Source organism: Pseudomonas sp. LBUM1668, assembly GCF_059695715.1.
Window position 1 is genome coordinate 5700277 of record NZ_CP166787.1, and the last position, 112839, is coordinate 5813115.

Consider the following 112839-nt stretch of genomic DNA (forward strand, 5'->3'; position numbering starts at 1 on the left):
ATCGATCACGAACAGCGAACGCACGGTCAGGGTGTCATTGGCATTCGGGTGGATCAGGTCATACAGATCCGAGACTTTGCGATCGGCATCGGCCAGGATCGGAAAGTTGACGACAGTGTTCTGGGTTTCGTTGATGTCTTCGATCCACTTGTGGTGCGAGTCCACCGGGTCTACCGACAGCGCGATGGCTTTGACGCCGCGCTGGCTGAATTCATCCTTGAGCTTGGCGGTGAAGCCCAGCTCGGTGGTGCACACCGGGGTGAAGTCCGCCGGATGGGAAAACAGCACGCCCCAGCTATCGCCTAGCCATTCGTGAAAACGAATCTTGCCGGCGCTGGAGTCTTGCTCGAAATCGGGGGCGATGTCGCCGAGTCTGAGGCTCATGGTGCTGCTCCTGATGAGTGGGTGGAGACCTCAACTGTAGCTTGGCTTTTATGCTTCTGAAAAAGAATATATAACTAGACATGTATGCCTTTCAGGAATATTAAACTTCTGTTCACTGGACGCCCGGCCGCATCGCGACGAACATCGTTCGCAAGGTTCGAGAAGGCCTTGAGTTGCTGTAAAGAGGGAAATGTCGGGACAGGCTTACGGGGGTGGGCCTGACCCGGAAACGCAAAAGCCCCGTCCGGCGCGATGCCGGACGGGGCTTTTTTACATCAGCGGTTCGACGCGCGCTTTTACAGCAGCGGTAACGAGTAGCTGAGGATCAGGCGATTTTCATCCTGGTCGCGCTGACCGGCAATGTCGGTGCGCCACGAAGCGTTTTTCCACATGAAGCCTACGTTCTTCAACGGGCCTTCCGGGATGACGTACGCAACGGTCAAATCGCGTTCCCATTCGGAAGCGCCGTTAGACGTTTGGACGCGGCCGGCGTTGTAGGTATCGACGTTATCGCCACGCAGATAAACCATGCCAGCGGTCAGGCCAGGCACACCCACCTTAGCGAAGTCATAGGAATATCGTGCTTGCCAAGTGCGCTCGCCGGCACGGCCGAACTTCTGGATTTGCATGTCGGTGATGGTGTAGTTCGACGATCCGTCGCCCTGGTTCAGCCAAGGGAAGTCGCTGCTACCGTTACTTACCTGATAACCGCCACCAAATGTGTGACCGGCAACGGTGTAAAGGAACAAGCCGCTGTACAGGTTGTTGTCGACTTTACCGCGACCATTGGCGAAACCGGCGTAGCTACCGCTGCTGAAGTAAGCAGGAGTGTTGCCGTTTGCACCGTCGTCGGAACTGTTGAAGTAACGCAAGTCAGACTTCAGCACGCCCGGGCCGATTGCCCAGTTGTGAACCAGACCCAGGAAGTGTTGCTTGTAGAAATCTTCCAGGTTGCCGTAGTAGTACTGGGCAGTCAGGTCTTTGGTGATTTTGTAGTCACCACCGCCGTAGATGAACTTGTTGCTGTTCACTGTACGCGCTGCTGCGCCACCGATAGACAGCTGTTCATTGTTGCTGGAGTTACGACCTTTGGCGTGCTCGATCTGACCACCGATCAGGGTCAGGTCTTTGATTTCGCCAGAGGTGATCTGGCCGCCCTGCCAGGTTTGTGGCAACAGACGACCGTCGTTGGTCACGATAACCGGCAGTTTTGGCTGCAGAGTACCCAGCTTCAATTCAGTCTGGGAGATCTTGGCTTTGGCAGTCAGGCCCAGGCTGGAAAAGTTATCAACGGCTTGGCCATTGGATTCGCTTGGGAAAACAGTGCCGCCGTAAGCGGTACCTGGGTTGCCGTTAGCGGCAACGTTGCCGTTGGTACCGCCGCCCGAATCCAGACGCACGCCCAGCAGGCCGATGGCATCGATACCGAAACCGACGGTGCCTTGGGTGTAGCCGGAAATGAAACGCAGATCGAAGCCTTGGCCCCACTCTTCGTTGCGACTAGGTTCGGCAGTACCGTTACGGTTATCCGTGTTGATGTAGAAGTTACGCAGCCCCAAAGTTGCCTTGCTGTCTTCGATGAAACCGGCGGCGCCTGCCTGCTGCGCCATAACCCCTACGGCCACAGCCAGGGCCAAGGTGGACTTGTTCATGTAAAGCTCCTCTCGTTCTAATTCTTGTGTTCCTGGCCCGGGGTCTGATGCCCTGGATCCTAAGATGCGCGATTAGCGCCAGACCGTGACCAACAAGTCAATCGTAACTATGTGTGTCTACGACCATGGTCTAATCGCCGTGATTTGGTCCGTGCAGAGTAAAGATTTCCTGATAAAGCCAAAAAGAATTTATTCATCCTTTTTCATATCATTTCGGAATATGGCCATTAGCTGGCCATCTACGCCGGGATACAGCGTATCGGCGACTAAGCTCATTCCTAAATGGTATTTGTTGACCTTTTTTTAGATCGATTAGCTTTGGCGCAACCCCAATACGTCAAACCCTTTCGAAAAGGCGGCGCCATGATGGCGAAATGCGCACTATCCAGTCAATTTGTTACAGTTTGTGTATCGGCAATGATTTGTTTTTCCGCCCACGCGGCCAACCTTACGGTCGGATACCAGACCGGTATTGATCCGAGCAAAGTCCCCCAGGCGGACGGCGTCTACGAGAAAACCATCGGCGAGAAAATCGACTGGCGCCGCTTCAACAGTGGCCCGGAAGTTGTGACAGCCATTGCTTCCGGCGACGTGCAGATCGGCAACCTCGGCTCCAGCCCTTTGGCGGCTGCCGCTTCACGTAATTTGCCGATCGTCGCGTTCATCGTTTCCGCACAAATCAATGCTGCCGAAGCCCTGGTGGTGCGTAATGGTAGCGGCATCGATACCCCGCAGGATCTGGTCGGCAAGACCATCGCAACGCCGTTTGTTTCCACTTCCCACTACAGTCTGCTCGGTGCGCTCAAGCACTGGGGGCTGGACGCCTCGAAAGTCAAAGTGGTGAACCTGCAACCCGCGGAAATCGCCGCCGCGTGGAAGCGTGGGGACATTGATGGCGCGTTTGTCTGGTCACCGGCACTGGGTGAAATCCGCAAAACCGGCAAGCCCCTTACGGACGCCGCGCAGGTCGGCCAGTGGGGCGCACCAACCTTTGAGGTCTGGGTGGCGCGCAAGGATTTCGCCGAGAAGCATCCTGATGTCGTGGCCAAATTCGCCAAGGTTACGCTGGATTCGTTTGCTGACTATGCGGCGCATAAGGACACCTGGACGGCTGACTCGGTCCCGGTACAGAAAATCGCCAAATTGACCGGCGCCAATGCCGCCGATGTGCCGGAACTACTTGCAGGCTCGGCCTTCCCGGATGCCCAGGCACAGCAAACCACGGCGCTGCTGGACGGCGGCACGGCGAAAGCGATTGGGGAAACGGCGAAGTTTTTGAAGCAGCAGGGCAAGGTCGAAACGGTACTGCCGGATTATTCACCCTACGTCAGCGCGAAGTTTGTGCAGTAACGCGTAACCCAATGTAGGAGCTGCCGAAGGCTGCGATCTTTTGATCTTGTTTTTTGAGACCAAAATCAAAAGATGGTCCGATCGCGGCCCGAGCCTTCGGCAGCTCCTACACAGGTCCCATTCAGGCCCCGCATTGGGGCTTTTTATTAAAGGGACTTTTCGAAGATCTTCGAATTACGTTGATAGTTGTACAGCGACGCCCGAGCCGCTGGCAGACGCTCGACACTGCTCGGTTCGAAACCACGCTCGCGGAACCAGTGCGCGGTCCGCGTGGTGAGGACGAACAGCGTCTTCAAGCCCTGCGCCCGAGCGCGGGTCTCGATGCGCTCCAGCAATTCGTCGCCGCGCCGGCCATGGCGATACTCAGGGTTCACCGCCAGACACGCCAGCTCACCCGCATCCGAATCAGCAATCTGATACAGCGCCGCACAGGCGATGATCATGCCTTCACGCTCAACCACGCTGAACTGCTCGATCTCACGCTCCAGCACTTCACGCGAACGACGCACCAGAATCCCTTGTTCTTCCAGCGGGCTGATCAAGTCGAGCAAACCGCCGACGTCTTCAATCGCCGCCTCGCGCACCAGTTCGAATTGCTCCTGGGCTACCAGCGTACCGCCACCGTCACGGGTGAACAGCTCGGTCAGCAATGCGCCATCCTCGACGTAACTGACGATATGGCTGCGCGCTACACCGCCACGGCAGGCTTCGGCGGCGGCATCCAGCAGTTCCGCCTGATAGTTGCTGCCCAGACGCTGCAAGTGCGCCGGCACTTGTTGCGGACGCAGTTCGCGGACCAATTTGCCGTTCTCGTCGATCAGGCCGAGGTCGGCGCCGAACAGCAGCAATTTGTCTGCACCCAGATCGATGGCGGCGCGGGTGGCGACGTCTTCGCAGGCAAGATTGAAAATCTCACCGGTCGGCGAATAGCCCAGCGGCGACAGCAGCACGATCGAACGCTCATCGAGCAAACGATTGATACCCTTGCGGTCGACCCGGCGCACTTCACCGGTATGGTGATAGTCGACGCCTTCGAGCACGCCGATTGGCCGTGCGGTCACCAGATTGCCGCTGGCCACGCGCAGGCGCGAGCCCTGCATCGGCGACGAAGCCATGTCCATCGACAACCGCGCTTCGATGGCGATGCGCAACTGGCCGACCGCATCGATCACACACTCAAGGGTCGCGGCATCGGTGATGCGCATGCCGTGGTGGTAATGCGGAGTCAGGCCGCGGGCGGCGAGACGGGCTTCAATCTGTGGGCGCGAACCATGCACCAGCACCAGCCGCACGCCGAGGCTGTGCAGCAGCACCAGGTCGTGGACGATGTTGCCGAAATTCGGATGATCGACGCCGTCGCCGGGCAGCATGACGACGAAGGTGCAATCGCGGTGGGCATTGATGTAGGGAGAAGCGTGACGAAGCCAATTAACGTATTCGGGCATGAACCTGGGCCTGTAATAAATAGCAGCCGGAAAAAAGGGCGAAATGGAAAACGCACAGCGGGCTGATGGTTATCGTCGGAACAGGCTTGGCGACACGCGCGCTCTCCTCATGAATACGGGTTGGGTTGCCGGCAATTTAACGGTCTGCCCCTGTAGGAGCTGCCAAAGGCTGCGATCTTTTGATCCTCAACAAAACATCAAAAGATCGCAGCCTTCGGCAGCTCCTACAAGAAATGCGTTCAATTCTTCAGGCAGTAATGTTCAATCAACTGTCGCAATAGATGCACGGTAGGCTGCAAACGTGACATTTCAAGGTATTCGCCCGGTTGATGCGCACAGGCAATATCACCGGGGCCGAGCACAATCGTTTCGCAGCCAAGGCGCTGAAGATAAGGCGCTTCGGTGCCGAACGCTACTGCTTCGGCAGTGTGGCCGGTGAGCTTTTCGGCGATCCGCACCAATTCGGCGTCCGCGTCCTGCTCGAATGGCGGCACTTCCGGGAACAATGGCTTGTAGTCGATCTTCACCTGATGCCGCTCGGCAACCGGGTTGAGCTTGCGCAGAATCTCCGCCCGCAGGACTTTCGGGTCCATACCCGGCAACGGCCGCAGGTCGAACTCCAGCGAACACTGGCCGCAGATGCGGTTGGGGTTGTCGCCGCCATGGATGCAGCCGAAATTCATGGTCGGTTGCGGCACGCTGAATTGCGGATTGTTGTATTCGCGCTGCCACAGCAGGCGCAGACCGCGCAGTTCGCCGATGGCATCGTGCATGGCCTCAAGGGCGCTGTGCCCCAGGCGCGGGTCCGACGAGTGCCCGCTCTGCCCAAGGATGTCGATGCGTTCCATCATGATGCCTTTGTGCATGCGAATCGGCTTGAGCCCGGTCGGCTCGCCGATCACTGCCGCGCGGCCCAGCGGTCGCCCGGCCTCGGCCAGCGCGCGAGCGCCGGACATCGAGCTTTCTTCATCACAGGTGGCGAGGATCAGCAGCGGTTGCTTGAACGGCTGATCGAGCAGCGGCAGCACGGCGTCGATGATCAGGGCGAAGAAGCCCTTCATGTCGCAACTGCCCAAACCAACCCAGCGGCCGTCGACTTCAGTGAGTTTCAGCGGGTCGGTCTGCCATAAGGCGTCGTCGTACGGCACCGTGTCGCTGTGCCCGGCCAGCACCAGACCGCCAGGGCCGCTGCCGAAACTGGCGAGCAGATTGAATTTGCCGGGGCTGACCTGTTGGATATCGCAGCTGAACCCCAGATCACCCAGCCATCCCGCGAGCAAATCGATCACTGCCCGGTTGGATTGATCGAGGTTCGGTTGGGTACAGCTGACCGACGGCGCGGCGATCAGCGCAGCGAACTGGTCTTGCATGGACGGCAAAGGCATCGCTGACTCCAACTCCCGATTTGAAGTCCATCATAGAACCATCCGGCGTCAGGAATAAACCGCCGCAGGGCGTAGGACGAATCAGTCCTGTACACTGCACGGCCTTGGCAGCCACATATTCCCCGGCTGCGCTCCCGATCCTGGATTTTCCGGCCATGCAAAAAGAAACCGAAATCAAACTCCGCGTCAGCCGCGAAACCCTCGCCGCCCTGCGCGAGCACCCTCTTCTCAAGAAACGCAACAAAAGTGGCTGGGAACGCCGTGAGTTGATGAATCAGTACTTCGACACCCCGGAGCGTGATCTGGCCCAGGCCAAAGTTGCCCTGCGCCTGCGCAAGGACGGCGACGAGGTGATTCAGACCCTCAAGACCCGTGGCCAGAGTGTCGCCGGTCTGTCCGAGCGTAACGAGTACGACTGGAAACTGCCGAAAGCCAAGCTCGACGTGAAGAAACTCGACGGCGAATGCTGGCCAGAGTCGCTGGCCGAGCTGGACAAGAAAACCCTGAAGCCAATCTTCACCACCGATTTCGTCCGCGAGCGCGCCGAAATCGCCTGGGGCCGCGGCAAGAGCAAAGTGGTTATCGAAGCGGCGCTGGATCTCGGTCACGTCGTGGTTGGCAAACAGAAAGAAGAAATCTGCGAGCTGGAACTCGAACTGCGCGAAGGCGAGCCTGAAGCGTTGCTGGAACTGGCCGCTGAACTGGCACAAACCCTGGCCCTGATGCCGTGCGACATCAGCAAGGCTGAGCGCGGCTACCGCTTGTACGACGCCAACAGCTACTCGCTGAGCCTGCCGGCGCCGCAACTGACGGTCGAAACCCAACTGGACGACGCCTTCGCCGCACTGTGCTGGCATTTGCTCGGCAGCAGCCAGCGTCTGGCCGAACAATATCGTTTCAACGGTCACTGGCGTTTGTTGCAGGACTGGGTCGAGAACCTCGCGGAAATGCGCGCTCTGCTCAGCAGCCTCGGCCAGGCCGCACCGCGTCCTTCGACCCACGACCTGCGCGTGGCCCTCGATGCACTGCTGGAAGACTGGCGCCCGCTGGTTCAAGTCGGTATCGAGGACGAAGACGTGCGCAAAGCCGCGCCGGAGCAGTTCCTTGAAGAGCTGGAAGACCCACGCTGGGGCCAGTTCTCGCTGACCGCTTCGCGCTGGCTGCTGGCTCGCAGCTGGACCGCTGACCGTAATGTGCGTGGCAACCGTCAGGGTGGCGCGCAGTTGCACAGCTGGTTGCCGCGCCTGCTCGGCGAAGAAGCCACGGCCCTGCAATTGCAGCGTTATCAGCAGCAGCCGGAAGATCTGGCTGAACAGCTGCCGCGTATCGAGCGCATTCAGGTCTGGCTGCACCACGCCCGCAATGTACTGGAGATCCCGGAAATGGATCGTCTGTACGGCGAGCTGAACAAGTTGGCGCAACTAGCCAACGAGCCGACGATCACTGACGAACTGCTCGATGCACGCAAGCAGCAGGCGATTGCGGTTTATCAGAATCGTGCGTGGAAAATGCTGCTGCGTATGTAATACCGCCATCGCTGGCAAGCCAGCTCCCACAGGGTTTGATGTTGAAATGTAATTTGTGTTTCAACACAAAACCTGTGGGAGCTGGCTTGCCAGCGATGAGGCCAGCAGCCTCACCTCAAACCGGCAAACTGGTTGTGGACTTGATCTCCGATAGCGCCACAATCGAGTTCACTTCCTGTATCCCCGGCACCAGCGACAACTTCTCGAAGAAGAACCGCTCATACGCCTCGATGTCCGCCGCGACAATGCGCAGCAGAAAATCCACCGCGCCCATCAGCACATAACACTCCAGCACTTCCGGAAAACCGCGAATCGCTTCGGTGAATTCGGTGAAGTTCGAACGCCCGTGGGCGTTGAGTTTGATTTCGGCAAAGATCTGCGTGTTAAGGCCGATCTTCTTGCGATCAAGCAAGGTCACCTGGCCGCGAATGATCCCCTCCTCCTTCATCCGCTGAATCCGCCGCCAGCACGGCGATTGCGACAAGCCCACCTGCTCGGCGATCTGCGCACTCGAGAGCGAAGCGTCCTCTTGCAGCAAGGCGAGAATCTTGCGGTCGTAGCTGTCCAGCTCGCTGTGCATAAAAAAACCTCAAACAGAACATTCTGCGAATTGATCCAGCTGATCAAACGCCAATTACGCCCATCTTAGATAAGAAATACCCGGCATCGAATGTAAAAATTCCTCCAGTGATTTTGGAGCCCCGCCATGCCGCACCTTGAAGCCGTCAACACGCCCCCGGCCCGCGCCGATGTCTGGAACGTCAGTAACGCCCACTGCCTGGCGCAGTATCAGATTCTGGCCGAGGCCGAACCGGATTTGCTGGTGCGCGTGCTCAACCTGTTCGCGCTGCAGTTTCTTACGCCTGAGCAAGTGAACGTGCAGCGAATGGATGATCTGTTGTCGATCGACCTCGTCATGGGCGGCTTGAGCTGGCATCGCGCGCAGGTGATTGCGGAAAAACTTCGTAACCTGATCAGCGTCTGTTCGGTGAATCTGCAGAACACCGACACGGCGTGGGCCGCACCGGCGCAGGCGGCCGGCTGACAAATCCGGCAACGGCTTCGTCGGGTAGTGGCCCAACGGTCTGCGGGGCCGCGACTATCCTTTTGCGCACTGTCGCTTAAAAGGAAGCCCGCATGTCCGTTCAACTTGCCACTCAGGACCGCTGGCTGGACCTCAATGATGTATTGCGTGAACTGGTCGCCCAAGGCTTCATCAGCCAGGATTCGGCGGAGCAGGCACTCAATGCACGCCGTCGCCACGCCGCGCATGGCCAGAAGCATCCGCTGGAGTTTATCGCCAGCCAGCAACTGGACGACCTCAGCCGTCCGGGCAAGCATCTGGACCTCGAAAGCCTGACCCTGTGGCTGGCGCAACAGGCCGGCCAGCCCTATCTGCGCATCGATCCGCTGAAGATCAACGTTGCCGCCATCACCCCGTTGATGTCCTACGCCTTTGCCCAGCGCCACAAGATTCTCGCGGTGGCGGTCGATCGCGACTCGGTGACGGTGGCCAGCGCCCAGCCTTATGTGACCGGCTGGGAAGCCGATCTGACTCACGTCTTGAAGCTGCCGATCAAACGGGTGGTGGCCAACTCGGTGGACATCCAGCGTTTCAGCGTCGAGTTCTTTCGCTTGGCCAAATCGGTCAGCGGTGCCAGTAACGCCGATCAACAGAACGGCAACCTCGGCAACTTCGAACAATTGCTCAACCTCGGCGCCAGCGATCAGGAGCCGGACGCCAACGACGCGCACATCGTCAACATCGTCGACTGGCTGTTTCAGTACGCCTTCCAGCAGCGCGCCAGTGATATCCACATTGAACCGCGCCGCGAGCAAGGCACGGTGCGTTTTCGCATCGACGGCGTGCTGCATAACGTCTATCAATTTCCGCCGCAGGTGACGATGGCCATCGTCAGTCGCCTGAAAAGCCTCGGGCGGATGAACGTCGCCGAAAAGCGCAAACCCCAGGACGGCCGGGTCAAGACCAAGACCCCGGACGGCGGCGAAGTGGAGTTGCGCCTGTCGACCCTGCCCACCGCGTTCGGCGAAAAAATGGTCATGCGGATTTTCGACCCGGATGTGCTGCTCAAGGACTTCGATCAGCTTGGGTTTTCCGCCGACGATCTGCGCCGTTGGCAGGACATGACTCGCCAGCCCAACGGCATCATTCTGGTCACCGGGCCCACCGGTTCGGGCAAGACCACCACGCTCTACACCACCCTGAAAAAACTGGCGACGCCGGAGGTCAACCTCTGCACCATCGAAGACCCGATCGAAATGGTCGAGCCGGCGTTCAACCAGATGCAGGTCCAGCACAACATCGACCTGAGCTTCGCCGCCGGAGTGCGCGCGCTGATGCGACAGGACCCGGACATCATCATGATCGGCGAGATTCGCGACCTCGAAACCGCCGAGATGGCGATTCAAGCGGCACTCACCGGGCATCTGGTGCTGTCGACGCTGCACACCAACGACGCGCCGAGTGCGATCAGCCGATTGCTTGAACTGGGCGTGCCGCATTACTTGATCAAGGCCACGGTGCTCGGGGTCATGGCCCAACGGTTGGTGCGGACCTTGTGCCCGCATTGCAAAGCACCGCTGACCCTGGACGAGGAGGATTGGCAAACCTTGACCCGGCCCTGGCAGGCGCCACTGCCGGGCAACGCACAAAGGGCCATCGGCTGCGTGGAGTGCCGCGACACCGGTTATCACGGACGCGCCGGGGTTTACGAAATCATGCAACTGAGCGACAGCCTCAAAGCCTTCATCACCCCTGACACCGACCTCACGGCGATCCGCCGCCAGGCATTCAAGGAAGGCATGCGCAGTTTGCGTCTGTCCGGTGCGCAGAAAGTTGCGGCGGGGCTGACAACGGTTGAGGAAGTGCTGCGGGTGACGCCACAAAGCGAGTTGAAATAGGCGCTCAGGGAACCGGACAGGGGAAATGACGATCCAACCGCTCATTCAACACCAGTGGAGTCACCCCCTCATGCGTCTCAAACTTGCTGTCGCTACCCTTGCCCTGCTGTCTCTGCCTGTTGGTTCGGCAATGGCCGACAGCTTCTGGCGTAACGTCATTTCCTCCGGCGCCACCACCGGCTCGACTTACCTGACCTTCAAGGATCACAAGCTGATCGTCGCCGCACAGGACGACGCCGGCAGTTTCGTTGCCAGCGATGGCGGCATCCGTGGCCCGTATCTGGAAGCTGCAATGCAGAAAGTCCGTAACGACAATCCGGGCCTGCAGGCGACGGACATGGAACTGGCGAACGCGATTCTGGCAAAGAACGCCGTGGCTTCCGAGTAAGCCATTCACGCGCAAAAATGCCGCTCATTTGAGCGGCATTTTTTTTGACGACAAATCAAAAGATCGCAGCCTTCGGCAGCTCCTACAGGGCACGGGTGTACACGAATCAATGTAGGAGCTGCCGAAGGCTGCGATCTTTTGATCTTCAGCGGTAATCGTCGACCGGCACGCAAGCGCAATACAGATTGCGATCCCCATAAACGTTATCCACCCGATTCACCGCTGGCCAGTATTTGTGTGCCTTGGTGTGTGCATCCGGTGTGATGCCTTGCTCGATGCTGTACGGCCGCTCCCACACGCCGGTGACATCCGCCAAGGTATGCGGCGCACGCTTGAGCGGGTTGTCTTCCGCCGGCCAGTTCCCGTTCTGCACCTCGGTGATTTCCGCGCGAATACTCAACATCGCGCCGATGAACCGGTCCAGCTCAGCCTTGGATTCGCTCTCGGTCGGCTCGACCATCAAGGTGCCCGGCACCGGGAACGACATGGTTGGCGCATGGAAGCCGTAATCCATCAGGCGCTTGGCGACATCCTCCTCGCTGATCCCGGTCTGCGCTTTAAGCGGCCGCAAATCGAGAATGCATTCGTGCGCGACCCGCCCGTTGCGCCCGGTGTACAGCACCGGGAACGCACCGGATAAATGCTGCGCCAGGTAGTTCGCCGCGAGGATTGCCACTTCGCTGGCGTCTGCCAGTTGCGGCCCCATCATGGCGATGTACATCCAGCTGATCGGCAAAATGCTCGCACTGCCCCACGGCGCCGCGCTGACTGCTCCGTTCTGCGCCAGCGGCCCGTCGATCGGCACCACAGGATGGTTGGCGACGAACGGCGCCAAATGTGCGCGAATACCGATCGGCCCCATGCCCGGCCCGCCACCGCCATGGGGAATGCAGAAGGTCTTGTGCAAATTCATGTGCGACACGTCGGCACCGATGTCCGCCGGCCGCGCCAGCCCGACCTGCGCATTGAGGTTCGCGCCGTCCATGTACACCTGACCGCCGTGCTTGTGGATAACCTCGCAGATCTCGCTGATGCCTTCTTCGTACACGCCGTGGGTCGATGGGTAGGTCGCCATCAGGCATGACAACTTATCCCCAGCCTCGGCGGCTTTTGCTTTCAAATCCTCTAGATCGACGTTACCCGCCTCGTCGCACTCGACGATCACCACACGCATCCCGGCCATTTGTGCCGAGGCTGGATTGGTGCCGTGGGCCGAGGACGGAATCAGGCAGATATCGCGCGCGCCCTGCTGGCGGCTCTCGTGATATTTGCGGATCGCCAGCAACCCGGCGTACTCGCCCTGAGCGCCGGAGTTGGGCTGCATGCAAATCGCGTCGAACCCGGTAATCGCGCACAACCAGCGCTCAAGTTCTTCGATCATCAAGGTGTAGCCGACCGCCTGCTCCCTGGGCACGAAGGGATGCAGATTGGCGAACTGCGGCCAGGTGATCGGGATCATTTCGCTGGTGGCGTTGAGTTTCATGGTGCAGGAGCCCAACGGGATCATCGACTGGTTGAGCGCCAGATCCTTGTTCTCCAGTTGCTTGAGGTAACGCAGCATCTCGGTTTCGCTGTGATGGGCGTTGAACACCGGATGACGCAGGTACGGTGTGCTGCGCTGAAGACTGTCTGGAATACCGGAAGCCAGTGCCTGGGCGTCAAGATCCTCGACGATCAGCCCATGATCGGCACCCAGCAGCACATCGAACAGCTTTGCCACGGTGTGCTCGTCACACGTTTCGTCGAGGCTCAGCCCGACCCGGCCACGGCCGAGAATCCTCAGGTTGATTTGCGCAGCCTTGGCACTTTCGATAATCGCGGTTTGCGCGCCGCCGACGTCCAGCGTCAGCGTGTCGAAAAACTGCGCGTTGATCCGGTTGATGCCGTGGCGCTCAAGCCCTTCCGCCAGAATGCAGGTCAGCCGATGCACTCGCTGCGCGATGCGCTTCAAGCCTTCCGGCCCGTGATAGACCGCGTAAAAACTGGCGATATTGGCCAACAGCACCTGCGCCGTGCAGATGTTCGAATTGGCTTTCTCGCGGCGGATATGTTGCTCGCGGGTTTGCAGGGCCATGCGCAACGCGACGTTGCCGCGAGCGTCTTTCGACACACCGATGATCCGCCCGGGAATCGCCCGTTTGTATTCTTCGCGACTGGCGAAAAACGCCGCATGCGGCCCGCCGTAGCCCATCGGCACGCCAAAGCGTTGCGACGAACCGAACACCACGTCGGCGCCCAACTCACCCGGCGGCGTCAGCAGCAGCAAACTGAGCAAATCGGTCGCCACACAGGCAAGGGCTTGCTGGGCATGCAAGTGATCGATGAGTGGACGCAGATCGCGGATCTCGCCGTGGGTATCGGGGTATTGCAGCAGTGCTCCGAATACCTGGTGCTGCTGCAAGTTATCCACAGCGTCGATGATCAACTCGAAACCGAAACCTTCGGCCCGGGTCTGCACGACGGAGATGGTTTGTGGATGACAGTTCTCGTCGACGAAAAACAGATTGCTCTTCGACTTGGCGACACGTTTGGCCAGCGCCATGGCCTCCGCCGCCGCAGTAGCCTCATCGAGCAATGACGCGTTGGCCAGTTCCAGGCCCGTGAGGTCGATGGTCAGCTGCTGAAAATTCAGCAGCGCTTCGAGCCGACCCTGGGCAATCTCCGGTTGATACGGCGTATAGGCGGTGTACCAACCGGGATTTTCCAGCACGTTGCGCAAGATGACGGTCGGCGTGAGCGTGCCGTGGTAGCCCATGCCGATCAGGCTGGTCCAGACCTGATTCTGCTCGGCGTAGCCACGCAACCTGGCCAGCGCCGCTTGCTCATCCAGCGCTGGCGGCAAATCCAGTGCGCGATTAAAGCGAATGCCCGGGGGCACGGTCTGCTCGATCAGTTCACCTCGGCTGCCGAGGCCCAGACTGTCGAGCATGGCCTGCTGTTCGGCGGCATCGGGGCCGAGGTGGCGGCGCAGAAATGCTTCGGGATCGCGTAACTGGCTCAGGGACGGCAACTGGGACATGACGGGCTCTCTCTTGGCTGGCGCTCGGCGTCAAGGCAAATACGGTCAAACCAGCATAGCAGTGCCCTTGAAGATCAAAAGATCGCAGCCTTCGGCAGCTCCTACAAAGGCTATGTATATCCATAATTGGACTCCTGCAGGAGCTGCCGCAGGCTGCGATCTTTTGATCCTGAAACAAAAAGCCCCGACAAGTCGGGGCTTTGGGGTGCAGCGCTCAGCTTACTCGCCGATGGCAGCCTTGTAGGCAGCCGCGTCGTGCAGCTTGTCCAGCTCAGCCTTGTCGCTAGGCTTGAGCTTGAAGATCCACGCACCGTACGGGTCGGAGTTCAGCAGCTCAGGCGAACCGCTCAGCTCTTCGTTGATCGCGATGACTTCACCGCTGACCGGGGCGTAGATGTCGGAAGCGGCCTTCACCGATTCGACCACACCGGATTGATCGCCAGCCGCGAACACTTTGCCGACTTCCGTCAGCTCGACAAACACCACATCACCCAGCGCTTCCTGCGCGTGATCGCTGATGCCCACAGTGACGGTGCCGTCGGCTTCCAGACGTGCCCATTCGTGACTTTCGGCAAAACGCAGGTCGGCAGGAATATCGCTCATCTTCAGTGTCCTCAAGAAATTGTCAGCGGTGGTGCCCGCCGGAAAAGGTTAGATCAAAGTTTTGCCATGGCGTACGAAGGTCGGTTTGACCACTCGTACCGGGTACCACTTGCCACGGATTTCCACTTCGGCGCGGTCGGCAGTCGCCATCGGAACACGCGCCAGGGCAATCGATTTGCTTAGCGTAGGAGAGAAACTACCACTGGTGATCTCTCCTTCGCCAACATCGGCGATACGAACGACTTGGTGGGCACGCAAAACACCGCGTTCCTCAAGCACCAGACCGACCAGTTTGTGTGCAACGCCAGCGGCTTTTTCCGCCTCCAGCGCAGCACGGCCGATGAACTGACGCGAGGCCGGTTCCCAGGCGATGCTCCAGGCCATGTTGGACGCCAGCGGCGAAACGTCTTGATGAATGTCCTGACCGTAGAGGTTCATGCCGGCTTCCACGCGCAACGTGTCGCGGGCACCGAGGCCGATCGGGGAAATGCCGGCACCCACCAGATCGTTGAAGAAAGCCGGGGCCTGATTGGCCGGCAATACGATTTCCAGACCGTCTTCACCGGTGTAACCGGTGCGGGCAATGAACCAGTCGCCGTCGGTCTCGCCTTCAAAGGGTTTGAGGTGCTGGATCAGCGTGGCACGCGACTGGGTGACCAGTTCGGCAATCTTGTGCCGTGCATGCGGGCCTTGAATGGCCAGCATCGCCAGTTCCGAGCGCTCGTGCAGTTGCACGGCGAAACTGCCGAGTTGCGCCTGCATCCAGGCCAGATCCTGATCACGGGTCGAGGCGTTGAACACCAGACGATAACCGTCTTCGAGGCGGTAGACGATCATGTCATCGACGATGCCGCCACGCTCGTTGAGCATGGTGCTGTACAACGCACGGCCGGGGCGGTGCAGGCGTTCGACGTCATTGGCCAGCAAATGCTGGAGCCAGGCCTTGGCCTGGGCGCCGTCAACATCGATTACGGTCATGTGGGACACATCGAACACCCCGCAATCGCGGCGCACTTCGTGGTGCTCCTCGACCTGCGAGCCGTAATGCAGTGGCATATCCCAACCGCCAAAATCGACCATCTTCGCGCCGAGGGCGAGATGCAGGTCATACAGAGGCGTACGCTGTCCCATGGGTTTCTCCTTCCGGGCGTGGCGAGGGTGCGGACTGCCGCTGCACGGGTGAAAGCCTTGAAATATAAGGCTTTCAGCCGTTTCCAGCGAACGGGTCTGTCAGACGAACCGCACCGAATGCCGCGCATTGTAGCCGCATGATTCAGGACTGACGACTAAGTGTTTCGGTGCGCCGAGCGCCGGATCAGGCCAATGACCGGCAATAGTCCGACCAGAACCAGGGTCAGCGCCGGTAAAGACGCCCTCGCCCATTCGCCTTCGCTGGTCATTTCAAAGATGCGTACGGCCAGCGTGTCCCAGCCAAACGGGCGCATCAGCAGGGTTGCGGGCATTTCCTTGAGCACATCGACGAACACCAGCAACGCCGCGCTCAACGTACCGGGCAGCAACAACGGCAGATACACTTTGAAAAACAGTCGCGGCCCACTGACACCCAGGCTACGTGCCGCTTCCGGCAAAGATGGCCGTATACGCGCCAGACTGCTTTCCAACGGGCCATACGCGACGGCAATAAACCGCACCAGATACGCCATCAGCAACGCCGCCAGACTGCCGAGCAACAATGGTTTGCCTGCACCACCGAGCCAGCCCGAAAGCGGAATCACCAGTTCTCGATCCAGATAACTGAAGGCCAGCATGATCGACACGGCCAACACCGAGCCCGGCAGGGCGTAACCGAGGTTGGCCAGACTGACACCGGAGCGGATCGCCCGGGTCGGCGCCAACCGGCGGGCGAACGCCAGCAGCAACGCCACGCTGACAGTGATCAACGCCGCCATGCCACCCAGATAGAGGGTGTGCAGGATCAGCCCGGCGTAGCGCTCATCGAGATCGAAGCGCCCGCGCTGCCAGAACCACACGACCAATTGCAAAACCGGAATCACAAACGCGCAGGCGAAGACCAATACGCACCAACTCATCGCCGCGAAGGCTTTGAACCCGCGCAGGTGATACAGCGCCTTGACCCGAGGCCGCTCGTTGCTCGCCCGGTTCGCGCCGCGTGCGCGACGTTCGCCGTAGAGCACCAGCATCACCACCAGCAACAACAGGCTGGCTAATTGGGCCGCACTGGACAGGCTGAAGAAGCCGTACCAGGTCTTGTAGATCGCCGTGGTGAAGGTGTCGAAGTTGAACACCGAGACCGCACCGAAATCCGCCAGAGTCTCCATCAGCGCCAGTGCCACGCCCGCACCAATCGCCGGACGCGCCATCGGCAACGCTACGCGCCAAAAGGCTTGCCAGGGTGATTGGCCGAGCACGCGCGCGGCTTCCATCAGGCCTTTGCCCTGAGCGAGAAACGCCGTGCGTGCCAACAGGTAAACGTAGGGGTAGAAGACCAGCACCAACACCAGAATCACCCCACCAGTGGAGCGAACGCGCGGTAGCCGCAGGCCGGAACCGAACCATTCACGCAGCAGTGTTTGTACTGGCCCGGCGAAGTCGAGCAAGCCGACAAACACGAAAGCGAGCACATAGGCCGGGATGGCGAAGGGCAACATCAGTGCCCAATCGAGCCAGCGGCGACCGGGGAATTCGCAGAGGCTGGTGAGCCAGGCGAGGCTCACCCCCAGCAGCGTCACGCCGACACCAACGCCGAGCACCAGCGTCAGGGTGTTGCCCAGCAGGCGCGGCATCTGGGTTTCCCACAGGTGTGACCAGATCTGTTGATCGATGGTCTGCCATGACAGCAGCAGAACGCTCAGGGGCAACAGCACCAGCGCGGCAATGGCGAAGACGATGGGATACCAGCGGCGTTGGGCGGGGTGGGCCACTTGCGAACTCTCGTGGAGGAAAAACGTAGAGTGTAAGGAGAAAAGCAAAAAGATCGCAGCCTTCGGCAACTCCTACAGTGGGATTGTGCTCACCCTGTAGGAGCTGCCGAAGGCTGCGATCTTTTGCTCTCTAAATCAGCAGACTCAGTTCCAGCCCGCCCGATCCATCATGCGAATCGCTTCGGCCTGGCGCTTGCCCGCCACTTCCACCGGCAAGGTGTCGGCAATGAACTTGCCCCATGCGGCCACTTCTTCCGACGGTGCAACGGCAGGGTTGGCCGGGAATTCCTGGTTGACGTCGGCGAAGATTTTCTGCGCCTCAGGCGTGGTCATCCACTCGACCAGTGCCTTGGCGGCTTCCGGGTGTGGTGCATGTTTGGTCAAGCCGATGCCCGACAGGTTGACGTGCACACCGCGATCCGCCTGATTCGGCCAGAACAGTTTGACCGGCAGTTCCGGCTTCTGCTTGTGCAGGCGACCGTAGTAGTAGGTGTTGACGATGCCGACATCGCACTGCCCGGCATTGATCGCTTCGAGCACTGCAACGTCATCGGAGAACACATCGGTGGACAGGTTGTTTACCCAGCCCTTGAGGATTTTCTCGGTCTTCTCGGCGCCATGTACTTCGATCATGGTCGCAGTCAGTGACTGGTTGTAGACCTTCTTCGCCGTGCGCAGGCACAGGCGACCTTCCCAGTTCTTGTCGGCCAGTGCTTCGTAGGTGGTCAATTCGCCCGGCTTCACTCGCTGAGTGGAATAGGCGATGGTCCGTGCGCGCAGGCTCAACCCCGTCCAGGCGTGGCTGGAGGCGCGGTATTGCTGCGGGATATTGGCGTCGATGGTTTTCGAGGTGAACGGCTGCAGGATGCCCATCTGCTCGGCCTGCCAGAGGTTGCCGGCATCGACGGTCAGCAGCAGGTCGGCGGTGGCGTTCTCACCCTCGGCCTTGATGCGCTGCATCAGCGGCGCTTCCTTGTCGGTGATGAACTTGATCTTCACCCCGGTTTTGGCGGTGTAGGCATCAAACACCGGTTTGATCAGTTCATCGATGCGCGAAGAGTAAACCACCACCTCGTCGGCGGCCTGGGCAGTGGTGCTGCCGATCAGGGTCAAGGCCAGTGCGGTCAGAAGACGCTTGGGTGCCAACATGGGAGTGGTCTCTCGGTCGGGAAATGTGGGCTAAATGATAAGGACTCACATTTACCTTCTCAATCGATCACTTGGGCAAGGAGTTACCAGATGTTGCATGGTGCTAAACGCCCCCCTGTAGGAGCTGCCGAAGGCTGCGATCTTTTGACCTTGATCTTAAAAAACAAAGTCAAAAGATCGCAGCCTTCGGCAGCTCCTACAGCGGACGCATTGCCAAAATGTAGCAGTGAGCCTGCTCGCGATGAGGCCATCAGCCTCAATGCAGACCTCAGGGTTTTGCGAGTGCCGGAAGGTCCCCGGTCAACCCGAGGGCTTCACGCACAAACAACGCCTTGGCCTCAGGCATCTGCTCAACCAGCTTCAACCCGGCATTACGCAACCAGCGCACAGGCAGCGGGTTGGCCTGGAACAAGCGCTCAAACCCTTCCATCGCCGCCATCAACGCCAGGTTATGTGGCATGCGCCGGCGCTCGTAGCGGCTCAGCACTTTCACATCCGCCAGCCGTTCACCACGCTCGGTCGCCTGCAACAGCACTTCGGCCAGCACCGCCGCATCGAGGAAACCCAGGTTCACGCCCTGCCCCGCCAGTGGATGAATGGTGTGCGCGGCATCGCCGATCAGCGCCAGGCCTTCGGCTACATAACGCTTGGCATGTCGCTGACGCAGTGGCACGCACAGCCGTGGATCGGCACTGACGACTTCGCCCAGGCGACCTTCAAACGCGCGCTCCAGCTCACGGCAGAATGCCGCTTCATCCAGTGCCATCAAACGTTCGGCTTCGCTCGGGGTGGTCGACCAGACGATCGAGCACCAGTCCTGCTGACCATCGCGTTCCAGCGGCAGAAACGCCAACGGCCCGTGATCGGTGAAGCGCTGCCACGCCGTCATCTGATGCGGTTTGCTGCTGCGCACGCTGGTGACGATCGCGTGATGCAGATAATCCCATTCACGGGTCGCAACACCGGTCAGACGGCGCACCGCGGAATTGGCGCCATCCGCCGCGATCACCAGCGGAGCGCGCAACTGCCGACCATCGGCCAGGGTCAGCAACCAGTCATCACCGGAACGGCGCATCTGTTCCAGCCGTGCGTTGGCCAGCATGCCCAGATCGCAATCGTGCAAACGATCGAGCAAGGCATCCTGCACCACACGATTTTCGACGATATGGCCGAGTACATCGGCATGCACGCTGCTCGCCGAGAAGTGAATCTGCCCGGTGCCGCTGCCATCCCACACGTGCATGTCGGTGTAGGGACTGCTGCGCCGACTGGCGATGCCGTCCCACACGCCAAGGCGTTCGAGTATTCGTTGGCTGGCCGCCGACAACGCGCTCACCCGTGGTTCGAATGGCGCCTGGGCATCGAACGGTTTGACGCTCAGCGGGCTGCCGTCGAGCAGCAAAACCTCCAGGCCACTGTCCTGCAACGCCAGCGCCAGGGCGCTGCCGACCATTCCGGCTCCGACAATCAGCAGATCTGCGCGCATTTCCATGCTTTAAGCCTGTCTCGCTTGCGGCTTGAGCCGCACGTAAAGGGTTTTACCGACCCGCGCGACAAGGTTGCCGGCGCCGTCATGAATATCGACCTGCAACTGCGGCAGGTACTTTTCGCCATTGGCGGTCTGCCGACGGACCTCATCCAGCAAGGTGTCGTCGATGGTAAACCGGGCGAACACCGGGCCTTTGCCCGGCGCAATGAAATCGATGTCGGCGGCCTTGTCCCAGACGATGTACCGCGACCCGAGGTTTTCCATCAGCATCAACATGAAGAACGGATCGACCATCGAATACAGACTGCCGCCGAACTGCGTGCCGACGTAGTTGCGGTTGTACCAGCCCAACCCCATCGACACTTGAACATCGCGAAAGTCGTCGCTGATGTGCCGCACCCGAACACCGGCGCCGAGATACGGCGGGTAAAACGTCATCGCCCAACGCATCAACCGCGCCTTGCCGAACGTGTTGCTCAACCACTTAAGCATCCGGACGTGTTCCCAAACCCATGGCCTGGCGGGCGAACCAGCGCTTGGCGGGTGGTAACAGGTCGAGACCGAGCAAACCGATGTTGCGCCCCAGCGATACCAACGGCTGGGTGCTGCCGAACAGCCGCGTAACCTGATCGGAGAACCCCACCGTGAGGTCCTGATCGAGACGCTGACGCTCGCGATACGCCTGCAACGTGGCGAAATCGCCCAGCGGTTTGTCGCTGGCGAGCAAAGCCGCGGCAAGAGCATCGGCATCACGCAGGGACAGGTTGAAACCCTGCCCCGCTATCGGATGCAAACTGTGCGCAGCGTTGCCAAGTACAGCCAGATGCGAGCGCACCTGCTCCTCGGCTTCGACCAGCGACAACGGATACAAATGTCGCGCGCCCACCTGTTTCAACGTGCCGAGGCGGTAACCAAACACGCCCTGCAATTCGCTGAGGAAATCGCGCTCGCTCAAATCGGCCAGGCGCTGCGCGTCCATGCCCAGACGCGTCCAGACCAATGCGCAACGGTTATCCGGCAGCGGCAGCAAGGCCATCGGGCCCTCGTCGGTGAAACGCTCGAACGCCATGCCGTTGTGCGCTTCGCTCGGGGTGATGTTGGCGATCAGCGCACTCTGGTTATACGGACGCTTGCGCACGTTGATGCCCAACTGCTCGCGCAAGCCGGAACGCCCGCCATCGGCAAGCACCGCGAGGTCGCATTCAAGGGTGGTTTCATCATTGAGGGTCAGACGATAGCCGTCGGGCAGCGGCTCCATGCGCGTGACTTCCGCCGGGCAACGCCAACTGATCACATCCTTGTCGACGTGCTGCCACAGGCATTGGCCGAGCCAGGCGTTTTCCACCACGTAACCCAGCGCTGGCACGCCCTCTTCCATCGCCGACAACCGCGCGGTAGAGAAGCGGCCACGATCGGACACATGAATCTGTTTGATCGGCTCGGCGCGACGGGAGATTTCCTGCCACACGCCCAACCGTTGATAGATTTGTCGCGCACCGAAGGACAACGCCGAAGAGCGCGCATCGTAGCTCGGCTGCCAACTGTCGCCAGGCGCGAACGGTTCGATCAGCACGATTTTCCAGCCGCGCGCCTTGGCCCCGGCCTGCAGCGCCAATGCCAGACTCGCGCCGACCAGGCCGCCACCGATGATTGCCAGATTGACTCGACTCATGCCGCGTGTGTCCGTGCTTGCGCCATCAGCGCTTCGATGTCGGCGACGGCTTTCGGTACGCCGTTGGTGAGGATTTCACAGCCGGTCTTGGTCACTACCACGTCATCCTCGATGCGCACGCCAATGCCGCGCCATTTTTTCGCTACGCTCTGGTTGTCCGGAGCGATGTAGATGCCCGGTTCCACGGTCAGCGCCATGCCGACTTCCAGCACGCGCCATTCGCCGCCGACCTTGTATTCGCCGACGTCGTGTACATCCATCCCCAGCCAGTGGCCGGCGCGGTGCATGTAAAACGCTTTGTAAGCCTCAGTCGCGATCAATTCGTCGACGTCGCCCTGCAACAGGCCCAGCTTCACCAAACCTGCGGTGATGACTCGAACCGTGGCTTCGTGCGCCTGATTCCAGTGCTTGTTCGGGGCGATTTCAGCGAATGCAGCTTCCTGCGAGGCGAGTACCAATTCGTAGATCGCTTTCTGCTCGGGCGAAAACTTGCCGTTGACCGGCCAGGTGCGGGTGATATCGCTGGCGTAGCAGTCGATTTCGCAACCGGCGTCGATCAGCACCAGATCTCCGTCCCTGAGCAGCGCGTCATTTTGCTGGTAATGCAGAATGCAGCTATTGCGCCCGGCGGCGACGATCGAACCGTAGGCCGGCATCTTCGCCCCGCCCTTGCGGAATTCGTAATCGAGCTCGGCTTCGAGGCTGTACTCGTAGAGCCCGGCGCGGCTGGCCTGCATCGCACGGATGTGGGCCTGGGCCGAGATCCGTGCGGCTTCGCGCATCACCTTCACTTCTGCCGCCGATTTATACAGGCGCATGTCGTGCAGCAGATGATCCAAAGCAACGAATTCGTTCGGGGGCTGGGCGCCGAGGTGCGCTTTAGAGCGGATCACGTTGATCCAGTCCATCAGGTGTCGGTCAAATTCGGGGTTACTGCCCATCGCCGAATACACCCGGTCGCGACCTTCGATCAGGCCCGGCAGGATGTCGTCGATGTCGGTGATGGGGAAGGCGTCGTCGGCGCCAAAGTCGCGTATCGCGCCTTCCTGGCCGGCGCGGAAGCCGTCCCACATTTCGCGTTCGGCGTTGCGTTCACGGCAAAACAAAACATATTCGCCATGCTCGCGGCCGGGCATCAGGACGATGACGGCTTGCGGCTCGGGAAAACCGCTGAGGTACTGAAAGTCGCTGTCCTGACGGTAGACGTGCTCGACGTCGCGGTTGCGGATGGCCACCGCGGCGGCGGGCAGAATCGCGATGCTGTTGGGTTCCATCTGCGCCATCAGGGCCTTGCGGCGACGGCTGTATTCCGCTTTCGGGATATGGATCATGGGCAGATGGCTTTCCCTGGCTCGCGATTAATGCAGCGACGGCTTGGCGGCTGGCGGCACGTCGGCTTTTTTGGTTTCCGTGAACAGCAGCAGCGGCGCAACGCGCAGGTACTCCATGACTTCCATGTAGTCGGTCTCGCCGTCTTCGGATTCTTCCAGGGCATCTTGCACCTGGGAAATGGCGGCCAGATCCTGCAGCACTTCGGTGGCTTCAGTGCTGAGCATGCTGCTGTCGCGGCAGTTCAGGCCGAAACCGCTGAGGAAGCCCTGGCACCATTCGCCCAGTGCGGCGGCACGCTCAGCCAGTGGCGCGTCATCGGTCGGCAGCAGCAGGACGACAGTGACGTCGTCGCCGGTCAGCTCACCCTTGACCATCTCTTGCAGGCCGATCAGGGCGTTGCGGATGTTGTCCTGTGGCTCGCTTTCGAGCAGCTCGGCGGCATCGATCAGCCACTCGTCGGCATTGAAGCCGGCACCGGCGCAACTACGCCCGAGCAGCAAGCCGTGCAGTTCGGCAGGCGAGACGTTGTGGCCGCTGGAAGTCAGCAGGGTGGCAAAAGCTTGGTACGGGGAATTCGCAATGGTCATGGGCAGCTAGGCGCCAGACGGCGCTATGTCTAGAATGGAGGCCTTGTATCCTACATCGACAGACTCGCCAAGACTATTAAAGGCTGTCCGCCAGCTAACCCATCAGACAGTGAATCCAATGGAAGACAACGACCTGCAAGCGCTGATGGCCAGACTCGAACTGCTGATTGGCCGAGTCGAGCAACTAAAGAGTCAAAACGCACTCTTACTAGCTCAGGAAAAGACCTGGCGCGAGGAACGCGCGCACCTCATTGAAAAAAACGAAATCGCCCGGCGTAAGGTCGAATCGATGATTTCGCGCCTCAAGGCCCTGGAGCAAGACTCATGAGTTCAAGCAATAGCGTTACCGTGCAGATCCTCGATAAAGAATATTCGATCATTTGCCCGCAGGAAGAGCGCAGCAATCTGGTGAGCGCCGCACGCTACCTGGACGGCAAGATGCGCGAGATCCGCAGCAGCGGCAAAGTCATCGGTGCCGACCGCATTGCTGTGATGGCTGCACTGAACATCACTCACGATCTCTTGCACAAAGAAGAGCGCCCGGACATTCAAGCCAGCGGCTCGACCCGTGAGCAGGTGCGTGACTTGCTCGATCGTGTCGATCTGGTCCTGGCCGACGATCCGGACATCAGCAAGGGCTGATTCGCCAGACCGCTTGAGGTATACTCGCGGCACTCCCTGGGGTGCTTGCCAGTTGACGATGTCCCTGAGCCGATTCGCACTACCCTGGAAGTTGCACGTTGGGCTGGTGTGCATGTCCGCCAGACGGAAAGCCTTAAAGTCTACTGCATCTTCCACCTTGAACTTTCGGGTTCAAGGGCTAAGTTGACAGCGGTTCATCCGGGGAGCCTGATTCGAATCCGATGTCGGTGAATGCCGACATCGGATTTTTTATGCGTACGTTTTCGTCCAACCTGCCGAAGCCGAACCATGACCGAACCCGCGCTGCTGCCCCGCCCGCAACTCCGCCGCCTGCTGCGCAAGGCGCGCCGCGCGCTGACTGCTGCTGAACAACGCCAGGCCGCCAAAGGTTTGTTCCGGCAATTGGCGCAAGACCCGCACTTTCGCCGGGCAAAACACATCTCCCTGTACCTGCCCGCCGACGGTGAAATCGATCCGCGCCTGCTGCTGCGTGAAGCACAGCGTCGGGGCAAGGCCACGTACCTGCCGGTGCTCAGTGCCTGGCCGCGAACCAAAATGGTGTTCCAGCGCATCCGTCCCGGCGAAAAACTCAAACCCAACCGTTTCCGCATCCTTGAGCCGCGCGCCAATCTGGCTCGCCAGCGCAAGATCTGGACACTGGATCTGGTGTTGTTGCCACTGGTGGGATTTGACGACGTCGGCGGACGTCTGGGGATGGGCGGTGGCTTCTATGATCGCAGCCTGGCGTATCTGGCGCGGCGCAAGAACTGGCGCAAGCCGACATTATTGGGCCTGGCCCATGAATGTCAGAAGGTCGAACGGCTGGCGCAGGCGAGTTGGGATGTACCGTTGCAAGGCACGGTCACTGACAAGGCGTGGTATTTCGTAGACTAGACGCCGCGTAGATCAGCGGCGTCGGGAAGGCAGTTTCAGCGCTTGAAAGCTGTCGACTGTTGAACCTGTTGCGCGATTTCAATCGGTGCGTCGGCCTTGTTGGCCCACAGGCTTTGCGCGTAACCGGTGGTCACAACGCCCAAACCAAACAAAATAACCAAAACCCAAAGCAAATCCGGTTTGCGTTTCATCGATTGCCCCCCTCAAGGCACATCATCACGATGACAGCAGCGGTTTCCATTCGTAGGCCGTGCAGCAGCGTCAAGCGTTAAAGGCCGGCATTTTGCGACAACGAGAACCTGCGCGCAAACGCTGACGTCAACCGACTGTCGGTTTGTCATAAAATTGCCCGACAACTTGCCCAAAGAACGCTTCAGGAGCAAAAACCATGGCCTATTGGCTGATGAAATCCGAACCTGACGAACTCTCGATCAAAGGCCTGGAGAAACTTGGCAAAGCGCGCTGGGACGGAGTTCGCAACTATCAGGCGCGCAACTTCCTGCGCGCGATGGCGGTGGGGGATGAGTTCTTTTTCTACCATTCCAGTTGCCCGGAGCCGGGAATTGCCGGGATCGGAAAAATAATCGAGGCGGCGTATCCGGATCCGACGGCGCTGGACCCTGAAAGTCATTACTTCGATCCGAAGGCCACAGCAGAAAAAAACCCCTGGAGCGCAATCGATGTCGAGCACGTCGAAACGTTCGCGCGGGTGTTGAAGCTCGATTATCTGAAGCAGCAGACCGCGCTGGCCGAAATGCCGCTGGTGCAGAAAGGGTCGCGGCTGTCGGTGATGGCGGTGACGCCGGAGCAGTGGGCGGCGGTATTGGCGCTGCGGTAACGGCCACAAAAAAGATCGCAGCCTTCGCCAGCTCCTACAGGAAAGTGCATTCCAATGTAGGAGCTGCCGAAGGCTGCGATCTTTTGAGTTTCTAAATCTGTCTTACTGAATGATCAGGTTGTTGAACAACAGATCCTCAACCACCGGCTTGCCGGTCTCGTCATTCATTACTTGCTGCGTCTGTTTCAACGCTTCCTGACGCAACTTTTCCTTGCCCTCGATGCTGCCCATCGCCTCAGTCGTCTGCTGGGTGAACAGCGCCACCAGCTGATTGCGAATCAACGGTTCGTTGGCCTTGACCAGTTTGGTCGACTCTTCGCCGGTTACGCGCAGCGCCACATCGGCTTTGAACACCTTCAGTTTCGGCGTGCCATCGAGCCCGTAGTTGCCCACGAACGGTGGGCTCAGGGTGATGTAATTGACCTTCGGCGCCTCGCCTTCTTTGGCTTCTTCGGCCAGCGCTGCCACAGGCAGAGACAGGGCCAGCAACAACATGATCCACGCTTTCACAATTCGCTCCTTATCCGGTTTGCGGCCTAGCATAACGACCCGCCGCGCAAGCACAAGCTTATGGCTGACTATCAGGGCCGGGCATGCTCGTTGACCCGTTGACTGACACACCTACACTTATCGGCCATCACTCCCAAAGGAATAGCCCTGATGAAAGCCGTGCTGTGCAAAGCCTTCGGCCCTGCCGAATCGCTGGTGCTGGAAGACGTCGCCAGTCCTGTCGCCAAGAAGAACGAAATCCTGCTGGACGTGCACGCCGCCGGGGTCAACTTCCCGGACACGCTGATCATCGAGGGCAAATACCAATTCAAGCCGCCCTTCCCGTTTTCGCCGGGCGGTGAAGCGGCGGGCGTAGTCAGCGCTGTCGGCGAAAAGGTCAGTCATCTGAAAGTCGGCGACCGGGTCATGGCCCTAACAGGCTGGGGCAGCTTCGCCGAGCAGGTCGCGGTGCCGGGTTACAACGTGCTGCCGATTCCGCCGTCGATGGACTTCAACATCGCCGCTGCATTCAGCATGACCTACGGCACCTCAATGCACGCCCTCAAGCAACGCGCCAACCTTCAGCCCGGCGAAACCCTGCTGGTGCTGGGTGCTTCCGGCGGTGTTGGCCTGGCAGCCGTGGAAATCGGTAAAGCCATGGGCGCGCGGGTCATCGCCGCGGCCAGCAGCACGGAAAAACTCGCCGTGGCCAAGGCTGCCGGCGCCGATGAACTGATCAACTACAGCGAAAACAGCCTCAAGGAAGAAATCAAACGCCTCACCGACGGCCAGGGTGCCGACGTGATCTACGACCCGGTCGGCGGCGATCTCTTCGACCAAGCCATCCGCGCCATCGCCTGGAACGGCCGTTTGCTGGTCGTCGGTTTCGCCAGCGGACGCATTCCCGAACTGCCGGTCAACCTCGCCCTGCTCAAGGGTGCGGCGGTACTCGGCGTGTTCTGGGGCTCCTTCGCCCAGCGCCAACCGCAGGACAACGCGGCGAACTTCCAGCAATTGTTTGGCTGGTTTGCCGAGGGCAAGCTGAAACCGCTGGTGTCGCAGGTCTATCCGCTGAGCAATGCGGCGCAAGCGATCAATGATCTGGGGCAGCGCAAGGCTGTCGGAAAAGTCGTCGTGCAAGTTCGCTGAACAGCATCAAAGCCGGATTGCCCCCCCGCGCAATCCGGCATCTCCTATACGACCGCCATTTATACCTGAGCGACATGTTCATAAAGGAACACTCGATCTCCAACATTTCCGCTGTTTGGTGGATGCGAACCGGTGCTATTTTCGGTAACGAAACTGTAACATTCGCATCCGCAGTCAAAACAAGAAATCTGGAGCTCTTGAATGTTTGCTTTCTTTCGTCCTGCCGCACATCAGGCTCCATTGCCTGAAGAAACAATAGACAGCACCTACCGACGCCTGCGTTGGCAGATCTTCGCTGGCATTTTCATTGGCTACGCGGGTTATTACCTGCTGCGCAAAAACTTCTCCCTGGCCATGCCGTATCTGATCGACGAGGGCTACAGCCGTGGCGATCTGGGTCTGGCGATGTCGGCCATCGCCATTGCCTATGGCCTGTCCAAGTTTCTCATGGGCCTGGTGTCCGACCGCTCCAACCCACGTTTCTTCTTGCCTTTCGGCCTGCTGGTATCGGCTGGGGTGATGTTCGTGTTCGGTTTCGCACCGTGGGCGACGTCCAGCGTGACCATGATGTTCATTCTGTTGTTCATCAACGGCTGGGCGCAGGGCATGGGCTGGCCGCCGAGCGGACGAACCATGGTGCACTGGTGGTCGCAGAAGGAACGCGGCGGCGTGGTCTCGGTGTGGAACGTGGCGCACAACGTCGGCGGCGGCCTGATTGGCCCGCTGTTCCTGCTCGGCATGGGTTTGTTCAACGACTGGCACGCGGCGTTCTATGTGCCGGCGGCTGTGGCTCTGGGCGTGGCGGTGTTTGCCTTCATGACCATGCGCGACACCCCGCAATCGGTTGGCCTGCCGCCAATCGAGAAATACAAGAACGACTACCCGGAAGGCTACGACGCCAGCCACGAAGACGAATTCAGCGCCAAGGAAATCTTCGTCAAATACGTGCTGCGCAACAAAATGCTCTGGTACATCGCCATGGCCAACGTCTTCGTCTACCTGTTGCGCTACGGCGTACTGGACTGGGCGCCGACCTACCTCAAGGAAGCCAAGGGTTTCACCGTGGATAAAACCTCGTGGGCCTACTTCTTCTACGAATGGGCGGGGATTCCGGGCACGCTGCTGTGCGGCTGGATGTCGGACAAGATTTTCCGTGGCAACCGTGGCCTGACCGGCATGGTGTTCATGGCATTGGTGACCGTCGCAACCCTGGTTTACTGGCTGAACCCGGCCGGCAACCCGACCGTGGACATGATCGCGCTATTCTCCATCGGCTTCCTGATCTACGGCCCGGTGATGCTGATCGGCCTGCAGGCGCTGGAACTGGCGCCGAAGAAAGCCGCGGGTACCGCTGCGGGTTTCACCGGTCTGTTCGGTTATCTGGGTGGCTCGGTCGCGGCCAGCGCGGCGATGGGCTACACCGTCGACCACTTTGGCTGGGACGGCGGTTTTGTCCTGCTAGTGAGCGCATGCCTGCTGGCGATGGCCTTCCTGGCCCCGACGCTATGGCACAAACAAGTCGCCAGTCAGAGCCGCGAAGCGGTCGCTTGATCAACCTGTGATTTACAACGCTTGAGCCGCGCCTCCAGATTTCGGTCTGGCATGGCGTGGCTACGCAGGGCGCGGGCGGTCTGCTCGACGTAATCGCGAGTGGTGCCGTAACGCCCGCAAGCGCTCGCGAACACCTGGCTCAGCACGTGATCCGGCAAGTTGCCGGCATAGCTGGGCAGGTGTCGCTCCAAAACAAATCCTAATGCCTGAACCTGACTGCCATCTTCGAGCCGGCAGTTGAGCCAGTGTGGCCGATAGGACGGGAACGGCATCTCGCGCTTCCACAGCGCATACAGCGCACTGTCCAGATCGTCTTCGGGCAAGCGATAAGCAAATCCACTGCACGAACCGCCACGATCCAGACCGAACACCAGCCCCGGCATTTCCGGCGTGCCGCGATGTTCGTGCGACCACAGGTACAAGCCACGATGGTAGCCATGCACGCGACCGCGCATGCGCTGCGCCGAATTGCATTCCGGCCGCCAGATCAGCGAACCGTAAGCGAACAGCCACACCGGCCCGCCCTTGTGGCGCGCCATGGTCGATTGCATGGAAGCGAGAAGTTGTTCGTGCGTCAGCTGCGGCCCAAGATCGAGCCGCGGAGGGTAAGCCAGGTTCAGAAAAGCGTTTTCAATGGCACTCATGGCGAATAGCGTTCAGCTCCCCGCGGGTGAAGAATTACTTAATAGAACGCACCGCTGTAACAATAAGGCACATATGTTTTAAGGCAATTTAGGTGCCATGGCACACTTCTTAAAAGATTGCCCGATTGATATATAACCTAGCGGTATTTACCTATTTAGATAAATACCGATCGGCTATATAGAGAGTTATAACGATTAGCCACGCGGGGCATACGCGAACACATCGGCGCGCATTTGATGAGCATCCATCCCCGCTTCGACCAGCGCGTCCAGCGTGCCGTAGACCATGGCCGGCGAGCCGCTGGCGTAGACGTGCAGTGGCTTCAGATCAGGAAAGTCTTCACCGACCGCCTCGTGCAGCATCCCGCAGCGGCCTTCCCAGCCACATTGGTCGCTGACGACTTTGTGCAGGAACAGATTGGGCAGCTTCAGCCATTCGTCCCAATGTTCGATCTCATAGAAATCTTCCGGACGCCGCACGCCCCAGTACAGATGCACCGGGTGTTTGAAGCCGTTGGCGCGGCAATGTTCGATCAGGCTGTGGATCTGGCCCATGCCAGTGCCAGCGGCAACCAGCACCAGTGGCCCGTCCGGCAGCTCGGCGAGGTGAGTGTCACCGAATGGCAGTTCGACGCGCACCATTGCGTTGCGTTGCAGCTGTTCGATCAGGCTCAACGCACTGGCTTCGCGCGCCAGCACGTGGATTTCCAGGTCGCGCCCACCGTGCGGTGCCGAGGCCATGGAGAACGCTGACTTCTCGCCGCTCTCGCGCTCGATCATCAAATATTGCCCGGCGTGATAGCGCGGTGGCTTGCCGGCCGGCGCGCGCAGACGCACACGCCAGGTGTCGCCGCCGACGTCCCGGCATTCGATGACCTGACACGAAAGGCTGCGCACAGGCAGTTCTCCCAGCGCGAGCACGCCATCCCACAGCACGATGCAGTCTTCCAGCGGCTCGGCTATGCAAGTGTAGAACTCGCCGTGGTCGCGCACCGTGCCGGCCTGCTCAACCCGGCCTTCCACCAGCAACGCCGCACACACGTGGCAGTTGCCATTGCGGCAGCTTTGCGGGCAGTCGAAGCCCAGGCGCCGTGCACCATCGAGAATCCGCTCACCGGGCCGTATCTCAAGTACCGCTCCGGAGGGCTGCAGGGTTACACGCATCAATCTATTCCTAACTGATTCCAGATGGCATCGATCCGCTGGGTGACGGCGTCGTCCTTGACGATCACGCGGCCCCACTCGCGAGTGGTTTCGCCCGGCCACTTGTGGGTGGCATCGAGGCCCATTTTCGACCCCAGGCCGGAGACCGGCGAGGCGAAGTCGAGGTAGTCGATCGGCGTGTTATCGATCATCACCGTGTCGCGCTTGGGGTCCATGCGCGTGGTGATAGCCCAGATCACGTCGTTCCAATCGCGGGCGTTGATATCGTCGTCACAGACAATAACGAACTTGGTGTACATGAACTGTCGCAAAAACGACCAGACACCCAGCATCACGCGCTTGGCGTGGCCCGGATACGACTTCTTCATGGTCACGATGGCCATACGGTACGAGCAGCCTTCCGGCGGCAGGTAGAAGTCGGTGATTTCCGGAAACTGCTTCTGCAGGATCGGCACGAACACTTCGTTCAGGGCCACGCCGAGAATCGCCGGCTCATCCGGCGGACGGCCGGTGTAAGTGCTGTGGTAGATCGGTTTGATCCGGTGGGTGATGCGCTCGACGGTGAACACCGGGAAGCTGTCGACTTCGTTGTAATAACCGGTGTGGTCGCCGTACGGGCCTTCATCGGCCATTTCGCCCGGATGAATCACGCCTTCGAGGATGATTTCGGCAGTGGCCGGCACTTGCAGGTCGTTGCCTCGGCACTTGACCAGTTCGGTGCGGTTGCCGCGCAAGAGACCGGCGAAAGCGTACTCGGAGAGGCTGTCCGGCACTGGCGTCACGGCGCCGAGGATGGTCGCCGGATCGGCGCCAAGGGCCACGGATACCGGGAACGGCTGGCCTGGATGCTTCTCGCACCACTCGCGAAAATCCAGAGCGCCGCCACGGTGGCTGAGCCAGCGCATGATGACTTTGTTGCGGCCGATCACTTGCTGACGGTAGATACCGAGGTTCTGACGATCCTTGTTCGGGCCTTTGGTGACGGTCAGACCCCAGGTGATCAGCGGGCCGACGTCGCCGGGCCAGCAGGTCTGCACCGGCAACATGGCGAGGTCGACGTCATCACCTTCGATGACCACTTCCTGGCACACCGCGTCTTTGACGACTTTCGGTGCCATGGCAATGATCTTGCGGAAGATCGGCAGTTTCGCCCACGCGTCTTTCAAGCCCTTCGGCGGTTCCGGCTCCTTGAGGAAAGCCAGCAGCTTGCCGATCTCGCGCAGTTCGCTGACCGACTCGGCGCCCATGCCCATGGCCACCCGCTCGGCGGTGCCGAACAGGTTGCCGAGCACCGGGATGTCGTAGCCCGTCGGCTTCTCGAACAGCAGCGCCGGGCCTTTGGCCCGCAGCGTGCGGTCGCACACCTCAGTCATCTCCAGCACCGGCGAGACGGGAATCTGGATGCGTTTCAACTCTCCGCGCTGCTCAAGCTGCTGCACGAAATCCCGAAGATCCTTGAATTTCATTGACGATGGCACCCTCAAAATAGGCGTACATCCTACCTGCTCTGACGGGCAAACAGCAGCCCGTCAGCGCCCGGCATCGCTCAATTGTGGCTCGTACCCAGCAGCAGCGGCGCAAACAACGGGCTCAGTCTGGCGCTGCCCACGTCCGAAAGATGATCCGCATCCTTGTACTGGGAGTGACCATCGACATCGATGGCACACAGCCCGTCCTTGCACATCAGCGGCGTCGGGTCGATAACATGCACGCCCGAATCGGCGGCGCTCATCGAGCTGAACAGTGACGTGAAAAACTGCTGACGAGCCAAGTGTTCCTGCAGCGGGCGACCGAGGCCCTCTGCCGAGCGGCCGATTCGCGCCAGACTGGTCAAGCGGTCGATGAAGCTCTTGTGTTGCAACGGCACTTCCTTGAACAACCAGACTTGCACGCCCGCCTGGCGCAGTTCGGCCACTTGTGCCTTGATGCCGGCGGCCATGCGCTGCTCTGCCTGGCGCGGGTTGTCTTTGCGATCAAGCAGGAACTGCCTGTCGCCGTCGCCATCCTCGCGACCATAAACGTACAGGCTCCAGTTTGCTGCCAGCACCACGTCCTTGATCCCCAGACTGATGACGCGCTCCATGTTGCGCTTATTGAAGTCTTTGCACTGCTGGCGCAGCCTGTCTTCGATAATCGGCGGGCAACCCGTCAAGCTGTACAGCCACGCCGGCTGGACATTACGACCGGTGTTGCCTTCGATGGCCGGCAACAATGCGGCGGCGTGGCTGTCGCCCCAGAACAGTTTTGTGGCGCCACTCTCCGGATCTCCGCCCACCAGACAGGACTTGGTCAGCGCCTTGTCTGTGCTCAAGTGCATGCATTTCGACTGCCCGGCGTTCCACTCCCGGGATTGAGCGTACTCCAGCGCCTTGCCGCTCAGACGCTGGGGAACACCGTCTGCCGAGCGAATGGCCGAGCCGGTGATCGCCAGAACGGTGATCGATACCAGACCGCCGACCAACACCGAGTTACGGCTGGCGAAAATCCGCTTTTCCCGAAACGGCAGTTCGACATAGCGCAGGCTCAGCCATGCCAGGCCCAGCGCCAGGGCCATCCAGCCCAGCGCCTCCAGAGGCTGGATGCCGTCGATCGAGATCGCATTGGCATACACATAGACCGGCCAATGCCAGAGATAAAGCGAATAGGACAGCAGGCCGATCCACACCAGGGCTTGCAGACTCAACAGCCGGCTGGTCCACGTCGCGCCCTGCGCACCCGACCAGATCAGCGCCGTCGTGCCCAATACCGGGAGCAATGCTGCCCAGCCCGGGAACACCGTGGACCGGTCAAAGGTGAAAATCGCCACCAGTACCGCAGCCAATCCGGCCAGGCCGACAGACTGCCGAAGCCATGCGCTTGGGGCCTGCTTCGGCGCAGGCACCACCGCCAGCATGGCGCCGCAGAGCAATTCCCAAGCGCGGGTCGGCAGCGAGAAAAACGCGAATTCGGGCCTGCGCTCGATATAGACGATGTTCAGGCCGAACGACACCAGCAGCACGGCGAACAGCATCCAGCGCCAGTGCCGGACATAGCGCATCAGCAACACCATCATCAGCGGGAAGAAGATGTAGTACTGCTCTTCCACCGCCAGCGACCAGGTATGCAGCAGCGGTTTGAGCTCCGACGCCGGCGCAAAGTAGCCGTCTTCACGCATGAACAGGATGTTGGAGATGAACAACGACTGGTAACGAATCGTGCGCCCGAGTTCGGAAAGGTCTTTTGCCGTCAGCAACAGCCAGCCCAGCGCCAGCGTTACCACGACCACCACCGTCAAGGCTGGCAGGATGCGACGGGCTCGGCGGCCCCAAAAATCAAGGAAGCTGAAACGCTGCGCACTGATTTCACGGAACAGAATGGTGGTTATCAGGAAACCGGAAATGACGAAAAAGACGTCAACGCCGACAAAGCCGCCACTGAATGTATTGAAACCGAAATGAAACAACAGGACGGGAATGACCGCCAGTGCTCGTAATCCGTCGATATCACGGCGATTGCCAAACGTATGCATGAAAAACCTTTCTTCTTTTGGATACAAAGTCCCTGAAGGCGCGAAAGTTATCAGCAGCGTTCATTTCAATCCATACACAAATAATTTCGCGCAAAAAAAAACGCCCCTTTCGGGGCGTTCTTTTGAACAGCGCTGGTATTACTTGCGCTTCATCGACAAGAAGAACTCGTCGTTGGTCTTGGTCGTTTTCAGCTTGTCGATCAAGAACTCGATGGCTGCCACCTCGTCCATCGGGTGCAGCAGCTTGCGCAGAATCCACATACGCTGCAGTTCGTCGTCGGCGGTCAGCAACTCTTCGCGGCGGGTGCCGGAACGGTTGATGTTGATCGCAGGGAACACACGCTTCTCGGCGATCTTGCGATCCAGAGGCAGCTCCATGTTGCCGGTACCCTTGAACTCTTCGTAGATCACTTCGTCCATCTTCGAGCCGGTTTCAACCAGCGCGGTGGCGATAATGGTCAGCGAGCCGCCCTCTTCGATGTTGCGCGCAGCACCGAAGAAACGCTTTGGCTTCTCGAGGGCGTGAGCATCGACACCACCGGTCAATACCTTGCCGGAGCTCGGGATCACGGTGTTGTAGGCACGGGCCAGACGGGTGATGGAGTCAAGCAGGATCACCACGTCTTTCTTGTGCTCGACCAGGCGCTTGGCCTTCTCGATCACCATTTCGGCTACCTGGACGTGACGGGTCGGCGGCTCGTCGAAGGTCGAGGCAACCACTTCGCCGCGCACGGTGCGCTGCATTTCGGTTACTTCTTCCGGACGTTCGTCGATCAGCAATACGATCAGGTGAACTTCAGGGTTGTTACGGGCGATGTTCGCTGCGATGTTTTGCAGCATGATCGTTTTACCGGCTTTCGGCGGTGCAACGATCAGACCGCGCTGGCCTTTGCCGATCGGAGCGCACAGGTCGATCACACGACCGGTCAAGTCTTCGGTGGAACCGTTGCCGGCTTCCATCTTCATGCGCACGGTCGGGAACAGCGGGGTCAGGTTCTCGAAGAGAATCTTGTTTTTCGCGTTCTCCGGGCGATCGAAGTTGATCGTGTCGACCTTGAGCAGAGCGAAATACCGCTCGCCTTCCTTCGGAGGGCGAATCTTGCCAACGATGGTGTCACCGGTGCGCAAGTTGAAGCGGCGGATCTGGCTCGGCGAGACATAGATATCGTCTGGGCCGGCGAGGTAGGAAGCGTCAGCGGAGCGCAGGAAGCCGAAGCCGTCCTGGAGAATCTCCAGCACGCCATCACCGGAGATTTCCTCGCCGCTTTTAGCGTGCTTTTTCAGCAGGGAGAAAATCACGTCCTGCTTGCGCGAACGGGCCATATTTTCTATGCCCATTTCTTCGGCCAGTTGGAGCAGGTCGGTAATCGGCTTTTGCTTGAGTTCAGTCAGATTCATATAGGAATGACGTAATCATTTATGGAGGGGGGGAAATTAAGCTTTTGGCTTAATGAGGCCGCGCCGCAGAGAAGGCGACAGGATCGCGTACTTATTCGAAAAGGAGTGCGTCGGCGACGGCTAGCAGGGGGCAATGGAGAAACCAGTGCGGGGCCGAATGTACCACCTGAGTTTCGGAGCGTCTAGCCCTGAATACGCAAAAAGCCCCGCTAATTGCGGGGCTTTTTTTCAGGCACTTTACTGCGACGCTTAGATGTTGGCGTCGAGGAAAGCAGCCAGTTGCGACTTCGACAGGGCGCCGACTTTAGTCGCTTCAACGTTGCCGTTCTTGAACAGCATCAGTGTCGGGATACCACGCACGCCGTGCTTGGCGGGGGTTTCCTGGTTCTCGTCGATGTTCAGTTTGGCAACGGTCAGCTTGCCTTTGTAAGTCTCGGCAATTTCGTCCAGAACCGGAGCGATCATTTTGCAAGGGCCGCACCATTCAGCCCAGTAGTCGACCAGTACAGCGCCTTCGGCCTTGAGTACGTCGGCTTCGAAGCTAGCGTCGCTAACGTGTTTGATAAGATCGCTGCTCATGGAATTCTCCAGGTTGTAAGCAAAAAAACGTGGCCCATCATATCCGCCCCGCTCCGGTTCAGGAAGCCGCAGATGATTGAGTCTTGCTATGGTGCCTCATGAGTTTGGGTATAGCTCAAGTCAGGCGCTGGCGGGAGCAATGAAGGCGATTCCGGTGCGCAGGGCGGCGTTGCGCACGTGCTCCTGCATGGCTTTTTGCGCTGCACCCGAGGCACGGCGGGCCAGTGCACGAAGGATCTTGCGGTGTTCCTGCCAGGTTTCCATGGCGCGTTCGGCACGGATGAACGGTAGTTTCTGACTCTCCAGAAAGATCTCGGCGCTGGCGGTAAGGATGCTCAGCATCGCCTGATTACCGCTGGCCAGCAGGATTCGTCGGTGAAATTCGAAATCCAGCTTCGCCGCGGCTTCGAAGTCGCCACATCGCAATTGCTCACGCATGGCGGCGACATTGTCTTCCAGTGCATCCAGATCAGATGTGCTCAACGTCACCGCCGCCAGCCCCGCCGCAAAGCCTTCAAGCGCATAGCGTAATTGAAAGATATCCAGCGGCGAGGCCTGCGCCGCGAATGGCCAGCTCCCGGCACTCTCCCCACGCGACAACTCTACCGGCGACTGCACGAACACACCCTTGCCCGGCTGAATGCTGACCAGACCCAGCGCACTCAACGATGACAGCGCCTCACGCAACGACGCCCGGCTGACGCCCAGTTGCAGCGCCAGATCACGTTGCGACGGCAAGGCATCGCCCGGGCCGAAGCCCTGTTCGGTGATCAGTTTGCGGATCGCTTGCAGCGCCACTTCGGGTACGGCGCGGGAGATCGAGTTCATGGTTTTCAGACGTGCCAGGCCAATGTGCGGCTAGTTGTAAAGCTATTCGCCGAGTCCGGCAAGTCGTGCCCCAGCGGGGTTCGGCAAACGTGGCCGATGCGCTATCGCAGTGCGAAAAACAATCTGACTGTTCAGACCAGTAAGACCGAACAAACCCGCTGAAACCGCGGCGCGCCGGGGCGAAAGCTGCGTATTGGCACGGCCCATGCTCTGTCCGATCGCAGAAAATACTTCCCGCCGATCCGGAGATTGTCCATGACCCTGCGTTACAGCGCCCTCCTCGCTTCCCTGTTTGCCGGCCTGATGTTGTGCCAGGCGCCCGCTCACGCCGACGGTCTCGACGACGTGGTCAAACGCGGCACGCTCAAAGTCGCCGTGCCGCAGGACTTCCCGCCGTTCGGCTCGGTCGGCCCGGACATGAAACCCCGCGGCCTGGACATCGACACGGCGAAACTGCTGGCCGATCAGCTCAAGGTCAAACTCGAACTGACCCCGGTCAACAGCACCAACCGCATCCCCTTTCTGACCACCGGCAAGGTTGATCTGGTGATATCCAGCCTGGGCAAGAACCCGGAACGCGAGAAAGTCATCGACTTCTCTCGTGCCTACGCACCGTTCTACCTCGCCGTGTTCGGCCCACCCGACGCGGCGATCACCAACCTCGACGACCTCAAGGGCAAAACCATCAGCGTCACCCGTGGCGCCATCGAAGACATCGAACTGAGCAAAGTCGCCCCTGAAGGCGTGACCATCAAGCGCTTCGAAGACAACAACTCGACCATCGCCGCCTACCTCGCAGGCCAGGTCGACCTGATCGCCAGCGGTAACGTGGTAATGGTCGCGATCAGCGAAAAGAACCCGAAACGCGTGCCGGCGCTGAAAGTGAAACTCAAGGACTCGCCGGTCTACGTTGGCGTGAACAAGAACGAAGCGGCGCTGTTGGCCAAGGTCAACGACATCCTCAACACCGCCAAAACTGATGGCGCGCTGGAAAAGAACTCGCAGACCTGGCTGAAAGAGCCGCTGCCGGCCGATCTCTGATCGACTGCGCGGGAGAACCTCATGGCTTATCAGTTCGATTTCATGCCGGTGGTGGAAAACACCGACCTGCTGCTACGCGGCGCGCTGTTCACCCTTGAGCTGACGGCCATCGGCGCGCTGCTCGGGGTGAGCGTGGGCATTGTCGGGGCGCTGGTGCGGGCGTGGAACATCCGTCCGTTCTCGGCGATTTTCGGCGTCTATGTCGAGTTGATCCGCAACACGCCGTTTCTGGTGCAGTTGTTTTTCATCTTCTTCGGCCTGCCATCCCTCGGTGTACAGATTTCAGAGTGGCAAGCAGCCGTGTTGGCGATGGTGATCAACCTCGGGGCGTATTCGACCGAGATCATCCGCGCCGGCATTCAGGCGATTCCGCGCGGGCAACTGGAAGCCGCAGCGGCACTGGCGATGACGCGCTTCGAAGCGTTCCGCCACGTGGTGCTGCTGCCGGCGCTGGGCAAAGTCTGGCCGGCCCTGAGCAGTCAGATCATCATCGTCATGCTCGGCTCGGCGGTGTGTTCGCAAATCGCCACCGAGGAGCTGAGCTTTGCCGCCAACTTCATTCAGTCGCGCAACTTCCGCGCATTTGAAACCTACGCACTGACCACGTTGATCTACCTGTGCATGGCGCTGCTGATCCGCCAATTGCTCAATTGGCTCGGCCGTCGCTACATATCCAGGAGCAGCCAATGAGCGACTTCACGTTCTGGGACATCCTGCGCAACCTGCTCACCGGTCTGCAATGGACGCTGGCATTGTCGCTGGTGGCGTTTATTGGCGGCGGCATCGTCGGGCTGCTGATCCTGATCATGCGCATCTCGAAAAATACCTTTTCGAGCAGTATCGCCCGCACCTGGATCGAGCTGTTCCAGGGCACACCGCTGTTGATGCAGCTGTTTCTGGTGTTCTTCGGCGTGGCGCTGGCCGGGATCGAGATTTCGCCGTGGATGGCGGCGGCAGTGGCCCTGACCTTGTTCACCAGCGCCTATCTGGCGGAGATCTGGCGCGGTTGCGTCGAAGCCATTCCCAATGGCCAGTGGGAAGCGTCGTCGAGCCTGGCGCTCAATCCGCTGGAGCAATTGCGCTACGTGATCCTGCCGCAAGCGCTGCGCATTGCCGTGGCGCCGACCGTGGGTTTCTCGGTGCAAGTGGTTAAAGGCACCGCAGTGACCTCGATCATCGGCTTTACCGAACTGACCAAGACCGGCGGCATGCTCGCCAACGCCACGTTCGAACCGTTCATGGTCTACGGCCTCGTTGCCCTCGGCTATTTCCTGCTCTGCTACCCCTTGTCCCTCAGTGCGCGCTACCTGGAAAGGAGACTGCATGCCTCTGCTTAGAATTTCCGCCCTGCATAAATACTACGGCGATCACCACGTCCTCAAAGGCATCGACCTCAGCGTCGAGGAAGGCCAGGTGGTGGCGATCATCGGCCGCAGCGGCTCGGGCAAATCGACCTTGCTGCGTACACTTAACGGCCTGGAGTCGATCAATGACGGCGTGATTGAAGTCGATGGCGAATACCTCGACGCCGCCCGCGCCGACCTGCGCAGCTTGCGGCAGAAAGTCGGCATGGTGTTCCAGCAGTTCAACCTGTTCCCGCACCTGACCGTTGGCGAAAACGTGATGCTCGCGCCGCAAGTGGTGCAGAAAGTGCCGAAGGCCAAGGCTGTCGAGCTGGCACGCGAGATGCTGGAGCGCGTCGGCCTGGGCGAAAAATTTGATGCCTTCCCGGATCGGCTGTCCGGCGGGCAACAGCAACGCGTGGCGATTGCCAGGGCGTTGGCGATGTCGCCGAAAGTGCTGTTGTGTGACGAGATCACTTCGGCACTGGACCCGGAGCTGGTCAACGAAGTGCTCGCCGTGGTTCGGCAACTGGCCAAAGAAGGCATGACGCTGATCATGGTCACCCACGAGATGCGCTTTGCCCGTGAGGTCGGCGACAAACTGGTGTTCATGCACCATGGCAAGGTGCATGAGGTCGGGGATCCGAAAGTGCTGTTCGCCAATCCGCAGACGGCGGAGCTGGCGAATTTCATTGGGACGGTTGAAGCGGTGGCCTGAAAAAGAGATGCAGGGGCTTTAAAGGCCTCATCGCGGGCAAGCCCGCTCCCACAGGGTTCTATGTAGGAACAGGATTGTGCATTCGACGCAAAAACCTGTGGGAGCGGGCTTGCCCGCGATTGACCGCGCAGCGGTCACCCGCATTCCTGTGTCAGATCAAGGGTTTGAACCGTGCGCGTTGGCGTCAGCCGTTGATCGTGGCACGATGTCGGGGTTATCGACCGAGACCCCCTGATCATGCCGCAATCCAAAGCCAAGAATCTGTCCCTGATCGCCGCAATCGACCTGGGCTCGAACAGCTTTCACATGGTCGTGGCCAAGGCCCAGAATGGCGAAATACGCATTCTCGAGCGCCTCGGCGAGAAAGTGCAGCTGGCCGCCGGCATCGACGATCAGCGCCAGCTCAACGAAGAATCGATGCAACGTGGCCTCGATTGCCTCAAGCGCTTTGCCCAACTGATCAACGGTATGCCGCTGGGCGCCGTGCGCATCGTCGGCACCAACGCCCTGCGTGAAGCGCGCAACCGTGGCGAATTCATCCGCCGCGCCGAAGAAATCCTCGGTCACCCGGTGGAAGTCATCTCCGGCCGTGAAGAGGCGCGCCTGATTTACCTGGGCGTGTCGCACACCCTCGCCGACACCCCGGGCAAGCGTCTGGTCGCCGACATTGGCGGCGGCAGTACCGAATTCATCATTGGCCAGCGCTTCGAGCCGTTGCTGCGCGAAAGCCTGCAAATGGGCTGCGTCAGCTTCACCCAGCGCTACTTCAAGGACGGCAAGATCACCCCGGCCCGTTACGCCCAGGCGTACACCGCGGCACGGCTGGAGATCATGAGCATCGAACACGCCCTGCACCGCCTGACCTGGGATGAAGCCATCGGCTCCTCGGGCACCATCCGTGCCATCGGTCTGGCACTGAAGGCCGGAGGTCACGGCACTGGCGAAGTGAACGCCGAAGGTTTGGCCTGGCTCAAACGCCGACTGTTCAAGCTTGGCGATGTCGACAAAATCGATTTCGATGGTATCAAGCCCGACCGTCGGGCGATTTTCCCGGCGGGTCTGGCAATTCTCGAAGCGATCTTCGACGCCCTCGAATTGCAACGCATGGATCACTGCGAAGGCGCGCTGCGTGAAGGCGTGCTTTACGACCTGCTCGGCCGTCATCATCACGAAGACGTGCGCGAACGCACCCTGACTTCGTTGATGGAGCGTTATCACGTCGATGTCGAACAAGCGGCGCGGGTCGAACGCAAAGCCCTGCATGCCTTCGATCAGGTTGCCGTGGACTGGCAGCTGGATGACGGCATCTGGCGCGAACTGCTGGGCTGGGCAGCGAAAGTGCACGAAGTCGGCCTCGACATCGCTCACTACCACTATCACAAGCATGGCGCCTATCTGATCGAACACTCTGATCTGGCCGGGTTCTCCCGCGAAGACCAGCAGATGCTCGCCCTGCTGGTGCGCGGCCATCGCCGCAATATCCCCAAGGACAAGTTTGCCGATTTTGGTCAGGACGGCGACAAGCTGATCCGCCTCTGCGTGCTGCTGCGCTTTGCGATCCTGTTCCACCACATCCGTGGCACGCAGACGATGCCGCAGGTGGTGCTGCATGCCAACGGCAATAACCTTGATGTGGAATTTCCGCAGGACTGGCTGGATGAGAATCAGCTGACTCAGGCGGATTTCGGGCTTGAGGCTGATTGGTTGACGCGGGTTGGCATCGTCCTAACCGTCCACTGACACACCGCAAATCCCCCCTGTAGGAGCTGCCGCAGGCTGCGATCTTTTGATCTTGGTTTTAAGATCAAAAGATCGCAGCCTCGTTTCACTCGACAGCTCCTACAGGGGATTTTGGCTACAAAAAAGGCGATCCCGTGGGATCGCCTTTTTATTTGGCTGAAAGTCAGCTGCTCACCGGCAAAATCGGGCTACCCAACCGCTCCAGCAACGTTGCCTGCGCACTGCGCGGGTTCTGGTTGCCGGTTGGCGTGTTGCGAATGTAGCGGCCATCCGACTGCAGGCTCCAGCTGTGGGTGTTGTCGGTCAGGTACAGCTCCAGCTCTTTCTTGACCCGGGTCAGCAGCTTCTTGCCTTCCACCGGGAAGCAAGTCTCGACGCGCTTGTCGAGGTTGCGCTCCATCCAGTCGGCGCTGGAGAGGAACATCTGCTCCTCGCCGCCATTGAGGAAGTAGAACACTCGGGTGTGCTCAAGGAAGCGACCGATGATCGAGCGCACATGAATGTTGTGCGAAACCCCGGTAATGCCCGGACGCAGGCAGCACATGCCACGCACCACCAGATCGATGCGCACACCGGACTGGCTGGCCTTGTACAGCGCGCGGATGATCTTCGGATCGGTCAGCGAGTTGAACTTGGCAATGATGTGCGCCGGTTTGCCTTCGAGGGCGAACTGGGTTTCGCGGGCAATCATGTCGAGCATTCCCTTTTTCAGGGTGAACGGCGCGTGCAGCAGCTTCTTCATGCGCAGCGTCTTGCCCATGCCGATCAACTGACTGAACAGTTTGCCGACGTCTTCGCACAAGGCGTCGTCAGAGGTCAGCAAGCTGTAGTCGGTGTAGAGCTTGGCGTTGCCGGCGTGGTAGTTACCGGTACCCAAATGCGCGTAACGCACAATCTCGCCCTGCTCACGACGCAGGATCAACATCATTTTGGCGTGGGTCTTGAAGCCGACCACGCCATAGATCACCACCGCACCGGCCGCTTGCAGACGGCTGGCCAGTTGCAGGTTGGACTCTTCGTCGAAGCGTGCGCGCAGCTCGATGACCGCAGTCACTTCCTTGCCGTTACGCGCGGCGTCCACCAGCGCATCGACGATTTCCGAGTTGGCGCCGGAGCGGTACAGGGTCTGGCGCACGGCCAGAACGTGCGGATCTTTCGCCGCTTGGCGCAGCAGGTCGACCACCGGGGTGAACGACTCGAATGGGTGCAGCAGCAGGATGTCCTGCTTGCTGACCACACTGAAAATGTTCTCGCTGTTCTGCAGCAGTTTCGGGATCTGCGGGGTGAACGGCGTGTATTGCAGCTCCGGATGGCTGTCCAGACCGGTGATGCTGAACAGGCGCGTCAGGTTGACCGGGCCGTTGACCTGATACAGCTCGTTCTCGCTCAGGTTGAACTGCTTGAGCAGGTAATCCGAAAGCAGTTTCGGGCAGGTGTCGGCAACCTCAAGACGCACCGCATCACCGTAACGACGGGAGAACAGCTCGCCACGCAGCGCACGGGCCAAGTCTTCGACGTCTTCGGAATCGAGCGCCAGGTCAGCGTTTCGGGTCAGACGGAACTGGTAGCAGCCCTTGACCTTCATGCCCTGGAACAGGTCATCGGCGTGAGCGTGGATCATCGACGACAGGAACACATAGTTGTCGCCAGCGCCGCCGACTTCTTCCGGCACTTTGATAATCCGTGGCAGCAGACGCGGCGCCGGGATGATCGCCAGACCGGAATCGCGACCGAAGGCGTCGATGCCTTCCAGCTCGACGATGAAGTTCAGGCTCTTGTTCACCAGCAACGGGAACGGGTGCGTCGGGTCGAGGCCGATCGGGGTGATGATCGGCGCGATCTCGTCGCGGAAATAACGGCGCACCCAGGTCTTGATCTTGGTCGTCCAGTTACGGCGACGGATGAAACGCACCTGATGCTTTTCAAGCTCCGGCAAAAGAATGTCGTTGAGGATCGCGTATTGGCGATCGACATGGCCGTGCACCAATTCGCTGATACGGGCCAAGGCTTGATGCGGCTGCAAGCCATCGGCACCGGCCTGTTCGCGGGCAAAGGTGATTTGCTTCTTGAGACCGGCGACGCGAATTTCGAAGAATTCGTCGAGGTTGCTCGAGAAGATCAGCAGGAACTTCAGCCGCTCGAGCAACGGATAGGACTCGTCCAGCGCCTGTTCCAGCACGCGGATATTGAACTGTAATTGCGAGAGCTCACGGTGGATGTACAGGCTGCTGTCATCCAGGCCGGGAATGGCGATCGCCGGCACCGCCGCAGCGGTTTCGGTGACCGGCGCGGGTGGCGCTGGCTCCAGTTCCGGCGGGGTTTCGGTGATTTGTTCGACCACCGGCTGAGCTTCTTTTACGGCAACTTCAGTGAGTCCTTCGGTATTCATGGAATGTTCCTGGGAGGGCTATTTCTGCTCTCGTAACAATTGAGCGGCGCGGACAGCAAAGTAAGTCAGGATGCCATCAGCGCCGGCACGTTTAAAGGCGGTCAGTGATTCGAGAATCACCGCTTCGCTCAACCAGCCATTCTGGATCGCCGCCATGTGCATGGCGTATTCGCCACTGACCTGATAGACGAACGTCGGCACCTTGAAGGCATCTTTTACCCGGAAAAGAATGTCCAGGTACGGCATGCCCGGTTTGACCATGACCATGTCCGCGCCTTCAGACAAGTCCGCACCGACTTCGTGCAGCGCTTCGTCGCTGTTGGCCGGGTCCATCTGATAGGAGGCCTTGTTCGCCTTGCCGAGGTTCGCGGCCGAACCCACGGCATCGCGGAACGGGCCGTAATAGGCGCTGGCGTACTTGGCCGAGTAGGCCATGATGCGTACGTTGACGTGGCCGGCAATTTCCAGCGCTTCACGAATCGCCTGGATGCGCCCGTCCATCATGTCCGATGGCGCGACAACCTGCGCGCCGGCTTCGGCATGGGACAGTGCTTGCCTGACCAGCGCATCGACAGTGATGTCGTTCTGCACATAGCCGTCTTCGTCGAGGATGCCGTCCTGACCGTGGGTGGTGAACGGGTCGAGCGCGACGTCGGTGATCACGCCCAGCTCCGGGAAGCGCTCGCGCAGAGCACGGGTTGCGCGCTGGGCAATGCCCTGCGGGTTCCAGGCTTGCGCAGCGTCGAGGGATTTCAGTTCCGGTGGCGTCACCGGGAACAGGGCCAACGCCGGAATCCCCAGCTCGACCCATTTGCCAGCTTCTTCAAGCAGCAGATCAATCGTCAGCCGCTCTACGCCCGGCATCGACGCCACGGCTTCGCGGCGGTTTTCACCGTCGAGCACGAACACCGGCAGGATCAGATCATCGACCGTCAGCACATTTTCCCGCACCAGCCGACGCGAAAAGTCATCACGACGGTTGCGACGCAGGCGGGTTGCAGGGAACAGACGATTGGCGGGGGTAAAGCTCACGGCGGACTCCTGAGCCCGCGCAAACGGGCGAGCGTGACAGTTATAGACGGCCATTATGACGAACAGATGACAGTTATGCGTACCCCGTGACATGTAGCCGCATTCCATTGTCTGTGTAGGAATTGTTCACGTCGAGACACATTTGGACACTTTCATGAATGTGTCCGAAGGGTTAGGCTGCGCGTTCATTTCGCCAGCACCCAGACAATGCTCCAACAATTTCTGCATGACTTTGGCTACTTCGCCCTGTTTCTCGGGACGTTCTTCGAAGGCGAAACCATTCTGGTGCTCGCGGGTTTTCTCGCGTTCCGTGGTTACATGGACATCAACCTGGTGGTGGTCGTGGCGTTCTGCGGCAGTTATGCCGGTGATCAGCTGTGGTACTTCCTGGGGCGCAAGCACGGGCGCAAATTGCTCGCGCGCAAACCGCGCTGGCAATTGATGGGCGACCGGGCGCTGGAGCACATTCGTAAGCATCCTGACATCTGGGTCCTGAGCTTCCGCTTCGTTTATGGCTTGCGCACGGTGATGCCGGTGGCGATCGGCCTGTCGGGGTATCCGCCGGGGCGTTATCTGCTGCTGAACGGCATCGGCGCAGCCATCTGGGCCACCGCGCTGGCGGCTGCCGCTTACCATTTCGGCGCTGTGCTCGAAGGCATGCTCGGCAGCATCAAGAAATACGAACTGTGGGTCCTCGGCGCCCTGCTGGTATTGGGCGTTGGCCTGTGGCTGCGTCGCCGCTTCAAGAATGCGCGTCTGGCGAAGAAGATCTACGCCGACGAGCAAGCCGCGAAAGCCGCGCAGTTGCAGCAAGCCGAACTGGCCAATCCCGCCGAACCCAAGACACCAGCCGAGTAACTCGCTGGCGGGCGGCGCTCGCCATCCCACACTGCGCACAGCAGTGTGGTCCCCCGAAATCATCAGTTCATCGTCGCCCTTTTCCTGGCACGAGTCGAACAGTCGCCCCAAATAATGAACACCCCGCCGTCGTTGCGATCCATGTAGAGAGCGCTCCGTGCATGCTGTGTCCGATGATTGGACGGCGTGAGTCCTGAGACTGACCGTAGGGGTCGCCCCCCATAAACCCTATGGCAACGCGCGATAAATTAGTGGACATTTAGCGCTATGAATCTGGAGAGAAAACCATGAGCAAAAAAGTTGCAGTGATCCTGTCCGGCAGTGGCGTTTACGACGGCGCCGAGATCCATGAAAGCGTCATTACCCTGCTGCGCCTCGATCAACGCGGCGCGCAGGTGCAGTGTTTCGCCCCGAACATCTCGCAATTGCATGTGATCAATCACCTGACTGGCGAAGAAATGCCCGAGTCGCGCAACGTGCTGGTGGAATCGGCGCGCATTGCTCGCGGCAACATCAAGGACATCCGCGAAGCCGACGTTGAAGACTTCGATGCGCTGATCGTGCCCGGCGGTTTTGGCGCGGCGAAGAACCTCTCGAACTTCGCCATCGAAGGCGCCGGCTGCACCGTGCAGCCAGACGTGCTGGCCTTGGCCGAGGCATTTGCCGAAGCGGGCAAACCGGTGGGGCTGATCTGCATCTCGCCGGCGCTGGCGGCGAAAATCTACGGCCCCGGCGTAACCTGCACCATCGGCAACGATGCCGACACCGCCACGGCGATGAACAAGATGGGCGCGACCCACGAAGACTGCGCCGTGACCGACATCATCGAAGACAAGGCGCGCAAACTGGTGACAACCCCGGCGTATATGCTGGCGCAGAACATCAGCGAAGCGGCTTCGGGGATCAACAAACTGGTCGACCGCGTGCTTGAATTGACTCACGAGAACGACGCCTGACCCGATCTTGCTGCCGAGCTTTTGTGGCGAGGGGATTTATCCCCTCACCACAGGATCCGCGTTGAATCACGGTTTGCGAGTAAGGCGAGTCAGGATGCGGTCCAGCGCATTGGCAAACGCCTGCTTCTCGCGATCACCGAATGGCGCAGGGCCGCCGCTCATCTGGCCCTGTTCGCGCAGATCGGTGAACAGGTTGCGTACTGCCAACCGGTCACCCATGTTCTTCTCGTCGAACTCCTTGCCACGCGGATCCAGCGCTGCCACGCCCTTCTTCACGAGCCGATCGGCCAGCGGAATATCGCTGCAAATCACCAGTTCACCGGGCACCGCGTGCTCGACCAGATAATCGTCCGCCGCATCCGGGCCGCTCGGCACCACGATCAACTTGACGATGGCCAGCCCCGGCTTGATCTGCGGCTGCCCGGCCACCAGCACCACTTCGTACTGTCGCTTGAGGGCAAACTTCACCACCAGATCCTTCGCCGCCCGCGGACAGGCGTCGGCATCGATCCATACACGCATTTTGTTTACCTCTTAAAAGCAAAAGATCGCAGCCTTCGGCAGCTCTTACAGGGTTTTCGGTTGGTCACAAACAGTGTGATCACCTCAATCCCCTGTAGGAGCTGCCGCAGGCTGCGATCTTTTCAGGATCACACAATCAAGCAGCAGAAACCCGCTTCTTCTCCGCCACCCAACTGCGTCCATACAACACAACAATCGCCAGAATCGCCACTGCCTGCGCCGCCAGCGAATACGCATCGGCGTGAATCCCCAGCCAATCGAAATCGAAGAACGGCACTGGCCGTGTGCCGAAGATCCCGGCTTCTTGCAGCGCCTTGACGCCATGCCCGGCAAACACCACCGACAGCGCACACAGCAGCGCCGCGTTGATGCTGAAGAACAGCGTCAGCGGCAGTTTCGCCGAACCGCGCAAGATCACCCATGCAAGCCCGACCAGCAGCACCAGCGCAGTCGCGCCGCCGGCCAACACGGCGTTGTGCCCGGCAGGACCGGCCTGCAACCAGAGGGTTTCGTAGAACAGGATCACTTCGAACAGCTCGCGGTACACCGAGAAGAACGCCAGTATCGCGAAGCCGAAACGCCCGCCGCCGCCAACCAGACTGCTTTTGATGTAATCCTGCCAAGCGGCGGCGTGCCGACGGTCGTGCATCCACACGCCGAGCCACAGCACCATCACGCTGGCGAACAGCGCCGTGGCGCCTTCGAGCAATTCGCGCTGCGAGCCGCTGACGTCGATCACGTACGCCGCCAGCGCCCAGGTGGCGAGGCCGGCCAGCAACGCCAAGCCCCAACCGACGTTGACGCTGCGCACGGCCGACTGCTGGCCGGTGTTGCGCAGGAACGCGAGGATCGCTGCCAGCACCAGAATCGCTTCAAGACCTTCACGCAGCAAAATAAGCAGGCCGGAGATGTAGCTCAACGACCAGCTCAAACCATCGCTGCCGAGCAACCCGGCGGACTCTTTCAGCTTCGCCTTGGCCGCATCCAGACGCTGCTCGGCTTGGGCAACCGGCAGGCCATCCTGCAACGACTGCCGATAGGCCATCAGGGATTTTTCGGTGTCCTTGCGTACGTTGGCGTCGACGTTATCCAGCGAACTCTCGACCAGCTCGAACCCTTCCAGGTACGCCGCCACCGACAGGTCGTAGGCCTGATCGTGCTCACCCGCGCGGTAGGCCGCGAGGCTCTTGTCCAGCGTCGCAGCGGTGTAGTCGAGCAACTGCGCGGGGCCACGTTTGACCTGCGGCGGCTGCGCACGCTGGGCGCGGAAGGTCGCGGCGGCTTGCGCGCCTTCGGCGGCCTGCACTTCGGTCGGTGTCTGGCGCGCAAGATCTGCGATGTTGTAGTTCTTTTCGGATTTGGCCGCCGCTGCATCGGCACTGAAGCCGGCGATGTAAGTGGCCAGATCCCAACGCTGGCGATCATCGAGCTGATCGGCAAACGCCGGCATGTCGGTGCCTTCGACGCCTTGGCCGAGAGTGCTGTAGATCGCGTACAGGCTCAGGTGATCCATGCGCACCGCATCACGCAGATTGGCGGGCGCTGGCGTCAGCCCCACACCTGCCGGGCCGTCACCGGCGCCTGTGTCGCCGTGGCACACCGAGCAATTCTGCGCATAGAGCGGCGCACCACGGGTCGGGTCCGGGGTGATGATCGGCGCCTGGCTCACTTCATACGCCACCGCCAGTTTTGCACCCAGTTGCCGTGCCTGACGGGCCACTTCGGCGCCGTCCTGCTTGGCACTGATGGCTGCATGCAACGCATCGACGCCCTGCTCCAGCGCAGCTTTTTCGGGCTTGGCCGGCAGGTTGGCGATCAAGCTTTGCAGCGCTTGGGTGAATTCCAGCTGTTCGCGGTATTCGGAGTCATCCATGACTTTGCCCGCTGCTACCGTTGGCGGGTAGTCAGCGCTGATGTAATCAAGCAGGTGCAGCGCTTGCGGCGCGCCTTCCACAGTGTCGGCCAGCAGGTTGAAGCTGCTCAGGGCGAACAACGGGAACACCAGCCAGGCCAGGAATCGGGACGAGGCAGTCATGAATGAGTCTCAAATGGTAATACGAAGTTACATATTGTTCACTTCGAAACCGATTCACTCAAGCTTTCTCGCAGATTTGCGCGCCCTGACCTCTGCTCAACGCCAACACTCATCCCTATAATGCCGGCGCGCTACGCCCTTTGAGCTCAAGGAAGAACCGCTGCCCATGCGTCGATATCTGCTGTCTTCAGTGCTACTAATCGCCGTCCTGCACCTGAGTGGATGCGCCGCTTACCGCAATTACGATCAGGAAATGCAGCAGACCAATGACCAGTTGATGCGCGGCAACTTTCAGGGCGCGCTGGATCTGCTGAATTGGAACAACCCGTGGGAAGACAAGGATCTGCTCTATTACTTCGAAAAAGGCGCGATTTTCAGCTTCGCCAACGTGCTGCCGCAGAGCCAGACCGCTTGGCGCAGCGCCGACCAAATGGTCTTCCAGCGCGAAGAGGCCGTCCCCTCCGGCGCCAGCAAGCTGCTCAACCGGTTCGCCTATGAAATGGGCACCATGCTGGTCAACGACAAGCTGAGTCGCTACGAGGGCTACGACTACGAAAAAGTCATGCTGACCACGCAGATGGCTCTCAACCAACTGGCCGAGAGTGATTTCGACGGCGCCCGGGCCGACATCAAGAAAACCCACGAACGTGAAGCGCTGATTGCCCGCCAGCGAGAACGCCATTACGAAGAACTCGAAGCGCAGGCCGGCGCTCAGGGCATCAAGGTGCAATACAAGGATCTGCAAGGTTATCCGGTCACCACGCTGGATGCCCCGGCGGTGATCGAATTGAAAAACGGCTACCAGAGCGCGTTCAGCCACTATCTGGCCGGTTTCACCTATGAAGCACTGGGCGAACGGGACCTGGCCGCCCCGGGCTATCGGCAGGCGATCGAATTGCGCCCGGACCTGGCTTTTCTCCAGCAGGCGCTGCGCAATCTCGACAAGTCGCCAGCCAAAGCGGATGAAAGTGATGTCCTGATCGTCGTCCAGACGGGCCTGGCACCGGCCCGCAGTTCGGTGAGCGTGCCGATCCCGGTACGGCTGAATGAAAACCTGGTGATCGTCGCACCGATCTCCCTGCCGATTATGGTGCCGGACACCGTTACACCTGCGTTCGACCACATCGTGGTGGATGGCCGAAAACGGCCGCTGACCGTCGTCAACAGTGTCACCGACATGGCTTTTCGTACGTTGCGCGATGACATGCCGGCGATCATTTCCCGGGCGATGTTTCGCGCGAACATGGCCGCTATATCCCAGGCTCAGGAAAACGAACGCAATCCGGCCAAAGCCTCGCTGGTGGTCACCCAGCACGATCCTTTCGAAGAGGCCGACACCCGAACCTGGCGCACGTTGCCGGACAAGACACTGGTCGCACGAGTCCGTCTGAAAAAGGGCGAGCATCTGTTCAGCGCCCCGAATGTCCCGGGAGCGCCGCCGCTCGCCTGGCGTATCGACCGCGATCACCAGTTGGTCTACCTGCGTGCGCTGGGCGACATCGCCAACCTTGTCGGTAACGGGTATGTGCCGACCAAGTAATGGCACGTAACTATTCCGCGCAATTAAAAAGCTATTACATAGCCATCACTGCGCGCCTATAATGCCGCGCCCTCGCTAAGGCGAAACGGCATAAAAGCTCCTCTTGTTATGAGGAATTGGCAGGAGGCCAGTGCCACTGTCGATCGGTCCCACCAGCCCGACCCGCACACGAGGCTGTCGTTACTCATGGAAGAAGTACCCCCATGGCATTCCGCGCTCCCACTCTGATCGCCCTCAGCGCCGTCACTCTGCTGTCCGGCTGTTCAGCGTTTCGCAACTACGATTCCGAACTGGCACAGACCAACCAGCAACTGGCTTCCGGCAATGTCGATGCCGCGCTGACCCTGCTGGAAAAGAACAACACCAGCCCCGACAAAGACCTGCTCTATTACTTCGAGAAAGGTGAGTTGCTGCGCGCCAAGGGCGATCTGTCGGGCAGCCAGAATGCCTGGACCAGCGCTGACAAAGTCGTCGGCCAGTGGGAAGATTCGGTCAAGCTCGACACCGGCAAATACCTCGCCCAGTTCGGCAGCTTCGTGGTCAACGACAAGGTTCGCCGCTACGAAGGCTACGACTATGAAAAAGTCATGCTGACCACGCAGATGGCCCTGAACCTGCTGGCGGTCAACGACTTCGATGGCGCGCGCACCGCGATCAAACGCACTCACGAGCGCGAAGCAGTGATCGCCGACCTGCGTGACAAGGAATACCTCAAAAGCGAGGAAGAGGCCGAGAAAGAAGGCGTCAAGACTCAGTACAAGGATCTGCAAGGCTATCCGGTCGCCAGCCTCGACGCACCGGAAGTGGTCAGCCTGAAAAACAGCTACCAGAGCGCGTTCAGCCATTATCTGGCCGGTTTCGTTTACGAAGCCCTGGGTGAAAAAGACCTGGCTGCACCGGGCTACCGCAAGGCTGTCGAACTGCGCCCGAACACGCCGCTGCTGGAACAGGCACTGGTCAACCTCGACAAGCCGAGCAAGAGCGATGACAGCGACATCCTGATCGTGGTGCAAAGCGGTCTGGCGCCAGCACGCGATTCGATCCGCGTGCCACTGCCGTTGCCGATTTCCAACAACGTGGTGATCACTCCGCTGTCGTTCCCGATCATCAAGGCCGACACCTCCACCGCGCCGTTCGCGCAGATCGGTGTCGATGGCCAGCAAGTCAACCTGACTGCCCTCAACAGCACCACCGCCATGTCCCGTCGCGCCCTGCGTGATGACATGCCCGGCATCATCCTGCGCACCACCGTGCGCGCGATCACCAAAGGTGTCGCGCAGAAGCAGATCAACGAAACCAACCCACTGGCCGGTCTGGCGGTAGGTATTTCTTCAGCCGTGCTCGAAGGTGCCGATACCCGTACGTGGCGCACCCTGCCGGACAACACCCAAGTGGTGCGTCTGCGCTTGAAGAAAGGTGAACACCAAGTCACTCTGCCGAGCGCCGTGGGCGGGTCGGTGGTCAAGGTCACCGTCGATCAGCGTTATCAGGTGATCAGCCTGCGCGCCGTAGGCAATCAGGTATTCGCTGGCGGTATCGCCGCCCACGTGATCCCGAGCGCCAGTGCGACCAACGTCGCCAGCCTCAAACAACCTTAAGAACGGAGTCTTTGCATGCGCTTCAAACTCATCGCCGTCGCCGCCCTCGCCTTGCTGGCCAGCGGCTGCGCTACCCCGCCACCTCCTGAGCCGGGCAGCGCCGCGAGCAAAGTCGTGGCCATGGGCCCGCAGAAACACATCGTGGTCGGCGCCATGCGCGTCGCCCGCGAAAACGGCTTCATGACCGTCAACGTGCAGTTGAGCAACACCCTCAACAGCAACAAGATTTTCTACTACCGCTTCGCCTGGCTCGGCGCGGAAGGTTTCCCGGTTGCTGAAGAAGAAGTCTGGAAAAGCCAAATGATGTACGGCGCCCAGACCAGCTTCATTCAGGCGATCGCCCCGACGCCCAAAGCCGTGGACTTCCGTCTGGAAATCAAGACGCCTTAAGCCCGCCACCCTATTCCTGTTTTAGAGAGCACTGACATGTTTGTACGCTTTTCCTGCATCGCCGTTATCGCCCTGCTGGCCTCCGGTTGCGCCAACACCTCGCCGACCCTGGGCAGCAAGAACATCAGCTACGGCGACACCAAGGCTGTTGAAACCGTCACCAACGAGTTCGGTTCGACCGACCTGCAGATGATCGCCGAGTCGATGACCCGCTCGCTGGCTCAGTCCGGCATTCTGCAGGGCCGTCCGGTGGTTCAGGTCTACGACGTGAAGAACAAGACCAGCGAGTACATCGATACCCGCGAAATCACCACCAGCATCAAGACTCAGCTGATGAAGACTGGCGTTGCCCGCTTCGCCAGCGACAACAACGCGATGCAGAGCCAGGTTGACCAGCTCAAGCTGCAAAACCAGAGCGGCCTGTACAAGAAGAGCACCGTGGCCAAGACCGGCAACATGGTGGCTGCCAAGTACCGCATCGAAGGCTCGATCAGCTCGATCGTCAAGCGCAGCAGCGATTACAAGGACGTCTTCTACAAATTCAGCCTGCAATTGATCGACGTTGAAAGCGGTCTGGCCGAGTGGATGGACGAAAAAGAGATCCGCAAAACCACGGAGCGTTAATCGATGCGCACATGGATTGGCATCATGGCCCTGGCTTGCGCGTTTGGCGCGCAAGCGGCCCCGAAAGTCGCGGTGACGGATCTGGCGTATCAGGAACGTGTGGAGCAATACATCCACATCGTTTCGGCGCAGAGCAATTATCGTGAGGGTTACTACAGTGCCAGTGGTTCTTCGAGCTATAACGAGATCGAAGCCACCACCAGCTACATCGAGCAGACCGAGCTGCGCAAGTTCACCGGTGACATCAAGGGTGAAATCCTGCGCACCGGCATGTTCCAGCTGGTGCAGGGTACGCCGTACACCGCATCGTCCAAGGGTGACATCTACGACGTGATCAAGCGGATCAAGGCCGGCAACTTCAAGGGCGCCGACTACGTGCTGTTCGGCACCGTGTCGGACATCGACTTCACCCAGGACATGAACGAGCTGGCGCACACCGACAGCTATTCGGCGGTACTGGGCCTGACGTTGGTGGCGGATTTCAGCCTGATCAACACCAAGACCTTCGAAATCACTTCGGCCTTCACGGCAATGGGTGAAGCGCAGGACACCAAACTGGTGAACGGCCGCGACATCAAGATCTCGCTGAACCGCCCACGGGTGGTGCGCGAGGTATCGAAGGCGCTGGGCGAGGACGTGGCCGGGCAACTGAGCCAACAACTCGGTGGTGGCGGTTACGAGCAGCCGCGCGAGCCGCAGCAGCGCAACAATCTGCCGCGCGATACGGCGCCGGTGATTTTGCGCTGAGTATGGACTGAGGGCTCTTGTGGCGAGGGGATTTATCCCCGATGCGTCGCGAAGCGGCCCCGCTTTTAACTAAAAAGCAGGGGCCTGCTGCGCAGTCCATCGGGGATAAACCCCTCATCACACGTAAGTGCGACACAGTGCAATAAAAAAGGCGACCTCATGGGGTCGCCTTTTTTGTGTCTGTCGGTTTAGACCGCCGCTTTGCGCAACGTCGCCATGAACGCTGCGGCGCCAATGAACAACCCGGCAAACGTGCGGTTCATGCGTTTCTGCTGCTTGGGCGTGCGCAACGCTCGCAGAACTTTGGACGCCAGTCCGGTGTAGCCAGCCATGACAATCAGGTCGACAAACACCATCGTCGCGCCGATCACCAGATACTGGATCAGCAGCGGCGCGTGGGGATTGATGAACTGAGGCAGCACCGCCAGCATGAAGATCAAGGCCTTGGGGTTACTCATGTTGACTAGGAAACCACGGAAGATCAGAACTGACGGCTTGCCAATCGGGCGAATGGCCGCGTCATCGCTCATGTCGCTGGGCAGTGCGCGCCATTGCTTGATCCCGAGGTAGACGAGATAGGCGACGCCGAACCATTTGATGGCATAGAAGGCGGTAGCGGAAGCCGCGAGAATCGCGCCGACACCGGCGCCGACAATCGCGATTTGCAGGGCCAGCCCCAATTGCAAACCCAGCGCGTTCCAGTAACCACGCCAGAACCCGTATTGCAGACCGCTGGACATCGACGCAATGGCGCCAGCGCCCGGAGAAAGACTGATCAACCAGCAGGCGGCAAAAAATGCCAGCCATGTTTCAAGCTCCATCGCACACCTCGACTTTGACTCGTGACAGACGTCCAAGCTAATGCGCTTCGGGGTGAAAAGCAAAAGATCGCAGCCTTCGGCAACGCCTACACAGGATTGACGTTCATCCTGTAGGAGCTGCCGAAGGCTGCGATCTTTTGATCTTGCGTGAAAACCTACTTCTCAAACCCACTCGACGGGAACACATCAGTCCCCCGCCAACGTCGTACCGAACGCTGGAAGAACAGGCTGTTCGGCACCTGGACCATCGCGCTACCGGTGCCCAACTCCTCAGCCTCGATCAACGTGGTGTAGAGCAGATTGATCGCCACCACCCGGCCTTTGACCCCAGGCTTGTCGGTGGTGTCGACCAGTTCGACCACATCGCCCAACCGAAACGGGCCAACGGTGAAAATCAGAATCGCGCAGAGCAGGTTCGACAGCACGCTCCACATGGCGAAAAACGCCACCGCCGCCACCGCGACGAAACCCGACAGCGCCGTCCACAACACAGTGGCCGACACGCCGAGGCGCTGCAGCACAAAGATCACCGCGCTGCCCATGATCAGCCAGCGCAGCACACCACGCAGCGGCATCAGCAGTTGCGGCGGAAACGGATAGCGTTCGCCCAGACGGGTCAGACATTTGGCCACGAAGCGCTGGGCCAGATAACCGGCCAGCAGGATCAGCAGAATCTGCACGCCGAGCCAGATCGGCTCGACCCACATCGCCGGCAGCGGCAGCTTGAACGCTTCCATCAGGACAGCGCCTCCAACTCCGCTTGCATGCTTTCCAGCGTCTCCAGCGCTTCCATCCACGCCTCTTCCAGCTCGCCTTCGCGCACTTTCAATTTCGCTTGCTCGGCCAGCAGATCACGCAATTCGTTCTTGCGCGCCGGCTCGTAGATGTCGCTGTCGCCGAGGCTGGCGTCAACCTTGGCCAGCTTCTCGTGAAGCTTGCCCAATTCGGCTTCGAGCTTGTCGGCCTCACGCTTGTGCGGCGCCAGTTGCTGACGCAACGCAGCAGCAGCCTGACGCTGAGCCTTCTTGTCGGTTTTATCCGGGTTGACCGGGGTGTTACTGACCGGCGCATTGCGCTGACGGTATTCCACCAGCCAACGAGCATAGTCTTCGAGGTCGCCATCGAACTCTTCAACCTTGCCATCGGCAACCAGATAGAAGTTGTCGGTGGTGCTCTTGAGCAAGTGCCGATCGTGAGACACCACCAGAACCGCGCCGCTGAATTCCTGCAACGCCATGGTCAGCGCCAGGCGCATTTCCAGGTCGAGGTGGTTGGTCGGTTCGTCGAGCAGCAACAGGTTTGGCCGCTCCCAGGCGATCAATGCCAGGGCCAGACGCGCCTTCTCGCCACCGGAGAAATTCAGCACAGGCTCATCGAGCCGCGCACCACGGAAGTCAAAACCGCCGAGGAAGTCGCGCAACGCTTGTTCACGCTCGGTCGGCGCCAGACGCTGCAAGTGCAGCAACGGGCTGGCCTTGGCGTCCAGCGAGTCGAGTTGATGCTGGGCGAAGTAACCGACCACGGTGTTCTCGCCACGGGTCAGTCGCCCGGACAGCGGTTCGAGCTCGCCGGCGAGGTTTTTGATCAGTGTCGATTTACCCGCGCCGTTAGGGCCGAGCAAACCGATGCGCGCGCCAGGGGTCAGTTGCAGCTTGACCTTCTCCAGCACGGTTCGGTCGCCGTAGCCCAGGTTCGCATCGGACAGATCGATCAGCGTGCTGGAGATCTTGCTCGACTCGCGGAACACGAAATCGAACGGCGAATCGACGTGGGCCGCCGACAGCTCTTCCATGCGCTCCAGCGCCTTGATTCGGCTCTGCGCCTGACGGGCCTTGGTCGCTTGCGCCTTGAAGCGGGCGATGTAGCTTTCCATGTGCGCACGCTGCGCCTGCTGCTTCTCGTAGGCTTGTTGCTGCTGGGCCAGACGTTCGGCACGGGCACGTTCGAACGCGGTGTAGCCGCCGCGATACAGGGTGATTTTGCGCTGATCGACATGGGCGACGTGATCGACGACTTCGTCGAGGAAATCGCGGTCGTGGGAAATCAGCAGCAAGGTGCCGGCGTAACTTTTCAGCCAGTCCTCAAGCCAGATGATGGCGTCGAGGTCCAAGTGGTTGGTCGGTTCGTCGAGCAACAACAGATCCGACGGGCACATCAATGCCTGCGCCAGGTTCAGACGCATCCGCCAGCCACCGGAGAAATCTCCGACCTGCCGATCCATCTGTTCGTTGGTGAAGCCCAGACCGGCCAGCAACTTGCGGGCACGGGCGTCGGCGGTGTAGCCGTCGGCGCTGTCGAGTTCGACGTGCAGACGCGCCAGGGCAACACCGTCATGCGCTTCCTCGGCCACGGCGAGGTCACGTTGCACCTCGCGTAGACGCAGGTCGCCATCGAGCACATAGTCGACCGCAAGGCGTTCGAGCGTGTCGACCTCTTGGCGCATGTGTGCGATCCGCCAGTCGGCCGGCAGCAGGCAATCGCCCGAGTCCGGGTGCAATTCGCCGCGCAGCAAGGCAAACAGGCTGGATTTGCCGGCGCCGTTGGCACCGATGAGGCCAGCTTTGTGGCCGGCGTGCAGGGTCAGCTCGGCGTCTTCTAGCAGACGTTGCGGGCCACGCTGTAAAGTCAGGTTCTGAAGTCGGATCATAATGGCGGCGGAGTCTACCAGCTTCGCTCACAACTAGCGCGAGTAGCACGATGTCCTCTGACCTGTGGAGCTTTGCCCTTGCCACCTACGCCCGTCCGGGCGTGGAAGACGCATGCCTGCAACTGCAAACGGCGGGGGTCAATGTGTGCCTGTTGCTGTGCGGTTTGTGGCTGGAGCAACGCGGCGCGAGCTGTGATGAACAGCGTGCGGGGCAGCTTCAGGCGCTGACCGGGCCTTGGGACATCGAGGTTGTGCAGCCGCTGCGAACCCTGCGCATGCAATGGAAAGCGCGGGCTTTGGATGATGTGGTGTTGAAGGGTATACGCGAACAAGTCAAAGCGCTGGAGCTGGAAGCCGAACGCGCGTTGCTGTCGCGGCTGGAGGGCATTGCTCAGGTGTGGGGGCGGAACGCAGCTGGATCAATCGGCTGGCTGGAGGCGCTGGCTGGCTCGGCGGCCAACCTGAACCGCGACGCGCTGCAAGTGCTGCGCGTCGCGGCGATCAGCACTTAGGAAGCGCTGGTCGGGTTGCTGCTGATGCTCGACGCAGCGGCTGGCGATGGCGCAGTCGAAGTGGTCGAGGTAGTGGCGGCGGCAGGTGCAGCTGGCGCAGCCGGGGTTGCCGGTGCGGCAGGCTTGGCAGCTTGCGCGGTAGCCGGTTTGGCAGCGGCTGGCTTGGCGGCCACTGGTTTTTTCGCGGCAGGCTTAGCGGCAGGTTTTGCCGCTGGCTTGGCTGCAGGTTTAGCGGCGGCAGGCTTGGCGGCGGCAGTTGCCGGCTTAGCAGCGGCAGCTGGTTTCGCGGCTGACTTGGCTGCCGGCTTGGCGGCGGCTTTCACTGCTGGTTTCGCAGCTGGCTTGGCGGCCGGTTTTGCAGCAACTTTCGCCGCTGGTTTTGCTGCTGGTTTAGCAGCAACAGGTTTGGCGGTCGATTTGGCTGCAGGTTTCGCAGCGGCAGTTTTAGCGGCAGGTTTCACTGCAGTCCGGGCCGCAGGTTTTGCCGCTGCGGTTTTCGCTGGAGCAGCTTTGGCCGCGGCTGGTTTGGCAGCAGCAGTTTTGCGTGCGGCTGGTTTGGCAGCGGTGGTTTTAGTTGCCGGTTTCGCAGCGCTCGCCGCAGCAGCCGGTTTTTTCGCCGCAGTTTTCGCAGCCGTTTTTACAGGTGCTTTGGCAGCCGGTTTTGCGGCGGCTTTCGCAGCAGGTTTGGCAGCGGCGGTTTTCGCCGGTGCCTTGGCAACAGCAGGTTTCGCTGCGGCTTTCTTCGCCGGTGCCGATGCAGGTTTAGCGGCACGGGAGGTCAACACTTTGCCCACGGCTTCTTGCACGCGACCAACACCCTGGGCCAGTTTCAGGCTTTCCTGAGCATCGCGCTTGAGTTGCAGAATGTAGCTGCGGGTATCAGATTGGCGATCCTTCAAGGCATCAAGCAGTTCTTCCAGTTCTTTCACTGCGCCTTTGGCTTTGGTCTGAGCCTTGGCTTTACCGGCGGCAGCTGCGTCCTGCAATTTGGTGCGGGACTTGTGCAGTTTTTCTTGCGCCTTGCCACGTTGCTTTTCAAGTTTGGCGAGCAGTTTTTCAGCATCAGCCAAGGCTTGCGAGCAAGCGTTTTCCAAATGCTCGAGCAAGCTGCCCGAGAGTTGTTGGAGTAAGTGCAACGGAGTATTTACAGGCTTCTTGGTGGCCGACATGGTTTACCTCCTGGCTGACGTGAGTGCGGCTCATACTAGACCTCTGCTGCTACCGCCGCTAGGTCATCTTGACAGTATCAATTGCGTTGCGTTGCACCGGGGTGAAAATGTTCTGCCCGCAGTCAAAAGCAGTTCACCGTTGCAGACGTTCGCGCTGGCATAATCCACCGCATCTCAGGACGGAGAGTGCCCATGTCGCGCTACCTTTTTTTATCCCTCTGCATGATTTTTTCCAGCGCCCACGCCGACGAAAAAACCACCGCGAACGACGCTCATGATCTGGCCTATAGCCTGGGTGCCAGCCTCGGTGAACGGCTACGCCAGGAAGTCCCGCAATTGCAGATTCAGGCACTGATTGATGGCTTGCAGCAGGCTTATCAAGGCAAGCCGCTGGCCCTGAGCGAAGCGCGGATCGAACAGATTCTGGCCGATCACGAATCGCAAAATGCCGAACACAACGCGCAGCCTTCGAGCGAGGCCGCGATGGAAAACGAACAACGTTTCCTCACTGCGGAAAAAGCCAAACCGGGAGTAAAGGAACTGGCTGACGGCATCCTGCTTACCGAGCTTGCACCTGGCACGGGCACCAAGGCCGGGCCCGATGGAAAAGTGCAGGTGCTGTATATCGGTCGCTTGCCGGACGGCACCGTGTTCGATCAGAACAGTCAGCCGCAGTGGTTCAACCTCGACAGCGCGATTGCCGGTTGGCGCACCGCACTGCAAAACATGCCGGTGGGAGCGAAATGGCGACTGGTGATTCCATCGGATCAGGCTTATGGTGCCGACGGTGCCGGGGACTTGATCGCGCCATTCACGCCGCTGGTATTTGAAGTCGAATTGCGCGGCGCGACGAGTTGATCAGGCATAAAAAAACGGTGCGCTTGAGGCGCACCGTTTTTTGTTGAGCAAAGCCAATCAGGCCTGAACTGAATCTTCTTCCTTGTGCGCCGTATGCAGCACTTCAATCAGGCAATCTTCGAGTTCGAAGCGCTCGTGAAGCAGGCCGCCGAGCTCTTTGAATTTCTCGACAACGCATTTGCCTTCATCGCAAAGATCGTTGAACGCGAGAAGCTTTTCGGTGATGACGTCGATGCGCGGATAAATCGTCTCGGCGAGTTCCAGTCCACGCTTGTCGTTGAAGGCCTTGGCTTCGCCCGTCAGCTGTTCATAGATTTCGAAGTGCCCCGCCGATACGTAATCAACCAGCACGCCGCAGAATTCCTGCAAGGGCTTGCGGCTCTCGGACAGGGTCTGAGGCTCCGCGCCGAGATTATCGTAGGCATCGATCAGCTCCTTGCGTTCCTGGAGCCAGCGGTCGATCAGCAGATGAACTCCACCCCAACGTTCCTGAGCATTCTGACAACTTTCGAGCATGGCGATCTCTCTTCCCTTGTGGGTCATGCTGCTCTACACCCGCTTCCCGCTTTAGGTTTTGGCATGGGGGACGGTCGGGCAGAGTGTCATCGAGCAACATAAATCCAATGACACGTGCGGGCCAGATTATGCCCGCACGCCTATGGCTTCAAGGTACGCAGGAGATAAAGTTCATACAAGTGTTTAATCCCGCAGCAGCTCATGGTGCGACGCTTCGCCGCTGAGCGGTCGCTGTAGAGCACTCCAGCCCATTCTCAACAATTGATACACGGCAAGAATCGACACCGCGACAAAGAACAACAGGCTCCACTCCGGGATAGTCAGGTCAAACAATGTCCAGGAGATTTGCGCGCAGTCATTGCCGCCGTTAAACATCTTTTGCAACGCACAGATCCACGACTTTCCGCTGAACAGCGCCTCCGAGGTCGGCGCACAATGGATCAGTTGCAGCACCGGATCACTCTGGATCAAGATCTGCCGCCAGGCCGCCGTGATACCGCCCAGACTCGCGCCCAGTGCAGACAACCAGTAAAGCCACAGGCCGACACGCTTGGGGCCATGTACCGACGCCAGACCACAGCAAACACACAGCAACGTGAGGAACAGCCGCTGCACCAGACACAAGCTGCACGGCGTCAGACCCACCGCGTATTCAAGATAATAGGAAGCTCCCAGAGCAAAGGCACTCGCAGTGAAAGCCATGAAGAACAAGGAGCGTGAGCAGGCCAACGACATGGCTTTTCCGTAACAGTAGAGACAGATGGTTACGGTAGAGGAAAGCGTGTCAGCCTTTCAAGGCAAGGCCCTGCCGACAGTTCACCAGAGGTGTAGGGAAAACCCGACAGCGTCGAGAGGATTCGGCGTAGCTCGCTGTAGGACTTTGCCCTAAAGGCTCACTGAAGGTGAATTTTCGCTCGGCAAAGGTGTGCGAGGGAGCTACCTCCCTCGCCAATTCAGACGCGAGCCAGAGCCGGCAGTGGCGCGGCCAACAGGCGCTCATCGAGCAGGCCGAGGCCTTCCTGGAACAGCTGATTGCTGCGTTCGGTATCGCCAAGCTGTGCGAGCAAGCGCGCCAGTTCCGCACAGGCTTCCGGATTGCGCTGCACACGCAGGCTGCTTTCCAGATAATCCCGGGCCTTGCCCCACAGACTGGATTGCAGGCATAGACGGCCCAGGGTCAGCAGCAGACTCGGATCGTTCGGATGATCCTTGAGCCAGCCCTCGGCGGTTTGCAACTGACGCGCCGGATCACTCCCGCGCACCAGGCCATACAGGCGCGCCAGATGGCTGTCGTACTTGCGCTTGAGGGCCGTGCGCAGCACTTCTTCCGCCTCGACCTGGGCGCCCAACTGACGCAGCTGTTCGGCATAAGCCAGCACCAGCGGCGGCTCCTGACGTTGCGCCGAGGTGAGCTGTTGCCAGGCGCGAGTCAGCGACTGCAAACCAACCGCGCCGTCCTCTTCGCGCTGCGCGGCCAGCGACAGGTTTTCACCCCAGGCGCGACGCTCAAGCTCAGCCAGTTCGGCGGGCGGCAAGACTTTATCCTTGCGCAACTCCGGCAGCAGACGAATCACCGCCGACCATTCGCCGCGCTGTTGATACAAACGCTGCAACTGACGCAGCGTCTGCACGTTATGAGGATGACGCTCGTGCATCGCCTGCAATGTCACCAATGCGCCGTCGGTGTCGCCACGGTCGGTCTGCAACTGTGCGTGGTTCAAGGCGATGGCCAGCTCAGCCTGAGGCTGGCGCTCCAGCGCACGCTCAAGCAAACGATCGGACTCTTCGTAATTACCCTGCTCGTTCGCCGCACGGGCAGCGCCGAGGTAGTACAGCAGCGGCTGGCGCTCGGCTTCAGCGGCCCGATACAAATGACGCTGGGCACTGGCCCAACGACCTTCGGCCAGATCCAGTTGGCCGTGTTCGATCGCCACCTGCACCCGACGGCTGCGGTTGCGCCGCGACCATGGATTGACCACGCCGCTGGACGCCATCACCAATTCGATCAGAGCCTTGATGCCCCAGACCAGCAACCACAACACTGCGATCAGCGCCAAAGTCGCCCACAGGCTCGACTCGTAACGGAAGGACTTGTAAGCAACCAACACGTAACCGGAATGCTCGGCAATCGCCAGGCCCAGCGCCGCTGTCGCTGCGATCACCAGAAACACGATCACATAGAGGCGCTTCATGGCGTGGCCTCCTGCGCGGTGTTGGCGGCAGGTTTGGCGAACGGTTTCACCGATTCTTCTGCGTTGACGTTACGCCGCTCGAGATAGGCTTGCACCGCACTCAGGGTGCCGGTCAGATCCGGCGTCTTGACCGAGACCGGTTCCTTGCTCAGCTCGCCGACCTGTTCCAGCATCACTTTGCTTTGCGGATTGTCCGGGTTGAAGTTGCCTTTGAGCACATCGCGCGCCTCAGCCAACGCTTGGGTGTACACCGCCGCCTGACCATTGAGGGCCGCCCATTGTGCCTGCTCCAGCGCGAGACTCAGGGCCAGACGCACCTGGCTCAAACTCTGCCCGGCCAACAGCGGTTTCACATTCTTGTCAGCGTTGAAATCGATACGGATGTAGTGCGAAACCTGATCCCACCACTGCGCCCAGCGACTGGCGCCGTCACCATCGGCGGTCAGGCCCAGCAGCGATTCGCCACGATCCTTGTACTCCGGCGCCAGTTCGGTGAGGTCGATGACCTGATCACGCAGGGCCCCCAACCGCAGGAACAACCCGGTGCGATCCGGCTGCTCGGTGCTGCGCAGCGCAACCAGGGTTTTGGCCACTTGCTCGCGGGCGGCAAAGGAGCCCGGATCGTTCTGTTCGCGGAGGATTTCGTCGGCACCCTGCACCAGTGCCTGGGCGCTGCTGATGTCCTGCAACGCGGAAAGGCGCAGGCTGGCCAGACGCAGCAAGTGCTCGGCCTCGGCCAGACGCCAGTCCTTGCGGCTGGCGCCGAGGACAGTTTCCAGACGTTGATTGAGGCGCTGCTGATCACCCTGAAGCTGCGTCACCAGCCGCTGGCGTTCGGCAAGTTCATCGGCACCGGGCAACTGCGCGAGGCGTTCAGTCAGACGTTGCTCGTTGAGCTTCAGGCTCTGCGCCTGATCGTTCAACGCCTGCACCTGACCCGACTGTTGCTGAGTGTTGGTTTGCAGGTGTCGCACCTGCCAGACTCCCCAGCCACCAATCGCGACCCCGGCCGCACCGAGCAACAGGGCGACGATGGCCAGGCCATTGCCTCGGCGCGGCTCTTGGGCCGGCGGTGGAGTTTCAACTTGTGAATCAATCACAGGCTGGACGTCATCTTTTGGCAAGGCTGTTTCGCTCACGTATCCATCCTTTGCATTAGAAAACGGGTACGGGATGCTCCCGTAACGCCGTCAGCAAAGCCGCGGCACTCGCGCCGCGGCAATCCACAACTGTTTGAGCCCCGGCGGCACGTGCCAGCTCGGCGACTCTTGGGCTTGGAACAAACAACGGCAACCGCGCAATCGACGGCCAGGCATCGCCGGCCATTTGGCGCAGGTGCTCGAAACCCTGTCCACTGCTGACCACCAGCCCGTTCAAGCGTTCCGCTGCGATCCGCTGCGGCAGTACTTGCGCTGCATAGGCCGGCAGCTCGCGTCGATACAATTCCAGATACTCGACACTAGCACCAAGCTCACGCAGACGCTCGGCAAGCAGTTCGCGGCCGCCCTCGCCGCGCAGGATCAACACCTGCGAATTCGGCTGGGCGACGGCTTCACGCAGACGCGGCAACTGCAGCAACGCTTCGCTGTCATCGCCATCGGCCGGACAATGTACATCGAGGCCGCGCTCCTGAAGAATCTGCGCCGTTGCCGCACCGACACTGAACCACGGCATCGTCAACGACTGCGCCCCCTGGGCATCAACCAGCTCCAGCGCAATACGCGCCGCTGGCTTGCTGACCACAATCACTGCGCTGCAATCGGGCAATCGCGCCATCGCCAGACGCATGTTCTCAGAGACCGGCAGCGGGGCAATTTCCAAAAGCGGCAGACAACTACCGAAAATCCCCTGCCCGGCCAACGTCTCTGCAAGCGCCACACAATCATCCGCAGGGCGCGTCAGCAGCAGGCGCCAACCAGTCACTCGTGACCTGCCTCGCCGTAGACTGCTTTAAGAATCTCTTCGGCACCTTGGGCGAGCAGATCTTCAGCGACTCTCACACCCAATGCTTCAGCATCGGCACGAGGGGCCCGCGCTTCGGCGCTGATCAAACGGCCGCCACTCGGCTCGCCCACCAGACCACGCAACCACAATTGCTCGCCTTCAAGCACGGCGTAGCAGGCGATCGGCACCTGGCAGCCGCCATTCAAATGTTTGTTGAGGGCCCGTTCAGCGGTAACCCGCGAAGTGGTATCAGCATGATGCAGCGGTTCCAGCAGAGCGTGGATTTCGCTGTCAGCGCTACGGCACTCGATACCGACCGCGCCCTGGCCACCGGCGGGCAGGCTGTCATCGACACTGATTGCCGAGGTGATGCGATCCTCGAAACCGAGGCGGATCAAACCGGCGGCCGCGAGGATGATCGCGTCGTACTCACCCGCATCCAGCTTGGCCAGACGGGTGTTGACGTTGCCGCGCAGGAACCGGATTTCAAGGTCCGGGCGGCGGGTCAGCAGCTGTGCCTGACGGCGCAGGCTCGACGTGCCGACGATGCTGCCGGCAGGTAGCGCCTCAAGGCTTGGATAAGTATTGGAAACGAAGGCATCACGCGGATCTTCGCGCTCACAGATGCAGAACAGACCAAGGCCTTCAGGGAAGTCCATCGGTACATCTTTCATCGAGTGGACGGCGATGTCGGCTTCGTTTTCCAGCAGCGCGGTTTCCAGTTCCTTGACGAACAAGCCCTTGCCGCCGATTTTCGACAGCGGCGAATCGAGCAGCTTGTCGCCGCGACTGACCATGGGCACCAGTGTCACCAGCAAACCGGGATGGGCCGCTTCCAGACGGGCTTTGACGTATTCGGCCTGCCAGAGGGCCAGCGCACTTTTACGGGTGGCGATGCGGATTTCGCGAGAGGACATGGATCAATCCGTACTGAATAGATACGGCGGATAATAACAGCTCAGCCAAATCCACTTTGACTTGAATCAGAAACGGCGCGGCCTCCCTGGCCTGCAATGCCCGCTAACGAGAAAAATGAGCCCCCGGAAAAGACCGGGTTAAAGACCCTGCATCATTTTGCGCACACCCGCCACATGCCGGCGGCTGACAATCAGCGCATCGCCATTGAGGCCTTTGAGGAATAGCTGGAAATGCCCCAGCGGCGTGCGTTGCAGACGCTCGATGCGGTCGCGGGCGACCAGCGCGTTGCGGTGGATGCGCACGAAGCGCTCGCCAAATTCGTCTTCGAGGGCTTTGAGCGGCTCGTCCAGCAGCACTTCGCCGCCTTCGTGGCGCAAGGTCACGTATTTGTGGTCGGCAATGAAATAGACCACCTGATCCAGCGGGATCAGTTCGATGCCTTTACGGGTGCGGGCACTGATGTGGCTGCGCGGGCCGGTGCCACTTTCGGCAGCGGGGCGGGTCAGGGCCGAGAGTTGCGCCCGATTGGGACGTTCAGCCCGTTTCAGGGCGTCATGCAGGTGTTCGGTTCGCACGGGTTTCACCACATAGCCCACGGCGCTGGCCTGCAGGGCTTCCACGGCAAATTCATCGGGACTGGTGAAAAACACCACGGCGGGCGGTGTTTCTCGCTCGCACAGACGGGCAGCAACCTGCAGGCCGTCGAGGCCTGGCATGCGGATATCGAGCAGCACGATATCCGGCTTGTGGCTGTCGATCAGTGCCAACGCCTCTTCGCCATTCGTGGCGCTGGGCTCCAGGACTGTATAACCCTCGAGCTCGCTCACCATACGGCTGAGGCGCTCGCGAGCCAGTGGTTCGTCATCAACGATCAGGACATTCATATTGCGCTGGATTCCTGCGTGAGTCTCGCACAAGGATAGCGTAGACAGGTGAAGTGACGTCCGTCACCGCGATCCACGCTAAGACTAGCCCGAGCGCCAAAAAGTGCCGTACGTCGGCCAGCAATATTTGCCAGTGTCCGGGTCGTACTGCTCAAAGCCCGCTGTTTCCTGCGTTTCTCGCGGGGTTTGCCGAAGGACAAAACACCCACCTCCACTTCTTATAGTCGGCGGCCAGACCTTTGCGCGATCTGCAGTCGCGCCGACCCTTATGTCCTACTGTAGACGCTCGTCGGGCCGATATTGCTCAATCGAAAAATATCGTTGCGCAAATTCCCGGCACGGCACGCCGACTATGCATGACACGTTGCGAAAAAAACGTATCGACCGGTGTCAACGACAGGATTGGCAACCCTGTTATTATCCGCGCCAGCGTTTCACGCCTTTTTTTCTTCAAGCCGATACGAGCGAATTCATGAGCACTGACAAGACCAATCAGTCCTGGGGCGGCCGCTTCAGTGAACCCGTCGACGCCTTCGTCGCCCGCTTCACCGCCTCCGTCACTTTCGACCAGCGCCTGTATCGCCACGACATCATGGGCTCGATCGCCCACGCCACCATGCTGGCCAAGGTCGGCGTGCTGACCGATGCCGAGCGCGACACCATCATCAATGGCCTGAACACCATTCAGGGCGAAATCGAGGCCGGCCAGTTCGACTGGCGCATCGACCTCGAAGACGTGCACATGAACATCGAAGCGCGTCTGACCGACCGCATCGGCGTGACCGGCAAGAAACTCCACACCGGCCGTAGCCGCAACGACCAGGTCGCCACCGACATTCGCCTTTGGCTGCGTGACGAAATCGACCTGATCCTGGCTGAAATCACCCGCCTGCAACAAGGCTTGCTGGAACAAGCCGAGCGCGAGTCCGGCAGCATCATGCCCGGCTTCACTCACTTGCAGACCGCGCAGCCGGTGACCTTCGGGCACCACATGCTGGCCTGGTTCGAAATGCTCAGCCGCGACTATGAGCGTCTGGTCGACTGCCGCAAACGTACCAACCGCATGCCGTTGGGCAGTGCCGCGCTGGCCGGCACCACCTACCCGATTGATCGCGAATACACCGCGCAATTGCTGGGTTTCGATGCCGTGGGCGGCAACTCGCTGGACAACGTTTCCGATCGCGACTTCGCCATCGAATTCTGCTCGGCCGCGAGCATCGCGATGATGCACTTGTCGCGGTTCTCCGAAGAGCTGGTGCTGTGGACCAGCGCGCAGTTCCAGTTCATCGATCTGCCGGATCGTTTCTGCACTGGCAGCTCGATCATGCCGCAAAAGAAAAACCCGGATGTGCCGGAGCTGGTACGTGGCAAGACCGGCCGCGTGTTCGGTGCGCTGATGGGCCTGCTGACCCTGATGAAGGGCCAGCCACTGGCCTACAACAAGGACAACCAGGAAGACAAGGAGCCGCTGTTCGACGCCGCCGACACCCTGCGCGATTCCCTGCGTGCGTTTGCCGACATGATCCCGGCGATCAAACCGAAACACGCGATCATGCGTGAAGCGGCACTTCGCGGCTTCTCCACAGCGACCGACCTGGCTGACTACCTGGTGCGCCGTGGCCTGCCGTTCCGTGATTGCCACGAAATCGTCGGCCACGCAGTGAAGTACGGCGTCGACACCGGCAAGGACCTGGCTGAGATGAGCCTGGAAGAACTGCGCCAGTTCAGCGATCAGATCGAGCAGGACGTGTTTGCCGTGCTGACCCTGGAAGGCTCGGTAAATGCCCGTGACCATATCGGCGGCACTGCGCCAGCGCAGGTCAAGGCCGCCGTTGTGCGCGGTCAGGCCCTGATCGCCAGCCGCTAAAAGCATCGCTGGCAAGCCAGCTCCCACAGGTTCTGCGTCGAACACGTATTCGTGTTTCAACCCAGAATCCTGTGGGAGCTGGCTTGCCAGCGATTACTGACTTCAGACTGCTAAAAACTCACTTCTTGGCAGCGATCATCGCCAAAAACGCCGGCATCGCCGCCTCTTTATCCGCTGCAATCTTCTGCACATGCGGATTCTGCTCAAGCCGCTCCAGCAGCGCCTTCGCCTCCGGCATCTCTGCCAGCAAATCAATTGCGAACAGCTTCTGCCCCACCGCACACGCCAGCGGCACGCTGTAGAGGAAATACAAATCCGCGATGCTCAGACTGTCGCCCGCCACATACGGGGCGAACTTGCCGTGCCGGCCGAGCGCCGCAAAGCCCAGCAGCAATTCTGATTTGGTCTTTTCCTTGATGGCGTCCGGCAAAGTCATGCCAAAAAACGCTTCGCCGTAGCAGGCGCGACCCGGCAGTTCGATGTACAGCTCGATTTCCTTGGCGATTGCCAGCACCTGGGCCCGCTCGAACGGATCGCTCGGCAGCAGCGGCGTGCCTTTCTGGGTCAGTTCGAGGTATTCGAGAATGATCGCCGTTTCATTGATAAAACCCGCATCAACGCCCAGCACCGGCACTTTGCCGCGCGGGCTGATGGCCAAAGATTCAGCGGTCTGTGCGGGATAGAACGTGACCTCTTCGAACGGCAGGCCTTTTTCCAGCAGTGCCAGTTTGACCATGTTGTAGTAATTGCTGACAGAGAATCCGTAGAGCTTGAGCATCACATAGCCTCCAGGCCGTGCGGGGTGGGCAGTGCCTGTTTATAGATCGCCGAGGCAATTCCCGCCAGCAGCATCACGCCGCTGAATGCGGGTAAACTGGCGCCTTTCCTTGAGGAGCCTGCCATGAGCGAGCCGACAGACATCGATAACGACGAAGAAGAGTTCACCGAGAGCACGCTGATCGAAGCGATCGAGAACCAGATCGAAAGCGACAACCCGCCTGCGGCCAAGGCTACGCTCAACAAGCTGACCCTGGTCGGCGTTGAACGCGAAGAAATCCTCAATCTGATGGCGCATGTGCTGGCTTACGAGATTGACGCGATGCTGGATGAAGATCGCCCATTCGATACCGCATGGTATGAAGCAGCACTGCGTGCGCTGCCAGAGTTGCCACCGGAAAAGTCTTAAGATCAAAAGATCGTCCGATCGCGGCCCGAGCCTTCGGCAGCTCCTACACTCTCCTGTAGGAGCTGCCGAAGGCTGCGATCTTTTTTATGCGGACTACACTGGAATCCGCCCCCAGACAAAAACCCTGACGCGCACACTGGACAGTCCGCGCCGGCAGGTTCACCTTAGGGGCGCTGCGTTCCAATTCCTAGAAAGTCTGGAGTCCTTATGTCGCTTACCCCTGAGTTGGTTGCCGAACTGGAAGTCCTCGCACTCTTCAACCTGGACAGTTCCCAGGAAGGTTTGAAAATTCATCAAACCGCTGCCCCGAAACACATTGCCGCCGCCAAACGCCTTTTCGAGAAAGAGCTGACCGATCAGCCCGATGGCGGATATCTGACCAGCCTGGGGCGTGATGCCGCGCAGAATGTGCAAACCTTACTGACGATCCTGAACGAGCAAGAAACCGCCTGATCCTCCCCGACTTTGCCCACGGGAACTCCTGCCACGGGATTTCCGCGGGCCCACTTGGTCACCTCACGATAGAAATCTGGCGTCAAAAAACAAATTCAGCTTAAAACTCCCGCCGCGCAAAGGCTAAACTGCCCCTCTTCCGAGACCCTCTACGTCCGAGCCTGCGAGCCGGTTTGAGCTGACATGACGCGCACCCATGAAATCCGCCCCGACCTGGACGAAGGAATCGACCGCAAGGTACTCAGCCAACTGCGCGCGCGTTTCCTCAAACTCAACGAAGGTCGACTGGGCCGCGCACTGGAAGGCTTGTCGACGCGCCAGCAAAGTGTGCTGACGCTGCTGCCGCTGTTCTTTCACGTCAACCATCCGCTGCTGCCGGGTTACGTCTCGGGCAGTACGCCGGCCGGCCTGTCGAATTACGAGCCGGACACCAATACCCTCGCAGAAGCCCAGCGCCTGACCCGTTCGTTCTCCTACAAGCCGCGCCACGGCAGCAATCCGCCGCGACCGATTCATGGTCTGTTCCTGATGGGCAGTCTCGGCACCCTGGCCCAGGCCGATCAAAGCGACATGGATGTGTGGGTGTGTCACGCGCCGGACCTGAGCGAAAACGAGCTCGCTGAACTGGGCAAGAAATGCCAGCTCCTCGAAACCTGGGCCGCGAGCCAGGGCGCCGAGGCGCATTTCTTTTTGATCGACCCGGTGCGTTTCGTCAAAGGTGAGCGCGACACCCAGCTCAGCTCCGAAAACTGCGGCAGCACTCAGCACTACCTGCTGCTCGACGAGTTTTATCGCACCGCGATCTGGCTGGCCGGGCGCACGCCAATCTGGTGGCTGGTGCCGGTATACGAAGAAACGACCTACGACAGCTACACCCACACGCTGCTGTCCAAGCGTTTTATCCGCGCCGACGAAACCCTCGACCTTGGGCATCTGGCGACGATTCCACCGGGTGAGTTCATCGGCGCCGGGCTGTGGCAGTTGTTCAAGGGCATCGAGTCGCCTTACAAATCGGTGCTCAAACTGCTGCTGACCGAGGTTTATGCCAGCGAACATCCGCAGGTGCGGTGCCTGAGCCTGCGCTTCAAAAAAGCCGTGTTCGCCAATCAGCTCGATCTGGATGAACTGGACCCTTACATGGTCGTGTATCGGCGCATCGAGGAATACCTCATCGCTCGCAACGAACCGGAACGTCTGGAGCTGGTGCGACGAGCGCTGTACCTCAAGGTCAATCGCAAGCTCACGGGCAACAGCCGCACGCAGAGCTGGCAACGCTCGCTGCTGGAACGACTGGCCAACGAATGGCACTGGGATCAGCGGCAACTTGCCCTGCTCGACAGCCGCAGCCAGTGGAAAGTCCGGCAGGTCAGCGCCGAACGCCGCGCGCTGGTCAACGAACTCAATTACAGCTATCGCTTCCTGACCCAGTTCGCCCGCACCGAGCAGACCGTCAGCCTGATCAACAAGCGCGATCTCAACGTGCTGGGCCGCAGGTTGTACGCGGCATTCGAGCGCAAGGCCGACAAGGTCGAGTTTATCAACCCCGGCATCGCTCCGGATCTGGCCGAAGACACCCTGACCCTGGTGCAATCGCGCAACAAGAAGGAACCGGGACAAACTCAGTGGGGCCTGTACAACGGCAGCCTCACGGCGCATGAGTGGGAACATTTCGCGCCGATCAAACGCAGCCGCGAGCTGTTGGAACTGTTGACCTGGTGCCACCGCAACGGCGTGATCGACAGCAGCACCCGCCTGGCCCTGCATCCCGGCAACAGCGACTTGAGCGAGTTCGAGCTGTTCAACCTGCTCGGCAGCCTGCAACAGTGCATCGCCCTGCCCTTGCCCACCGTTGCCGAAGAGCGGCTGCTGCGCGCCGCCGTGCCCGGCGAAGTGCTGATGCTGGTGAACGTCGGCGTCGATCCGCTCAAGCATCACCGCGACCTCAACATCCTCATGACCACCGAGCGCACCGACTCGCTGAGCTATGCCGGCGTGCGCGAGAACCTCGTGCTGACCCTCGATCAGGTCACGCTCAACAGCTGGAATGAAGTGCTGGTCAACCGCTTCGACGGACCTCACGCCCTGCTCGATTGCCTGCGCGACTACCTCAACAATTTGCCGCGCGGGCCGTTACAGCCGTCGCTGAAGGTGCGCTGTTTCTGCCATAACCGCGCGCAGTTCATCGCCCGGCGCGTGGAAGAAATCGTCGACACCGCGCAGAACCTGCTGCTCAGCGAATTGAATCACCGCTACCTGATTCAGGTGCAACAGCACTATCACGTGCTGGAGCTGGTGCCCGGACAGGTCAACCACGTCGCGCTCGCCACCCTGCCGGCACTGCTCGATTACCTTGGCGAGGAGCAGGCGCGCTACAGCCCGCTGCACCTTGATCCGATGGCACTGGAAGATCACGACCTTGCGCTGATCCTGCCGATGGGCCAGCCGGAATGCATTCAGGTGTTCTACCGGATCACCGAGCAGCACGCCGAGGTCTGCGTTCTGGACGAATTCAATGCGCTGTGGCAGCAGCACTTGCCGTATCACGACGAGCAAAGCCTGCTGGCGCCGCTGCAACGTTTCCTGCAATCGATCCAGTATCGGCGCGAGGCGCTGCTGCCGATGGAGGCCGCTCCCTCGGCCAGCCTCGAAATCCTGTATTACCAGTTATTGCCTTCAGGCCAGGGACGGGCACGGCGCGTCGAAGCGCGGCCAATGCCGCAGACGCCAGCCAACAAACCGTTCTACGACGTGCAGGCGATCATCGGCAAAGCCGCACCGGGGGAAGTGCAGGTCACGCTGTATTGCAATCAACGGGAGTTCAGCGAGCTGGAACACGGCGACCAGCTGTTCAGCGTGGTCGCCCGGGAGATCGTCGGGCAGCGCCGTGAGACCGAACGCTATCGTTGCTACATCACCGACCTGGACCTGTCCGGCCTGCTCGGTGACGGGCAAAGCTCAAGCAATCTGTATCTACGCTACAAGGCTGACCTAGAGCGCGCCCTGAACGAGGCACTCGAACAGGTCTGAGTGAATTTACTCGGGAAACGCGCCACCGTTGGCCGGTTGCGATTCGACTTCAAGCAGGGTCAGTTTCAGGGTCTTGCCGCCCGGAGCCGGCCAGTCGATGTGCTGACCAACCTTCAGGCCCAGCAGCGCGCTGCCGACCGGTGCGAGAATCGAAATCTTGCCTTCATCGGCATTGGCATCCTTGGGATAGACCAGCGTCAGATGGTAATCCTTGCCACTGCCTTCTTCGCGGCAGTGCACGCGGGAATTCATCGTCACGACATCGGCAGGCACTTCATCGTGGCTGACGAGGGTGTCGGCGCGGTCCAGTTCGGTTTGCAACGCAATCACGCCCGGCAGCGTGTCATCCAGGCTGTCGATCAGGCGCTCCAGACGTTGAACGTCCAGACGGGTAAGGGTGATGGAAGGTGCGGTCATGATCCGGGCAGACTCCTTTCTTCTGCGCAAAAAAAGCAAAAAACCCCGCCAAAAAAGGCGGGGTTTTCACCAGGCCTCGATGGGTTGAGGCGTTCCCGGACACTATCACAGCTCAAAAAATATACAAGCCATGCCCACAGGCTGAACAAAAACCCTGTGGTGAGGGGATTTATCCCCGATGGGTCGCGCAGCGGCCCCAAGCTTTTGAGACTGCTGCGCAGTCTGTCGGGGATAAATCCCCTCACCACAGGACCGGGTCAGGCTTGGGATTTGCGTGCAGCGGCTTGGGTAACGATCACTCGCCGCCGCTCATCATCCGCAGAGCGCCACTCACGAATATCTTCAACATGCCGGAAGCAGCCGAGGCAGACCTTTTGTTCGTCCAGCCGACACACGCCGCTGCACGGCGAAGGCACCGCCGGGCTGATATTGCTGTAGAGCGGCTTGGGCGGACGAACGGGGGCGGTGTCAGTCACGAATCACAGGCCTTCGAAATCGAATTCGGCGCCAGCCTGCTGCTTGACGATGCGTTCAAGCATCTCGCCCAACTGCTCTTCGCTCTTGTCACACATCCAGCGCTCGCTTTCTTCGTCGTAATCGAAGTGGAAACCACCCGAGACGGCCGCCAGCCACAGCTGACGCAGCGGCTCCTGACGGCTGAAGATCAGCTGCGAGCCGTTTTCGAACTTGACGGTCAGCACACCGGCCGAACTTTCCAGATCGATATCCAGATCGCTCTCGTCAAAGATGTCTTCCAGTTTTTCCTGGGTGTCATCGACCAGATCGTGGAAACGGGCTTCGGACAAACTCATTGTGGCAACCTCAAAAAATGTCTGATCAGGCTCAAGCGCCGCAAGATACGGACGCTGCTGGCTGATTGCAAAGGATAACGACCAAGTGCCTGCACCGCCCCTGTGAGAGCTGGCTTGCCAGCGATGAGGCCGGCAAATTCACCATCGATGGCGACTGAACCACCGCTATCGCGGGCAAGCCCGCTCCCACAGGGTTTTGTGTGTAACCAATCAGCCCCGCCGGACGGGAGGCCCGTCGCATAGGCAAGCTGCCGGGTGGCCGGTATACTCCGGCGCAATTAACGTATTTTCAAGGATTTCGCCATGAAGCGCCTGATCTCTTCCCTTGCTGCGCTCGTCGCGGTTGCCTGCCTTGTCTCGGCCTGCGGTCAAAAAGGCCCGCTTTATCTGCCCGACGACAGTCAGGACCCGGCCGAGCAAGCCCAGTCGTCGCAAAAGCAGCCTGCTTCCAAAGCACACAAGCACGACGTTTACTAAGGGATCGCCATGGACGCTTTTAACTACCGTGGCGGGGAGCTGTTCGCGGAAGGTGTGGCGTTGTCCGCCATCGCCGACCGCTTCGGCACACCGACCTACGTTTACTCGCGCGCACACATCGAAGCCCAGTATCTGGCCTACGCCGATGCGCTGGCCGGCATGCCGCACCTGGTGTGCTACGCCGTCAAAGCCAACTCCAACCTCGGCGTGCTGAATGTCCTGGCCCGTCTCGGCGCCGGTTTCGACATCGTTTCCCGTGGCGAGCTGGAACGCGTACTGGCCGCTGGCGGTAGCGCCGACAAGATCGTGTTCTCCGGCGTCGGCAAGACCCGTGACGACATGCGCCGTGCGCTGGAAGTCGGCGTGCACTGCTTCAACGTCGAATCCACCGACGAGCTGGAACGCCTGCAAGTCGTCGCCGCCGAACTGGGTGTTCGCGCACCGGTTTCGCTGCGTGTGAACCCGGACGTCGATGCTGGCACCCACCCGTACATTTCCACCGGTCTCAAAGAGAACAAGTTCGGCATCGCCATCGCCGACGCCGAAGACGTGTATGTGCGCGCTGCGCACTTGCCGAACCTGGAAGTGGTTGGTGTCGACTGCCACATCGGTTCGCAACTGACCACGCTGCCACCGTTCCTTGATGCACTCGACCGCTTGCTGGATCTGGTCGACCGTCTTGGCGATTGCGGCATTCACCTGCGCCACATCGATCTCGGTGGTGGTTTGGGCGTGCGTTATCGCGACGAAGAGCCGCCAATGGCTGCCGACTACATCAAAGCCGTGCGCGAACGTCTGGACGGTCGTGATCTGGCATTGGTGTTCGAACCGGGCCGCTTCATTGTCGCCAACGCCGGCGTGTTGCTGACTCAGGTCGAGTACCTCAAGCACACCGAACACAAAGATTTCGCCATCGTCGACGCGGCGATGAACGACCTGATTCGCCCGGCGCTGTATCAGGCGTGGATGGACGTCACGGCGGTCAAACCACGCGACACCGCCGCGCGCATGTACGACGTTGTTGGCCCGATCTGCGAAACCGGCGACTTCCTCGCCAAGGATCGCGAGCTGGCCCTGGCCGAAGGCGACCTGCTGGCGGTGCATTCGGCCGGCGCCTACGGTTTCGTCATGAGCTCCAACTACAACACTCGCGGCCGTGCGGCCGAAGTGCTGGTGGACGGTGATCAAGTATTTGAAGTGCGTCGCCGCGAAACCGTGGCCGAGCTGTTTGCCGGCGAAAGCCTGCTGCCGGAGTAACCCATGCTGCTGCGTTTTACTAAAATGCACGGCTTGGGCAATGACTTCATGGTTCTCGACCTGGTCAGCCAGCACGCGCATATTCAGCCCAAGCACGCCAAGCAATGGGGCGATCGACACACCGGCATCGGTTTTGACCAGTTGCTGATCGTCGAAGCGCCGAGCAATCCGGACGTCGATTTCCGCTATCGGATCTTCAACTCCGATGGCTCGGAAGTTGAGCAGTGCGGCAACGGTGCACGCTGCTTTGCGCGTTTTGTGCTCGACAAGCGTCTGACTGCCAAACGGCAGATCCGCGTCGAGACCAAGGGCGGCATCATCGAGCTGGACGTGCGTAACGACGGCCAGATCGGCGTGAACATGGGCGCCCCGCGCCTGGTGCCAGCGGACATTCCGTTTGAAGCATCGGCGCAGGCCCTGAGCTATCAGTTGGAAGTCGACGGCACCACGGTCGAGCTGGCCGCCGTGTCGATGGGCAACCCGCATGCCGTGTTGCGCGTGCAGGACATCAACAGCGCTCCGGTGCATGAATTGGGGCCGAAAATCGAGCACCACCCGCGCTTCCCGGCGCGGGTCAATGTCGGTTTTATCCAGATCATCGACCGTAACCGTGCACAACTGCGCGTCTGGGAACGTGGCGCCGGGGAAACCCAGGCCTGCGGCACCGGCGCCTGTGCGGCGGCCGTCGCTGCAATCAGTCAGGGGTGGATGGATTCGCCGCTATTGATCGACCTGCCTGGCGGGCGTCTGTCCATTGAATGGGCAGGCCCTGGCCAACCGGTGCTGATGACCGGTCCGGCAGTGCGTGTATATGAAGGACAAGTGCGTCTTTGAGTGAGCAAAAGCCATGACCGATAAGCCTCAGGTACCCGCCCGACAGTCCGACGAATCAGCGTCCGAGAGCCTGGAGGCGGCAGCGGTTGCCGCATACCTGGAGGCTCATCCGGAGTTTTTCGTCGAGCACGAAGAACTGCTGCCAGCCATGCGCATTCCCCACCGACGTGGCGATACCGTATCGCTGGTCGAGCGGCAGATGACCATCCTGCGCGAACGCAACATCGAGATGCGTCATCGCCTCTCGCAATTGATGGACGTCGCCCGCGACAACGATCGCCTGTTCGACAAGACCCGTCGACTGATCCTCGCCCTGATGGACGCGACCAGTCTGGAAGACCTAGTCATCAGCGTCGAAGACAGCCTGCGTCAGGATTTCCAGGTGCCCTTCGTCAGCCTGATCCTGCTCGGCGACAACCCGGCACCGGTCGGCCGCTGGGTCACTCACGCTGATGCACAAGTCGCGATCGGCGGCCTGCTCACCGAAGGTAAAAGCGTCAGTGGCACCTTGCGTGAGCATGAGCTGGACTTTCTGTTCGGCGAAGAACAACGCAAACAGATCGGCTCCACCGCCGTGGTCGCCATCAGTCATCAGGGCATTCACGGCATTCTGGCCATCGCCAGCCGTGATCCGCAGCACTACAAGAGCTCGGTCGGCACGCTGTTCCTCAGCTACATCGCCGAAGTCATGGGCCGCGTGCTGCCACGGGTCAACAGCTCGCTGCGCTCGGTACGCTGACCATGGAACGACAACTGGACGCTTACTGCGAACACCTGCGCAGTGAGCGACAGGTGTCGCCGCACACGCTGTCGGCCTACCGCCGCGACCTCGATAAAGTCCTCGGCTGGTGCGTCAAACAGAACATCGGCAGTTGGGCCGCGCTGGACATCCAGCGCCTGCGCAGCCTGATCGCGCGCCTGCATGCCCAGGGCCAGTCCTCACGCAGCCTCGCCCGCTTGCTCTCGGCAGTGCGCGGGCTCTACCACTATCTGAACCGCGAAGGCCTCTGCGATCACGATCCGGCCACCGGCCTCGCGCCACCGAAAGGTGAACGTCGCCTGCCGAAAACCCTCGACACCGACCGTGCGCTGCAACTGCTGGAGGGCGCGGTCGAGGATGATTTTCTTGCGCGACGTGATCAGGCAATTCTGGAGTTGTTCTATTCCTCCGGCCTGCGTTTGTCGGAGCTGACCGGGCTCAATCTCGATCAGCTCGACCTCGCCGACGGCATGGTTCAGGTGCTCGGCAAGGGCAGCAAAACCCGTCTGCTGCCGGTCGGCAGAAAGGCCCGCGAAGCCCTCGAACAATGGCTGCCGCTGCGGGCCATGACCAACCCGGCAGATGACGCCGTTTTCGTCAGCCAGCAAGGTCGACGCCTCGGTCCGCGAGCCATTCAGGTGCGGGTCAAACTGGCCGGCGAGCGTGAACTGGGGCAGAACCTGCACCCGCACATGCTGCGGCATTCGTTCGCCAGCCACTTGCTGGAATCCTCGCAGGACCTGCGCGCGGTGCAGGAGCTGCTCGGCCACTCGGATATCAAGACCACGCAGATCTACACCCATCTGGACTTCCAGCACTTGGCGGCGGTCTACGACAACGCCCACCCACGGGCCAAACGCATGAAAGGCGATGATTCATGAGCATCCAGTTGATCACCTTCGACCTCGATGACACCCTTTGGCACACCGCCCCGGTGATTGTCAGTGCCGAAGCCGTATTGCGCGAATGGCTGAGCGAACACGCGCCGAATTTGGGCGCGGTGCCAGTGGAGCATTTGTGGTCGATCCGCGAGCGGGTGCTGGCTAATGAACCGGGCCTCAAACACCGCATCAGTGCGTTGCGCCGGCGGGTGTTGTTCCACGCCTTGGAAGAGGCGGGTTACGCCCATGGCGAAGCGTCGGAGCTGGCGGACAAGAGTTTTGAAGTGTTCTTGCATGCGCGGCATCAGATCGAGGTGTTCCCCGAAGTCGAACCGGTGCTGGAAATTCTCGCCAACCATTACGCCTTGGGCGTGGTCACCAATGGCAACGCCGACGTGCGTCGATTGGGGCTGGCGGATTACTTCAAGTTTGCCCTCTGCGCCGAAGACATCGGCATCGCCAAACCGGATGCGCGACTGTTTCACGAGGCGTTGCAGCGCGGCGGCGTGAGCGCCGAAGCCGCGGTGCATATTGGCGATCATCCGGGCGATGACATTGCCGGGGCGCAGGAGGCAGGGTTGCGCGCGGTGTGGTTCAACCCGGCGGGCAAAGTTTGGGAAGCGGAGCGCTTGCCGGATGCCGAGATTCGCAGCCTGACTGACCTACCCGCGGTGCTTGCCCGCTGGAATGCCACATCCATCTGATACACAACCGCCTTTTTGTGGCGAGGGGATTTATCCCCGATGGGCTGCGAAGCGGCCCCAAATGCAGCACACGCAACAGTCCTGAGACACCGCGCAAGCTGACTTCACGGCTGCTGCGCAACCGATCGGGGATAAATCCCCTCGCCACAGTGACCGCAGCGGTCGTGCATTTTCTAAAGGCATGAAAAAGCCCGCAGCGACGGCGGGCTTTTTCAGCAAGCAAGCGGCACGCCTCAGATAGGGCGGCTGCCGTACTTGTTGTCCGGCTTCTTGGGCGGATCGGCGACCACATTGGCCTCCACTTCCTGCACTTTTCCGCCTCGCGACAGGAACTCTTCCATGGCCTTGGCCAGGGCATCGCGCTCCTTGTTCTTGGCTTCAATGCTCGGCAAATCGTCTACCGACACCGCAGCCTTGGCTTTGCCTTTGGCAGCCGGGGCCGGCGTATCTTCGCCGCCATCGTCGTCAGCAACGTCTTCCGCTGCTGCTTCCAGGCCTTCCTCGGCCTCGTCTTCGTCGCCTACTTCGAGGTCGTCGTTTTCCAGATCATCGTCGCTCATGTTCTACCTCATGACTTGCGAAAAGCAGATTAGTTATAGACCAGCTTTGGCAACTGTCGAAGTCGCCGTTAAAAAATCGTTCGCCGCTGCTGACCAGCGGCTATGCCCCTTCACCGTGCAAGGTGGCGAGGACTTTACGAGCACCGCCGTGATCACGGTGCTCGCCCAGATAAACACCTTGCCAGGTACCCAGTGCCAATCGACCTGCCGAAACCGGCAGACTGATCTGGCAGCCAAGCACGCTGGCCTTGAAGTGCGCCGGGAGGTCGTCCAGGCCTTCGTCGTTATGCTCATAGCCGTCTGTTCCTTGTGGGATCAGACGATTGAAAAATCGTTCGAAGTCGCGACGGACCGCCGGATCGGCGTTCTCGTTGATGGTCAACGATGCCGAGGTGTGCTGCAGCCACAAATGCAACAGACCGACCCGACACTCCCTGAGTTCAGGCAAGCCATGAATCAACTCGTCCGTTACCAGATGAAAGCCCCGGGGCCTTGCCCGCAGGGTAATCAGAGTCTGTTGCCACATACAGTTCTCCGCACGTTCGGGGCGCATTCTAGCGCGCTCTGGGAAAAAACAAAGGCCCTAATATTCCTGCAATGATGTAAGCCTTTGGCCGTAGAAAAACGCTCGTCGTAAACACGACTAAAGGCGTACGAAAAATCCTTTCAGCTGTTCCTTTAACGACAAATCCCGGACAAAAAAATGCCCGGCAAGCCGGGCAATTTTTTTACTGCGCGTACTTACAAGTTGTAGCCGCGTTCGTTGTGTTGTGCCAGATCGAGGCCAACCGACTCTTCTTCCTCGGTCACACGCAGACCCATTACGGCGTCCAGGACCTTGAGGATGACGTAGGTGACGATCGCGGTGTAGATGACCGTGAAGCCGACGCCTTTGATCTGAATCCACACTTGCGCACCGATGTCGGTGACAGTGCCGAAGCCACCCAGGGCAGGCGCTGCGAAAACACCGGTGAGGATCGCGCCGAGGATACCGCCGATACCGTGCACGCCGAAGGCATCCAGGGAGTCGTCGTAACCGAGTTTGCGTTTCAGGGTAGTGGCGCAGAAGAAGCACACCACGCCTGCCGCCAAACCAATCACCAGTGCGCCCATCGGGCCGACGGTGCCGGCAGCCGGCGTGATCGCCACAAGACCGGCAACCACACCCGAAGCAATGCCCAGTGCGCTTGGCTTACCGTGAGTGACCCACTCGGCAAACATCCAGCCCAGTGCAGCAGCAGCGGTCGCGATCTGGGTGACCAGCATCGCCATGCCAGCGGTGCCGTTGGCCGCCGCAGCAGAACCGGCGTTGAAGCCGAACCAGCCGACCCACAGCATCGCCGCGCCCATCAGGGTGTAACCGAGATTGTGCGGAGCCATCGGGGTGGTCGGGAAGCCTTTGCGCTTGCCCAATACCAGGCAGGCAATCAGACCGGCCACACCGGCGTTGATGTGCACCACGGTGCCGCCCGCGAAGTCGAGTACGCCCCAGTCCCACATCAGGCCGCCGTTACCGGACCAGACCATGTGCGCGATCGGCGCATACACCAGAGTGAACCAGATGCCCATGAAGATCAGCATCGCGGAGAACTTCATCCGCTCGGCGAACGCACCGACGATCAACGCCGGAGTGATGATCGCGAAGGTCATCTGGAAGGTGATGAACACCGCCTCAGGGAACAGCGCCGCAGGACCGGTAATACTCGAAGGCGTGACACCGGCGAGGAACGCCTTGCCCATGCCGCCGAAGAACGAGTTGAAGTTGACGACGCCCTGCTCCATGCCGGTGGTGTCGAACGCAATGCTGTAGCCATAAATGACCCACAGGATGCTGATCAGACCGGTAATGGCGAAGCACTGCATCAACACGGAAAGAATGTTTTTCGAGCGAACCATGCCGCCGTAGAACAGCGCCAGGCCGGGAATGGTCATGAACAGCACGAGGGCCGTCGAGGTGAGCATCCAGGCAGTGTCGCCGGAATTGAGGACTGGGGCCGCCACTTCGTCTGCCGCCATTGCAAGGCTTGGCATTACGATGGACAACAGGGCTCCTAGCCCTGCGAATTTACGCAGAGTCATATTGTTTTCTCCTGGGGCGTTGGGTTTGTGGCGGCTTTTAAATCGCGTCGGTATCGGTTTCGCCGGTACGGATGCGAATCGCCTGTTCCAGATTGACCACGAAGATCTTGCCGTCACCGATCTTGCCGGTGTTGGCCGCCTTGGTTATCGCTTCGATAACCCGATCCAGATCCTTGTCGTCGATGGCCACGTCGATTTTCACCTTGGGCAGAAAATCGACCACATATTCCGCGCCGCGATACAGCTCGGTGTGACCCTTCTGCCGGCCGAAGCCTTTGACTTCAGTAACGGTAATGCCCTGCACGCCGATTTCGGACAGCGACTCGCGCACGTCGTCCAACTTGAACGGCTTGATGATGGCAGTGACTAGCTTCATGAAAACTCTCTCCCGAATTGGTGGACTTGCCCCAGGAAAACAAACCCGACTCAAGTCTAAGCGCAGTGCCTGGCTTTGTAACGCATCGTCGGCCATACCTGCCCGACTGACGCCAGCTAACCGCTGCTGACGAAACTCCCCGCTTCGTCTGCCGCACTGCATTCGTCACAGCGACTGCATCAGTGCATGGGTCAAGAGTGACTAAGCAGAAACCTTGCCATCTCGGCAAAAACCTCTGATTTCAATCCCTTGGCCGCTACCGCAAGCACTCGCGTGCAAAACGCTTAGCGGATACGCACAACAACGGTGCGTCGCCGTCCGTCCGCCTGCGCGAAAAGCGTGCATCCCTGGCGACGAGATTGACTATAGACACTGCGTGATACACTGCCGGCCATTGTTTCCAGGACATTTCCCATGCTCGCGCCCAAAGACTTCCTCGACGCCCTGAGCGGCACCGCTTCCCGCCTGTTCAACGGCGACACGCCCCTGCCAAAAGCCGAAATCGAAAGCCAGTTCAAGATGCTGCTGCAAAGTGCCTTCAGCAAACTCGATCTGGTGAGCCGGGAAGAGTTTGATAGCCAGATGGTCGTGCTGGCCCGCACTCGTGCCCGCCTCGAAAGTCTCGAAGCGAAAGTTGCCGAGATGGAAGCGAAGCTGACGCCGCCCGCCGAGTAACACTAAATCCCCCTGTAGGAGCTGCCGAAGGCTGCGATCTTTTGATCAAAGAAAAGGCGTTTACTCGGTAAACTTCAGGTTTGGCCAAGTGCGAGGCCAGTCTTTCCCCTGAATGCGTTCCAGATAGATTTCCCGTTTGTCGATCTGGAACCTTCCTGTAGGTCGAACAACAAGCCGAAACAGATCCTCCAAACCAAGCGGCGCTGCGACCTCCAGAGCGCCTTGCGAGTCGAGCCTGATGGCAATTGCCGTGGCTGTCTCCGGCCAGAACCTGATGGCATCAATTGCGCTGGTATATGGCGTATCAGAATTTCGCAGATGCATGCGCGCCTGGTTCTTTACTGACCAGTTGTATGACGCATCCATGTTTCGCAAACATGCTTCCAGTTCAGTGTCTGACTGAACAGTGGCCCGCCCCGGATCGAACCAGATGACATCTATGTCCGAAGACAGTGGCGAGTGAACACGCTGGTGCAAGTGATCCCAAACCGCGCTACGCAGAAACCCTGCGCCTACCCAGCAATCAGGTAATCCAAGGGATTGCACCAGACTCAATATGCTCATGCGCACTGGGTCGGCTCCGATGAGCGCCTTGATTTGCAACACTTGTTCAGAATTCATAATTCCATTCAGTCACGCATGACTTCACTGCTAGGTCTAAATAATTACGCGCAATGTGCGAGCCGCTCCACCTGATCACGGATAGAAGCACCTCTTTCAATTTCCGCTTTGCGCAAATCGTAAGTCGATTGCAGGTTCAGCCAAAACTCTGGAGTGGTGCCCAGACAGTAGGACAGTCTGAGTGCCATATCAGCGCTGACACCTCTACGCTGTAGAACGATGTCGTTCACCGTCGGAGTGGATACACTCAATGCTCTCGCCAGCGCAGCAGCTGTCAGGTTCAGAGGCTCCAGGTACTCCTCTTTGAGGATCTCGCCAGGATGTACCGGACGCATACCATTCTTAGTCATAGTCACCTCAGTGATAATCGACGATTTCGACATCCTCTGGTCCGTTAAGGCCCCAAACGAAGCAAATGCGCCATTGGGCGTTGATCCGAATGCTGTATTGCCCCTTCCGATTCCCATCCAGGGCTTCGAGTCGATTTCCCGGAGGAGATCGCAGATCAGCTAATACAGCTGCCGCATCAAGCATCGTCAGCTTACGTTCCGCCACACTCAATATGGCTGACCAGAAACGGGTTTTACCGCTGCAGAACAGGTATTCGGTTTCAGAACATCTAAAGCTAACGATCATAGTTTAAAGCTTAACGTTATGCATTAATCTCAAGCTTATTCGTGAAGTCGATAGAATCCAACAAGGCATCCCGCGCTTTCGGTGTTCCCTCAAAGCTTTCGGAAATGGCCTACTCACGCTCCTTCGCTCGCACTTAAAAGATCGACATTTCCTACAGTAATAATCGCTAATTCTGCTTGCAGTTCTGGTTCAGAATATCTCGACTCGCTCCTGCAACATTCTGCGAAACGTTGCCCTGTACACCTCCCTGCTGAAACGACTTCTCCCGACTACCCTTCAAAAACCCGCAGGAAGCGGCTCCCCGATTCAGCTCAAGGAACGACCATGTCCCTCTCCATCGTCCACAGCCGCGCCCAGATTGGCGTGGATGCTCCCGCCGTCACCGTCGAAGTTCATCTCGCAAACGGTCTGCCCTCCCTGACCATGGTCGGCCTGCCCGAAGCGGCGGTGAAGGAGAGCAAGGACCGGGTCCGCAGCGCGATCATCAATTCCGGGCTGCAGTTTCCGGCGCGCCGAATCACCTTGAATCTGGCGCCGGCAGACTTACCCAAGGATGGCGGGCGGTTTGATCTGGCCATTGCCTTGGGGATTCTGTCGGCGAGTGTGCAGGTGCCGTGTCTGACGCTGGATGATGTGGAGTGCCTCGGCGAACTGGCGTTATCCGGCGCGGTGCGGCCGGTACGCGGCGTGTTGCCGGCAGCGTTGGCGGCGCGCAAGGCCGGACGGGCACTGGTGGTGCCGCGGGCGAATGCCGAGGAGGCCTGCCTGGCGTCGGGGTTGAAGGTGTATGCGGTTGATCATTTGCTGGAAGCGGTGGCGCATTTCAATGGGCATACGCCGGTGGAGCCCTACGTATCGGACGGTTTGATCCATGCCGCCAGACCCTATCCCGATCTCAATGAAGTACAAGGGCAGATGGCCGCCAAACGAGCGCTGCTGATTGCTGCAGCAGGTGCGCATAACCTGTTGTTCAGCGGGCCGCCGGGGACGGGCAAGACGCTGCTGGCCAGTCGACTGCCGGGTTTGCTGCCACCGTTGTCCGAATGCGAAGCGCTTGAGGTGGCGGCGATTCAATCGGTCGCCAGCGGCGTGCCACTGACCCATTGGCCGCAGCGCCCCTTTCGCCAGCCGCATCACTCAGCATCCGGCCCGGCACTGGTCGGCGGCAGTTCGAAACCACAACCCGGCGAGATCACCCTCGCCCACCACGGCGTGCTGTTTCTCGACGAACTGCCGGAGTTTGATCGCAAGGTGCTGGAGGTGCTGCGCGAGCCGCTGGAGTCCGGGCATATCGTGATTGCCCGCGCCAAGGATCGCGTGCGTTTCCCGGCGCGGTTTCAGTTGGTGGCGGCGATGAATCCATGTCCCTGTGGATATCTTGGCGAGCCGAGTGGCAAGTGTTCGTGCACGCCGGACATGGTGCAGCGCTATCGCAACAAGCTCTCGGGGCCGTTACTGGACCGGATCGATTTGCACCTGACGGTGGCGCGGGAAGCGACGGCGTTGAATCCGCAAGTGAAACCGGGAGAGGACAGCGCCAGCGCGGCGGCTTTGGTAGCCGACGCTCGTGAACGACAGCAAAAGCGTCAAGGCTGCGCCAATGCATTTCTGGACTTGCCTGGACTGAAAAGGCACTGCAAGTTATCCACAACCGACGAAACCTGGCTGGAGTCAGCCTGTGAAAGGCTGACTTTATCGCTTCGCTCGGCACATCGGTTACTCAAGGTTGCCCGGACACTGGCAGACCTCGAGCAAGTCGATGCAATCAGACGTGAGCACCTGGCCGAAGCGCTGCAATACCGGCCGGCGACGCCTTAATGCTCGGTCAGATCAACCAGCGGCATCTGCCGCACTTCAGTTTCGCGTCCGGCCTGAATCTCGGTCACGCGCTTCAACGCGTTATCCACAGCCCCTTTGTCCGGGAGCAGGCTGTAGCTGATCTGGAACTGTTTGTGTTCCTTGGGCGCAATGGTCGGCACCAGATTCAGCGGACGCTGATAGCGGCGGTTGTAGGAAAAACTGGTGCCCGGCTCCAGTCCCGTGACATAGCCCTGCCCTTGGGTGTCAGTATTTTTCCACAGGGAAAACACTGGCAACTGCTGGGTATTGAAGCCAACAGAAACACCGAGGCTGCCCGCCTTGTTATGCAGAACAGTCAGGGTTTCGCCTTTGGCATCCGCATAGGGCACGACGTTGTAGACGGTTTCGTCGTAATCCTTGGTCGGGGCGCGGTAGGTCTGCCAGTCGGGCAAATCGCCCTTGGCCTTGTCGTTGAAAGGCGACACCTGTTTTACCGGTGCAGCAAAGCGTGCGCCCTGCTCGAGGAATGGCGTACTGAAGTTGCTGTGATACAGCGCCTGATATTCCTTTGGATAGTCGCCGTTGTTGGTCAACGTATCGTTGAGTGCGAAGCGCACGCTGCCAGGCACGGTGACCAGTTCAGTGACAACCGAAAAGTCGACTTTCTTGAACGCCTGCTCTTTCAGCTCGCCGCGCAAACTGATGGCGTAGGGTGGTTTTTCATCGATGTGCAGCGTGACAGTACTGGCCGGGATGTTGGCGGCGCGTCCGTGCAGGGTCAGCAGCTCACCATTGTCCATGCCGGGATGTCCGACCCATTCGTAACCACAGCGGGTCACCAACTCGTTGAAACCTTCCAGCCAGCCCAGACCACCGCGCCCATTGAGCTCAATGAATGCCGGGTTGACCACATCCTTGACCGGCGAATCCCAGCCCATTCGCACGCTGCCAACGGAAGCGTGCAGGACATTCATGCCACGGGTTGGCACCACCGAGAGTTTCATCGTGCCGTTATCGATGTCGACAATACTGACGCCTTCCTGCCGCCCACCATGCAAGGTTCGCAAGCTCACAGAAAACGGCTTTTCGGTTTTCACGCCGAGCTGTTCACTGGTGACGGTCCAGTTTTGCGCAGGTTTGTCAGTATCTAGGAGGACGTAATCCCATGCCATTGCGTGGGAGGCAGCGGACAGTGCGCCGAGTGCGGCGACAAGTTTGAGCGGGGTCATGGCAGCAGCCTTTATTGGAGTTGTGCCATTTTTATAGCGCTGCGGAAACGTTTCAGCAAGTGTAAAAGCAGTGATAGCGCTGCAATGAATCCGCGATCAGCGGTGATGCAATCGCGGGCAAGCCCGCTCCCACAGGGCTCAAGGGCGAACACAATTTTTGCGCACACCCGATATACCTGTGGGAGCGGGCTTGCCCGCGATTACTATTTCAGTGGCGCATCAACGGAAGCGATCAACCTCGGAACGCAGATCCGCCGCCAGCTTCTCCAGCTCTTTGGCCGTTACCGCGAGGTTCGAAACCACCTCACGCTGCTCACTGTTAGCCAATGCAATGCTTTGCAGGTTGCTGCTGAGCAACGTCGCCGTACTGCTCTGCTCTTGGGTCGCGGTCGTGATCGCCGCAAACTGCTGCCCCGCCGAGCGGCTCTGCTCGTCGATGCGCGCCAGTGCCGAAGCAACATTGGCGTTACGCGACAAGCCTTCCTGCATCAGCACGTTGCCCTGCTCCATGGTGCTGATCGCGTTGCCGGTTTCCTGCTGGATGCTGTGAATCATGCTGGAAATTTCATCCGTCGCCTGACGGGTGCGCGAGGCCAGGCTGCGCACTTCATCAGCCACCACGGCGAAGCCGCGACCTTGTTCACCGGCACGGGCCGCTTCAATCGCAGCGTTGAGTGCCAGCAGGTTGGTTTGTTCGGCAATCGAGGTAATCACGCCAACGATGCCGCCAATTTCCTGGGAGCGCTGGCCGAGTGTATTGATCACTGTCGCGGTACTGTTCAGGGCGCCGGCAATTTGCTCCAGAGAAGAAGAAGCTTCTTCCATCGAGCTGCGTCCGATCTGCGTCTGCTGAGCATTTTCCTGCGCCAGGCGCTGGGTCGCCCCCATGTTGTCGGCGATGTCCAGCGACGTCGCGCTGAACTCTTCAACCGCGCCGGCCATGCTGGTGATTTCGCCGGACTGCTGCTCCATGCCTTCGTACGCGCCGCCGGACAAACCGGACAGCGCCTGGGCACGACTGTTGACCTCTTCCGAGGCGCGGCGGATGTGCTCGACCATGGTCGACAGTGCCTGGCTCATCTGATTGAAAGCGCGAGACAGCTGACCGATTTCATCGTTACTCGACACGTTCAGACGCACGCTCAGATCACCCGCACCCAAGGCCTCGGCCTGACGTACCAGGTCACCCAACGGCGCCAATTTGCTGCGCAGCAACCAAACCACAGAGCCAACCGCCAGCAACATCGCCAGCAAACTGCCAATGGCCAATTGCGTGCCTACACTCCAGGTCACTGCACGAATCTCGGTTTTCGGCATGCTCGCCACTACCGCCCACGGCCCGCCGTCGAAGGGCACCGAAACGCTGTAGAAGTCTTCAGACTTGTCGCTCCAGAAATGGCCTTTGCCCGGCGTTTTGGACATGCCGCCGATCACCGGGATCGCTTGATCCAGGGCTTGCACACCTGCTGGCGCAACCAGCCATTTGTTCTGTTCATCCAGCAGGGCCAACGAACCGGTCTGACCGATGCGGAAGCGCTTGAGGTTGTCGAACTGCGCGTTCTGCGCGTCGGTGTAATCGAAACCGACGAACAGCACCGCAATCACCTTGCCGCTGCCATCGCGCACCGGGGTGTACTGGGTCATGTAAGAACGATCAAAGAGCAACGCCCGGCCGACGTAGCTTTGCCCCGCCATCAGCTTCGCATAGGCCGGATGCGCATGATCGAGCAAGGTGCCGATGGCGCGGCTGCCATCCTGTTTGGTCAGGGAGGTGCTGACCCGCACGAAGTCTTCGCCGCTGCGCACAAACAGTGTGGCAACGCCCGCGGTCATTTGTGTGAACTCGTCGACTTCCATGAAGTTGTTGTTCAACACTTCGCTGCCCAGGTGCAGACCCGGGGTCTGGGTACCGGCAACCGTTACCGGCTCACTCGGGTGAATGCTCAAACCGGCGATGAAGCGTTTCTCGAACAACCCGCTCAAGCGCTGAGTGCTTTCACGCAACGTGCCGTGGAAGGTGCTCAATTGGTCGGCCAGCAGCCGCGCCTCACTGGCCAAATGCTCTTCACGGGTGGCGAGGTTGGCAGTATCGAGCGAACGCAGAGCAAAAACTGTACTGCCGCTGATGACAATCGCCAGTATCACAGCGAGCGCGAGGCCCAGCTGCGAGGCGATCCGAGCGCGAGGTTGAGACATGGACAGCTCCTGGCCGAGCTACCGGATCCTCCTTGATCGCAGCCATGCTCGGAAATTTTTTAATAATGGGGGTGAATCGTGAAACCGGCACGACAGTTCCACCTGCTCATAGTCGGCGGTAAAACCGAATACTTGAGCGAATAGCAGGGTTATGGCACAAGGCCGGCATTGTGACGGCTCTAACGTTTCAGCTCAAGCGCGCGACTGCCGGCAGTTCCATAGCGCGGACCTCGCCTTGCAGGAAGTCGCTGAGACGACGCAAACGTTCACCTCCCGGACGGGTTTTGGGCCACACCAGGTAGTAATTCAGGCCGCTGGCGACAGCCGTCGGCCACGGCAGGCTCAAGCGCCCTTGCGCCACATCTTCGGCCACCATCAACAAATCGCCCATCGACACGCCGTAACCGCGCGCCGCGGCGATCATCCCCAACTCCAGCGTATCGAACACCTGTCCGCCCTTGAGCGACACCTGGTCGGCCAAACCCATGTGCTCCAGCCAACTGCGCCAATCGCGGCGATCCGGGGTTGGATGGAGCAACTCGGCGGCAGCAAGTCGCGCCACGTCCCAAGGTTGATCGTGCAGCAGGTTGGGCGCGCCAACGGGAATCAGTTCCTCGGGAAACAACAGGCTGGTCTCCCAGTCCGGCGGAAAATGGCCGTCGCTGAGCAACACCGCGCAATCGAACGGCTCATCGTTAAAGTCTACCGAGTCGACGTCCATCCACGCACTGGTCAACTGCACTTCGTTACCCGGCTGCAGATGCCGGAAGCGGCTCAGGCGCGCCAGCAACCAGCGCATGGTCAGGGTCGACGGCGCCTTCATGCGCAGGATGTCGTCCTCGGCGCGCAAGGTGTTGCAGGCGCGCTCCAGCGCTGTGAAGCCTTCGCGAATGCCCGGCAACAGCAGGCGCGCCGCTTCGGTCAGTTGCAAATTGCGTCCGCTGCGATGAAACAGTCGACAGGCGAAATGATCCTCAAGCGTTCGAATGTGCCGACTCACCGCACTCTGGGTGATCGACAGCTCTTCGGCTGCGCGAGTGAATGAGCTATGCCTCGCCGCCGCTTCAAATGCGCGCAGGGCATACAACGGAGGAAGTCGACGGGACATGCATAAAGCTCCTGTAGCGGGATGCGGCCAACTTAACAGAATCTTTTCAGGATGAGTTTTAATCATGCCACCCATCCTTTTTATCCCTTTGTGCAATCCCTTCCAAGCGCCGAGAATCGACGCTCTCTTGTTCCCTCTATCGATGGGTGGTGATGACCATGCAACATCCTGTGCGTACAGAACTCTGGGCCATTCTGCGGCTGGCGGGGCCGTTGATTGCCTCACAGTTGGCGCACATGTTGATGGTGCTGACTGACACTTTGATGATGGCGCGCCTGAGCCCTGAGGCGCTGGCCGGCGGTGGCCTTGGCGCTGCGACTTACTCGTTCGTGTCGATTTTCTGCATTGGCGTGATTGCGGCGGTCGGCACGCTGGTTGCGATCCGCAAGGGCGCCGGCGACATCATTGGCGCCGCACGCCTGACCCAGGCCGGGTTGTGGCTGGCGTGGCTGATGGCGCTCGCCGCAGGGCTGCTGTTGTGGAATCTGAAACCGGTGTTGCTGCTGTTCGGCCAGACTGAAACCAACGTCAATGCCGCCGGGCAATTCCTGATTGCCCTGCCGTTCGCCCTGCCCGGCTACCTGAGCTTCATGGCCCTGCGCGGCTTCACCAGTGCCATCGGCCGGGCGACGCCGGTCATGGTCATCAGCCTGATCGGCACCGTGGCCAACTTCCTGCTCAATTACGCGCTGATCACCGGCATGTTCGGCCTGCCGAAACTGGGCTTGATGGGCATCGGCCTGGTCACGGCGATCGTTGCCAACTGCATGGCGCTGGCCTTGGCCTGGCATATTCATCGGCATCCGGCGTACGACGCTTATCCGTTGCGCGCAGGGCTGTCGCGGCCTAATCGGCAATACCTCAAGGAGCTGTGGCGCCTCGGTCTGCCGATTGGCGGCACCTACGCGGTGGAAGTCGGGTTGTTCGCCTTCGCCGCGCTGTGCATGGGCACCATGGGCAGTACGCAACTGGGCGCCCATCAGATTGCTTTGCAGATCGTGTCGGTGGCATTCATGGTGCCGGCGGGGATGTCGTACGCCATCACCATGCGTGTCGGCCAGCATTACGGCGCCGGGCAATTGGTCGATGCGCGAATGTCCGGGCGAGTCGGTATCGTCTTCGGTGCAGTGGCGATGCTGGGTTTTGCGATGGTGTTCTGGTTACTGCCGGATCAGTTGATCGGCTTGTTTCTCGACCATAACGATCCGGCATTTGCCCAGGTGATCCAACTGGCGGTGAGCCTGCTGGCGGTAGCGGCGTGGTTCGAGCTGTTCGACGGTACGCAGACGATTGCCATGGGCTGCATTCGTGGGCTCAAGGATGCGAAGACCACGTTCCTGGTCGGACTCGGCTGCTATTGGCTGATCGGTGCGCCGGCGGCGTGGTGGATGGCGTTCCACCTGAACTGGGGGCCGACGGGTGTCTGGTGGGGTTTGGCGCTGGGGCTGGCGTGTGCGGCAGTGAGTCTGACGCTGGCGTTCGAGTGGAAGATGAAGCGGATGATTCGGCTTGAGCCAGCTACACAGCGTTTCGAAGCAGTTGGTGCAGATTAAGATCAAAAGATCGCAGCCTGCGGCAGCTCCTACATGAGTCGGTGTAGGAGCTGCCGCAGGCTGCGATCTTTTAAACGGCCTCCACAGATACCTGCTGACTCGATCCAAACGTCAAATACTCAACCAACTCCGCCAACGGCAACGGCTTGCTGATCAGATACCCCTGCACCTGATCGCAACCAAACCCGCGCAACAGTTCAAGCTGCTCCGGGGTTTCCACGCCTTCAGCCACCACTTCCAGATGCAGGTTGTGCGCGAGGTTGATCATCGCGTGCACTAGTTTGCGGTTCTCTTCGCGCTGTTCCATGCCACCGACGAAGCTCTTGTCGATCTTCAGCAACGTAATCGGCAGGCTGTTGAGGTGCACGAACGATGAAAAACCGGTGCCGAAGTCGTCCAGCGAGAAGCGCACACCGAGGCGGCCGAGGGCGTCCATGGTCTGTTTGACCAGGTCACTGCGGCGCATCACTGCGGTTTCGGTCAGTTCAAATTCCAGCCACTGCGCCTCGACGCCACGTTCGGCGATCAAACGGCTGAGCGTCGGCAGCAACTGGCTGTCCTGAAACTGACGGAACGACAGATTGATCGCCATGTGCAGCGCCGGCAAACCGCGCTCGCGCAAGGCCTGCATATCGCGCAGGGCCCTGGAGATCACCCAGTAGCCCAGCGGCACGATCAAGCCACTCTGCTCGGCCAGCGGCACGAATTCACTGGGTGGCAGCAGACCACGTTCACCATGGCGCCAACGCACCAAGGCTTCGAGGCCGACGATCTGGCCGTCTGCGATATTCAGGCGCGGCTGGTAATGCAGCTCCAGCTCATCGCGACGCAAGGCCCGGCGCAGTTCGCTTTCGAGGTCGGCCATGCTCCGCGCGTTGCGGTTGATGCGTTCGTTGAAGATATGAAAGGTGCAGCCCTGCGTGCTTTTCGCCTGCTGCATGGCGATGTGCGCATGCCACATCAGCGGGTCGGCGCCACCCTGCGCGCGGGCATGGGCGATACCGAGGCTGGAACCGATCAACAGGCTTTCGCCGTCGACCCAGTAGGGTTCGGCCAGGGCTTCGGTGATGCGTTCGGCCATCCACTCGGCGCGTTGCGGCGCGCGGCGGGTGTCGATCAGCAGGGCGAATTCGTCGCTACCCAGGCGCGCCAGTTGATCACCGGCCTCCAGCTGACTTTTCAACCGCGCAACGACTTGCAGGATCAAGCGGTCGCCAGCCTGATGGCCTAAGGCATCGTTGGCGTGACGGAAGTTGTCGAGATCAAGATGCCCGAGGGCCAGGCCACGACCGTCGTTTTCCGCGAGGCGCGCGGCGAGCAAGGTCTGGAAGCCCTGACGGTTGGCGATACCGGTCAACGGATCCTGTTCGGCGAGGCGTTGCAGAGTGTTTTCCAGTACGCCGCGTTCGCGTACGTGGCGCAGGCATCGACGGAGCATGCCGGCATCGAGGGCATCGAACACCAGCCAGTCGCTGACGCCAACGGGCGCGCTGACCGGTTCGTGCTCCAGCAACAACACCGTCGGCAGACTGCAACGGCCCGGTGCCGGTTGCAATGCAGGAAGGGTCAACAACACCGCGTTGCGGTTGTCTTCGAACAAACGGCTGACCGACTCCCAGCTCGGCGCGCTGATCAGTACCGCCGCGCTCCCCATTGGCGCCAGACACTCGCGCAATAACGCTGTCCACGCTGGCTCTTCGGCCAGTAACAGCAAACGCAAGGGTTCGACAGGCGTAGTCAAGCTGACTCCCTAGACTCTGCAATGATGTGGGCGGCGGGCATTATGCCGTTGCGCAGACCAATGTCCAAATGACAACGGTTATCAAAAACCGAAATGTGTGTCACGAACGAGAACATTAGCCGCAAAATCACCATGCATCCTGCGTGAAAGTAACAAAACCGGCAAATTTGAATCGCGTGGTGCGTCACAAGTCGGACAGAGCAGCACAAATCGCTGAGCCTGTTAAAATGCCGGCCCATTTCGTCAACGACTCCCGAATTTTCGTATGTCCCGACTCAATCCCCGGCAGCAAGAAGCCGTGAGCTACGTCGGCGGCCCTCTTTTGGTGCTCGCCGGCGCTGGCTCCGGCAAAACCAGTGTGATCACGCGCAAAATCGCGCACCTGATCCAGAACTGCGGCATCCGCGCCCAGTACATCGTCGCCATGACCTTTACCAACAAGGCTGCGCGCGAGATGAAGGAGCGGGTCGGCACCCTGCTCAAGGGTGGCGAGGGCCGTGGCCTGACCGTGTGTACATTCCACAACCTGGGCCTGAACATCATCCGCAAGGAACACGTGCGGCTGGGCTACAAACCGGGCTTCTCGATCTTCGACGAGACCGACGTCAAGTCCCTCATGACTGACATCATGCAGAAGGAATACGCGGGCGACGACGGCGTCGACGAGATCAAGAACATGATCGGCTCGTGGAAAAACGACCTGATCCTGCCGGCCGAAGCGCTGGAAAACGCGCGCAATCCCAAGGAACAGACCGCCGCCATCGTCTACACCCACTATCAGCGCACGCTCAAAGCGTTCAACGCAGTGGACTTCGACGACCTGATCCTGCTGCCGGTGAAGCTGTTTCAGGACAACGCCGACATTCTCGAAAAGTGGCAGAACAAAGTCCGCTACCTGCTGGTGGACGAATATCAGGACACCAACGCCAGCCAGTATCTGCTGGTAAAACTGCTGATCGGCACGCGCAACCAGTTCACCGTGGTGGGCGACGACGACCAGTCGATCTACGCCTGGCGCGGCGCGCGGCCGGAAAACCTGATGCTGCTCAAGGATGACTATCCGTCGCTGAAAGTGGTGATGCTCGAGCAGAACTACCGCTCCACCAGCCGCATCCTGCGCTGCGCCAACGTGCTGATCTCGAACAACCCGCACGAATTCGAAAAACAGCTGTGGAGTGAGATGGGCCACGGCGACGAGATCCGCGTGATCCGCTGCCGCAACGAGGACGCCGAAGCCGAGCGCGTGGCCATGGAAATCCTCAGCCTGCACTTGCGCACCGACCGCCCGTACAGCGATTTCGCCATCCTCTATCGCGGTAACTATCAGGCCAAGCTGATCGAGCTGAAACTGCAGCACCATCAGGTGCCGTATCGCCTGAGCGGCGGTAACAGCTTCTTCGGCCGCCAGGAAGTGAAGGACCTGATGGCCTACTTCCGCCTGATCGTGAACCCGGACGACGACAACGCCTTCCTGCGGGTGATCAACGTGCCGCGCCGCGAGATCGGCTCGACCACGCTGGAAAAACTCGGTAACTACGCCACCGAACGCAAAATCTCGATGTACGCCGCCACCGATGAAATCGGCCTGGGTGAGCATCTGGACAACCGCTTCACCGATCGTCTGTCTCGCTTCAAGCGCTTCATGGACAAAGTGCGCGAGCAATGCGCCGGCGAGGACCCGATCTCCGCCCTGCGCAGCATGGTCATGGACATCGACTACGAGAACTGGCTGCGCACCAACAGCTCCAGCGACAAGGCTGCGGACTACCGGATGAGCAACGTCTGGTTCCTGATCGAGGCGTTGAAAAACACCCTCGAGAAGGACGAAGAAGGTGAAATGACCGTCGAGGACGCCATCGGCAAACTGGTCCTGCGCGACATGCTGGAACGCCAGCAGGAAGAAGAGGACGGTGCCGAAGGTGTGCAGATGATGACCCTGCATGCGTCCAAGGGTCTGGAATTCCCCTACGTGTTCATCATGGGCATGGAAGAAGAAATTCTTCCGCACCGCTCCAGCATCGAAGCCGACACCATTGAAGAAGAGCGCCGCCTGGCTTACGTGGGCATCACCCGCGCTCGCCAGACCTTGGCCTTCACCTTCGCCGCCAAGCGCAAACAGTACGGCGAGATCATCGATTGCGCGCCTAGCCGCTTCCTTGATGAACTGCCGCCGGACGATCTGGCCTGGGAAGGCAACGACGATACACCGACCGAAGTCAAAGCCGTGCGTGGCAACAGCGCATTGGCTGATATACGCGCGATGTTAAAGCGCTAGAATTGACCACTTTTTTAGATTAAGGCGCGCATGCGCCGAACGAGGAACGCTTCATGGAAGCACTGCACAAGAAAATCCGCGAAGAAGGCATCGTGCTTTCCGATCAGGTCCTGAAAGTCGACGCCTTTCTGAACCACCAGATCGACCCGGCCCTGATGAAGCTGATCGGCGACGAATTCGCCTCGCTGTTCAAGGACTCGGGCATCACCAAGATTGTCACCATCGAAGCCTCGGGCATTGCCCCGGCGATCATGACCGGTCTGAACCTTGGCGTGCCGGTGATCTTCGCCCGCAAACAACAGTCCCTGACCCTGACTGAAAACCTGCTGTCGGCGACCGTTTACTCGTTCACCAAGAAGACTGAAAGCACCGTGGCCATCTCCCCGCGCCACCTGACCAGCAGCGACCGCGTGCTGATCATCGACGACTTCCTGGCCAACGGTAAGGCATCCCAGGCGCTGATCTCGATCATCAAACAGGCTGGCGCCACCGTCGCCGGTCTGGGCATCGTCATCGAGAAGTCGTTCCAGGGCGGCCGTGCCGAGCTGGATTCGCAAGGCTATCGCGTTGAGTCGCTGGCTCGCGTGCAATCGCTGAAGGATGGCGTAGTAACCTTCATCGAATAACCCGTCACCCCGCAGTTCCCCTGTAGGAGCTGTCGAGTGAAACGAGGCTGCGATCTTTTGATCTGATTTTTAGAATCAACATCAAAAGATCGCAGCGTGCCGCAGCTCCTACAGGCTTGCGGTGGCCCGTTATTGCGCGGTGGCTTTGAGGCCGGTGAGCAACAGGCGCTGGAACAGATCTTCTTTCAAGCCTTCGGGGTTCGCGAGCTGCATCCGCTCCAGATGCTCCGGATACAGCGAAGCCTGCGGCGCATCCAGCGCTGCCTTGCCCAGCTCCAGAATCTCGGTCAGCTTGAACTTGCTCTTCAGCCAGTTCAACGCCCGCAACAAATCCCGCTCGATCGCAGTGAAATCACAGCCCAACGGATATTCCGGAAACAGATTCGGATGGCGTGCGGCAATCGCCTGCAAGCGCTCTGGGGTGTTGTCGGCAAAGCGCGGATCAATACGGAAATCCTTCGGCAGTTTGCCGACCTTCTGTGCTTGTTCGATCAGTCCCGGCTGGAAGCGCGAGTCGCTGATATTCAATAATGCTTCGATCACTGCCGCATCGGTTTTGCCGCGCAGATCGGCGATGCCGTATTCCGTCACCACTATGTCGCGCAGATGCCGAGGGATGGTGCAGTGACCGTACTCCCAGACGATGTTCGAGTTCACCTCACCGCCGGACTCGCGCCAGCTGCGCAGAATCAGCATTGACCGCGCACCTTGCAGGGCATGCCCCTGGGCGACAAAGTTGTACTGCCCACCGACGCCGCTGAGCACCCGCCCGTCTTCCAGTTGATCGGCCACACCGGCGCCGAGCAACGTCATGTTGAACACCGTGTTGATGAACCGCGCATCAATGCGTTGCAGCCGCTTGAGCTCTTCCTGCCCGTACAACTCGTTGATGTAGCTGATGCGGGTCATGTTGAATTCGAGACGCTTGCTCTGCGGCAACTCACGCAAGCGCTCATAGAAACTGCGGGGGCCGAGGAAAAAGCCGCCGTGCACCGAGATGCCGTCAGTCTGCGCCGCTTCATCAAGAGTGCCAGCGTTGGCTTGTTCTTGCGTTGGCACATCCGGGTAAACCTTGCGCCGGATAATCCCGGCATCCGCCAGCACCAGCAGACCGTTGACGAACATTTCGCTGCAACCGTACAGGCCTTTGGCGAACGGCTCGCTGCCGCCTTCGCGCTCGATCAATTGCGCCCACTGGCTGAGGTTTATATCAGCGAGCAAGGCTTGATAACCCGCGTTATCGGCTTGGCGAGCCAACAGCGCGGCGGTCAGCGCATCGCCCATCGAGCCGATGCCGATCTGCAACGTACCGCCGTCGCGCACCAACGCACTGGCATGCAGGCCGATGAAGTGATCCTGAAAACCGACCGGCATGTTCGGCGTGGAAAACAGCGTGCAGCTGTCCTTCTCGTCGATCAGCAAATCGAACGTGTCGATATCAACCTCGGCGTCGCCGGGCATGTACGGCAGATCGGTGTGTACCTGACCGACCAACAAAATCGTCTCCCCGGCGACCCGGCGCTTGGCGATCATCGGTAACAGGTCGAGGGTGATGTCCGGGTTGCAGCTCAGACTCAAGCGATCCGGGTGTTCGCTGCTGCTGGCGAGCAGTTGCGCCACCAGGTTCAGGCCGGCGGCGTTGATGTCGCGGGCGGCATGGCTGTAGTTGCTGCTGACGTAATCCTGCTGGGCCGGCGCGCTGTTAAGCAGGCTGCCGGGCTGCATGAAGAACTGCTGGATGCGGATGTTGGCGGGCAGGCTATCGCGATGCAGATCAGCGAGGAAATCGAATTCCGGGTAGTCACCGAAGACTCGCTCGACGAAGGGCTCGATAAAGCGCTTCTGCAAACCGTCGCCCAGACTCGGACGGCCCAGACACAGCGCCGTGTAAATCGTCAGTTGCCGATCGGGCAGCCCTTTGACGCGCCGATACAACGCGTTGACGAAGTGATTGGGTTTGCCCAACCCCAGCGGCAAGCCCATGTGGATATGCGCCGGCAACCGCGCCAGCACGTCATCCACTGCCTGTTCGATCGAACACAACTGCACCATCTGAAGCCTCCCGCCCGTTCCGTGAATAGGGGTAGACCGAGATTGCCGGGGATTTACTTCAGAGGGAAGGCAATTAGTGCGAAAAAAAGTGAAATAGGCGAGTGCAGTGCTTGGTGCAAGCACATCCAGAAAACTTTCAACAATAACAATGAATTAACAACACCAAGAGAATCATCGCACAAGCCGACAGCTTTTTTCCTACATTGACTCGAATTTAATCACGCAGAACTTCAGGACACTTCTGAATTGAAGTTATTTGAGTCACAGCTAGCATTAAAAACGTAACACTTCATTAGCAATCAATACCTTTAGGCCAAAAATTATGGAAATCGACTTCTTAGCAATTCGTAGTGCGCGGGCACGCATTCTAAATTCAAGCGCACCTATTTCAACACTGGCAATTCAAGCATTCAGCAACTTAAGCGCAGCCAGCAGCGGTTCGCGCCCATGCACTAGTTGTTGCTCACAATGTTGGCAAGGATGCTGCTACGCGACTTACATGTAGTTATGAGCCAGGGGCGGTCAATACCTGCCGCCCCTATCACTTAATTTAGGATTTTTACATTGAAAACGCCGATTGAGTTTTTAACTGAACCCTTGAACTCCAACCGAAGCCTGACCACCGACTGCCCAGTATGGCCATACCTATCTTACTATATCTATCATATCGAAAATAAACTTCCAAAAGCATACGGAAGCGCCTTGGAGACTCAGTCAGTTATTATCAGCGGTTTCGCAACAAACCTCGCAGCGAGAATTACCAACGTAGCTAATAACGTTTTAATCACTGAAAAACAAATATTTGAAAAATCAATCCTCGGCAGAGAGATGGAAACCTCCTCTTACTACAAGTTAGTTAGCGAAAACAAAAGCTATCTCACCGACATTATTAAAGCTTATCCGGAGCTAGATCGAGTCCTCACCAAACTATCACAAAATTTTGTCGAATTTACATTACAGTTTTTTACTGACTTGATAGAAGACAGGCAGGAGATTAACGAAGTATTCAATATTGGGTCTGACGTCGACCTCTCCGCAATTGATGTCTCGGCTAGTGAAACGCATTATGGATCGAGGACCGTTTGCACGCTTTCCTTTAACTCCATAAAAATAGTTTACAAACCAAGAAATCTGAAACTTGAAGCGGAAGCATCCGGCTTTCTACTGTCTTTGAGCAGTGCCGCAGGCACTGACTTTTGCAAATGGAAAATACCAATTTATTTGGTGAAAAAAGAGCATGGATGGGCAGAGCACACACCTCAAAAGCAGGCAGAAACCGAAGAAGAGGTACATCAATACTTTAAAAGAGCAGGATTTTTATTAGGTTATTGCACTGCCTTTATGGCTGCGGACATTACCTCTGACAATCTGATTGCGCATGGAGCAAGCCCTATACCCATTGATCTGGAGACAATTTTTTACAGCACCTTAAACATTGAGACAATCCCGAGAGAAGTTCGGTGGAACGTTACCCAAACAAGTATCCTTCCAAACTGGACTTGGAAAGGCACCGATGGTATCGGTGTAGACTTGAGTGCGTTGGGTGGGTTATCAGAGCAATATGTCAGTCTAAACCTGTATCAACACTTAGAAGACGAAACTGGTCACAGCCAGTTTGGCATGGACGGAGTTAAAATCTTTCCAAATCAGAATGTTTTATATTTTGACGGGAAACCGGCGCAGCCGTGGGAATACGAAAAAGAAATAATTAATGGCCTAACCACCTTATTTTCTATATTAAACAATGCGCAGCCGTCAATTATCGAAAAAATTAAATCTTTTAGAGGCAGACAAAACAGGTATATCCCCAGACCGACAGCGACATATCACTACGCCATTCAATGTTCCCTGCATGCAACCTTAATGCGTTGCACTGACAAACGAACGGCCTTTCTGGAAAATATCCTTAATAACGACACAGCCCCCGCGATAGGCTTTCTCGACGCGGAGGTCTCAGCTTGCTTGGATCTGGACATTCCTTTTGCTCGAGGACAAGCCGGTATTCTTGAGTTCTACGACCCCGGTTACAGCGGTTCAGGGCACCTCGATAGTAAAGATTATATAAACGGAATAGACAACAGCATCCAATACATCACAACCTTGGACAAAAACAGAATTGCATTTGAAGAGAAACTAACTTCAAACACCCTTTTAGCAATGAAAAACATGTATGAACACGGAAATAAACTCACGGACCACTCCTTCAAACAACACGACGATGTGAAAGACCCCCGTTATTCAAATATTGACGAGATCATTAAAAAAATCAGGACATCATCGGAAATCAACGCATGCTTGATCAATGAACTGTTACGTACCGAAATTTCGAGTAATGGGCTCTGGCTAGGATTTCACTCATCACCAGGTGGCTATATGGAGTTCTCGGAGTTAGGAGATGACTTCTACTACGGGTTGTCTGGCATTCTTTATGGCTGCGTAGTGGCGGCCAGTCATAGCAGTGCCATAGATAAAGCCCTGGTAACTGAACTACTAAATCATTGCCACAGTAGAATAGTTAAAAAACTGACAAATAAGGGTACGCACCTAGGGGGCTTTCACTTCGGTCTATCGTCCGCAATCGTTCCGCTCTTGATAGGCTTAAATTATTTTGACGATGAAAGACAAAGCCAACTGCTACAGCTGTATAAAAAATATGTTGAAGACGTACTGGCAGACCCATGGTGGCAAAAATATTTTTGGGGCTCTGACTTTCTCTCTGGAATGTTCGGCACTCTAAGTGTACTCACGTTGTTATTCGACCTTACTAAAGATTTATCGTTTTGCGATTTAGCCAACTTGTTATACAAAAAAATAGAGACAGAACTCACTTTTATATCTGGAAGCAAACTAGCCACATTCGACAATGCAATTACAACGAGAAGCGACGCTTTACTGAGTGGCCTATCTTACGGAATAATGGGGTGCGCATACTCACTATTTTATTTTAATAACCTTATCGCAAAAAAAGATTCAATCCACGAATTATTCCTAGGCTTTTTGTCTTGGGAGCTTAACGAATATGATGAGTCAATTGAAAATTGGCGTGACTACAGAAAACGCTCGGAATCAAGCGCCGGTGAGTTTGCGTGGAGCCACGGTTTACCTGGAAATTATTTGGCGATCAGTTATTTCGCAAACAATGGAGTACAGCCTGCGCTAGACTTCTTGGAAAAGCACCCACCAAAAGCCGCATTCTCATATTCGAATCTCGAAAAACGAAAGAGACCCGTCAATGACTCTTTATGTCATGGCGCTTATGGGATTCTGAATATCATGAAAAAGATCTCACCGGAATCGTTGCTCGATCCACAAGTTTTTCTATGGTCGAATATCGTCAATTTAAGCGAACAAAACTCAAGAATCTTGAGAACAAAAACTGCTGATCCATTAGGATTATGGATCGGCCGCGTGGGCTCACTACTTGGCTCCATTGGTTTGATTGACCATAACTACGAGTTTCCATTTCTTCCGCACCAAATGGAATTCATCAAACCATGAAGAGCAACCTAATACTTTGCTGCTTTGGCCTGGGCATTTCAGTTCTAACAAGCGCATCGCCCTACCTAATCGGCAATTCAATTAATTTTTATATATCCCAAGACCGCTTATATTTATATGCACTCGCAGGCGCTTCGCTTCTTATCATCGCGACGCCTCCCTTGAAACTAGCAGCCAACATTTATCTACAAAGGGCTGCTGCCAAGACAAGATATATTTTGAAAAGGACCATTCTAACGCACCTGCGAAGCAAGGCATCCACATATAGGAAAAATCCAGGTGAGCAAATCGAACTCATCGACGGCGATGTTGACGGTTCGATGTATCTATACCATTCGGTATTCTTTGACACTTCACTCAATTTCAGCATCATAATATTCGCGCTGATTATAACGGCTCTGTATCATCCACTTCTGGCGCTCGCCCCCCTTAGCGGCCTGCTATATGCCTCAGCTGCATATTTTATAACCCGGAGAAAGAGCGACACCCTTTTTGAAGAATATGTCCAAGAAAACACCGTTACAATCGGGGCAATCTGTGCACATGTATGCGATGCCAAACCGTACAACGACAGAATCAAGCTGGACATCAAAAACATTGAGCGCCTCGCTTTTCGTTCAAACCTGAAAGCATCTTTTTTCGAATCAATTTCAGGAACATGTTACTTGGTAGCGATAGTTGTTTTGTTCTTGATATCCGCTCATTTAATAAGTGAAGGCGCTTTGACAACAGGCGCTATCTTTGCCTCAGCCATCTACCTTGAGCGTGTGCTAAGCCCAACAATGTCGCTCATATCCATTTACTACTCAAGCAGAGAGGCCTCTTATCGCCGCAATCGAATTCTGAGCTATAAACTACAGCACGGCGGGCGTTGAATTATGCTTATGTGCTTGCGAAAAAACGTGGCATTATTTTTGTTTTCAACAATGAGCCTGACTTTAGCGGCCGCATGTCAGTTGTTAATACCTTCGATCGTGGCTGAGGGACTTACAGCTCTTAGTAGTGGCGCTGTCAGCACTCATCTGTATTTCATCCTCACCGCTGTTTTTTTATCCAAGCTCGCGACGCAAACTCTGGGCAGTTCCATGGCGGCGCTCATGGAAGCGAAATCTCGCTTTTCACTCATCAATTTCATTGTGCATGATGAAAGACCTTGTCCGTTAAGCTCTCGCGTGACGATGATCAAAGAGGATGCTGAGAAAATTGCTTCAGTCCTTCATGACTCAATTCATCTGGCAGGATCTTGTATTTTGACATTTGCCACAGCCTATATCTTACTCCGTGAAAACGCTTATTTCCTCATCCCCTTGATATTTATCACGACATTGACTTGTGTGCAGTTGAAATTTGCAAAACCACAAATCCAGAGTCTGTATAAAGCCGAAATGAGCAATGAAGACCTGTACAAGGAATCGTTAATCAGCACTTTCAGCTCACCCACAATTGATGAGCAAAGTCTTCAATCACTTATCAGCAATAGTGATGAATGTTTGAGCAACACAATACAAGCACGTTATAAATATCAAAAAGCCAATGCCATTCAGTGCTTCTGGCCGGAAATGGCTATCTCGGCCGGGACAGTATCAGTCATCATTTTTAGCGCCACTGCGACGCCGGAGTTATTCGGCGAGCGTCTTATTGCCTATCTTGGTTACGTCGGAATTTTTACCATGGCCAGCACGAGTTCGATAAGCCTTGGTATAACGATGATTGGAGTAAAGGTATCCGTCGGAAGAGTATTCAGGGGGCGCCAATATGAATGATTTATTCATCCAGCAGATACGCCTTAAGTCAGACAGAGTGGCGGCTCATTTTTTACGCGGCCTTTTTCCGCTTCAATTCAATAACAGAATTACCGTATTTATCGGAGAAAACGGTTCTGGAAAATCCACCCTGCTTGAAGCACTTGCCATCAAGTTGGGATGCAATCCAGAAGGCGGTGGGAAGAACTTCAATTTCTCGACTGAGAACACCCACTCGAAACTGCACGAAACCCTGATGCTTTCAAAAGGCTACCGACGGGAGAAGGACGTTTTTTTCTACAGAGCAGAGACCTTCTATAACTTGAACACTGCGATCCGCAAGCTTGATGCAGAGGGGAGCTTTGATCCCGAAATAAAGACCTATTACGGCGGCGTGGATATGCATTGCATGTCACACGGTGAAGCAATGGAGGCGCTGTTTCAAAACCGATTCAAAGCCCAGGGACTGTACGTTCTCGATGAACCGGAAGCGTCGTTGTCCCCATTGAGGCAATTGGTGTTTATCAACCGCGTAATGGAGCTATCGCGCAAAGGCGCACAGTTCGTCATCGCTACTCACTCACCGCTCATTATGTCGATCCCGGAATGTGATCTGAGACAGATATCGCAAGGGCGCTCCGAACCAATAACCCCGGCAGATACTGATGCTTATGCTGTGTACAAAGCCGTGCTTAACTCTGCCGGCGCCTACATCGCGAAAAATATGCAGTGAGATTGCAGACACAAAAAAACCGTCCGAAGACGGTTTTTTTCATCAGCAGTACGCCCTACTTCAGGCCCGACATCTTCTCGATCGCCCCTTTCAGATCGGCATCCGAGCAATCCGCGCAGGTACCTTTCGGCGGCATGGCGTTGATGCCGGTGATCGCCTTGGCCAGGATGCCGTCGAGGCCGCCCTGGTGATCGGCGCGTTCTTTCCACGCTGCGGTGTCACCAATTTTCGGCGCGCCCAACAGGCCGGTGCCGTGACAAGCGTTGCAATGTTTGGCAATGATTGAGTCTGGAGTCTTGGCATCACCGCCGCCGGCAGTTGCAGCCACTTCCATCCCTTTGCATTCCTGACCTTGCACACACACCTGGCCGACGGGCTCGAGGCGTTTGGCAATGTCGTCGTTCGTCGCAGCTTGAGCGCTGACAGCCCAGAGGGCCAGTACGGTTGCTGGTGCAGCCAGCATTTTCATAATTAGGTTCACGCGTTCACCCTCAATGGTGGCTATTCACGCCTGCGGCCACGGTTCGCAGGCGGGCGCAAGTATAGCGGTTAGCCCGCCACACTGAAACAACCCCATAGTCGAAGGGGTTATACCGCGCTGTGGAAAAACTGTGCGGATGCCTTCGCCGTTATGGCCTGGCGCCTCTTTGTTTAAAAATTCGCCGGCGTGGCTGCGCTGATTAGTCGCGCAGGCAAGTCGAACGGATTACGAAAACGATGCGGCTTGGTACTTTCAAAGTAGTAGCTGTCGCCAGCTTCGAGAATAAAAGTTTCAAGGCCCACCACCAATTCCAGACGACCCTCCACCAAAATCCCGGTTTCCTCGCCCTCGTGGGTGAGCATTTCTTCGCCGGTGTCGGCGCCCGGCGGGTAGATTTCGTTGAGGAACGCGATGGCCCGGCTCGGGTGCGCGCGGCCGACCAGCTTCATGGTCACGGCGCCGTCGGAAATGTCGATCAGCTCGTTGGCCTTGTAAACGATCTGGGTCGGTATTTCCTGCAGGATCTCTTCGGAAAAGAACTCGACCATGGACATGGGAATCCCGCCCAGAACCTTCCTCAGCGAACTGATCGAAGGGCTGACGCTGTTCTTTTCGATCATCGAAATGGTGCTGTTGGTGACGCCCGCGCGCTTGGCGAGTTCACGCTGGGAAAGCCCTTTGAGCTTGCGGATCGATTGCAGTCGTTCACCGACGTCCAAGGCTGGAGCCTCCTGATATTGTAGAAATATTGAGCGTTATCATGGCGACAGCGTTCAGTATTTACAACACGTGGGCTCCGTGACGGCCTCAACCCTCGGAATAGAGCCTTGGCACGCGACGCAGGTTGCAGAAAATCTGGTACGGAATGGTGCCGGCCCACTGCGCCACTTCGCTGGCGAGGATGTTTTTGCCCCACAGCTCGACGGTCGAACCCAATCCGGCTTCTGGCACATCGGTGAGGTCGATACAGAGCATGTCCATCGATACCCGGCCGATGATGCGGCTACGTTTGCCCGCGACCAAAACCGGCGTGCCGGTTGGCGCCTGACGAGGGTAGCCATCGGCGTAACCCATGGCCACCACGCCAATGCGCATCGGTTTGTCGGTGATGAATTTGGCGCCGTAGCCAACGGGCTCGCCGGCCGGCAATTCACGCACGCTGATCACTTTCGATTCGAGGGTCATCACTGGCAGCAGACGCCCGGCCACGGTGTGGGATTCTTCAAACGGCGTAGCGCCGTAGAGCATGATCCCCGGGCGCACCCAGTCGCTGTGGATCTGCGGCCAACCGAGCACCGCTGGCGAGTTGCGCAGACTGACTTCGGCGGCGAGGCCCTGCCGCGCGGCTTCGAACACGGCGACCTGATCGGCGCTGCTCTGCTCGTGCAATTCGTCGGCGCGGGCGAAGTGGCTCATCAAGACGATCTTCGCCACTTTGCCGCTGGCCAGCAGACGTTGATAGGCCGCCGGGTAGTCCTTGGGATGCAGGCCAACGCGGTGCATGCCCGAATCAAGCTTCAGCCACACGGTGATTGGCTTGCTCAGAGCGGCCTGCTCAATTGCTTCGAGCTGCCACAGCGAATGCACCACGCACCAGAAATCATGCTCGACGATCAGCGCCAGCTCATCAGCTTCGAAAAAACCTTCAAGCAACAACACCGGCGCACGTATGCCGGCAGCGCGCAGTCCCAGAGCCTCTTCGATGCAAGCGACGGCAAAACCGTCGGTCTCTCCTTCCAGCGCCTGGGCGCAACGCACCGCGCCATGGCCGTAGGCATCCGCCTTGATCACCGCGAGCGCCTTGGCGCTAGTGACTTCGCGGGCAATTCGGTAGTTGTGACGCAGGGCTTGAAGGTCGATCAGGGCACGGGCAGGACGCATGGCGGCAGACTTCTGGGCGGTCATGGGAATAAAAACCGGCACCGGCTGACGGCGTGAACCGCCAACAGCGCCGGGAGAGGGATCTTTACAACGTACTACGGCAGTGCGGCGACGATGGAGATCTCAACCAGGATGCTCGGTTTGGCCATCTTCGCTTCAACGGTGGCACGGGCCGGGGCAGCACCTTTGGGCAGCCACTGATCCCACACCGAGTTCATCCCGGCAAAGTGTGCCTCGATATCGTTGAGGTAGATGGTCGCCGACAGCAGATGCTCCTTGTCAGTGCCGGCCAGATCGAGCAAACGCTCGATGTTGGCGAGGACTTCGCGAGTCTGCTGTTCAATACCGGCGTCGAAGTCGTCGCCGACCTGCCCGGCCAGATACACAATGCCGTTATGGCTGACGATCTGACTCATGCGCTCATTGGTGAGCTGGCGCTGGATTGCCATGTTTTGCGGACTCCTGAATTTTGTTGCCGTAACGGGAAATATCGAGGCCTTCGGCGCTGATTTGCGGTTTTTTCTTCGCCATCAGGTCGGCCAGCAAACGACCGGATCCGCACGCCATGGTCCAGCCGAGCGTGCCGTGACCGGTGTTGAGGAACAGGTTCTTGAACGGCGTCGCACCTACGATCGGCGTACCGTCCGGAGTGGTCGGACGCAGGCCGGTCCAGAAGCTCGCCTCGGCCAGATTGCCGCCCTGAGGATAAAGGTCGTTGACGATCATCTCCAGGGTTTCGCGCCGACGAGGGTTCAGCGACAGGTCAAAACCGGCGATCTCGGCCATGCCGCCAACGCGGATGCGGTTGTCGAAACGGGTGATCGCGACTTTGTAGGTCTCGTCAAGAATGGTCGAAGTCGGAGCCATTGCCGAGTTGGTGATCGGCACGGTCAGCGAGTAACCCTTGAGTGGATAAACCGGCGCCTTGATGCCCAGCGGCTTGAGCAGTTGCGGCGAGTAGCTGCCGAGGGCCAGCACGTAGCGGTCGGCGGTTTCCAGTTTGCCGTCGATCCACACGCCGTTGATGCGATCACCGGCGAAGTCGAGTTTCTGGATGTCTTGGCCGAAGCGGAATTCCACACCCAGTTGCACCGCCATCTCAGCGAGACGCGTGGTGAAGATCTGGCAGTCGCCGGTCTGGTCGTTCGGCAGGCGCAGGGCACCAGCGAGAATATCGGTAACGCCCGCCAGGGCCGGCTCGACGCGGGCAATGCCGGCGCGGTCGAGGAGTTCAAACGGCACGCCGGATTCTTTCAGCACGGCGATGTCTTTGGCGGCGTTATCCAGTTGAGCCTGGGTGCGGAACAGTTGAGTCGTACCGAGGCTGCGCCCCTCGTAGGCGATGCCGGTTTCGGCGCGCAATTCGTCGAGGCAGTCGCGGCTGTACTCGGACAGACGCACCATGCGCTCCTTGTTCACCGCGTAACGATTGGCGGTGCAGTTGCGTAGCATCTGCGCCATCCACAAGTACTGGTCGATGTCAGCGGTGGCCTTGATCGCCAGAGGCGCATGGCGTTGCAACAGCCACTTGATGGCCTTGAGCGGCACGCCCGGCGCAGCCCACGGCGAGGCGTAGCCTGGCGAGACCTGGCCGGCATTGGCGAAACTGGTCTCCATGGCCGCGGCTGGCTGCCGGTCGACCACCACCACTTCAAACCCGGCACGGGCCAGATAGTAAGCACTGGCGGTACCGATGACGCCGCTACCCAAGACCATAACGCGCATTTTTGTATCCCTCATCGCGGCGTGCCGCGTACGTCTGTTGTTAGAGCAATGATGCGCGCAGTGTAAAAAAGATTTGCCAGTGCTTTTCACTGTATAAGCGCCTATATTTGGCGACAATTCTCGGCAAAAACCCTTTTCACGGAGGCGCATCCCCTATGCGTACCAATACTCAGACCAAACGTGAGCTGGACAAGATCGACCGCAACATCTTGCGGATCCTGCAGGCGGACGGCCGGATTTCCTTTACCGAACTCGGGGAAAAGGTCGGCCTCTCCACCACGCCGTGCACCGAGCGGGTGCGGCGCCTGGAACGCGAGGGGATCATCATGGGCTACAACGCCCGGCTGAATCCGCAGCACTTGAAGGGTAGCTTGCTGGTGTTCGTCGAGATCAGCCTCGACTACAAATCCGGCGACACTTTCGAAGAGTTCAGACGCGCGGTGCTGAAGTTGCCCCACGTGCTGGAGTGTCACCTGGTGTCAGGGGATTTCGACTATCTGGTGAAGGCGCGGATTTCCGAGATGGCGTCGTACCGCAAGCTGCTCGGCGACATTCTGTTGAAGCTGCCGCATGTGCGTGAATCGAAGAGCTATATCGTGATGGAAGAGGTGAAAGAGAGCCTGAACTTGCCGATTCCGGATTGATATTTGTGGCGTCTGACCTGGCCCTATCGCTGGCAAGCCAGCTCCCACAGTGATTTGTGGCGTTCACAAAATCTGTATCCACCGCCGTACCTGTGGGAGCTGGCTTGCCAGCGATGGCAGCAACGCGGTTCAACCGGCTAAACCAACACCTGCCGATTCGCCGCCATGTATTCGAAAATCTGCTTTTCAGCGCGCGGATGAATCAGCTCCACCGGCCCGCGCCCATTCGGGCAAGGCAACGTCTTCGTCGTACCAAACAACCGGCAAATCAGCGGCCGTTCGCCATACACCGTGCAGCCGTTCGGCCCCAGGTGCACGCAGTTCAGCTCGTCCATCGCCGCATCCTGCTCGGCGCGGGTCTTGCGCGGCAGGCGCGCCATCTCTTCGGGCGAGGTGGTCACTGGCCCACAGCAGTCGTGGCAGCCCGGCACGCACTCGAACGTGGGGATCTGCTGACGCAGGGTGCGGATTTTCTCGCTGTTGCAGCTCATCGAAACAGTGACCGACGTGAAGTAGGCGGCAATTGTGCCGCAAAAGCCGTGATCCAGACACCACAGGCCGACCAGTGTTGCCCGACTTCGCGCGTGCGGCTTATGCTCCGTCAAATTTTCTCGACACCCCGCTCAGGATGACGCCCATGACTGCCCGCGCCCACACCACCGCGAGCCAACCTCACGCTGCCTCTTATTACGCCGCCAGCAGCCTGCCGCAACCGGATCATCCGTTGCTGCAAGGCGAGGTGATTGCAGACGTGTGCGTGGTCGGCGGTGGCTTTTCCGGGCTGAACACTGCGCTGGAACTGGCCGAACGTGGCCTCAGCGTGGTGTTGCTCGAAGCGCACAAGATCGGCTGGGGCGCCAGCGGTCGCAATGGCGGGCAACTGATTCGCGGGGTTGGCCATGGGCTGGATCAGTTCACTAACGTGATCGGCGCCGATGGCGTGCGGCAGATGAAACTCATGGGCCTGGAAGCGGTGGAAATTGTCCGTCAGCGCGTCGAGCGTTTTCAGATTGCCTGCGATTTGACCTGGGGCTACTGCGACCTCGCCAACAAGCCGTCGGACCTCGAAGGTTTTGCCGAAGATGCCGAGGAGCTGCGCAGCCTCGGTTATCGCCACGAAACCCGGCTGCTGCAAGCCAATGAAATGCACACCGTGGTCGGTTCCAAACGCTACATCGGTGGTTTGATCGACATGGGTTCCGGCCATCTGCATCCGCTGAATCTGGCGCTGGGCGAAGCCGCAGCAGCGCAGCAACTGGGCGTCAGACTGTTCGAGCAGTCGGCCGTCACGCGCATCGATTACGGCCCGCAAGTGCGCGTGCATACCGCCCAGGGTTCAGTTCGCGCCAAGACCCTGGTGCTGGGCTGCAACGCCTATCTGAACAACCTCAATGCGCAGCTCAGTGGAAAAGTGCTGCCCGCCGGCAGCTACATCATCGCCACTGAACCGTTGAGCGAACAACAAGCTCACCAGTTGCTGCCGCAAAACATGGCGGTCTGCGACCAACGTGTAGCGCTGGATTACTACCGGCTTTCGGCGGATCGCCGCTTGCTGTTCGGCGGTGCGTGTCATTACTCGGGACGCGATCCAAAGGACATCGGCGCGTACATGCAGCCGAAGATGCTTGAAGTGTTTCCGCAATTGGCCGGGGTGAACATCGATTATCAGTGGGGCGGGATGATCGGCATCGGCGCCAACCGTTTGCCGCAGATCGGTCGGCTCGCGGATCAACCGAACGTGTATTACGCCCAGGCGTACTCCGGACATGGCGTAAACGCCACGCACCTTGCGGGCAAGTTGCTGGCCGAAGCGATCAGCGGGCAGCACAGCGGCGGGTTTGATCTGTTCGCCAAAGTGCCGCACATCACCTTCCCCGGCGGCAAGCATTTGCGCTCGCCATTGTTGGCGCTGGGGATGTTGTGGCATCGCCTCAAGGAATTGCGATGAAGTAGCGCCCTGTAGGAGCTGCCGCAGGCTGCGATCTTTTGACTTTGCCTTTGAAAAAACAAGATCAAAAGATCGCAGCCTGCGGCAGCTCCTACAGGGAGTGCATTTCAACGTGTCAGATCCGCCAGAATGGCTTCAACCCCTCTTCCAGCGCCTGCTCGCGTGACAACCCGACATCCTTGAGCTGATCGTTTGTCATGTTCAGCAATGCCTTGCGCGTGTGCAGACGATGCCAGAACAGATCCCAGCGACTGAGGCCGGACGGTGCGTTGCGCATGGCACTGTTCCACGCACTGTCCTCCTGCCCTGCCTCCAGTTCCTGACTGTGTAACGTCAGCCGCACATCGCTCAAGCCGTTCATTTTTGTCGCTCCTGTTTACTTGGGTAGCCAGAGATTCCATGATGCGCGGGCCGGCAAAAGCATTACAGATTCAACTCATCTGTATTAAATCCATACAGATTTGCTACACCTGCTACTGAATTGCCGATTTACGCCGCATC

108 protein-coding genes, 1 other RNA gene and 2 pseudogenes (1 of these 111 only partly in view) are annotated in these 112839 nt (G+C 59.1%); 47 read left to right on the forward strand and 64 right to left on the reverse strand.

What is annotated here, in order from left to right:
• Both ACA061_RS25735 and ACA061_RS25740 read right to left on the reverse strand, forming a co-directional pair.
• Positions 1–384, reverse strand: the 5' portion of a protein-coding gene (locus ACA061_RS25735) for a peroxiredoxin (protein WP_150604748.1). The gene continues 255 nt to the left of window position 1, outside the view; 384 of the gene's 639 nt are visible here — the first part of the coding sequence; its start codon is at positions 382–384; the stop codon falls past the left edge of the window.
• 296 nt (positions 385–680) lie between these two features.
• Positions 681–2036: an OprD family porin gene (locus tag ACA061_RS25740; RefSeq protein WP_210553418.1), complete on the reverse strand. Its 1356-nt coding sequence runs from the start codon at positions 2034–2036 to the stop codon at positions 681–683.
• Between the two features lie 417 nt (positions 2037–2453).
• On the opposite strand from ACA061_RS25740, the gene tauA reads away from it, so the two are divergent.
• Entirely contained in the window at positions 2454–3386 is a 933-nt protein-coding gene (tauA, locus tag ACA061_RS25745) for a taurine ABC transporter substrate-binding protein (protein WP_228734181.1), read from the forward strand.
• 146 nt (positions 3387–3532) lie between these two features.
• Here tauA and argA read toward each other — a convergent pair whose 3' ends face one another.
• Both argA and argE read right to left on the reverse strand, forming a co-directional pair.
• Entirely contained in the window at positions 3533–4831 is a 1299-nt protein-coding gene (gene argA / locus ACA061_RS25750; RefSeq protein ID WP_210700643.1) for an amino-acid N-acetyltransferase, read from the reverse strand.
• Positions 4832–5070: 239 nt separating this feature from the next.
• Positions 5071–6216 carry an acetylornithine deacetylase gene (gene argE / locus ACA061_RS25755; RefSeq protein WP_210553417.1) on the reverse strand — a complete coding sequence of 382 codons (1146 nt, stop codon included), beginning with the start codon at positions 6214–6216 and terminating at the stop codon, positions 5071–5073.
• Positions 6217–6371: 155 nt separating this feature from the next.
• Here argE and ACA061_RS25760 point away from each other — a divergent pair, with 155 nt between their 5' ends.
• Positions 6372–7742: a CYTH domain-containing protein gene (locus ACA061_RS25760; RefSeq protein ID WP_210700644.1), complete on the forward strand. Its 1371-nt coding sequence runs from the start codon at positions 6372–6374 to the stop codon at positions 7740–7742.
• A 115-nt stretch (positions 7743–7857) separates the two neighbouring features.
• Here ACA061_RS25760 and ACA061_RS25765 read toward each other — a convergent pair whose 3' ends face one another.
• Positions 7858–8322: an Lrp/AsnC family transcriptional regulator gene (locus tag ACA061_RS25765; protein ID WP_016983809.1), complete on the reverse strand. Its 465-nt coding sequence runs from the start codon at positions 8320–8322 to the stop codon at positions 7858–7860.
• A gap of 126 nt (positions 8323–8448) precedes the next feature.
• Here ACA061_RS25765 and ACA061_RS25770 point away from each other — a divergent pair, with 126 nt between their 5' ends.
• The 3 genes from ACA061_RS25770 to ACA061_RS25780 all read left to right on the forward strand — a co-directional run bounded on the left by ACA061_RS25770 (position 8449) and on the right by ACA061_RS25780 (position 11052).
• Positions 8449–8787: an ACT-like domain-containing protein gene (locus ACA061_RS25770; RefSeq protein WP_210700645.1), complete on the forward strand. Its 339-nt coding sequence runs from the start codon at positions 8449–8451 to the stop codon at positions 8785–8787.
• Between the two features lie 92 nt (positions 8788–8879).
• Positions 8880–10664, forward strand: a complete 1785-nt coding sequence (tfpB, locus tag ACA061_RS25775; protein WP_150616805.1) for a type IV pilus assembly ATPase TfpB — start codon at positions 8880–8882, stop codon at positions 10662–10664.
• A gap of 70 nt (positions 10665–10734) precedes the next feature.
• Positions 10735–11052, forward strand: a complete 318-nt coding sequence (locus ACA061_RS25780; protein ID WP_042561654.1) for a DUF2388 domain-containing protein — start codon at positions 10735–10737, stop codon at positions 11050–11052.
• 145 nt (positions 11053–11197) lie between these two features.
• On the opposite strand, the gene gcvP is transcribed toward ACA061_RS25780, so the two are convergent.
• The 10 genes from gcvP to ACA061_RS25830 form a co-directional block, all read right to left on the reverse strand.
• On the reverse strand, positions 11198–14071 hold the full coding sequence (gene gcvP / locus ACA061_RS25785; protein WP_497300263.1) for an aminomethyl-transferring glycine dehydrogenase: 2874 nt from the start codon (positions 14069–14071) through the stop codon (positions 11198–11200).
• Positions 14072–14290: 219 nt separating this feature from the next.
• Positions 14291–14674 (reverse strand): glycine cleavage system protein GcvH, encoded by a 384-nt coding sequence (gene gcvH / locus ACA061_RS25790; RefSeq protein WP_047304068.1) that lies wholly within the window; start codon positions 14672–14674, stop codon positions 14291–14293.
• Between the two features lie 48 nt (positions 14675–14722).
• Entirely contained in the window at positions 14723–15805 is a 1083-nt protein-coding gene (gene gcvT / locus ACA061_RS25795; protein ID WP_150616807.1) for a glycine cleavage system aminomethyltransferase GcvT, read from the reverse strand.
• A gap of 155 nt (positions 15806–15960) precedes the next feature.
• Entirely contained in the window at positions 15961–17577 is a 1617-nt protein-coding gene (locus ACA061_RS25800) for an ABC transporter permease (RefSeq protein ID WP_497300264.1), read from the reverse strand.
• Positions 17578–17721: 144 nt separating this feature from the next.
• On the reverse strand, positions 17722–18726 hold the full coding sequence (locus tag ACA061_RS25805) for an extracellular solute-binding protein (protein ID WP_042561659.1): 1005 nt from the start codon (positions 18724–18726) through the stop codon (positions 17722–17724).
• A 268-nt stretch (positions 18727–18994) separates the two neighbouring features.
• Positions 18995–20212, reverse strand: a complete 1218-nt coding sequence (locus tag ACA061_RS25810) for a 2-octaprenyl-3-methyl-6-methoxy-1,4-benzoquinol hydroxylase (protein ID WP_191626494.1) — start codon at positions 20210–20212, stop codon at positions 18995–18997.
• Positions 20213–20221: 9 nt separating this feature from the next.
• Entirely contained in the window at positions 20222–20707 is a 486-nt protein-coding gene (locus ACA061_RS25815; RefSeq protein ID WP_150604759.1) for a DUF4442 domain-containing protein, read from the reverse strand.
• Positions 20700–21887, reverse strand: coding sequence for a 2-octaprenyl-6-methoxyphenyl hydroxylase (gene ubiH / locus ACA061_RS25820; RefSeq protein ID WP_150604760.1), 1188 nt, complete (start codon positions 21885–21887; stop codon positions 20700–20702). Before ubiH ends, ACA061_RS25815 begins: the two co-directional genes overlap by 8 nt.
• Complete coding sequence (gene pepP, locus ACA061_RS25825; RefSeq protein WP_497300265.1) at positions 21884–23218, reverse strand: Xaa-Pro aminopeptidase; 1335 nt, start codon at positions 23216–23218, stop codon at positions 21884–21886. Before pepP ends, ubiH begins: the two co-directional genes overlap by 4 nt.
• Positions 23219–23245: 27 nt before the next feature.
• Positions 23246–23806, reverse strand: coding sequence for a YecA/YgfB family protein (locus ACA061_RS25830; RefSeq protein ID WP_042561664.1), 561 nt, complete (start codon positions 23804–23806; stop codon positions 23246–23248).
• Between the two features lie 118 nt (positions 23807–23924).
• Here ACA061_RS25830 and ACA061_RS25835 point away from each other — a divergent pair, with 118 nt between their 5' ends.
• The 4 genes from ACA061_RS25835 (at position 23925) to ACA061_RS25850 (ending at position 25342) form a co-directional block, all read left to right on the forward strand.
• A complete protein-coding gene (locus ACA061_RS25835; protein ID WP_016985919.1) occupies positions 23925–24134 on the forward strand; it encodes a TIGR02449 family protein in 210 nt (69 codons plus the stop codon).
• Positions 24131–24448, forward strand: a complete 318-nt coding sequence (locus ACA061_RS25840; RefSeq protein WP_007967943.1) for a cell division protein ZapA — start codon at positions 24131–24133, stop codon at positions 24446–24448. The genes ACA061_RS25835 and ACA061_RS25840 overlap by 4 nt, the downstream gene beginning before the upstream one ends.
• A 30-nt stretch (positions 24449–24478) precedes the next feature.
• Positions 24479–24657: non-coding RNA, 6S RNA (ssrS, locus tag ACA061_RS25845), on the forward strand.
• 79 nt (positions 24658–24736) lie between these two features.
• The gene (locus ACA061_RS25850) at positions 24737–25342 is read left to right on the forward strand and encodes a 5-formyltetrahydrofolate cyclo-ligase (RefSeq protein WP_150616812.1); all 606 of its coding nucleotides are present in this window, start codon (positions 24737–24739) and stop codon (positions 25340–25342) included.
• A gap of 35 nt (positions 25343–25377) precedes the next feature.
• On the opposite strand, the gene ACA061_RS25855 is transcribed toward ACA061_RS25850, so the two are convergent.
• On the reverse strand, positions 25378–25533 hold the full coding sequence (locus ACA061_RS25855) for a hypothetical protein (protein WP_164488117.1): 156 nt from the start codon (positions 25531–25533) through the stop codon (positions 25378–25380).
• 197 nt (positions 25534–25730) lie between these two features.
• Between ACA061_RS25855 and ACA061_RS25860 the strand changes: the two genes are divergently transcribed.
• The gene (locus ACA061_RS25860) at positions 25731–26180 is read left to right on the forward strand and encodes an EVE domain-containing protein (protein ID WP_150616813.1); all 450 of its coding nucleotides are present in this window, start codon (positions 25731–25733) and stop codon (positions 26178–26180) included.
• A 102-nt stretch (positions 26181–26282) separates the two neighbouring features.
• On the opposite strand, the gene ACA061_RS25865 is transcribed toward ACA061_RS25860, so the two are convergent.
• Positions 26283–26690 carry a flagellar basal body-associated protein FliL gene (locus tag ACA061_RS25865; RefSeq protein ID WP_191626493.1) on the reverse strand — a complete coding sequence of 136 codons (408 nt, stop codon included), beginning with the start codon at positions 26688–26690 and terminating at the stop codon, positions 26283–26285.
• Between the two features lie 150 nt (positions 26691–26840).
• Between ACA061_RS25865 and ACA061_RS25870 the strand changes: the two genes are divergently transcribed.
• Positions 26841–27818: an NADPH:quinone oxidoreductase family protein gene (locus ACA061_RS25870; RefSeq protein ID WP_150616814.1), complete on the forward strand. Its 978-nt coding sequence runs from the start codon at positions 26841–26843 to the stop codon at positions 27816–27818.
• A 201-nt stretch (positions 27819–28019) separates the two neighbouring features.
• Complete coding sequence (gene glpT, locus ACA061_RS25875) at positions 28020–29369, forward strand: glycerol-3-phosphate transporter (protein WP_497300266.1); 1350 nt, start codon at positions 28020–28022, stop codon at positions 29367–29369.
• Here glpT and ACA061_RS25880 read toward each other — a convergent pair.
• The 7 genes from ACA061_RS25880 to ACA061_RS25910 form a co-directional block, all read right to left on the reverse strand.
• Positions 29345–30013, reverse strand: coding sequence for a gamma-glutamylcyclotransferase (locus tag ACA061_RS25880; RefSeq protein ID WP_497300267.1), 669 nt, complete (start codon positions 30011–30013; stop codon positions 29345–29347). The genes glpT and ACA061_RS25880 overlap by 25 nt on opposite strands.
• A 195-nt stretch (positions 30014–30208) precedes the next feature.
• Entirely contained in the window at positions 30209–31177 is a 969-nt protein-coding gene (locus ACA061_RS25885) for a CDP-6-deoxy-delta-3,4-glucoseen reductase (RefSeq protein WP_497300268.1), read from the reverse strand.
• Positions 31177–32643 carry a 4-hydroxy-3-polyprenylbenzoate decarboxylase gene (gene ubiD, locus ACA061_RS25890; protein WP_497300269.1) on the reverse strand — a complete coding sequence of 489 codons (1467 nt, stop codon included), beginning with the start codon at positions 32641–32643 and terminating at the stop codon, positions 31177–31179. The genes ACA061_RS25885 and ubiD overlap by 1 nt, the downstream gene beginning before the upstream one ends.
• Positions 32644–32723: 80 nt before the next feature.
• Positions 32724–34685, reverse strand: a complete 1962-nt coding sequence (locus tag ACA061_RS25895) for an acyltransferase family protein (protein ID WP_210553408.1) — start codon at positions 34683–34685, stop codon at positions 32724–32726.
• Between the two features lie 138 nt (positions 34686–34823).
• Positions 34824–36083 carry a transcription termination factor Rho gene (gene rho, locus ACA061_RS25900; RefSeq protein ID WP_150604770.1) on the reverse strand — a complete coding sequence of 420 codons (1260 nt, stop codon included), beginning with the start codon at positions 36081–36083 and terminating at the stop codon, positions 34824–34826.
• 249 nt (positions 36084–36332) lie between these two features.
• On the reverse strand, positions 36333–36662 hold the full coding sequence (gene trxA, locus ACA061_RS25905; protein WP_003206727.1) for a thioredoxin TrxA: 330 nt from the start codon (positions 36660–36662) through the stop codon (positions 36333–36335).
• Positions 36663–36782: 120 nt separating this feature from the next.
• Positions 36783–37490 (reverse strand): FadR/GntR family transcriptional regulator, encoded by a 708-nt coding sequence (locus ACA061_RS25910; RefSeq protein ID WP_210553407.1) that lies wholly within the window; start codon positions 37488–37490, stop codon positions 36783–36785.
• Between the two features lie 255 nt (positions 37491–37745).
• On the opposite strand from ACA061_RS25910, the gene ACA061_RS25915 reads away from it, so the two are divergent.
• The 5 genes from ACA061_RS25915 to ppx all read left to right on the forward strand — a co-directional run bounded on the left by ACA061_RS25915 (position 37746) and on the right by ppx (position 42332).
• Complete coding sequence (locus ACA061_RS25915; protein WP_210700650.1) at positions 37746–38531, forward strand: transporter substrate-binding domain-containing protein; 786 nt, start codon at positions 37746–37748, stop codon at positions 38529–38531.
• A 21-nt stretch (positions 38532–38552) separates the two neighbouring features.
• Complete coding sequence (locus ACA061_RS25920) at positions 38553–39221, forward strand: amino acid ABC transporter permease (RefSeq protein ID WP_047304094.1); 669 nt, start codon at positions 38553–38555, stop codon at positions 39219–39221.
• Positions 39218–39868 (forward strand): amino acid ABC transporter permease, encoded by a 651-nt coding sequence (locus ACA061_RS25925; RefSeq protein WP_497300270.1) that lies wholly within the window; start codon positions 39218–39220, stop codon positions 39866–39868. The genes ACA061_RS25920 and ACA061_RS25925 overlap by 4 nt, the downstream gene beginning before the upstream one ends.
• A complete protein-coding gene (locus ACA061_RS25930; protein ID WP_150604774.1) occupies positions 39855–40592 on the forward strand; it encodes an amino acid ABC transporter ATP-binding protein in 738 nt (245 codons plus the stop codon). The genes ACA061_RS25925 and ACA061_RS25930 overlap by 14 nt, the downstream gene beginning before the upstream one ends.
• A gap of 237 nt (positions 40593–40829) precedes the next feature.
• Positions 40830–42332, forward strand: a complete 1503-nt coding sequence (gene ppx / locus ACA061_RS25935; protein WP_150616820.1) for an exopolyphosphatase — start codon at positions 40830–40832, stop codon at positions 42330–42332.
• Between the two features lie 163 nt (positions 42333–42495).
• Here the strand turns inward: ppx and ppk1 are convergent, their stop codons facing one another.
• Both ppk1 and hemB read right to left on the reverse strand, forming a co-directional pair.
• Positions 42496–44721, reverse strand: a complete 2226-nt coding sequence (gene ppk1 / locus ACA061_RS25940; protein WP_150604776.1) for a polyphosphate kinase 1 — start codon at positions 44719–44721, stop codon at positions 42496–42498.
• Positions 44722–44739: 18 nt separating this feature from the next.
• Entirely contained in the window at positions 44740–45753 is a 1014-nt protein-coding gene (hemB, locus tag ACA061_RS25945; RefSeq protein WP_150604777.1) for a porphobilinogen synthase, read from the reverse strand.
• Between the two features lie 207 nt (positions 45754–45960).
• Here hemB and ACA061_RS25950 point away from each other — a divergent pair, with 207 nt between their 5' ends.
• Positions 45961–46611 carry a DedA family protein gene (locus tag ACA061_RS25950; RefSeq protein ID WP_150616821.1) on the forward strand — a complete coding sequence of 217 codons (651 nt, stop codon included), beginning with the start codon at positions 45961–45963 and terminating at the stop codon, positions 46609–46611.
• A 30-nt stretch (positions 46612–46641) separates the two neighbouring features.
• On the opposite strand, the pseudogene ACA061_RS25955 reads toward ACA061_RS25950, so the two are convergent.
• Positions 46642–46802, reverse strand: a pseudogene (locus tag ACA061_RS25955) (sterol desaturase family protein); the annotation flags it as partial.
• 96 nt (positions 46803–46898) lie between these two features.
• On the opposite strand from ACA061_RS25955, the gene elbB reads away from it, so the two are divergent.
• Complete coding sequence (gene elbB, locus ACA061_RS25960) at positions 46899–47567, forward strand: isoprenoid biosynthesis glyoxalase ElbB (protein WP_042561688.1); 669 nt, start codon at positions 46899–46901, stop codon at positions 47565–47567.
• Between the two features lie 66 nt (positions 47568–47633).
• Here elbB and ACA061_RS25965 read toward each other — a convergent pair whose 3' ends face one another.
• Positions 47634–48089 carry a YaiI/YqxD family protein gene (locus tag ACA061_RS25965; protein ID WP_150604779.1) on the reverse strand — a complete coding sequence of 152 codons (456 nt, stop codon included), beginning with the start codon at positions 48087–48089 and terminating at the stop codon, positions 47634–47636.
• Positions 48090–48225: 136 nt separating this feature from the next.
• Entirely contained in the window at positions 48226–50124 is a 1899-nt protein-coding gene (locus ACA061_RS25970; protein WP_497300271.1) for an FTR1 family protein, read from the reverse strand.
• Positions 50125–50290: 166 nt separating this feature from the next.
• Here ACA061_RS25970 and ACA061_RS25975 point away from each other — a divergent pair, with 166 nt between their 5' ends.
• The 5 genes from ACA061_RS25975 (at position 50291) to ACA061_RS25995 (ending at position 55023) form a co-directional block, all read left to right on the forward strand.
• On the forward strand, positions 50291–51664 hold the full coding sequence (locus ACA061_RS25975; protein ID WP_497300272.1) for a COG3014 family protein: 1374 nt from the start codon (positions 50291–50293) through the stop codon (positions 51662–51664).
• A 203-nt stretch (positions 51665–51867) separates the two neighbouring features.
• The gene (locus ACA061_RS25980) at positions 51868–53262 is read left to right on the forward strand and encodes a COG3014 family protein (RefSeq protein WP_150616824.1); all 1395 of its coding nucleotides are present in this window, start codon (positions 51868–51870) and stop codon (positions 53260–53262) included.
• A gap of 15 nt (positions 53263–53277) precedes the next feature.
• Positions 53278–53652, forward strand: coding sequence for a YcfL family putative periplasmic lipoprotein (locus ACA061_RS25985; protein WP_042561692.1), 375 nt, complete (start codon positions 53278–53280; stop codon positions 53650–53652).
• A gap of 36 nt (positions 53653–53688) precedes the next feature.
• Positions 53689–54276, forward strand: coding sequence for a penicillin-binding protein activator LpoB (gene lpoB / locus ACA061_RS25990; protein ID WP_007911129.1), 588 nt, complete (start codon positions 53689–53691; stop codon positions 54274–54276).
• 3 nt (positions 54277–54279) lie between these two features.
• On the forward strand, positions 54280–55023 hold the full coding sequence (locus ACA061_RS25995) for a penicillin-binding protein activator LpoB (protein ID WP_210553403.1): 744 nt from the start codon (positions 54280–54282) through the stop codon (positions 55021–55023).
• A 188-nt stretch (positions 55024–55211) separates the two neighbouring features.
• Here ACA061_RS25995 and rhtB read toward each other — a convergent pair whose 3' ends face one another.
• The 3 genes from rhtB to ACA061_RS26010 form a co-directional block, all read right to left on the reverse strand.
• The gene (gene rhtB, locus ACA061_RS26000) at positions 55212–55844 is read right to left on the reverse strand and encodes a homoserine/homoserine lactone efflux protein (RefSeq protein WP_150616826.1); all 633 of its coding nucleotides are present in this window, start codon (positions 55842–55844) and stop codon (positions 55212–55214) included.
• Between the two features lie 155 nt (positions 55845–55999).
• The gene (locus ACA061_RS26005; protein WP_150593492.1) at positions 56000–56581 is read right to left on the reverse strand and encodes a mechanosensitive ion channel family protein; all 582 of its coding nucleotides are present in this window, start codon (positions 56579–56581) and stop codon (positions 56000–56002) included.
• On the reverse strand, positions 56581–58491 hold the full coding sequence (locus tag ACA061_RS26010; protein WP_150616827.1) for an ATP-binding cassette domain-containing protein: 1911 nt from the start codon (positions 58489–58491) through the stop codon (positions 56581–56583). The genes ACA061_RS26005 and ACA061_RS26010 overlap by 1 nt, the downstream gene beginning before the upstream one ends.
• A 50-nt stretch (positions 58492–58541) precedes the next feature.
• Between ACA061_RS26010 and ACA061_RS26015 the strand changes: the two genes are divergently transcribed.
• Entirely contained in the window at positions 58542–59003 is a 462-nt protein-coding gene (locus ACA061_RS26015; RefSeq protein ID WP_210553401.1) for a TIGR02444 family protein, read from the forward strand.
• Here the strand turns inward: ACA061_RS26015 and ACA061_RS26020 are convergent.
• Complete coding sequence (locus tag ACA061_RS26020; protein ID WP_210553400.1) at positions 59000–60172, reverse strand: AlgP family protein; 1173 nt, start codon at positions 60170–60172, stop codon at positions 59000–59002. The genes ACA061_RS26015 and ACA061_RS26020 overlap by 4 nt on opposite strands.
• A 192-nt stretch (positions 60173–60364) precedes the next feature.
• Here ACA061_RS26020 and ACA061_RS26025 point away from each other — a divergent pair, with 192 nt between their 5' ends.
• Positions 60365–61030, forward strand: coding sequence for an FKBP-type peptidyl-prolyl cis-trans isomerase (locus ACA061_RS26025; protein WP_497300273.1), 666 nt, complete (start codon positions 60365–60367; stop codon positions 61028–61030).
• Positions 61031–61087: 57 nt separating this feature from the next.
• Here ACA061_RS26025 and ACA061_RS26030 read toward each other — a convergent pair whose 3' ends face one another.
• From ACA061_RS26030 to ACA061_RS26065, 8 genes and pseudogenes are all read right to left on the reverse strand, one after another.
• The gene (locus ACA061_RS26030; RefSeq protein WP_042561701.1) at positions 61088–61546 is read right to left on the reverse strand and encodes an Rsd/AlgQ family anti-sigma factor; all 459 of its coding nucleotides are present in this window, start codon (positions 61544–61546) and stop codon (positions 61088–61090) included.
• A 183-nt stretch (positions 61547–61729) separates the two neighbouring features.
• A complete protein-coding gene (locus tag ACA061_RS26035; RefSeq protein ID WP_210553399.1) occupies positions 61730–62281 on the reverse strand; it encodes a disulfide bond formation protein B in 552 nt (183 codons plus the stop codon).
• Between the two features lie 218 nt (positions 62282–62499).
• Complete coding sequence (locus tag ACA061_RS26040; RefSeq protein WP_150604791.1) at positions 62500–63738, reverse strand: heme biosynthesis protein HemY; 1239 nt, start codon at positions 63736–63738, stop codon at positions 62500–62502.
• Positions 63735–64877: a uroporphyrinogen-III C-methyltransferase gene (locus ACA061_RS26045; protein ID WP_497300274.1), complete on the reverse strand. Its 1143-nt coding sequence runs from the start codon at positions 64875–64877 to the stop codon at positions 63735–63737. Before ACA061_RS26045 ends, ACA061_RS26040 begins: the two co-directional genes overlap by 4 nt.
• Before the next feature lie 16 nt (positions 64878–64893).
• Entirely contained in the window at positions 64894–65661 is a 768-nt protein-coding gene (locus ACA061_RS26050) for a uroporphyrinogen-III synthase (RefSeq protein ID WP_497300275.1), read from the reverse strand.
• Positions 65658–66599: a hydroxymethylbilane synthase gene (hemC, locus tag ACA061_RS26055; RefSeq protein WP_210553396.1), complete on the reverse strand. Its 942-nt coding sequence runs from the start codon at positions 66597–66599 to the stop codon at positions 65658–65660. Before hemC ends, ACA061_RS26050 begins: the two co-directional genes overlap by 4 nt.
• A 138-nt stretch (positions 66600–66737) precedes the next feature.
• Complete coding sequence (locus ACA061_RS26060; RefSeq protein WP_042561707.1) at positions 66738–67484, reverse strand: LytR/AlgR family response regulator transcription factor; 747 nt, start codon at positions 67482–67484, stop codon at positions 66738–66740.
• Positions 67481–67621, reverse strand: a pseudogene (locus ACA061_RS26065) (sensor histidine kinase); the annotation flags it as partial. The gene ACA061_RS26060 and the pseudogene ACA061_RS26065, both read right to left, overlap by 4 nt.
• A 335-nt stretch (positions 67622–67956) precedes the next feature.
• On the opposite strand from ACA061_RS26065, the gene argH reads away from it, so the two are divergent.
• Entirely contained in the window at positions 67957–69351 is a 1395-nt protein-coding gene (argH, locus tag ACA061_RS26070; RefSeq protein WP_497300276.1) for an argininosuccinate lyase, read from the forward strand.
• Between the two features lie 118 nt (positions 69352–69469).
• Here argH and ACA061_RS26075 read toward each other — a convergent pair whose 3' ends face one another.
• Positions 69470–70129, reverse strand: coding sequence for a glutathione S-transferase family protein (locus ACA061_RS26075; protein ID WP_150616835.1), 660 nt, complete (start codon positions 70127–70129; stop codon positions 69470–69472).
• 123 nt (positions 70130–70252) lie between these two features.
• On the opposite strand from ACA061_RS26075, the gene ACA061_RS26080 reads away from it, so the two are divergent.
• From ACA061_RS26080 to ACA061_RS26090, 3 genes are all read left to right on the forward strand, one after another.
• Positions 70253–70537, forward strand: coding sequence for a hypothetical protein (locus tag ACA061_RS26080; protein ID WP_150604797.1), 285 nt, complete (start codon positions 70253–70255; stop codon positions 70535–70537).
• Positions 70538–70744: 207 nt separating this feature from the next.
• Positions 70745–70990 (forward strand): TIGR02647 family protein, encoded by a 246-nt coding sequence (locus tag ACA061_RS26085; protein ID WP_150604798.1) that lies wholly within the window; start codon positions 70745–70747, stop codon positions 70988–70990.
• 183 nt (positions 70991–71173) lie between these two features.
• Positions 71174–74017, forward strand: coding sequence for a class I adenylate cyclase (locus tag ACA061_RS26090; protein ID WP_497300277.1), 2844 nt, complete (start codon positions 71174–71176; stop codon positions 74015–74017).
• Positions 74018–74023: 6 nt separating this feature from the next.
• Here the strand turns inward: ACA061_RS26090 and rnk are convergent, their stop codons facing one another.
• The 3 genes from rnk to cyaY form a co-directional block, all read right to left on the reverse strand.
• Complete coding sequence (gene rnk / locus ACA061_RS26095; protein WP_042561713.1) at positions 74024–74434, reverse strand: nucleoside diphosphate kinase regulator; 411 nt, start codon at positions 74432–74434, stop codon at positions 74024–74026.
• Between the two features lie 257 nt (positions 74435–74691).
• Positions 74692–74910 carry a DUF1289 domain-containing protein gene (locus ACA061_RS26100; protein WP_150604800.1) on the reverse strand — a complete coding sequence of 73 codons (219 nt, stop codon included), beginning with the start codon at positions 74908–74910 and terminating at the stop codon, positions 74692–74694.
• Between the two features lie 3 nt (positions 74911–74913).
• Positions 74914–75246, reverse strand: coding sequence for an iron donor protein CyaY (cyaY, locus tag ACA061_RS26105; RefSeq protein WP_042561714.1), 333 nt, complete (start codon positions 75244–75246; stop codon positions 74914–74916).
• A gap of 303 nt (positions 75247–75549) precedes the next feature.
• Here cyaY and lptM point away from each other — a divergent pair, with 303 nt between their 5' ends.
• Genes lptM through ACA061_RS26135 form a run of 6 tightly spaced genes read left to right on the forward strand, consistent with a single transcriptional unit; the run spans position 75550 to position 80159 of the window.
• Entirely contained in the window at positions 75550–75723 is a 174-nt protein-coding gene (gene lptM / locus ACA061_RS26110; RefSeq protein WP_150616837.1) for an LPS translocon maturation chaperone LptM, read from the forward strand.
• A gap of 9 nt (positions 75724–75732) precedes the next feature.
• A complete protein-coding gene (lysA, locus tag ACA061_RS26115) occupies positions 75733–76980 on the forward strand; it encodes a diaminopimelate decarboxylase (protein WP_150616838.1) in 1248 nt (415 codons plus the stop codon).
• A 3-nt stretch (positions 76981–76983) separates the two neighbouring features.
• Positions 76984–77814 carry a diaminopimelate epimerase gene (gene dapF / locus ACA061_RS26120; RefSeq protein WP_150604802.1) on the forward strand — a complete coding sequence of 277 codons (831 nt, stop codon included), beginning with the start codon at positions 76984–76986 and terminating at the stop codon, positions 77812–77814.
• A 13-nt stretch (positions 77815–77827) separates the two neighbouring features.
• Complete coding sequence (locus ACA061_RS26125) at positions 77828–78553, forward strand: DUF484 family protein (RefSeq protein WP_150604803.1); 726 nt, start codon at positions 77828–77830, stop codon at positions 78551–78553.
• A 2-nt stretch (positions 78554–78555) separates the two neighbouring features.
• Positions 78556–79455 carry a tyrosine recombinase XerC gene (xerC, locus tag ACA061_RS26130; protein WP_497300278.1) on the forward strand — a complete coding sequence of 300 codons (900 nt, stop codon included), beginning with the start codon at positions 78556–78558 and terminating at the stop codon, positions 79453–79455.
• On the forward strand, positions 79452–80159 hold the full coding sequence (locus ACA061_RS26135; RefSeq protein WP_150604804.1) for an HAD family hydrolase: 708 nt from the start codon (positions 79452–79454) through the stop codon (positions 80157–80159). Before xerC ends, ACA061_RS26135 begins: the two co-directional genes overlap by 4 nt.
• Positions 80160–80392: 233 nt before the next feature.
• Here ACA061_RS26135 and sutA read toward each other — a convergent pair whose 3' ends face one another.
• From sutA to glnK, 4 genes are all read right to left on the reverse strand, one after another.
• Positions 80393–80719, reverse strand: a complete 327-nt coding sequence (sutA, locus tag ACA061_RS26140) for a dormancy-specific transcriptional regulator SutA (RefSeq protein WP_042561721.1) — start codon at positions 80717–80719, stop codon at positions 80393–80395.
• 100 nt (positions 80720–80819) lie between these two features.
• Positions 80820–81245, reverse strand: a complete 426-nt coding sequence (locus ACA061_RS26145; protein ID WP_150593475.1) for a secondary thiamine-phosphate synthase enzyme YjbQ — start codon at positions 81243–81245, stop codon at positions 80820–80822.
• Positions 81246–81460: 215 nt separating this feature from the next.
• Positions 81461–82798, reverse strand: a complete 1338-nt coding sequence (locus ACA061_RS26150; protein ID WP_150604805.1) for an ammonium transporter — start codon at positions 82796–82798, stop codon at positions 81461–81463.
• Between the two features lie 37 nt (positions 82799–82835).
• Complete coding sequence (gene glnK / locus ACA061_RS26155) at positions 82836–83174, reverse strand: P-II family nitrogen regulator (RefSeq protein ID WP_002555808.1); 339 nt, start codon at positions 83172–83174, stop codon at positions 82836–82838.
• 414 nt (positions 83175–83588) lie between these two features.
• Between glnK and ACA061_RS26160 the strand changes: the two genes are divergently transcribed.
• A complete protein-coding gene (locus ACA061_RS26160; RefSeq protein ID WP_008086041.1) occupies positions 83589–83849 on the forward strand; it encodes an accessory factor UbiK family protein in 261 nt (86 codons plus the stop codon).
• A gap of 60 nt (positions 83850–83909) precedes the next feature.
• Here the strand turns inward: ACA061_RS26160 and ACA061_RS26165 are convergent, their stop codons facing one another.
• From ACA061_RS26165 to ACA061_RS26175, 3 genes are read right to left on the reverse strand one after another with little or no spacing between them, the layout of a single operon-like run.
• Complete coding sequence (locus tag ACA061_RS26165; RefSeq protein ID WP_210553384.1) at positions 83910–84470, reverse strand: nucleotidyltransferase family protein; 561 nt, start codon at positions 84468–84470, stop codon at positions 83910–83912.
• 44 nt (positions 84471–84514) lie between these two features.
• Entirely contained in the window at positions 84515–84820 is a 306-nt protein-coding gene (locus ACA061_RS26170) for a HigA family addiction module antitoxin (RefSeq protein WP_210553383.1), read from the reverse strand.
• A gap of 7 nt (positions 84821–84827) precedes the next feature.
• The gene (locus ACA061_RS26175; protein ID WP_123532696.1) at positions 84828–85106 is read right to left on the reverse strand and encodes a type II toxin-antitoxin system RelE/ParE family toxin; all 279 of its coding nucleotides are present in this window, start codon (positions 85104–85106) and stop codon (positions 84828–84830) included.
• 324 nt (positions 85107–85430) lie between these two features.
• Between ACA061_RS26175 and ACA061_RS26180 the strand changes: the two genes are divergently transcribed.
• Positions 85431–86924, forward strand: coding sequence for a YifB family Mg chelatase-like AAA ATPase (locus tag ACA061_RS26180; RefSeq protein ID WP_497300279.1), 1494 nt, complete (start codon positions 85431–85433; stop codon positions 86922–86924).
• On the opposite strand, the gene ACA061_RS26185 is transcribed toward ACA061_RS26180, so the two are convergent.
• From ACA061_RS26185 to ACA061_RS26195, 3 genes are all read right to left on the reverse strand, one after another.
• On the reverse strand, positions 86921–88135 hold the full coding sequence (locus ACA061_RS26185; RefSeq protein ID WP_150604809.1) for an aldose 1-epimerase family protein: 1215 nt from the start codon (positions 88133–88135) through the stop codon (positions 86921–86923). The two genes, ACA061_RS26180 and ACA061_RS26185, sit on opposite strands and share 4 nt — an antisense overlap.
• Before the next feature lie 219 nt (positions 88136–88354).
• Positions 88355–90331, reverse strand: a complete 1977-nt coding sequence (locus ACA061_RS26190; RefSeq protein ID WP_150616844.1) for a methyl-accepting chemotaxis protein — start codon at positions 90329–90331, stop codon at positions 88355–88357.
• Positions 90332–90518: 187 nt separating this feature from the next.
• A complete protein-coding gene (locus ACA061_RS26195; protein WP_150604811.1) occupies positions 90519–91439 on the reverse strand; it encodes a LysR substrate-binding domain-containing protein in 921 nt (306 codons plus the stop codon).
• Positions 91440–91597: 158 nt separating this feature from the next.
• Here ACA061_RS26195 and ACA061_RS26200 point away from each other — a divergent pair, with 158 nt between their 5' ends.
• Positions 91598–92992 carry a NorM family multidrug efflux MATE transporter gene (locus ACA061_RS26200; RefSeq protein ID WP_497300280.1) on the forward strand — a complete coding sequence of 465 codons (1395 nt, stop codon included), beginning with the start codon at positions 91598–91600 and terminating at the stop codon, positions 92990–92992.
• Positions 92993–93062: 70 nt separating this feature from the next.
• Here ACA061_RS26200 and ACA061_RS26205 read toward each other — a convergent pair whose 3' ends face one another.
• Positions 93063–94733 (reverse strand): putative bifunctional diguanylate cyclase/phosphodiesterase, encoded by a 1671-nt coding sequence (locus tag ACA061_RS26205; protein ID WP_497300281.1) that lies wholly within the window; start codon positions 94731–94733, stop codon positions 93063–93065.
• A 265-nt stretch (positions 94734–94998) separates the two neighbouring features.
• On the opposite strand from ACA061_RS26205, the gene rep reads away from it, so the two are divergent.
• Together rep and ACA061_RS26215 are read left to right on the forward strand one after the other, a co-directional pair.
• Positions 94999–97008 carry a DNA helicase Rep gene (gene rep, locus ACA061_RS26210; RefSeq protein ID WP_150604814.1) on the forward strand — a complete coding sequence of 670 codons (2010 nt, stop codon included), beginning with the start codon at positions 94999–95001 and terminating at the stop codon, positions 97006–97008.
• A gap of 53 nt (positions 97009–97061) precedes the next feature.
• On the forward strand, positions 97062–97634 hold the full coding sequence (locus ACA061_RS26215) for a xanthine phosphoribosyltransferase (RefSeq protein WP_042561733.1): 573 nt from the start codon (positions 97062–97064) through the stop codon (positions 97632–97634).
• Positions 97635–97763: 129 nt separating this feature from the next.
• Here the strand turns inward: ACA061_RS26215 and ACA061_RS26220 are convergent, their stop codons facing one another.
• Positions 97764–99686: an acetyl-CoA hydrolase/transferase C-terminal domain-containing protein gene (locus ACA061_RS26220; protein WP_497300282.1), complete on the reverse strand. Its 1923-nt coding sequence runs from the start codon at positions 99684–99686 to the stop codon at positions 97764–97766.
• A gap of 564 nt (positions 99687–100250) precedes the next feature.
• Between ACA061_RS26220 and lanM the strand changes: the two genes are divergently transcribed.
• From lanM to ACA061_RS26240, 4 genes are read left to right on the forward strand one after another with little or no spacing between them, the layout of a single operon-like run.
• A complete protein-coding gene (gene lanM, locus ACA061_RS26225; RefSeq protein WP_497300283.1) occupies positions 100251–103184 on the forward strand; it encodes a type 2 lanthipeptide synthetase LanM in 2934 nt (977 codons plus the stop codon).
• Positions 103181–104059, forward strand: coding sequence for an ABC transporter ATP-binding protein (locus ACA061_RS26230; RefSeq protein ID WP_497300284.1), 879 nt, complete (start codon positions 103181–103183; stop codon positions 104057–104059). The genes lanM and ACA061_RS26230 overlap by 4 nt, the downstream gene beginning before the upstream one ends.
• Positions 104060–104086: 27 nt before the next feature.
• The gene (locus ACA061_RS26235; RefSeq protein ID WP_150616850.1) at positions 104087–104947 is read left to right on the forward strand and encodes an ABC transporter ATP-binding protein; all 861 of its coding nucleotides are present in this window, start codon (positions 104087–104089) and stop codon (positions 104945–104947) included.
• A complete protein-coding gene (locus tag ACA061_RS26240) occupies positions 104940–105659 on the forward strand; it encodes an AAA family ATPase (RefSeq protein ID WP_497300285.1) in 720 nt (239 codons plus the stop codon). The genes ACA061_RS26235 and ACA061_RS26240 overlap by 8 nt, the downstream gene beginning before the upstream one ends.
• A gap of 55 nt (positions 105660–105714) precedes the next feature.
• Here the strand turns inward: ACA061_RS26240 and ACA061_RS26245 are convergent, their stop codons facing one another.
• The 5 genes from ACA061_RS26245 to dadA all read right to left on the reverse strand — a co-directional run bounded on the left by ACA061_RS26245 (position 105715) and on the right by dadA (position 109746).
• Positions 105715–106128, reverse strand: a complete 414-nt coding sequence (locus tag ACA061_RS26245) for a c-type cytochrome (RefSeq protein WP_150593750.1) — start codon at positions 106126–106128, stop codon at positions 105715–105717.
• Positions 106129–106310: 182 nt separating this feature from the next.
• A complete protein-coding gene (locus tag ACA061_RS26250) occupies positions 106311–106859 on the reverse strand; it encodes a cupin domain-containing protein (RefSeq protein ID WP_025112726.1) in 549 nt (182 codons plus the stop codon).
• An 88-nt stretch (positions 106860–106947) separates the two neighbouring features.
• The gene (gene alr, locus ACA061_RS26255) at positions 106948–108021 is read right to left on the reverse strand and encodes an alanine racemase (RefSeq protein WP_497302000.1); all 1074 of its coding nucleotides are present in this window, start codon (positions 108019–108021) and stop codon (positions 106948–106950) included.
• A 95-nt stretch (positions 108022–108116) separates the two neighbouring features.
• Entirely contained in the window at positions 108117–108470 is a 354-nt protein-coding gene (locus ACA061_RS26260) for a RidA family protein (protein WP_497300286.1), read from the reverse strand.
• Positions 108442–109746, reverse strand: coding sequence for a D-amino acid dehydrogenase (dadA, locus tag ACA061_RS26265; protein ID WP_150604619.1), 1305 nt, complete (start codon positions 109744–109746; stop codon positions 108442–108444). The genes ACA061_RS26260 and dadA overlap by 29 nt, the downstream gene beginning before the upstream one ends.
• Before the next feature lie 155 nt (positions 109747–109901).
• On the opposite strand from dadA, the gene ACA061_RS26270 reads away from it, so the two are divergent.
• Positions 109902–110390: an Lrp/AsnC ligand binding domain-containing protein gene (locus ACA061_RS26270; protein ID WP_003206849.1), complete on the forward strand. Its 489-nt coding sequence runs from the start codon at positions 109902–109904 to the stop codon at positions 110388–110390.
• A 137-nt stretch (positions 110391–110527) separates the two neighbouring features.
• On the opposite strand, the gene ACA061_RS26275 is transcribed toward ACA061_RS26270, so the two are convergent.
• Complete coding sequence (locus ACA061_RS26275) at positions 110528–110881, reverse strand: YkgJ family cysteine cluster protein (RefSeq protein WP_042561739.1); 354 nt, start codon at positions 110879–110881, stop codon at positions 110528–110530.
• Between the two features lie 146 nt (positions 110882–111027).
• Here ACA061_RS26275 and ACA061_RS26280 point away from each other — a divergent pair, with 146 nt between their 5' ends.
• The gene (locus tag ACA061_RS26280; RefSeq protein ID WP_497300287.1) at positions 111028–112338 is read left to right on the forward strand and encodes an NAD(P)/FAD-dependent oxidoreductase; all 1311 of its coding nucleotides are present in this window, start codon (positions 111028–111030) and stop codon (positions 112336–112338) included.
• 115 nt (positions 112339–112453) lie between these two features.
• Here the strand turns inward: ACA061_RS26280 and ACA061_RS26285 are convergent, their stop codons facing one another.
• Positions 112454–112699: a DUF1127 domain-containing protein gene (locus ACA061_RS26285; RefSeq protein WP_150604621.1), complete on the reverse strand. Its 246-nt coding sequence runs from the start codon at positions 112697–112699 to the stop codon at positions 112454–112456.
• Between the last annotated feature and the right edge of the window lie 140 nt (positions 112700–112839).

Excerpts from the sequence above, each read along its gene's own strand:
- ACA061_RS25740 (WP_210553418.1), bottom strand. The coding sequence starts at position 2,036 with ATGAACAAGTCCACCTTGGCCCTGGCTGTGGCCGTAGGGGTTATGGCG.
- tauA (WP_228734181.1), top strand. The coding sequence starts at position 2,454 with ATGATTTGTTTTTCCGCCCACGCGGCCAACCTTACGGTCGGATACCAG.
- argA (WP_210700643.1), bottom strand. The coding sequence starts at position 4,831 with ATGCCCGAATACGTTAATTGGCTTCGTCACGCTTCTCCCTACATCAAT.
- argE (WP_210553417.1), bottom strand. The coding sequence starts at position 6,216 with ATGCCTTTGCCGTCCATGCAAGACCAGTTCGCTGCGCTGATCGCCGCG.
- ACA061_RS25760 (WP_210700644.1), top strand. The coding sequence starts at position 6,372 with ATGCAAAAAGAAACCGAAATCAAACTCCGCGTCAGCCGCGAAACCCTC.
- ACA061_RS25765 (WP_016983809.1), bottom strand. The coding sequence starts at position 8,322 with ATGCACAGCGAGCTGGACAGCTACGACCGCAAGATTCTCGCCTTGCTG.
- ACA061_RS25770 (WP_210700645.1), top strand. The coding sequence starts at position 8,449 with ATGCCGCACCTTGAAGCCGTCAACACGCCCCCGGCCCGCGCCGATGTC.
- tfpB (WP_150616805.1), top strand. The coding sequence starts at position 8,880 with ATGTCCGTTCAACTTGCCACTCAGGACCGCTGGCTGGACCTCAATGAT.
- ACA061_RS25780 (WP_042561654.1), top strand. The coding sequence starts at position 10,735 with ATGCGTCTCAAACTTGCTGTCGCTACCCTTGCCCTGCTGTCTCTGCCT.
- gcvP (WP_497300263.1), bottom strand. The coding sequence starts at position 14,071 with ATGTCCCAGTTGCCGTCCCTGAGCCAGTTACGCGATCCCGAAGCATTT.
- gcvH (WP_047304068.1), bottom strand. The coding sequence starts at position 14,674 with ATGAGCGATATTCCTGCCGACCTGCGTTTTGCCGAAAGTCACGAATGG.
- gcvT (WP_150616807.1), bottom strand. The coding sequence starts at position 15,805 with ATGGGACAGCGTACGCCTCTGTATGACCTGCATCTCGCCCTCGGCGCG.
- ACA061_RS25805 (WP_042561659.1), bottom strand. The coding sequence starts at position 18,726 with ATGTTGGCACCCAAGCGTCTTCTGACCGCACTGGCCTTGACCCTGATC.
- ACA061_RS25810 (WP_191626494.1), bottom strand. The coding sequence starts at position 20,212 with ATGCGCGCAGATCTGCTGATTGTCGGAGCCGGAATGGTCGGCAGCGCC.
- ACA061_RS25815 (WP_150604759.1), bottom strand. The coding sequence starts at position 20,707 with ATGCTTAAGTGGTTGAGCAACACGTTCGGCAAGGCGCGGTTGATGCGT.
- ubiH (WP_150604760.1), bottom strand. The coding sequence starts at position 21,887 with ATGAGTCGAGTCAATCTGGCAATCATCGGTGGCGGCCTGGTCGGCGCG.
- pepP (WP_497300265.1), bottom strand. The coding sequence starts at position 23,218 with ATGATCCATATCCCGAAAGCGGAATACAGCCGTCGCCGCAAGGCCCTG.
- ACA061_RS25830 (WP_042561664.1), bottom strand. The coding sequence starts at position 23,806 with ATGACCATTGCGAATTCCCCGTACCAAGCTTTTGCCACCCTGCTGACT.
- ACA061_RS25835 (WP_016985919.1), top strand. The coding sequence starts at position 23,925 with ATGGAAGACAACGACCTGCAAGCGCTGATGGCCAGACTCGAACTGCTG.
- ACA061_RS25840 (WP_007967943.1), top strand. The coding sequence starts at position 24,131 with ATGAGTTCAAGCAATAGCGTTACCGTGCAGATCCTCGATAAAGAATAT.
- ACA061_RS25850 (WP_150616812.1), top strand. The coding sequence starts at position 24,737 with ATGACCGAACCCGCGCTGCTGCCCCGCCCGCAACTCCGCCGCCTGCTG.
- ACA061_RS25855 (WP_164488117.1), bottom strand. The coding sequence starts at position 25,533 with ATGAAACGCAAACCGGATTTGCTTTGGGTTTTGGTTATTTTGTTTGGT.
- ACA061_RS25860 (WP_150616813.1), top strand. The coding sequence starts at position 25,731 with ATGGCCTATTGGCTGATGAAATCCGAACCTGACGAACTCTCGATCAAA.
- ACA061_RS25870 (WP_150616814.1), top strand. The coding sequence starts at position 26,841 with ATGAAAGCCGTGCTGTGCAAAGCCTTCGGCCCTGCCGAATCGCTGGTG.
- glpT (WP_497300266.1), top strand. The coding sequence starts at position 28,020 with ATGTTTGCTTTCTTTCGTCCTGCCGCACATCAGGCTCCATTGCCTGAA.
- ACA061_RS25880 (WP_497300267.1), bottom strand. The coding sequence starts at position 30,013 with ATGAGTGCCATTGAAAACGCTTTTCTGAACCTGGCTTACCCTCCGCGG.
- ACA061_RS25885 (WP_497300268.1), bottom strand. The coding sequence starts at position 31,177 with ATGCGTGTAACCCTGCAGCCCTCCGGAGCGGTACTTGAGATACGGCCC.
- ubiD (WP_497300269.1), bottom strand. The coding sequence starts at position 32,643 with ATGAAATTCAAGGATCTTCGGGATTTCGTGCAGCAGCTTGAGCAGCGC.
- ACA061_RS25895 (WP_210553408.1), bottom strand. The coding sequence starts at position 34,685 with ATGCATACGTTTGGCAATCGCCGTGATATCGACGGATTACGAGCACTG.
- rho (WP_150604770.1), bottom strand. The coding sequence starts at position 36,083 with ATGAATCTGACTGAACTCAAGCAAAAGCCGATTACCGACCTGCTCCAA.
- trxA (WP_003206727.1), bottom strand. The coding sequence starts at position 36,662 with ATGAGCAGCGATCTTATCAAACACGTTAGCGACGCTAGCTTCGAAGCC.
- ACA061_RS25910 (WP_210553407.1), bottom strand. The coding sequence starts at position 37,490 with ATGAACTCGATCTCCCGCGCCGTACCCGAAGTGGCGCTGCAAGCGATC.
- ACA061_RS25915 (WP_210700650.1), top strand. The coding sequence starts at position 37,746 with ATGACCCTGCGTTACAGCGCCCTCCTCGCTTCCCTGTTTGCCGGCCTG.
- ACA061_RS25920 (WP_047304094.1), top strand. The coding sequence starts at position 38,553 with ATGGCTTATCAGTTCGATTTCATGCCGGTGGTGGAAAACACCGACCTG.
- ACA061_RS25925 (WP_497300270.1), top strand. The coding sequence starts at position 39,218 with ATGAGCGACTTCACGTTCTGGGACATCCTGCGCAACCTGCTCACCGGT.
- ACA061_RS25930 (WP_150604774.1), top strand. The coding sequence starts at position 39,855 with ATGCCTCTGCTTAGAATTTCCGCCCTGCATAAATACTACGGCGATCAC.
- ppx (WP_150616820.1), top strand. The coding sequence starts at position 40,830 with ATGCCGCAATCCAAAGCCAAGAATCTGTCCCTGATCGCCGCAATCGAC.
- ppk1 (WP_150604776.1), bottom strand. The coding sequence starts at position 44,721 with ATGAATACCGAAGGACTCACTGAAGTTGCCGTAAAAGAAGCTCAGCCG.
- ACA061_RS25950 (WP_150616821.1), top strand. The coding sequence starts at position 45,961 with ATGCTCCAACAATTTCTGCATGACTTTGGCTACTTCGCCCTGTTTCTC.
- elbB (WP_042561688.1), top strand. The coding sequence starts at position 46,899 with ATGAGCAAAAAAGTTGCAGTGATCCTGTCCGGCAGTGGCGTTTACGAC.
- ACA061_RS25965 (WP_150604779.1), bottom strand. The coding sequence starts at position 48,089 with ATGCGTGTATGGATCGATGCCGACGCCTGTCCGCGGGCGGCGAAGGAT.
- ACA061_RS25970 (WP_497300271.1), bottom strand. The coding sequence starts at position 50,124 with ATGACTGCCTCGTCCCGATTCCTGGCCTGGCTGGTGTTCCCGTTGTTC.
- ACA061_RS25975 (WP_497300272.1), top strand. The coding sequence starts at position 50,291 with ATGCGTCGATATCTGCTGTCTTCAGTGCTACTAATCGCCGTCCTGCAC.
- ACA061_RS25980 (WP_150616824.1), top strand. The coding sequence starts at position 51,868 with ATGGCATTCCGCGCTCCCACTCTGATCGCCCTCAGCGCCGTCACTCTG.
- ACA061_RS25985 (WP_042561692.1), top strand. The coding sequence starts at position 53,278 with ATGCGCTTCAAACTCATCGCCGTCGCCGCCCTCGCCTTGCTGGCCAGC.
- lpoB (WP_007911129.1), top strand. The coding sequence starts at position 53,689 with ATGTTTGTACGCTTTTCCTGCATCGCCGTTATCGCCCTGCTGGCCTCC.
- ACA061_RS25995 (WP_210553403.1), top strand. The coding sequence starts at position 54,280 with ATGCGCACATGGATTGGCATCATGGCCCTGGCTTGCGCGTTTGGCGCG.
- rhtB (WP_150616826.1), bottom strand. The coding sequence starts at position 55,844 with ATGGAGCTTGAAACATGGCTGGCATTTTTTGCCGCCTGCTGGTTGATC.
- ACA061_RS26005 (WP_150593492.1), bottom strand. The coding sequence starts at position 56,581 with ATGGAAGCGTTCAAGCTGCCGCTGCCGGCGATGTGGGTCGAGCCGATC.
- ACA061_RS26010 (WP_150616827.1), bottom strand. The coding sequence starts at position 58,491 with ATGATCCGACTTCAGAACCTGACTTTACAGCGTGGCCCGCAACGTCTG.
- ACA061_RS26015 (WP_210553401.1), top strand. The coding sequence starts at position 58,542 with ATGTCCTCTGACCTGTGGAGCTTTGCCCTTGCCACCTACGCCCGTCCG.
- ACA061_RS26020 (WP_210553400.1), bottom strand. The coding sequence starts at position 60,172 with ATGTCGGCCACCAAGAAGCCTGTAAATACTCCGTTGCACTTACTCCAA.
- ACA061_RS26025 (WP_497300273.1), top strand. The coding sequence starts at position 60,365 with ATGTCGCGCTACCTTTTTTTATCCCTCTGCATGATTTTTTCCAGCGCC.
- ACA061_RS26030 (WP_042561701.1), bottom strand. The coding sequence starts at position 61,546 with ATGCTCGAAAGTTGTCAGAATGCTCAGGAACGTTGGGGTGGAGTTCAT.
- ACA061_RS26035 (WP_210553399.1), bottom strand. The coding sequence starts at position 62,281 with ATGTCGTTGGCCTGCTCACGCTCCTTGTTCTTCATGGCTTTCACTGCG.
- ACA061_RS26040 (WP_150604791.1), bottom strand. The coding sequence starts at position 63,738 with ATGAAGCGCCTCTATGTGATCGTGTTTCTGGTGATCGCAGCGACAGCG.
- hemC (WP_210553396.1), bottom strand. The coding sequence starts at position 66,599 with ATGTCCTCTCGCGAAATCCGCATCGCCACCCGTAAAAGTGCGCTGGCC.
- ACA061_RS26060 (WP_042561707.1), bottom strand. The coding sequence starts at position 67,484 with ATGAATGTCCTGATCGTTGATGACGAACCACTGGCTCGCGAGCGCCTC.
- argH (WP_497300276.1), top strand. The coding sequence starts at position 67,957 with ATGAGCACTGACAAGACCAATCAGTCCTGGGGCGGCCGCTTCAGTGAA.
- ACA061_RS26075 (WP_150616835.1), bottom strand. The coding sequence starts at position 70,129 with ATGCTCAAGCTCTACGGATTCTCTGTCAGCAATTACTACAACATGGTC.
- ACA061_RS26080 (WP_150604797.1), top strand. The coding sequence starts at position 70,253 with ATGAGCGAGCCGACAGACATCGATAACGACGAAGAAGAGTTCACCGAG.
- ACA061_RS26085 (WP_150604798.1), top strand. The coding sequence starts at position 70,745 with ATGTCGCTTACCCCTGAGTTGGTTGCCGAACTGGAAGTCCTCGCACTC.
- ACA061_RS26090 (WP_497300277.1), top strand. The coding sequence starts at position 71,174 with ATGACGCGCACCCATGAAATCCGCCCCGACCTGGACGAAGGAATCGAC.
- rnk (WP_042561713.1), bottom strand. The coding sequence starts at position 74,434 with ATGACCGCACCTTCCATCACCCTTACCCGTCTGGACGTTCAACGTCTG.
- cyaY (WP_042561714.1), bottom strand. The coding sequence starts at position 75,246 with ATGAGTTTGTCCGAAGCCCGTTTCCACGATCTGGTCGATGACACCCAG.
- lptM (WP_150616837.1), top strand. The coding sequence starts at position 75,550 with ATGAAGCGCCTGATCTCTTCCCTTGCTGCGCTCGTCGCGGTTGCCTGC.
- lysA (WP_150616838.1), top strand. The coding sequence starts at position 75,733 with ATGGACGCTTTTAACTACCGTGGCGGGGAGCTGTTCGCGGAAGGTGTG.
- dapF (WP_150604802.1), top strand. The coding sequence starts at position 76,984 with ATGCTGCTGCGTTTTACTAAAATGCACGGCTTGGGCAATGACTTCATG.
- ACA061_RS26125 (WP_150604803.1), top strand. The coding sequence starts at position 77,828 with ATGACCGATAAGCCTCAGGTACCCGCCCGACAGTCCGACGAATCAGCG.
- xerC (WP_497300278.1), top strand. The coding sequence starts at position 78,556 with ATGGAACGACAACTGGACGCTTACTGCGAACACCTGCGCAGTGAGCGA.
- ACA061_RS26135 (WP_150604804.1), top strand. The coding sequence starts at position 79,452 with ATGAGCATCCAGTTGATCACCTTCGACCTCGATGACACCCTTTGGCAC.
- sutA (WP_042561721.1), bottom strand. The coding sequence starts at position 80,719 with ATGAGCGACGATGATCTGGAAAACGACGACCTCGAAGTAGGCGACGAA.
- ACA061_RS26145 (WP_150593475.1), bottom strand. The coding sequence starts at position 81,245 with ATGTGGCAACAGACTCTGATTACCCTGCGGGCAAGGCCCCGGGGCTTT.
- ACA061_RS26150 (WP_150604805.1), bottom strand. The coding sequence starts at position 82,798 with ATGACTCTGCGTAAATTCGCAGGGCTAGGAGCCCTGTTGTCCATCGTA.
- glnK (WP_002555808.1), bottom strand. The coding sequence starts at position 83,174 with ATGAAGCTAGTCACTGCCATCATCAAGCCGTTCAAGTTGGACGACGTG.
- ACA061_RS26160 (WP_008086041.1), top strand. The coding sequence starts at position 83,589 with ATGCTCGCGCCCAAAGACTTCCTCGACGCCCTGAGCGGCACCGCTTCC.
- ACA061_RS26165 (WP_210553384.1), bottom strand. The coding sequence starts at position 84,470 with ATGAATTCTGAACAAGTGTTGCAAATCAAGGCGCTCATCGGAGCCGAC.
- ACA061_RS26170 (WP_210553383.1), bottom strand. The coding sequence starts at position 84,820 with ATGACTAAGAATGGTATGCGTCCGGTACATCCTGGCGAGATCCTCAAA.
- ACA061_RS26175 (WP_123532696.1), bottom strand. The coding sequence starts at position 85,106 with ATGATCGTTAGCTTTAGATGTTCTGAAACCGAATACCTGTTCTGCAGC.
- ACA061_RS26180 (WP_497300279.1), top strand. The coding sequence starts at position 85,431 with ATGTCCCTCTCCATCGTCCACAGCCGCGCCCAGATTGGCGTGGATGCT.
- ACA061_RS26185 (WP_150604809.1), bottom strand. The coding sequence starts at position 88,135 with ATGACCCCGCTCAAACTTGTCGCCGCACTCGGCGCACTGTCCGCTGCC.
- ACA061_RS26190 (WP_150616844.1), bottom strand. The coding sequence starts at position 90,331 with ATGTCTCAACCTCGCGCTCGGATCGCCTCGCAGCTGGGCCTCGCGCTC.
- ACA061_RS26195 (WP_150604811.1), bottom strand. The coding sequence starts at position 91,439 with ATGTCCCGTCGACTTCCTCCGTTGTATGCCCTGCGCGCATTTGAAGCG.
- ACA061_RS26200 (WP_497300280.1), top strand. The coding sequence starts at position 91,598 with ATGCAACATCCTGTGCGTACAGAACTCTGGGCCATTCTGCGGCTGGCG.
- rep (WP_150604814.1), top strand. The coding sequence starts at position 94,999 with ATGTCCCGACTCAATCCCCGGCAGCAAGAAGCCGTGAGCTACGTCGGC.
- ACA061_RS26215 (WP_042561733.1), top strand. The coding sequence starts at position 97,062 with ATGGAAGCACTGCACAAGAAAATCCGCGAAGAAGGCATCGTGCTTTCC.
- ACA061_RS26220 (WP_497300282.1), bottom strand. The coding sequence starts at position 99,686 with ATGGTGCAGTTGTGTTCGATCGAACAGGCAGTGGATGACGTGCTGGCG.
- ACA061_RS26230 (WP_497300284.1), top strand. The coding sequence starts at position 103,181 with ATGAAGAGCAACCTAATACTTTGCTGCTTTGGCCTGGGCATTTCAGTT.
- ACA061_RS26240 (WP_497300285.1), top strand. The coding sequence starts at position 104,940 with ATGAATGATTTATTCATCCAGCAGATACGCCTTAAGTCAGACAGAGTG.
- ACA061_RS26245 (WP_150593750.1), bottom strand. The coding sequence starts at position 106,128 with ATGAAAATGCTGGCTGCACCAGCAACCGTACTGGCCCTCTGGGCTGTC.
- alr (WP_497302000.1), bottom strand. The coding sequence starts at position 108,021 with ATGCGTCCTGCCCGTGCCCTGATCGACCTTCAAGCCCTGCGTCACAAC.
- ACA061_RS26260 (WP_497300286.1), bottom strand. The coding sequence starts at position 108,470 with ATGGCAATCCAGCGCCAGCTCACCAATGAGCGCATGAGTCAGATCGTC.
- dadA (WP_150604619.1), bottom strand. The coding sequence starts at position 109,746 with ATGCGCGTTATGGTCTTGGGTAGCGGCGTCATCGGTACCGCCAGTGCT.
- ACA061_RS26270 (WP_003206849.1), top strand. The coding sequence starts at position 109,902 with ATGCGTACCAATACTCAGACCAAACGTGAGCTGGACAAGATCGACCGC.
- ACA061_RS26275 (WP_042561739.1), bottom strand. The coding sequence starts at position 110,881 with ATGAGCTGCAACAGCGAGAAAATCCGCACCCTGCGTCAGCAGATCCCC.
- ACA061_RS26280 (WP_497300287.1), top strand. The coding sequence starts at position 111,028 with ATGACTGCCCGCGCCCACACCACCGCGAGCCAACCTCACGCTGCCTCT.
- ACA061_RS26285 (WP_150604621.1), bottom strand. The coding sequence starts at position 112,699 with ATGAACGGCTTGAGCGATGTGCGGCTGACGTTACACAGTCAGGAACTG.